Here is a 115,343-nt window from a genome sequence, read left to right as displayed (position 1 = left end):
AAGCAAACTTTTGTCGCAATTCGGTAGATTTCTCTCAAATCACCGCAGATAGCGGATTTCCTCCGGTCATTATGAACTATTAAGCCCCTGTCTGCGTATAAATTGAAGTAATATGAAGACTCTACTTACCTGCTCCATAATCGCGATAACATTGTCGTTTTCCGGCGCTTCCGCAGCCGAATTGACGAACAACGTCACTATCGCACGCCTGAAGTATCCCGGCGGCGGCGACTGGTACTGGGGATCATCGGCGATTCCCAACTTGATCAACTTCGTCAAGTCCAATACCGCGATTCCCATCAGTCAGGAAGAGGTCCGAATCGAGTTAACGGATAACCGACTATTCAACTATCCGTTGCTCTATATGACTGGTCACGGTAACGTCAATTTTCGCGCCGACGATCTGGAGATTCTCCGCAAGTATCTTGGCGCCGGCGGTTTTCTGCTCGCCAACGACTCCTATGGCATGCGCAAAGCTTTCTTCCGGGAGATGAAAAAGCTCTTTCCCGATCAAGAGCCGCGCGAATTGCCCTTTAATCACGCAATCTTCAATTGTTACTACAAATTCCCGAACGGTCTTCCGAAAATACACAAACACGACGAAAAGCCCGCGCAAGCATTCGGCTGGTTCATGGGCGAACGATTGGTCGCTGTATTTGTGTACGAGTCCGACATCGGCGACGGCTGGGAAGACGCGCGTGTACATAACGACCCTCCGGATAAGCGCAACGCAGCTCTCCAGATGGGAACAAACATCCTGGTTTGGGCATTAATGAATTAGAGGTACAGCTATGGATCCCAAAATCTCGATACAATATTTGACTGGGCGACTACAAAAGCTTCGCAATTTCATGTTGCTCGGACACGCCGCCAACGGAACTTTGCTGATCCTAACCGGATTGGCAGTAGTTCTGGTGCTGGGATTCATTTTCAATGCCGCCTTCTTCTTGACAACTACCTTCAGACTCATTTTTGCCGGGGTTGCCCTGCTGGCGCTGGCCGCATTGTTGTTCCGTACAGTAATCTGGCCGATTATGACCAAGCCATCAACTGAAGCGATAGCACTTCAGGTAGAAGAGAAGTATCCGCAATTACAAGATCGCCTGATTGCTTCACTGCAATTGGAGCACAATCTCTCGCGCAACCGCGAAGGCTTCTCGACCGACATGATTCAGGCCATCATCCGCCAGTCGCAGGAGATGTGTCAAGACTTCGACTTCAAGAAATCGGTCGATCATAGTTACCTCAAGCGCAGTCTTCGCTACTTCAGCGGTGCGGCTGTAATTGTTGTGATGCTCGGCTTTGTCTTCCCGTCCGTTTTTAGTGAGACTGTATTCTTGTTGACGAATCCTACTGTCGATGTTGAACGGCAATTGACGTACCACCTTGATGTCAATCCCAAGAGCACCGAGGTCGCCAAGTTTTCGCCTGTTACTGTCGAGGCGCTCCTGTCCGGCAAATCGCTGCCGCAGAATGCCAAGCTTCATTGGCGCTATGAAGACGGCGCAGTTAAAACCGAGGAGTTCGCTCAGAGCCGCACCTCCAAAGCCGCCGCCGGAATCGCCGGGAAACTGGCTCCGGATGACACTACAGTCCTTGCCTACGAGTTCCGTGAAGTGCGTCGTTCATTCGAATACTGGGTGAGCGCCGGCGAAATCGAGTCGCCGAAGTACACTATTGAGGCTGTTGACAAGCCGCGCATCATGGATGTCAAATTGACTTACAACTATCCCAAATACACCGGCATGCAACCGTTAGTTGTTGACGAAAACGACGGTAACATCTCCGCTATTAAAGGAACCGAAGTTCGTGTCGAAGCTACCGCCAACAAACCGGCGCAGACTGCAGTTATCGAATTGAAGAATGGTCAGCTTGTCCCGGTCGTTGTCGAAAATCACAAACTGACAGCAAACATCAAGGTCTCCGAAGACGGCAGTTACCATCTCAAAATCACGGATGAATTGGGAAATGAAAATCTCGATCGCATTGACTACAAAATCACCGCAATTCCCGATGCCTTCCCCGAAGCCGATCTATTCGCTCCCGGCGTCCCGGTCAACCTTGGCGACGACATGGCGCTTGATCTGGGCGTCAAGCTCTTTGACGATTATGGTTTCTCCGACCTGAAGCTTCACTATCGCATTTTTACACTTCAGGGTGAGACCTTCGCCCGTGTGATTGATGTCCCCTTCGATGGCAAAGCTGGCCGCAACATGGAAGTACGCTACCCGTGGAGTCTTGGCGACATCGGCCTCGAACCCGGCGGTTGGGTTGAGTATCAATTTGAAGTTTTTGACAATGACAATATCACCGGTCCCAAGAGCGCACTGTCACAACTTCTGGTAGCCCGCCTGCCTTCGCTTGACGAGCAGTTTGCTTATCTCGAAGAAGAAGGCGAAGAGCAGATCGGCGAACTCGAGAAACTCCGCGAGACTCAGCAACAACTTCTCGAAAGCACCGAAAAACTGCAGGAAGAACTCCTCTCCAACAAAGAGATGGATTGGGAGAAGAAGCAGGAACTCCAGAAGGCCATCGAAAAACAGCAGGAGCTGATGGAGTCGATGGAAAAAGTCGGCGAGCGCATGGAGCAGATGAAAGAGGAAATGCGCAAGAACAACATGACCTCGCTGGAGATCATGCAAAAACTCCAGGAATTGCAGAAGCTGTTCCAGGAAGTCGCCACTCCGGAAATGAAAGAGGCGATGCGCAAGATGCAGGAGGCGATGGAGAAGATGTCGCCTGAAGAAATGCAAAAGGCCGCCGAGGAAATGCAGCTCTCGCAAGAAGATTTGAAAGAGAAACTTGAACGCACCATCGCGATGCTCAAGTTCATGCAGGCTCAGCAGAAGATGGAAAACATGGTTCGCCAGCTTGAAGAACTCATCGAGAAACAGCAAGCGGTGAACGAGCAAACCGAATCGACGCCGGAAAAACAACTCGCCGAATTGTCGCCGCGCGAAAAGCAGAACAAAGAAGATCTCGACAACCTGCAGAAGCAGGCGGACGAACTGCAAAAGATGCTTGAAGAACTGAAGATGGATCAGAAGGAAGATGCTCAGAAGTTTCTTGAGGCTGCCCGCGAACCAGACGCCGGCGAGCAAATGCAGGAAATGACCGAGCAACTTAAGCAGCAAAACAAGAAATCATCCCAACAAGCCGGCGAAAAGTCGATGGCAAGTCTCAAGAAGATGCAGCAGCAGATGCAGCAATCGAAGGACTCATTCAATAACGAACAGGGACAAAAGTCAGCAGAGAAAATGAAAGAAGCTGCCAACGAGATTCTCTACGTTTCCGACAAGCAGGAAGACGTCATTGATCGCGCCGAAATGGCTGATCCGACTTCACCGCAGCTTCAACAGTTAGCTGCGGAACAACAGGCGCTCCAGCGCACGATGGAATCGCTTGATACTAAGCTTAAAGAGATTTCCAAGGAGTCGCCTTTCTATTCGCAGGATATTGGCAATTTGATGGACAAAGCGCGCGAGTCAATGAATCAATCCACTGAAGAACTGATGAAACGCAACGGTTCTAACGCTATGCGCTCGCAAAAAGACGCGATGTTCTCTCTCAATCAGGCGGCTAACCAGTTGATGCAGTCGACACAAAGCCAGCAAATGTGCAATAGCGGCCGATGCGATAATGAGAGCATGTTCCAGAAGATGAACAATCTCTCCAAGCAGCAAAAAGAGCTCAACAATAAGACTGCTTCTTCATGCAACAAGCCGGGTCAGGGCAATCCGAGTCAGGGTGAGCTTGGCCGTCTTGCCGCCGAACAAGGTGCTGTGCGCAAGAGCCTTGGCGAACTGCAAAAAGAACAGGGCAGTCGCAAAGAAATTCTCGGACGCCTTGATGAACTCGACAAAGAAGTACAAAAAGTTGTCGAAGACCTCGAGAGCGGACAAGTAACAGAGCAGACGTTGGAGCGTCAGAACAAGATCCATTCGCGGATGCTTGATTTCCAGCGCTCGATGGAAAGACAGGATTTTTCCGAAGAACGCCGGGCTGAGTCCGCCAAAGATATTCTCCGCGCGTCGCCGGAACAATTGAAGTTCGAGTCCGCATCGCGTCAAAGCTATCAAGATCGCCTTCAGAAGTACATGAACGAAGGTTACCCGCCGGAATATGAAGAACTCATCAAAGAGTACTTCCGCTCGGTTAACGCCAACCAACCAAATAAATGAGCATTCGCAGATTCTCATCTATCATTATCACGGCGTCGCTGCTAATGGCAGTGACGCCCTTTCTGCACGCGCAGTCGCAACTGGATATGCAGCGCGCCAAAAACGCCGAAACAATGATCTTTGCCGGTCGGTGTACTGACGCCGTCGCCCAATTGCGCCCGCTGTATGATCGCTTTCCCAACGACGAACGCATTTGTACCGCCCTCAAGAATGCATATGTCTGCACCAAAGACTTTGACTCGGCATTGGTAATTCTTCAGCGACGAATGGCGACAAGTCAGCAATTCCAAAAATCAGCCATCCAATTGGATATTGCCGGCATCTACTTGCGCCAGGGGAATCTCGAAGAAGGCAGACGCCAGATCGAGAATGCCATCAACCTGATGCCTAATGATGCGCAAATCTACGAAAATGCCGCCGATGTTTGGATGACCAACGGCTACTATGCCGATGCGGTCAAATTCCTGCAGGAATCGCGGAGCAAGATTAATCAGCCTCAACAATTCACGCGCAAGCTGGCACAACTTTACGAAATTATGCGCAACTACGGCGATGCCGCGCGCGAGTATTTTGCAATGGCACAGCTTGACACCACGCAGGATATCTATGTGACCGGTCGCATCGCGAACCTCATCAAGCTTGATGCCCAAGAGGAGTTTGATACCGGACTTGAGAAGGCGCTTTCCGAAATCGTCAAGAATAACCCACGGCATAAGGATGCGCACCGCTACTATGGCGACTACCTGATTGCTCAAGGCGAATACGACAAGGCGCTCGACCGATTTCGTCTCGTCGATTCGCTCGACAATGGCAGCGGCAAAAACCTGCTCTTGTTCGCCCGTGTCGCCCGCGATAATGGCGCTCACGAAATGGTAGACAAGGCCTGCGCGCAGATTGCCGCATTGCCAAAGACACCGCTCCTGGTCCAGTCAAAGTTCATCTTAGCGGAATCGAAGTACCAGCGGGGTGATTTTGCTTCGGCGGCGACAATCTACAATGAAATCATTGCTCTTGCCCCCAATGACCGGGATATTTCTGAAGCGCTCTACTCGCTTGGTGTTGTGACATTTCAAGGACTTCACGACCCGATCAGCGCCATCAGTACTTTTGAGCAAATTACCGTGAAGTATCCACGCTTGCCGCTCGCTGCTGCATCCAAAATGCTCATTGGCGACTGCCAATTGGCACAGGGCAACGCGATTCTCGCAGATTCAACTTATGCCCTTGTCAATGCAACACTGCTACCGCAACGGAATCAGGAAGAGCTGCTCTTCAAGCGGGCAGAGCTTCAGTTCTATACCGGAAATTTCGAAGCCGCTCGCGAAGCGTACGGCAAGATGATGAATGCATTCCCCAAGAGTGTCTTCGTCAACGACTGTCTGCGGCGGATTATGCTGATCAGTGAATATGCCGGCATGGAAGAAGCAACCTTGCGCATCTTTGCAGATGCAATCTTTGCCAAATTCCGTTTCGAGTTTCCACAAGCCCTGACTGACTTGGCGAAACTCAAGGATCGCAGCGGCGCCATTTTGCCGGAACTGGCATGGTTAAGCTCAGGTGAGGTGTATCAAATGTTGGATCAGGATTCACAGGCTTTGGCTGAGTATGATTCGCTCATTGCCAGGTTTCCTGCAAGTTTCTATGCTCCCATCGCATTCGAACGCAAGGGCGACCTGTATGCCGACCGGCAACAAAACTGCGAGTCGGCGCGCTCCATGTATCAACAGGTGCTGTTGAATCACCCCAACAGCCTCAATGTCGAAGACGTCCGCAAGAAACTACAGCGAATCGAAAAAACTTTGTGCCTGCAGCCGGCGAAGTCTAAGTCTTAGACGCGGACTTTCTTCTCACCCTTAAATTCGCGAACTTCCTGTTCAAGCTGATCAATTCGCTTGAGATAACCTTCGATTGTCCGCGATTTCATCTTGGTGGTCGTTCGCACCAACAGCCCAAGAGAAGTCAGCATGAAAAGCACCGAATTGATCTGCCGGAAAATATTCCCATAATTGAAAATCGAGTCAAGAAACGCGGCAATCCCGAGAGTAAATAATAGAGCACACCAGGTTAACATCGTAACCTCCGTCAAAGGGGTTGTTTGTTATTCCATTTTCTATATATTTGTCGGCTGAAGAGAACCTTTTGTGAAGTAGAGAGGCACGACACTGTTTCAGAATAAAACACGCGACTACGCCTATCTTGCCGGTGGCGCCATTGTATTCCTGGTATCGCTCATTGTCTATTTGATGACCGTCCAACGATCGGTGCCTTACTGGGATTGCGGCGAGTACATTGCTTGCTCCTACATCCTCGGTATTGCCCACCCGCCGGGAAACCCTCTCTATCTTTTGCTTGGACGAATATTCTCAATGCTGCCGATTGCAGCCGACATCTCATACCGCATTAACTTGATGTCCGTATTCAGCAGCGTTGCAGCTGCAACAATCGGATATGTCGTTTCGGTGCGGCTTCTGCGTTTTCTCCCTGGTGTCGCTGACAATCGCGGCCGTCAGTTGCTGGCGTACCTTTGCTCAATTACCGGTGCATTGTTATTCGCGTTTAGCCGCACGAATTGGGCGAATTCCGTAGAGGCAGAAGTCTACGCCATCGCGATGGCAATCTATTTCGCCCTGATCTGGCTCTCGCTGCTTTGGTACGACAACCGCCACCAGTCGTCGTCGATTAAGTACCTGATCATGATCGCCTATCTGAGTCTGCTGTCCGTTGCGGTTCACATGACTTCGTTCCTTGCTATGCCGGCGATATTTATCTTCGTCATTTCAGTCGACGAGCGCTTGCGCAGAGACTATCGTTTCTGGATCAGCGGCATTGTCTTGTTTACTGTTGCTGCGAACATTGCCTGGTTCTTAGTACTGGTTCCCGTCTGGCTTGTGATTGCCTTGATCGGTTTCATCCAGAAGCGCGATACTGGCTGGGGACTCGCGCTCGGACTCAGCGTTGCCGCGATGATCGGCTTCTCAGCTCACGCTTACATTCCGATTCGCGCCGCCGAAAAACCGGCGATCAATCAGAACAACCCAGCCGATTGGGAACGTTTCTATGGCTATCTCCAGCGCAAGCAATATGGCTCTGAGTCAATGTTCGAAAAGATGTTCAAACGACGCGGCAGTTGGGAACACCAGCTTGGCGACTTCCCGCGCATCGGCTTCGGTGGTTTTCTGATGGATCAGTTTGGTATCGGCGGGATACTATTCACAATTCCGTTCATCCTCGCGATTATCGGCATCATTGCTTTGATCAAGTGGAAGTGGCGAGTAGGGACTTTCTTCGGACTCATCCTCTTTGCCGGCACCATCGGGCTGGTTCTTTATATGAACTTTGCCGACGGCTCGATGATCGATCCGTCCACCGGCCTTAATAAACTCGAAGTACGCGACCGCGATTACTTCTTCACGCCCGGTTTCCTGACATTTGCGCTTTGCATCGGGATGGGTCTATTCGTTGTTCTCAACTTCCTGATCGACTGGCTCAAATTACAAGGCAAGACTATCGTCGCTGTCGCTCTTGGCACAATTACACTCATTCTCCCGGCAATAACAGTTGGCGCAAATTTCAATATGAGCAATCGCTCCAATAACTTCCTTGCCTACGACTACGCGTACAACTATTTGATGTCGTGTCCGCAGGATGCGATCCTCTTCACCGGCGGCGACAACGACACATTCCCGCTTTGGTGCTTGCAGGAGGTCTACGGAATTCGCCGCGATGTCCGTATTGCTAATCTCTCGCTTATTCAAACCGACTGGTACCAACTTCAGCTCAAACATCAAATGGGTGTGCCAATCAATCTCTCTGACGAACAAATGAAATGGGAAAGTCTCGAATCGACCCGGCCGCGCAAACCGTATGTCGACCACCTTCGCGGCGGTTGGGAGCATTTGTTGATGGCTTATCGCGACCAAGAAACGGGACAAGTCACGACGGTCGCCCACCAAATGGTCGAGCAGATCATATCGGCTAACCAGTGGAAGTATCCGGTGCTGTTCTCCGGCATGCTTCCTACCGAGGTAAAATACCCGCTCGCTGAACACAATCTGCGTCGCGGTTGGCTGTACCAGATTGTCCCGCAGGAAAGCCGCGGGGCATGGGATATTGAAACCAGCAAAGACTTGTTCTTGAACGTGTATCGAACCAATGGCATCAATGATCCGAAGGTCTTCCGCGAAGAAGTTGCAACTACTTTGATAATTGGTTCTGTGCAGTCCGGTATGGAGTTCGTCGATTACCTTGAGTCGCGCGGTGATACAGCGCTTGCCCTGACTGTTACCGACGACATGATCGAGAGTTTCCCCGAGTTCTGGCAAAGCTACACGCGCATGGCAAAAATCCGTGGCTTCTCAAAGGCGGAAACCGACTCAATGTACGAGGCTTATTTCAAGTACATCGATAAGTTGATCGCTTTCAACCCGGACAACATCTATTATTACCAATACAAGGCGCTTGCCCTGCAGTACCTTGGTCGTGGCACTGAAGCTATCCACTATAGTGAATTGGCGTATAACATTGATCCGGTGTCGCCGGTTGCGTTCCGGGCAATTGTCTCTCTCTATATCCAAAATGGCCGACGCGAAGACGCTGTTCGGGTGGCGCGCGAGTATCTCAAAACCAATCCCGGAGATCCCGCCGCGAGATCAATCTCCTCCGGTCAGTTTTAGAAAAGCGACAGATTTAGCGTGATAGTACTGCTATATACAATCACGCTAATCCTCTTCGGTTCGACCTGGGTCGTTGTCAAGATCGGGCTCGAATCCATCCCGCCATTTACCTTCGCCGTCGTTCGCTTCGTGATTGCATTTCTCTTGCTCGGACTTGCATTTCGTATCTGGCGTTACCGGCTCCCGGCAATACCGCACATTCGCCGTAAGATCTTCGTCGCCGGTTTCCTGATGTACGGTCTGAACTTTCTGTTCATCTATGTCGGGCAGAAGGAAATCGATTCCTCGCTCGCTGCCGTCCTCTTCGCCACTATGCCTTTTTTCACCGGTATTATTGCTCACATCCTGTTGCCGCAAGAACGACTGACCAAGAAAGTAGTCATTGGCATGATTGTCGGTTTCTCAGGTACCGTCGCGCTCTTTTCCAACAACCTGTCTCTCACTGGTCCAGTGTTGGGCATGCTCTCGCTCCTGCTCAGTTCGTTCTTCTGCTCCTGGGCAACTGTATTGATTAAACGCGACTTGCAGGAAATCCCCGCCGCGCAATTGTCGATTCTGCAAATACCTGCCGGGCTGGTGGTCCTGATCCCGCCGATGATGTTTGAACTGCCAATTCAATTCGACATCAACGTCGCCAACGTTGGTTCGTTGCTCTATCTGGCAATTCTCGGCACCGGTGTTGCCTTCATCGGTTGGTATTACTTGCTCAAGCGCGTGTCTGCTGTGGCGCTGTCGCTGATGACATTTCTCGAACCGCTGGTTGCGATCGGACTTGGCTATCTCTTGCTCGATGAAAAGCTTGAAAGCCACTTCTTGATTGGAGGAGCACTAATCTTGGTAGGAGTGTTGATTGCTACATTCGAAAGAAAGGTGTCACCTAAGCCGGATCAAATATCTTCCCAGGATTAAGTATTCCGTTCGGATCAAAAACTCGCTTTAGCTGACGCATCAATTCGATTGATTCAGAATGCTCGACATTGAAAATCGCCTTGTGGCCAAGACCAATTCCGTGCTCGCCTGAAATCGTTCCATTGCACTCGACTGCTTTCAAGATGATCTTCCGATTTACTTCAAGCCCTTTTTGCCATTCGCCTGAATCATCGCGACGCGCCAATATCAATGCATGAATCAACCCCATTCCCACATGACCGAAGGCATGAATCAGCAGTCCCGATTCTTCGGACAGCTCGCGGCAATACTGGATTATCTCAGGCAGTCTCGAAATCGGCAGCGCTGCATCGTTGCGAATAATCGTATATCCGGGGCGACGCAACTTGATCGCATTGGTAACATAATGCCGGATCTCCCACGGATTCTGCCCGCCCTTGAGCGTGAGTACTTCACCGCCAAGCTCCTCCGCAATCTGAGTTGCCGATTCAATATTACTTGCCAGCACCTCTTCCGATCCGTGCGCCTCGATGAACAGGCAGGGCACTTCTTCGAGATCGTAATGATTCAGAAGGTTCAGGGCTTCAATGACGTTGCGGTCAAGAAACTCCACAGCCGCCAAATCCAGCCCATAACGCATCATCTCAGAGACCGCCTGTGCCGCTTCGTATTCTGATCGAAACTTGAAAGCCGCTTTGCGATTTCCTTCCGGAATCCCTCGTAGCTGAAGCGTCACAGAGGTTATCACACCCAGTGTTCCTTCAGATCCGGAAATCAAGTCAACCAGATTGTATCCCGATGACCGCTTGATTGCTCGGTTGCCCAGTCGATGATATTTCCCGGCGCCGTCGATAATTTCAAGCTCCAGCACGAAATCTTTCGTGCCGCCATACTTCACCGAGTAGATACCGCTGGCATTTGTCGAGACCATTCCCCCAATCGTCGCGACATCAGAGCTTCCGCCCGGAGAGGGAGGAAAGAACAGGGACTCCCGCTTGAGAATCTCGTTTAGTTTCTCGTAAACGACTCCCGGTTCGACTTTGACCTGAAGATCTTCCGGCCAGAACTGAATCACTTTGTCCATTCCGGATACGTCAAGCACAATCCCGTTTTCGCAGGGTATGGCGCTCCCCTCAAGTGCACTTCCGGCGGCGCGCACAGTTAGCGCTACTCGATTGTCGTGACAATACCGCACGACCTTCTGGATCTCATCGGTCGTTGATACACGGACAATCGCCGCCGGCATCACCGGAGATAGGGAAGACTCATCAATCGCGGCCGCTTCCAACGCGGTCCTGTTGTCGATTACATTCTCAGGGGAGACAATCGCTCTCAAATCTACCAGCAGATTCATGATTCAATTCTAACCAATCACGACCACAGAATCAAGCCACGAATCTACATTCTGAATCGGCGAAGACTGCTTGACCTCGTCTTGATTTCTGGCTATTATTCCTTCCAATTATGATTGAATCTGGACTCACATTGTCGACAAAGTTCATCAGATTAAGCCTGCTTCTGCTGGTGGCTATGACCATTTTTGCCGGTTCATTGACTGCTGCCAACACCCAAGAGCAGTATGAAAGCAACGTAAAGGCTGTCGAGGCGCGCCAGCAAGCTGCTGCCAAGCTACAGCTTGGTCAACAACTTCCGTTGTGGAGTTGTATCCCGTTTGTCGGAATTCTCTTGTCGATCGCACTGATTCCGATGATTGCCCCAGCGTTCTGGCACCACCATTTCCCAAAGATTGCTTTTGGCTGGGGACTGCTGTTTGCCATTCCATTTGTCATGGTCTATGGCGGCACCGGAATGCATGAGTTGCTGCATGTCTTGCTGGGCGAGTATGTGCCGTTCATCATACTCCTATGGGGGCTGTACACTGTCTCGGGCGGAATCTACTTCAAGGGCTCCCTGGTCGGCAAGCCGGCAGTCAACGTCGTGATACTTCTTATCGGAACCATCTTAGCATCATGGATGGGAACTACCGGCGCTGCGATGCTGCTGATTCGTCCCTTGATTCGGGCGAACAAGGAACGAAAGTACAAGGTTCACACTGTCGTGTTCTTCATCTTCCTTGTCGCCAACGTTGGTGGCCTACTTACACCTTTGGGCGATCCGCCTCTGTTCCTCGGATTCCTGAACGGAGTGCCGTTCTTCTGGACATTCAAGATGTGGAATAAGCTCCTCTTCTCTGTGGCATATCTGACAATACTGTATACAGCGATCGAGATGTATCTCTATCGCCGCGAGACGAAGGGTGTTGCCCAGACTCCCTCAACTCCTCAGCCAATCAAGATTCATGGCGGTGCCAATTTCCTGTATCTGATTGGAATTGTGATTGCCGTTTTGCTTTCCGGCAGTCTCCATTTGGGAGAACTTCAATTCGCCGGACTGCATTTTACCTATCAGTCGATCCTGCGTGATGTCTTGATTGTCGTCCTTGGGATATTGAGCCTCAAGACCACCAAAGCCGAATACCGCGAAGCCAACGGATTCACCTGGTTCCCGATCAAAGAAGTCGCGTTCCTCTTCGTCGGAATTTTCATGAGCATAGTCGCGCCACTGCTGATTCTGCAGGCTGGCAAGACTGGCGCCGCAAGCGCCATTGTCGCCGCAGTGCATTCGCCGGCTAGCTACTTCTGGGTGTCCGGGTTACTATCATCATTTCTTGACAATGCTCCGACTTATCTGACATTCTTTAACATGGCGCTTGGTGATCTCGGAATTGCTCCCGCGCAGGTAACCGGCATACTTTCGGGAACCTTAGCTCATCCCATGTCGGCTCAGTTTGTCATCGACCTGACAGCAGTTTCGGCTGGTGCTGTATTCTTCGGCGCGAATACATATATTGGCAATGCACCGAATTTCATGGTCCGTTCAATCGCTGAAGAATCCAAGGTTCCAATGCCGAGTTTTTTCGGCTACATGTTGTGGTCGGTTGCAATTCTCATCCCGCTCTTCATATTGATGACTTTTGTTTTCTTTACATAGGGAGGTAACCATAATGTTCAAGAAGATTCTCGTGCCCTCCGATTTGAGCGAACAATCGCTTGCGTCGATTCGAGCCGCGGTGGAATTGGCGCGGGCACTTGACTCGGAGTTAATCCTTCTCAACGTCCATCCCGAATTCATGCGCAAAGGGGAACTGGAAATGCTGCGCGTTTCGACCCAGGAATTCTTGAAGGATGAAAAGGAGATCGCCGTTACTGCCAAGTCCAGACTTGAGGAATTGCTCAAGCTAGCTGGTGGCGGCGATCTGCCATACAAAATCCTCCTGCGCGAAGGGAACCACCGTGATGAGATTCTCGCGACCGGTGACGAGAATCAATGCGACCTGATAATCATAACTACTACCGGCCGTACTCACCTTAGGGAACATTTACACGGCTCAGACTCGGAACAGCTCGTTCGCGACACCCAGATTCCGATTCTTGTCATACCGGTTTCCAAGCAGGAATAGCTATGCCCAAATGCAAATCACTATTCTTCAACTCATTGTTGCTAACGTTTCTGCTTATCACTTATCAATGCGCCAACTCGCAGTCGACAGCTCTTGAAATCGAGAAACTGAGCGCCGCTTCCCGAAATCTTGTTGAGCGTACCGCTCCGGCTATCGTCGGTATTGTGGCCACGGGCTACACTCCCGGTGAAGGCGGCTTCTGGTCCGAAGAAGGACTCCTTACTCGCCAGCGCAGCGGCGGCTCTGGTGTCATTCTCAGCCCTGACGGCTACATCATTACGAATGCGCACGTCATCGAAGGCTCACAACGAATCCAGGTGATGTTGTCGCCGACAGCCAGTGATGTGAGCCGTTCGCAGTCAATTGTCAAGCCTCGCGGTCGTGTCGTTGGCGCACAAATCGTTGGCGTCGATCTGGAAACTGATCTCGCCCTTTTGAAAATCGACGAAACCAATCTGCCATATCTCAGGCTTGGTAATTCGGACGAGGTCAAGCAAGGACAAATCGTCTTCGCGTTTGGCTCGCCGATGGGTCTCGAAAATTCCGTCACGATGGGTGTCGTCAGCGCCATCGCTCGGCAGCTCCGTCCCGAGAGCCCGATGATCTACATCCAAACCGATGCCTCAATCAACCCCGGTAACAGCGGCGGACCGCTGGTCGGTTCAAACGGCGAAATCATCGGCATCAACACTTCGATACTATCGCAGGGCGGTGGCGCCGAGGGAATCGGATTTGCCGCCCCAAGCAATATTGTCCGCACGATCTTCACGCAGATTAAAGAACATGGCTACGTCCGTCGCGGCGAGATCGGAGTAAACGCGCAGACAATTACTCCCGCCCTTGCAGCAGGATTGAACCTAACGCGCCAGTCAGGAGTCATTCTCGCTGATGTCTACCCCAATTCACCGGCGCATGTCGCCGGTCTTGAAATCGGCGATGTGATTCTCTCGCTCGATAACAAATCCATGGAAAATGGCCGCCAATTCTTGGTCAATCTATACGGAAAGGCCGAAGGAGCAATGGTCAACGTCACCGCCTTGCGGGGAAGTGACACGCTGAAACTGCAGGTAGAAATTATCGAGCGTCAGGCGTTCCAAGAAATGTTGACGACAATGGTCACGCCAGATCGAAACCTCATTCCTCAACTTGGTATCCTGGCAATCGAACTGACAACTCAGCTGCAGAGTATGCTCGGCGAAACGCGGTATCCAAAGGGCATCGTCGTTGCCGCTCGCTCGCAAACCACGCAGATGTGGGAACAATCGCTACAGCCCGGTGATATCATTTACAGTGTCAATAATACCAAGGTCGAGAGCCTCGAACAATTGCGTTCGGTAGTCTCAGGTATCAAACTCGCAACGGCCGTTCTGCACGTCGAACGCCGCGGCGAATTACTCTATATCCCAGTGGAAACGATCTAACTATGATGAAAATCACTTTTCACGGCGCCGCCGGAACTGTCACCGGATCAAAGTATCTTGTGGAAGTCAACGACAAGCGCATCCTCGTCGATTGCGGCATGTTTCAAGGTCCGAAGGAACTGCGCGAACGCAACTGGCTGCCGCTGCCGTTCGATCCGACCGCCATCGAAGCTGTAATTCTTACCCATGCTCACATCGATCATATTGGCTTCCTTCCTAAGATCGTCCGCGAAGGATTTTCCAATCCCATTTATGCGACTCCACCAACTGTCGATCTCGCCGCGGTTTCTCTCCTCGATACGGCAATGCTGCAAATGGAAGACGCCCAGTATCGCCAGAAGAAGAAACTTTCGCGCCACGAAACCGTATTGCCGCTGTTCGATGAGGACGACGCCGAACTGACAATCAAGCTCTTCCGCAAAGCCAACTTCGGCGAATGGAAATCAATCGGCACCGAGTTTCGTTTCCGCTACCACATTGCCGGGCATCTGCTCGGAGCCGCCGGTGTCGAACTGGAAATGGATGACGGCGTCAACAAGCGTTCTATATTCTTCTCCGGCGATGTCGGTCGCTATGCCAACCCGCTCACAATCGACCCGTCAAAACCGCCAATGTGCGACTATCTCGTCTGCGAGTCTACCTACGGCGGCAAAGTGCATCCGGCCGAAGACGCTTTTTCGGTGTTTGAGGAATTGATCAATCGAGTCGTGAAGGAAAGAAGCGTCCTGCTCATTCCCGCATTTGCAATCGGACGTACTCAGCAAATCACCTATTTGGTGAATCAGCTCATCGCCAAGAAGTTCATTCCGCCAATCCCAGTCCATATCGATTCGCCGATGGCTATCGCCGCAACCGATATCTATTCAAAGTTCTCATCCTACCACTCAATTGGTCAGAACAAACTGCAGGGTGATAACTCGATGCTCGATGGTCCACATGTCACACTTCACCGCACGCGCAAATCGTCCAAAGTTCTCAACGAACTTAAAGGACCGGCGATTATCCTGTCATCAAGCGGCATGCTCACCGGCGGCCGTATCCTGCATCATTTGCTCAACCGCCTACCCGATCCGACAACTACGGTGGCGCTGGTTGGTTTCATGGCCGAGGGTACGCTTGGACGCAAACTCATGGATGGCGCCGATCTGATTTACATCCACAAGGTCCCTGTAGATGTCAAAGCCCGTATCGTTAACTTCCAGGGAATGTCCGGCCACGCCGATTGGTTTGAATTGCTGCATTGGCTCGAACCAATGGAGTATCAACCGCGCAAAGTGTTCATTACGCACGGTGAAAAAGAGCAGTCTGAAGCTATGGCGCAGCATCTCCGCGAAGAACGCAAGTGGGAGACTGTCCAACCCAAGATGGACGAGTCCTTCGTTTTGTAGCTGCACTTGCCCGCAAATAATCAGAAATCCATCTGGTAGGTCAGACATTCTTGTCTGACCTATTGCGTTTGGTGCCTCATTGCTTGTAGAGAACTCCGAGCATTAGGCGTTAGGATAGGCAAACCTGTACTACCCAGTTATCTTTGAAATGCGAGTCTCCCTCTCCCATCGGGAGAGGGCAGGGTGAGGGCCTAACTAAATCAGGGTGAAGACTTCCGTCTCCACCCCGAAAATTGTCAATCCGAGATTAAGCGCCTAAAATGGCAGATCGTCGTCATCCTCCGACATTGGCGGTGCCTCCGGAAGATCCGGTGACGCCGACTGCGTCGAATGGTCGCCGCCTTCGCCGCGACGTCCCAACAACTGCAAACGATCGCCGACGATTTCGGTGATCCATTTCTTCACGCCTTCTTTGTCGTCGTAACTGCGCGTCTGAATCCGGCCCTCGATATACACCGGCGAGCCCTTAGACAAGTACTCTTTAGCGATTTCCGCCTGACGCCGCCACAGCACGATATTGTGCCAAGTGGTGCTTTCCTTCTGCTCATTCGTCGTCTTGTCGCGCCATTTTTCGGTCGTGGCGAGTGAAAACGTGCAAACCGCGACACCGGCAGGGGTATAGCGCAATTCCGGATCCTTGCCAAGATTGCCAATCAAGATGGCTTTATTTACTGATGCCATAACAGCAATACTCCTTTTCTAGCTGTGCGCAGAATATAGGTACTCGCCTTTGGCCTGTCAAACGCATTTGTGGCGATCACGCGCTGCCAATTTTTCACTCTGTGACAATATGATATCGTATGAGCTCTGCTAGGTAGCTCGAAACGACACCATACCTCACGGAGACCTCAACATCAGAGTGCCGGACAATTCCGAGACCATCGGATAGTGTAGTAACGCGCGTTCCCCATCCGGAACCGTAGTACGAACTTCGAGAGTCGGCACAATTATAGACAGTACCAATCGGAACTATGGCTGTATCCGTAAACGGACCGGTCGGGAATTCAAACGAGTTACCGTCCCTGAAGTAATCGCCGTTGCAGTATTCGAGTTCACGTGGAAGAAACGCAAATGCCCTATTAAGGCGAATTCTAACCTTGCAAGCTTCATGCGTCACACTGACTACTGCAACACTATCAACACAAGTCTCACATTGTCCAGCATATCCAGTTTTCTTTACCTGGTAAACCCAATAACTCCCCTCTGTCAGCGGAATTGGAGACATTGGCGGTTCCAGTTCCTCTGCTGCCACCGTCCTTTCAAACTCCGCCACTTCAAACCCCGAATGCCAGTTGTTCTGCGGGCGCAGCACTCTCAAAGTTGACAAACACTGGCATGGAGTTTTCTGCGCGATAATATCAGAAAGTGGCTTCAGATTGAATCCCAATCGTGCTTTAATCAGCGGTCCACTTGTATCGGCTGCGGAAAAACGCAAATAGCAATCCGTTGTATCGCCGGTCGAGGCAACACCCGGATACCAGGTAACCAATGAAAACTGCGGCGCCGCCGAACCACCCCGGTAAGTTATCCAAGTGAGTAGATCGTCTCGCGATACCTGCGCCGAATCCAGTGTGTAGTGTCTTGTTGCAAGAGACTGGCTCAGCGAACTGGTCGAATAACATGGCGGATAGGGAAGCCTTGGAATCAGCGTTGGCTGGATCGTCATAGTCAACATCCGTTTTCCACCTGATCCCGAACTCCCATCCTTGCCGCCCTGGCTCGACTTGATCGTCACCGCCAAGTCGTACCCGCTTCCGCTTAACAATATCGGGCCTGACTCACTCTCAATGGCATCCGAATCTAAGTAGACCTGATACAACATGCCATCAGCATCACCGATCTCAAGTATCCGGACATCGCATGTGCTGTCTGCCGCATCTTCAAGGCATCGATATTCTGCCCAAAGCGCACTACTGCCTGCATAAGTCGAAGTTGCAGTTTCGCTAGTTTGAATTGTGATTGGATTCGAGACTTCGGATTCGTCTGTTGGTGTGGATTGCTTGCTGCATTGTACTAACAGGAATGCAATTCCCGTCAGAATGCCAATAATGAAAAGCCTTTTCATGCTAACCCTCCTTGTATACAATATCGCCAGAATCGGCCTTTTTGTCAACAAAGAACCTGCATCTATGATCAAGGTTTGATAGACGGAGCTTTGGTTCCCCTCTCGAGAGGGGTGGCTCCGAGCCGAAGAATGAGGCTCGGAGACGGGGTGTGTTATCGCAACATCGCTAGCCCTGGTGGCGAAGTCTTATAACTCTACAGCAGTTCCTTCAGCGTCAAATTCAACTGCAGTTCTTTGCCGGCGCGTTTCACCGTCACTCGATACTGAGTCCCGGCTTTGGCGCACAGGACATTCCTGATTGCATCAATGCCTGCAAGCTGCCCGACGGGGATATCGTTAATCGACATGATCTGATCATTCTCCTGAAATCCCGCCTTCGCGCTAGGAGTACCCGGCGAAGCAAACCACACCTTGATTTCATCGCCATCACCGCGAATCAACTGCAACCCGGAACGATCATCCGGCCACTCGATCCCAAACTTGTCGCCTTGCTCGACAATCATCTGCTCATTGGCATAGTCCACATACAGCACGAAATTGCGGAACAACGTGTTGCCGAGATTGCCGATTTCATCCGGCGCCGAAACCGTATCGATCTTGTCGATAGGGAAGGCAATTTTCGGATTCTTCAGCGTGTATCCTGCAAAAGCAATACTATCGCACATCACTCGCTTGGTGCGAAACGCATCGCCAGCTCCGCGTCCCATCGATTCAACACCACTGCGTTCAAGAAACCCACTGCGCTTTGCATAAGCACCCTCAAGCGACGTTCCCGATGCACCCAAATCGCACAGCCACGTCCCGGTATGCTTACCATCAAGCGTCGTCTTCGCCACGAATACGCCATCTTTCAAATGCACATCCAGCTTTGTGCCGTCGCCGACATATGAAAAAGTCTTCGGATCATAAAACGACACCAGCTCATGCGCATAGTCGACCTTTGTCACAAATCGCGATAGAAAATCAAATCCGAGAATTCCGTCGATCTGAATATTGATCAGTTTATTCAGCGGCTCCATATCGATCACTGCAATCTGTTGAGCGTCAAATTCGATTCCCTTCACCGAGAACGGCGGCAAGGTCGCAAACTGTATGTCCACAGTACTATTCGATGCGCCGCCTTTCATATTGCCCATCGTTTCTAACCCCAATTCCTTGGCAAACTTTGAGCCAATCACCGACATGCTCGCCCCAGTGTCGAGAACCCAATAGCGCTCCTTGCAGTTGACCGTAACCGGCATATAGATGTGACCGCCGCTAAACTTGAAAGGAGTGTTCTCAGCGCTGCTGCCATTGGTGAACCGGTAGTCTTTCTTAGTCTCTGCCGGAGGGTCAAAGAATGCCACTTCAATTACCGGATTCGACTCATACTTGGTAATGCTAAATTCCTGCACTTGTCCGGTGAGAATCGAGATCTGCTTGGTATAGTGCGCCACTTTGAGTCCGCCAACATCGCGATAATCCCCAAAATAGGAATCGCTGCTCTCCTCACCCTCACTGGAAGTTGCACGTTCGAGCAAAAATGAACTCGCATTGATGTAACTCGTCATCACATCGGCATTGATCGTATTGGATACCTTGATAACATGGCAGTTGACGCCGTTGGCGGTATCCATCCCTGCCGCTTCGACATTGAACACGGTTGATTTGGGATCGAGAAACTCGTATTCCGCCATCCGCTGTTTGACGTCCTTTCTCTTCAGGCTCGCCTCATCGCGTTTGGTAATCAGTTGCAGTTTGCCATTGGAGTCGAGTACCCATTGGCCGTCGGCATTTTCGCCCTGTGTGATGCGCAGTACTTTCAGATCCACTTCGTTGCGGCTGAAATTCGGCTTCATCGTCCAAATCTTCATTGTGCCGGACAGTCCTGCAATTGCAAGCGTGCCCTCAACATATTGTGATCTCTCAGCCTTGAGCTTCTCAAGTCCGCCGCTGGCGGCGATGTTTTTGTTTAGAACGTCGTACGCATCGCTCTGTGCAGATACTAATGCAGGGCACAAGAGCAGCGCAAACAAACACCACACTAACTTTGACTTGCTGTGTTTCACGTTATCTCTCCTTCAGCTATACCCTGATTACGACTGTATTAAGTCGACAAAAGTTTCAATTTTAATTGTCCCTTAATTCCGTCAATCGGCTTGTTGTTTCCGCAAGTAGTCCATTGCCAACTGCGAAACATAAAGTTTGTTTTTGCCCGACTCGGTAGGTGGAATGGCTTTCACTTGTTCTATGGTAATCTGAAACTCACTTCCGAAGTATTCCTCGTACGCACGCTTGAGCATAGCCTCGTCGTCCGCGCCGTTGAACTTGGCGGTTGGTGCATAGGTGACGTGGAGATGCTCTATTGTCATCTGTTCCGCGCGCACCCGTTCAAACTTCTCGCCGCCGACGCTCAACTCAACTTGCGGGTAAATCAAACCGCGTTTGCTCAATATCAGATCTTTCCCGCGTCCACCGACAATCTCCATTATCGGATAATTGCCTACAGCATCGGCGGGGTAGCCATGACAAATCCCCACATCATCAGTATGATACCGAATCAGCGGCACAGCATAATTCACCAGCGACGTAGCCACAATATCCGCAGGCTTTCCAACAACCTCATCTCCATTCTCATCAACAAATTCGAGATTGCAGTACTCAGTCTGGACATACTTGCGGCCATCCGAAAGTTGCACCGCCGCAACGGTGTTCTCGCGATTCCCATAGTAATCGACAATCTTGCTCACGAAGAACCCCTCAATCGCCTTTCGATACTGCGGATAAATGATCTCCCCGGTCGTATAGACAATAGGCACATGAAACGGTTCGAGCTTGAATTCCTGAAAATGCAATATGAGCGTCGAGATGTTGGCCGGCTGGCAGTAGATCAATTTCGGCGCGAACTCACGCAGTATGCGATGGATCTCCGGCGCCTTTTTGCGATTAATCGCATACTGTTCAATCATCAACAGGTTTTCGTTGTAATCGATATTGGTGAATCTGCCCTCGGGCAGAAATCTCAGCTTTCCGGTGAACTGCACTCTCGGATCGCGAAACCGATAGCCGATATTGTGAAAGTGCCGCCACATCATCGCTTTGCGCCAGACTTCGCCTTCCGCCGAGCGGAATATCTTCAACCGATCGCGGCTGGTCCCGCTTGTGACCGTCTGCACCGGCTTCAGTTTTTCGAACTCGTCCGATTTTAGTTCTTCAAGATACGTGGTTACATCTTCGCGCGTCAGATAGGGGATCTTTCTGAAGTCTTCCCGCGACTTTATATCACTTGGCAACATCCCAATCGACTTGAATCGCCTTTGGTAAAACGGCACGTGTGAGTTGGCATACTCAAGCACCGCCTTGATCCGCATCCATTGATAAGACTCCAATTCCTCGCGGCTTGCGTTCTGATGCTCCTGAAGGAACTTATATACCTCTCGGAATCGGCTTCCATACTTCACAGGAAGCGGCAACATTGTGTGACGCCATCGTCTTAACGACTCGAACATTGATCCGCTCAATTCAATTCTCCAGCAGCGAGTTCGAAGATGTCGCGCGCTCTTGGAAACTCATTCTCTATGATCATGGTGCGCTAATTTACTGATTATCGAGCCAAAATAAACTGAAAATACGATTGCGCGCCAGTGCGCTTTGCGTCCACCAGCCCTTATTTCCCTTGACTTACTCCTCAATTTGCGGTCTATTGATTAATTGCAATGTTCGTAACGCTCTCCCAGCAATAATTCCAGAGAGGATATCGCCCGCGTGCCCCAGAAATCACATAGACTAATACCGCGTCAAGAAGTCAAAGAAACAGAAACTGCCAAGAAACCAGCTGCAGCCGGATTTTCCGGACTTGGAATCGCTCCTAACCTCATGGATGCAATTGCTCGACTGAAGTTTATTGAACCGACACCAATACAGAAACGTTCTATCCCTATAGGTATCGAAGGCAAAGACGTCATCGCCATCGCCCAAACCGGTACCGGCAAGACGCTTGCATTCGGCATTCCGATGATTCAGCGTCTGGCACAAATCAAGGGCCGTGGACTAATACTGCTTCCAACCCGCGAACTGGCTATTCAGGTTGATGAAGCACTTCAGGGCGTCGGTCGACACTTGGGATTGCGCACGGCAGTCTTAATCGGTGGAACTCCATTGGGTCCGCAGCGCTACGCACTCGAGAAGAAGCCGCGAGTCATCATCGCCACACCCGGACGATTAATCGACTTTATCGAACAACGCATAGTCAATCTTTCCGATATTGAGATTCTCGTTCTTGATGAGGCTGACCGCATGCTCGACATGGGGTTTGCCCCGCAGATAAATAAAATTCTCAGCCTTCTGCCCAAGACGCGCCAGACGATGTTATTCTCGGCGACCATGCCGAAAGAAATCGTCGTAATCGCCCAGCGTCACATGGAACTCCCGGTGCAGGTCGAAATCGCACGTCCCGGCACTGCCGCTGACAAAGTTACGCAGGAAGTTTTCTTCGTGGATCGCGGCGCCAAGAGCCGTCTGCTCGAAGTTCTCCTTCAGCAGTATCCCGGCCCGGTGCTCACCTTCACGCGCACCAAACACGCAGCGAAAAATCTTACGCGCCAAGTCAAAATCATGGGGCACAATGCCGCCGAAATTCACTCGAACCGCAGTCTCGGCCAGCGTCGCGACGCGCTCGAAGGATTCAAGTCGGGTAAGTACCGTGTCCTGATTGCCACCGATATTGCCGCCCGTGGTATCGATGTCTCTGGTATTGAACTGGTCATCAATTACGATCTTCCTTCCAATTCCGAAGACTATGTGCATCGTATTGGCCGCACTGGTCGTGCCGGTCTCGCTGGACGCGCTATTTCCTTTGCGACTTTTGATCAGCGCGGCGAAGTGCGCCGTATCGAACAACTGATTCGTACCGCGCTTCCCGTGATGCAGCTCCCGCAGCTACCGCCGGAGCGTCCGCGCCTAAAACCGGAACCGGCCGATCATGGTGATCGCCCGGCCTATCCGCGTCCGCGACGTCAGGAGTCCTCAAGATCATCTGAACAGCCGCGATATCAGCGCCCGCGCCGCAATGAAGCGCCTCGCGGTCCGAGACAGCGCCGTCCCGATGCCCCGCAAGGCTCCGAGCAGTCGCATCAGCATCCGCAGCGACCCGCCGCTCAGCAACCTGAGCGCGAAAGAACGTTCGGACGCAAAGCGCCGCGCCGTACCGGCAGACGATAGAATCACAGTTGCGTTCTTAATTGCCCCGCTAAGATTCTCTTGCGTCGAAATGCAAAGTTCTTAACTTCGCAATTATGCCAAAACGCTTGATGACAGTTTCTGGACTTCTACTGCTTTTGTTTATTGCGACGGCTGCGTACTCTGCCGATCCAATTCACGTCATCTCACATCGACAAACCAAAGTCGTAACCGATCCAACTAAAGGGACTAACTCTTACCCCAAGTGGACAGAATTTCCGTCCCGTGATGTCGAGTACCGCAAGGTGATTCTCTACGTCACCTATCAATGCCCCGACGGCTTGAAATGCGGCGAGTGGGACTATATCGACGGTGTGTACTTGCGCCGACTCGGCGACGAAATCTCGCCTTCTCGCGACATTGAAATAGCCCGACTGATTTCTCCCTACGGTGCACGCTTCGACTCGACCTGGTCGTTTACCTGGCATCTCGACATCACCGACTATTCGCCTTTCCTCCACGATTCCGTCGAGGTCGATTTCGTCCACACCGGATATGAAAGCAATACCGATCGCGGCTGGCTGGTAAGTCTCGATTTTGCAATAACCGAAGGTCCGCCTCCGATGAAATGCCTCGGATTCGACACTCTCTGGCAGGGATCGATCCCGTTTGGCGATACTGCTCGCCCGATAGAGAACATCCTCGCACCGAGAAACTTCACCAGCCCCGACAGTGCCGCAGTCGCCCGATTCCGAATTGTCCAAACCGGTCACGGCATGGACGATGTGGAAAACTGTGCCGAGTTCTGCAAGAAGTACCGTCGCGTCTATTACGATGACGAGTTGATTGATGAGCGGCCCATGTGGCGCGAATGCGGCATCAATCCGCTCTACCCGCAGGCCGGTACTTGGATATTCGACCGCGCCAACTGGTGTCCCGGCGAAATCGTCCAACCCGATATCTATGACTTAACTACGTCGCCCATTACGACTCACAAGATTGACATCGAGATGGAGCCATACGTCAACAACAGCAAACCGACAGCAAACTACTTTATCCACTCCCATTTGTTCCACTATACAGAACCGTGGGCAGTGAATGACGTGTCAATCGCCGAGATCCTAATCCCCAGTGCTCTTGACGAGTACTCGCGGCCGAACCCGGCTTGCGCCAGCCCATTAATTATCATCAAGAATAACGGCCGGGACATTCTGCGCTCATTGACCATTGGCTACGGTCACGGTCTGCCGCCTCAATACACGTTCAATTGGGCTGGAGAACTCTACTCGCAAGAAATCACAGCCGTAGCACTTCCAGGTGTCATCGCTCCCAACAACGAAACGACGTTCTTAGTCAAACTCGAATCTCCCAACGGCGCCGAAGATGAGTATCCGGATGACAACATCGCGGTCTCGGCAGTCCCGGCAACACCGGTTTATGACACGACGGTGGTGTTGGCAATTCGCACTAATGCCGACACCAGTCAAACCAGCTACTCGATCACAAACTCTGATGGCGAAGTCGTTTATGAACGCCAACTTGGATCAATGACCATCAATACTACCTATCGCGATACGTTGTTTCTCCCACCCGGCTGCTATGAACTGGTTGTCTCAGATTCAGCCGGCGACGGCCTCGACTTTTGGTTCAATCCCGATGGCGGCTATGGTTACGCCCGTTTGCTTGATGTCCCCGGTCGACTACTCAAAGCATTCAACTCCGACTTTGGCAGCGAAGTCCGCCATTCCTTCCGGGTTGTCCCCGGCACAATCCCGGAGGTCGCATTCGCCGATCTGCCGATCGTCAACCCATTCCCAGCGCGCAACAAGGGTATCTTCGACATCGACATATTCCTGAATCGTCGCACCGAGCTGCAAGTACGCATTATCGAAGAAAGCGGGGTGGAGACTGTCCTCGATAATCTCTATCAGGGTGTCAAGGAAGTCATGCTCCCGATTGATATTAGCGCCGCTCCCGATGGCGTCTATTACATCAAAGTCACTGCCGACGGCAAGACAGTTACGCGTCGCATTCGAATCAAACGCACAGACTAATCGTTCATTTTTCAGTACCGACCAAAAAAAAGAGTAACAATTCTCCACTTTCTGCATATATTATAACTGGACTTAAGGAGCGACTTTCATAGTCGAAACAGCAAAAATGGGCGGCTTCGGTGGCAGGGTACTTCACCCTGTGCTTGGCCAATTCTGCGGCATGGAGCCGCTGTTCGATAGAGTTATGGCGAACATGAAAAGCTAAACCATTCATCACCGGAGTGTACCATGAAGACCTATGTATTGATGAGCAGGCTGCGTCTGCAGGGTCCCAGCCTCATTGAAGTCGCCTCGCGGATGCGTGATGGCGAGAAAATCGGACGTGCTTGGGTTGATAAAGCCAAGGAATTGGTTCCCGAAGCAAACTTCGTCGCCCATTACGCCTTACTCGGCGGCTACGACTTTATGGATATCTATGAAGCCCCCGATGAGCACACCGCCGCAAAAATCGCCATGATCGGCTCCGCCAGCGGCGCTTTCCAGGTTGAGACTTGGACAGCAATCCCCGACAATCATTTAATGGAGATTGCCCGCAAAATGAAAGAGAGCGAGGAGTAACCCGCTCTAATCAAATTCGCCGTCACGGAACAACTTCGGGAGCCAATAACAAACCCGCCCAGTCAAGTTACCGGGCGGGTTTGAATTTCTAAACAGGGGTGCCAGGATTCGAACCTGGGAATGGCAGAACCAAAATCTGCTGACTTACCACTTGTCGACACCCCTATTGCAGGGGCATTATAAAAAGTTAGCGGCTAAGAGTCAATGACTCTTAGCCGCTCAATTTCGAAATTTGTTCGGCTGCTCCGGAACCGATACTAACCTTCTGAGGTCGCTACCGCACCGGTCTCGGCGAGTTCTTTCTCATACGCTGCGAGAACACGATCCTCAATCAACCGACGGGCTTCGTTGTTGACTGGATGCGCAATGTCCTGATGGGTCCCATCCGGACGCTTGCGCGAAGGCATGCTGACAAAGTAGCCTGTTTTGCCGTTGATGACCTTCAATCCGCGCACCACAAATTGATTATCGAATGTGATGTTGACAAAGGCTTTCAGCTTGTCCTCGTTCTTGAGAGTTACCCGAATGTCAGTGATCTCCATGTCCTACCTCCCAAAGCATTACCGTCTGTTGTCCCTATTTTTGAGTCAACCTCACAGGCGAGAGACTGTATACCTGCCAGCCGAATTGACTGGAAACAGTTGTCATTAACTCACTGTCGGGTTGCCGCTCAAATAGCCCATAAAAGGCAGAGCCGCTGCCCGAAAGAGCAACGTAACCGGCGCCACCCCTTCGCAGTACCTCCATGCAAACTTCCATCTCCGGGTGCTGTTGCACAACCATCGCTTGGAAGTCGTTGCCGACTCGGTCCAGCGTTTTAAAATAATCTGCGCCTAAATTCTTGAGATTAATATCGGCTTTTGTGGAAAAGTTTGTCAAGAAGATTCTTAGACCTTGATATGCATCTTTCGTAGAAATTGCGTAATCAGGGACGATCAGAAGCACAAAATAGCCTAGAAAGAGGTCTTCTGGAGCCACAATCTCGCCTCGACCCGATACCAAAGCCGACCCTGAGGAGAAGAAAAAGGGAATATCCGAGCCCAGCTCTGCACTCCACTCAGCCAGTTGTGCCAGTGGAAGTTCAAGTTCGAACAATTGGTTAAACGCCTTCATCACTGCCGCGGCATCGGAACTCCCGCCGCCAAGACCGGCGCCGACAGGAATCCGCTTGATCAGATTAATATCCACGCCGCCGCTGATGCCAGTCTTGTCGAACATCAACTTGGCCGCACGCCAGGTCAGATTCGTGGAGTCTGCTGGAATATGGGACTCACTGCAGGTCAGCGTTATGCCCGAGGTCGTCTTCGAAACAGTAACCGAATCATAAAGGTCGACCGCTTGCATCAGAGAATAGATCTCGTGAAATCCATCCGGTCGCTTACCCAGGATCTGCAGGAACAGATTAATTTTCGCGGGTGCAAGAATCGTCACCGTGCGCAGCATGACTAATCGATTAGACCTTGAATATTGTAGGCAAAAAAGAGATTCAGATCGATGCGGCTGTGGTTGTCGCCGCAGACGTGTTTGTAATTGTCGAAATAGCTGTACCGGGCAGATAACCGTGCTTCGATCAGATTTCGACTGAACCAAAGTGCTGTCGCCTGCACCGATGGCGATTTCTCCACGATGCCAATCGGGAACTTCTCCTCAAACGGAACACCGGACCGATCGTGCTTCTCAATTCGGCCTTCGCCGCGCCGGTTGAACTGAAATTCCAACTCAAGATCAAGTGCCCGGCTAGCGTGGTATCGCGCCATTGCCAGAAAGCGATCCTGGTCGTTGCCGCCGAAGTATCCTATCGGCTTGTTGTAGTACAGGTAGAGATTCTGCGGCTGATTCTGTCCGTACACCGTTGTGTTAACTCGGGTGTAACTCGCTTTAGTAAAGACCCGATTCAGTCCGAGCGGTTCCATCATGTCAATTCCCAGTTTGTAGCCTACCTGATGCGGCTCAGACTTGAGATCGATCTGGAAATCATCAATCAACAGCTCGCCGAAGATTCGACATTGATGCGGCCAGTATATCGCAAAATCAAGCCCGAACAAAATATTGTCATCGCTCCCGCGATTCCATTGCTCCCAATAGTAGGGGACAAACGGGTTGATGTATCGCCAATCGACGGGTCGTCCATATCCACCGAATAGCGCCACTTCCGAGAGTCCAAGTTCAAATGCATTTTGCTTGCGGAATGACAGTCGATGCGCCGACATGTACCGCACCAAAGTCGAATCGTTGTATTTGACATCATCCAGCCGGCTAATGAAATAGTCGAAACGAATGGCACGATGCTCATAGCCGAGCCAAATCCGATCCAATTGCGGAGCGTTGTCGGACAGCAACAATGCATCCCGCTGTTCTGGTCCCCAAATCATCGATGATCGCCCAATCGAACCGAAGAAACCCTTGTTGTAGTAGTAAACTGCGCCATGATCCAGCCAGCCCGTGATCTTCTCGTCCCAAACCCTGCCATTAAACTGCGAGTACAATTCTCCGTGGTTTTCCAGACGCATCCGCAGGTGAATCTGCACATGTTCCGAGGGCATAATCCACGCCTCGCTGGTCAAACCGACGCGATGGACGGGCAAAGTATCAGCAGAGGAGATGTGCTCGAGATATGGCATGAAGCGTGTGATCAACTGCAACGAGTTGTCGCCGTTGCTTTTGAACAGACCCCAGTTATCTAGCTGAAAGTTTGTCTTGTCGTCGTATGCCGCGATCCTCTCATTCAGCAGCTTTCCAACTACATTGTCGGATGTTTCCGTGCCGGAAGTCGGCGACGTAAGGTGCGGCAAGACATCGGAATAGAGCGACTGCCCCGACTGCAATAACGCCAGTTCTTCCCAGTAACGATTGAGAATTCGGTCAGTAGATTCAATTCGATAGCGACTCGCGGCGGCGCTTGTAGCGCAAAAAGTCGGCAGAATAACTAAGGCAATGGCAAGGATGATCCGGTGCATGCGAACAATTATCGGAGTCTGCGCCGGCAAGTCAACCTAAAAGGTACACAACGCTCGGCGGACGGAGCGTTCTCGCTCCCGTCAGTTTTGACTTGACAAAAGACGAGTAGTAGAGCTATATTGTCTACGGTACAACGATTCAATTTCTACAGAGTAAACGTTCATTTCTGGCGTCGACGTCGCGCGTTGTCGCATGCTCGTTTGTGTCTTCAGGCAGGCACTTTGACTCCGGTTATGAATTCAAGTGTGCTCTTTACGAAGTTCGATCACCTCTCATACACATTCCAGGAGGAACAGATGACCGGATCAAACCCCAGTCGATCCAGGGGGAGAATTCTCGTCGTGCTCTTGATGCTGTTTGGCATTTTTAGCAGCGCGGCGTTGGCGGCGCCGAACACGCCGGTAAACGCCAGCCCACCCTTCTCCGAACAAGACAACTCCGAGGTCGCAAATAGCGAGATGACGCCCGCAGAACTATACTCCGTATGGACAGAGTTCCCACCCCCCGGCTTTGGGGCGTCACTAATCGGTTGGGGATTCTCAGCCACCGCCGGAGCTGTATGGGCGCCGGCAGTTATCCCTCCAACAGCGCCATTCGCATTTGAATGGAATCCGGCAATTTCCGCCCATCCCGGCGGACCGTTCTTTGCCGTCGGCGCTGCCTATGGTCCGGCCGGACCATGGCTGGCAGGTAACCAGATCCTCGCGCACGCATCGCCTGGAGGCGGTGCGGCGTTTGCCCCGGGAGTCGCAGTCTCCGCGCTTAACGTTCCGGGTATGAGCTGGTTCGATTATCCTGATGTCGCCGTCGATGACATCGCCGGAAATCCCCTTGTCAATGTCGGAACGGTTCATTCTGCCTGGGTTGAATATCTAAACACTAATGGTGTCGATGCCGATGGCAACGGCAATCCATTCGATGATCCCGCCGGAGATGGCTTTACGATCCAATACGCCTATTCTCGCACCGCAGCAGGTCCGGCCCCGATTTATCCCGCTTTCAGTCCTCCAGTCGCAATTGGTGGAGGAGCAGTGTTCGGTAACTCAATGGCATCTAATCGTCCTTCTGTCGCAATCATGGGCCCTCCCGGAAACGTCATGGTCCCTCCGGGCGGTGTCTATGTGGCTTGGACGGATGGCACGATTGCATTTATTACATCATCACCCGCATTGGGAGCACCATTTGGACCGGTCGCAGCCATTGCTCCAACTCCTCCGACACCGCCGGTTCTCATTCCTGGTATTGCCGCATCAAACGGCATTTCAATCGGTACTGCTCCGGCAGGAAGTCCTTGCCCTGGTACTGTATTCGCCGCGTTCACTTCGACCGTCCTTGGTGACGTCGATATATTCTTCTCATCAAGCCCGACCGGTGCACCAGGAACATGGGGTGGGATTATTCGCGTCAACCAAGACATCCCCGGCAATGGTCTCGACCAGTGGGCGCCAAGTATGTCAGTGCATCCCGTCACTGGTGAAATCAGAGTCGTGTACTATGATCGGCGAAACGATCCGGGCAATGTCAGGAAGCAGACATGGGTATCAACTTCTGTCGACTGTGGTGTAACCTGGACTGACTGCATCCTTTCCGACATTCCGCCATCGGCCCCGGCATCGACCTTCCCCTTGCCGCCTGCGCCGATGTATATCGGCCACTACCTTGGTTCAGACTTCAATGTCCTGAACAAGTTCAGCTCTATCTGGAACGATGAGCGCTTCTCTGGCGCCGATCAAGACATTCTCTTCGAAGCTGTACCGAATTGCGCGCCGGACCTTGATGGCGATGGCATACCGGATCTCACCGACAACTGCCCGACCGTACCAAATCCCGGACAATCTGACGTGGATCTCGACGGTGTTGGGGATGTCTGTGACAATTGCATGCTGATTCCCAATCCGGGGCAGTCCGATGTTGACAGCGATGGCTTGGGAGACGTCTGCGACAATTGCCCGCTTGTCAATAATCCCGGCCAGGGAGATCTGGATGGCGACGGTGTCGGCGATGCTTGCGACAACTGCGCCGGCATTCCTAATCCGGGTCAGGCAAACGGTGACGGTGATCCATTTGGGGATGTCTGTGACAATTGTATCGCAGACAATAACCCGCTTCAGGAGGATATCGACGTCGATGCCGTTGGCGATTCGTGCGACAATTGCCTGACCATTCCCAATCCGGCTCAGACAGACACCGATGGAGACGGCATTGGTGATGCCTGTGATACTCCCTCATGTCCATGCATTCCCGGCGATGCCGATGGAAACGGAGTCCTAACCATTTCTGACGCAGTCTTTATGATCGCCTACATTTTCAGCGGTGGACCGGCGCCTTGCAATGGCGACGCAAATTGCGATTGTGTAGAGTCAATCTCGGATGCAGTGTATCTGATCAATTACATCTTCTCGGGCGGACCTGCACCCTGCAATTGTGCAGTTTACATTCTGCTTTGTCCGTAGTTCGATCCGCGAATTCGCTTCACGATGGGGTGTGCGTAAGCACACCTCATTTTTTTTGACTACTCGTTAAGACTGTTGGTGAGGGATCGAGGCCGTTTACTTTAGGCTTCGTTTTTTACAGGGATTCCGCATTGTTCGCAGACGCCGTCAAGCATCCGCCAGAGAGAACGGGCGGCCTTTGAAACCGCTTCTTCGATTTGCGTTTGAATTTCCTCGGTAGTTGCCATTTGTGAGATAAGTTGTGCCCACGTTTTTGAGTGCTCGATATCGGCAACCATGTGCTCGCGGAAGAACCTCAATGTCTCCTCGTCACTGACATTGTAGTGTTGCTGGAGACCTTCCATCTTTGACTCGGCAATCTCCGGAATGCGCGATTCGTAAGCGTACATTGCCGCCGCCCCGACTGCACAATTCGAAGAACTGCAAAGATTCCGATACGTCAACAGCAGCTTGCGTGTCCCCACTGCGCCGCAATTGGAGTAGAGTTCCTCGCGATCAACTCCCACCCCACGTGCAAACCACACCCACAGTTCCTCGTGCGGAATCAACCCGTCGCCGCCGGTTTCTTCTTCAACCAGATTTTCGAGAATTGAGAGACGTAGCGAATGTTCCTTGCAATTGGAATGTATCGCGCTGACATAAGTCGGAATGGCTTTGACGAACAGGAAGTACTCTTTGGTGTAGATCTGCAGTTCAGATTCGGTCAGTTCGCCGCGATTCCAGCGAACATAGAATGGATGCCGAAGCAGGTCATAGTCATCAATGAGGTAGTTCAGTCGTGAGATGAATTGACTATTCACGTCATTTCTACGACGAAATTTCTCGCCATTGTTGAGTTTTGAGCGAACTTTTTTCGGCTGGGACCATTTACCTCAAGGCCTTGCGCTACCTTGGGATCATTTTCGCGGTGCGCTCATAGAGCTTGCGCAATAGTGTGTCCGATCGAACGCAGATTGATGTCTGTGCCATTATCGAATAAACTTCAAATCGTGATATCTTGACCCGAACCTTGCCGTTGAGCAAAGCCGGATTGTCCCAGGCAAGACGAAGCGTTCGAATCGCAAAGAAAAGCGATAACAAATTGAATAGACGCAGTCGCGGCTGAGACGAAGGAATAGTAAGCGTGTACTCGAATGCATCATCAAGACACCCGGCGGTCTTCTTAATCAAATCATTGAGCGTACTTTGCGCCGGCCGGCGAAAAGCAGGTTTGAAAAAGTCGCTTGGCTCAACGCCGTGCGATAACATCAAGTCCGCCGGCAGATAACACCAGCCTCGCAGATAATCGCTGTGGCAATCCTTGATAATATTGGTCATCTGCAGACCCAGAGCAAACGCCGGCCCCAATGTTCGCAGCTTCTCAGCATGATTAGCAGGGAACTCCGGCAAGTAGAAAACAAACAGGTCGGTCAGCATCTTGCCCACAGTCCCGGCGACATAGTGGCAGTAGTTTTCCAAATCCGCCATATTCGCAAGCGTGAACAGCTTTTCGCCAAGCTGGTGTTTCCGCGTTACCGTTGCGCTCATACCGTCAGCCATTTCGACTACGCAGGCCTGCACAATCAAACGGACAGGTGCCGGGAGTTGTGTAAACACTTCGACAACAGTCTGCAGATTTGCAATTAGCCTGTACTCAGCAACTGTCGCATCCAGTTCGCCCCAGTTGGTGAGCCAGTCGCGTATGCTTCCAGGGTCAAAGGTGCTCTTTGCGAAAATTTCCTTGTAAGATTCCAGCAGCTCGGCTCTCTGCTCATACGAAAGATGCTCCGAATCCTCCGCGGTGTCGACAATGCGACAGAACAAATAGGCGCACAGCACCGACTTGTGCAGATCGCCTTTCAAGATGCGGATGTTTATTGCAAAGGTGCGCGATACTGCCGGCAGAATATCAACACAGAACTTGAATTGCTCAGAGTGCATGGAGGGAACATAACGCGTGCCAATGAGAACAAGAACAGGAATTTCGCAATTGATTTCAACAGTGTCGCAGGATAGACTTGACAACTGAGCCAGTTTTGAGCGATTCTGTACTTTTGGGAAGGAATAGTACTTTGACCAAATCAGTCTTTGACTCGATAAAGAACTTTCTCGACGAGAACCAAATTGCCTACCGTACCGTTCATCATGAACCAACCTTCACATCGGAAGAGTCGGCTCGCGCGCGCGGTGAAGAGGTCAAAATTGGCGGTAAGGCGATCGTGATGAAAGTGGGGGAGGTCTTTCGATTGTTCGTTTTGAGCGCCGCCCTAAAAATCGACTCCGATGCAGTTAAGAGCCAGTTCCAATCTAAGAGTACACGCTTCGCAAACGCAGAAGAGCTCTTGGACTTCACCGGACTCGTCCCCGGTTCGGTGCCGCCATTTGGGCATCCGATTCTGCCTTTCGAGTTGTTCGTCGATAAGTCGATTCTACGCAACGAAAAGATCGCTTTCAACGCCGGATCATTGACCGATTCAATAGTAATGCGTACCAGCGACTACTTGAAAGTTGCGGACGCCACTGTGTTTGAATTCTCCAAGTCAGTCTGACTTCTTTGCGTTTCAAGATTCCCCGACGACTCTATTTGAACCTAAAAAGAAAACCGGGTGAAGCTGCCTTCACCCGGTCGTCCTAACTAACTATGCTAATTCGTTAGCAGCCTGCGCACGGAGCAGGTCCGCCGCCGAAGATATGAGCGATTAAATAAACGGCATCTGAAATGTTGACACCGCCGCTGCAATCAGCGTCGCCAGAGATCAATGGAGTCGGCGCGGGTCCGCCCGAGAAAATATAGGCGATCAAATAAACTGCGTCGGAAATCGATACGCCACCGCTTTGGTTTGCGTCGCCGCAAATGTACGGCGGGCTCGTAACCGTTATGCTAAGGCTGACTGTATCCGACTTGATTGGATCCTGTGCGTCAAAAACCGCGACTGTAAAGAAATACTCGGCATTGAAGCTCGGTGGTCCGGTAATCGTTCCAACTGCTCCGCCATTGAAGTTACAGCCAAACGGCAGGTCGCCGCCGAGGAATACCCAATTGTATGGCGGAACGCCGCCAACGGCCTGCATTTGATAGAAATAGGGCACGTTTAGGAATCCATCCGGCGGGTCGTTTTGGTAACAGTAAACATTGCCGTCGCAGTGATCGCCGACATTGTCGCCGTTTTGGTCTGCTTGGGTTGGATTAGAAACAAGAGGACAGTTATCGCACGCATCGCCAAATGTGTCGCTGTCGGTGTCAAGCTGGCTGACATTCGCAACAGTCGGACAATTGTCCACAGCGCAAGTATTCAGTGCATATCCCGGGTTGCCCAGACCATCACCATCGGTGTCAGTGCAATTATCGCAAGCATCGCCAATATTGTCATTGTCGGCATCTAGCTGGTTGCGATTCGGCGTACTCAGACAGTTGTCGCAGGCATCGCCGACCGTATCGGCATCGGCATCGGTCTGGCCAAAATTCGACACCAACGGACAATTGTCGCTCGCATTTGCGATACCATCGGCATCGACGTCAAGATTCAAGTAGTTCTGCAATACCGCATTTGTCCAACAACGCATACGCGCTTCCTGCTGGTCCGTGAAGAACTCCGAACAATCGGAGTAACCCATCACGTTTGTCGGCTGGGTCGGTCCCCAGGGCTGGAACGGACTGCAAGTGTCATTGCCGCCGGGAGGGGAGCAATTGAAATTCAGCGGAGTCGGCGGGGTATCCGAACACAGATCGCCGCGCACATCGCTCGGGCTGCCCGCGAATTCATAGCAGGTGCCGCAAGCTGTAGTTTCGCTGACGCCGCGGAATGTGTGATACAGGCTCAGCGTGTGACCCATTTCGTGTGTCGTCGTGCTTGAGTTCGGAATGAATCCGAGCGTGTGGATGACGATTCCGAAACGAACCTGTCCGGCCTGATCCTGTGGAAGATACGCGTAACCGAGAGTGATCTGACCCGGGGTGGTCTGTTCGATATCAGTCACGTAAATGTTGATCTTCGTCTGGTAAGAATTTGCGTACGTAGCCTTCATCGAGAAATCTTCGGCACTGCTTAGGATTCGGTAATCTGAATCATTGTGCGTTTCGATTCCGTCCAGAATGAACTGAATACCCGCATGCTCAAGATCGGCATTCAAACGGTTGAAAACCTGGTTGCATTCCGCTACTGTTGTGGAAGCATTCGAGCCATCGTCTTCACAGAAGATGTGAAACACTACACGCGCATAATAAACCGTCTGAAATTCAGTCGGTAGGTGGTTGTTTCTCGTAGCAGGAATATCGCAAGCTCCGCGAACAGGGCAATCCAGTGGTGCGCGATTGATCTCGTCCGGCGAAGCCTCGGATTCCAGCGCCGTTGTACCGCACCACGGCATCTGATTTTCGCGAATAATCTCGCCAATGCGATCAGGATTGGCGCGAATTTCTTCGATGATTTCATCAGGCGTTTTTGCAGCTTGAATCGGCGCTGCAAAAATCGTCAGCCACGCCGTGGCGGACAATACGCAAGCGAAAAATGATCGTCTAAGGACGTTGCCATTCAGACTCATGTTATTGCTCACTTTCCCGGAATGCCCAGTGCTCGTTTCTGGGCAGGTTATATGATTGACGTTTCTATCATCAAATCCACAAGGTCGTCAGCCTTAAACTACTTGCAGGCTGCACACGGCGCTGGTCCGCCGCCAAAAATGTAACCAATCAGCAAGACAGCATCGGAGATTGTCACATTTGAACTGCAGTCGACATCGCCCGCTTCAAGCGGATCCGGTGCCGGACCTCCTCCAAAGATGTAACTGATCAAATATACTGCGTCTGATATCGATACATTATTGCTTCCGTCAGCGTCGCCGCAAACAAATGGTGGCGGAGGTGCATCAACTATGCGGACACTTAATGATATCGTGTCCGTCTTCTGCGGCGCATCCGCATCTTTGCAAACTATCGTGAAGAAATATTCGGCTGTGAAAGATGGCGTACCGGTTATCGTGCCGACACCGCCGCCGTTGAAAACACATCCAAATGGCAAATCGCCGCCAAAGAATATCCATTCATAAGGCTGGAGGCCTCCGATTGCCGTAAACTGATGGGAGTACGGAACACCAAGGTATCCTTCGGGAAGTACATAGCTCTGTATATGCAACTGACCGTCGCAAGCGTCGCCGATACCATCGACGTTTTCGTCGTATTGCTCGGGATTGGCGATATTTACACAATTGTCGCAGTTGTCGCCCACTCCATCAACATCGGCATCGACCTGTCCCGGGTTAATCACGTCGGGACAATTATCAGTCGGGCAAGTGCTTGCCGGAAATCCCGGATCCGCCGTGCCGTCTCCATCGCTGTCAGTGCAAATGTCGCAGCCGTCACCCGAACCGTCGGCATCAAGATCGCCCTGATCGTTGTTGGCAACATTCGGACAATTGTCGCAGACGTTGCCAAACTGATCGCCGTCAGAGTTTGCCTGATTATTATTGCTCACGAAGGGGCAATTGTCGGAGGCGTTCAAAATGCCATCGCTGTCGATGTCAGTATCGCAAGCATCGCCAAACGCATCGTTATCGACGTTCTCCTGGCAGGGATTGAAATTGGCAGGGCAGTTGTCCACGCCGTCGTCAACACCGTCGCCGTCGCCATCTGCAAGAATCTCGCGCGCCAGCGCCGGGTTCTTGTTACCGCCGCAATTTCGCCATGAACCTAACTCGGCATTGACCCAACAATGGAATCTTCCCCATTGTTGCTGCGAGAATTCGGTGTAGCAAGCATCGGGCGCATAACCCATATAGTTCTGAGTATCAGTAGGTCCCCAGCTTTGACCGGAGCAAACATCGGTTCCACCGGGAGGCGCACAATTGAAATTCGTCGGCGTCGGATCTGTATCGGAACAGTAATCGCCGGTTACGTCGCCTTCAACCCCATCGGCACGCTCATAGCAGGCTCCGCACTGTGAAACCTCGGATACGCCATGGTGGGTGTGCCAAAGTCCAATGCAGTGGCCAACTTCATGCGCAAGAGTGCCTTCGCCGCCGCCAAAGTAATTGTCATCGAGAATGATCCCGCCCATGTTGGTTAGAGCGTCATTGTCCCAAGGGAAAGTACCGACTCCAATGTAGCTGGAGTTGATATTCGTCACATACACATTCAGTTGCGAGTCCGGATCGACCGCGAACGCGTTTTTCATTCCAAACTCCTCGGCGTCCGTAAACGTCCGATAGGCAGTCGAATTGACAATCCGCCACTGGGCCGTCCAACGAATCTTGGAGGGCGCAAATTGAGCATTCAAGGTCGCCATCTGAGCGTCAACTCTCGCTTGATTTGCCGCAGGGCTCGACCCGTCGTCGTTTGCAAATACATTGAAGAAAATTTTCAGAGATGTAAACGGATCATTGACGTCTGGAATGTTTGCATCGCGATTCACAACATTGTCGCAAGGTCCCAATGGTGGGCAGGCGAGCGGCGCTCGATTCGCGGTGCTTTTTTGTTGCCACCGAATTTCGGTCTGACACCAGTCACCGCCATGTTGATTGATGAACGATTTTACGTGGTTACCGTCGAGTCGGCCAATTTCCTGCCAAAGATTGGATGGCAGAACTGGCTGATCATCGGCGGCGTATGAAATTGTCGAGGCGGCAACGAACAAAATTGCAATGGCAAGAGCGAACGGCGAGAAGCGTCCGGTACGGTTCATGAAGCTGTATCTCCAAATCAGATTGGTTGCGTTTGGGCTCGGTACCAATTGGCAAGTATGCCTATCTAAAAATATCGCCTAAGTACATATTTGTCAAGACGTTTCTCCAATCGGGTATTGCTGCTGTTAGCTCGTTTAGAGGAGATTCGAAGAATCCGATGCACAAGTACTTATCAGGTATCGCCATACAAACCATTAAGTGGACACGAATTGTGCTGTTAGTTGCAATAGGCTGCCAAACCGCAACGCGGTTCGATCTACCATGATCGGCAAAAATGCTGTCAACCCAATTGACTATAAGAACTTATTCCGGCAACCCGTCTCTGCAGCTACTTTCGAGCCAAGAACTTCAATGCTGTGGAATTAATGCAGTATCGCAATCCAGTCGGACGCGGTCCATCCTCAAAAAGATGCCCAAGATGGCTTTCACATCGAGCGCAGATCAGCGCAACGCGAATCTGTCCGCCCGAAAGATCAGCTTCCGTCTCGACGCTCGTCTCGGAAAGAGGCTTGAAGTAGCTCGGCCATCCAGTACCGGAATCAAACTTGGCGTCGGAACCGAATAGCTCGTTTCCGCAAGCTGCACAAACATAAGTCCCAACGCCTTTATGATTATGATACTCGCCTGTGAATGCGCGTTCGGTGCCGTTTTCGCGCATGACGCGATACTGCTCTTTACTGAGTAACTTGCGCCACTCATCGTCGGTTCGGTTGATCTTATCAGTCATCGCGATCTCGCTCTCATGTTCGGAGTTAAGCAGAATTCGGGACAGGTCCTCGACTTGCTGATCCCGTCTCGATGCTCCCACTGCCAGCAATATGCCGATGGCAATTACTGCGATCAACGCCAAAATCGGTAATGAAACTTGCCTCCGCATAAAACCTCCGGAGTTGCGTGGAAAACGGCAACTTCCATTGGTTAAAACAGAGAATGCTTGGGCGATGTTCCAGAATTGACGGCATAGTTCGAGTAATCGTCATACTGTGACACTCATTTGACGGACGCAGAACCTGCGAACTTTCTCAGCAGCGCCAGATTCCGCTTATCGTCTTCGTATTCATCATCTTTCGGCGTTTCGAGCAACTTGGGAATCTTGGCGAGACGCGAGTCCTGCATAATAAACTTGAACGCGTCCGCGCCGATTTTTCCTTCGCCCAGATGCGTATGCCGGTCGACCCGGGAGCCGAGGTCTTTCATCGAATCATTCAAGTGGAGCACCTTGAGATACTTCATCCCGATGATCTTCGCGAATGCCTTCATCGTTTTCTCGTATTCACTTTCGGTCCGAATGTCATATCCTGCCGCGAAAATATGACACGTATCAAGGCACACTGAGATTCGTGCTTTGTTTTCGACACCGGCTATCATTTGGGCAATTTGCTCAAAAGTGTACCCCAGGTGCGATCCTTGGCCCGCAGTCAGCTCCAGGGAAATACGCGCTTTGGCGTTTGGTGTCTTGTCAATGCAGATATTGAGCGACTCGATAATCTTCTTCATGCCATATTCCGGTGTGCCGTCAACCGGCGAACCGGGATGTAAAACCACGTCGGGAATTCGCACTTGTTCGGCGCGCTGCACTTCGTCGATCAATGCCTTGATTGACTTGTCGTGGAAATCTTGATTTGGCGTCGCGAGGTTGATGAGATATGCAGTATGCGAAATGACCGGAGTGATTCCCGAGGCTTCCTGCGCATCGAGAAACTTTTCCGCTTCTTCGTCGGTTGTCGGTCGCTGCTCCCAGCGATTATTGTTCTTGGTGAAAATCTGAATCGTATTACAGCCGGTATTGATACCGTGCTGAATGGCGTTATGCAGACCGCCGGAGGTCGACATATGGGCGCCGATAAGAAGTGTGTCCTTTTTGGCCATTTTATAGTCTCCTCCGTGAATACTCTGCTCAATTTAACGAAAATGGACGCGTACAGTCAATGCTTCAATCAAGGAATCGTCGCCGTTCTTCGGCGGTCGGAATCCGGCACACCTCGCGCCTGCCAAACCATCTATAGCGATTCTTGGCAACGAAATCATACACCAAATCGCGAATCGGACGAGGGATAACTATCAGCACATAGGGTACTATCCAGATTCCGCCCAACAGCCGCAGTACTCTCAGCACTGCAGTCGACTTGGTATCGATTTGATTCTTATGAACTAGTACCACCGAATCGAAGCTGCTCGACTCAATTCCCGATTCTTTGAGGAGCTGACTTCCAGCTTTCGATTGAAGTGTCGCGAACTTCAACTTGCCTTTCGTGTTGGCGCCAAGCAGAAAACTCGCCCAGAAATTGCAGAACTTGCAGTGACCGTCAAACAGCACAATCGGCCCGGCGTTCCTTATATCGTCGGTCACTTCGTACCCGACCGCCGCGCCAGCCTCTGTTGCACGCTTTCGCTCTGCAGTTCGCGCAACGCATCGGCGGCGATCCAGCGCGCTGACTTGGTGTCCTGCTTGCGAATTCGTTCCGCAAGCGCGATCGCCTTCTTGTTCAATCTGATATTGCGTTTGCCTGTTTCGCGAAGCGCCCAGTTAACCGCCTTACGAACGAAGTTACGCCCGTCCGACGCGTACTCAAGAAACAGCGGGAAGAACTGCTCGAAACTGCGGTCGGTGGCCTTCTTGTCGTGAACCGCCAAAGCCGCTATCACCACAAACCCTGCTCGCCGGATAAATTCTTCTTCGCGTCCGCTCCATTCAAATGCTTTCGCGACAGCGAAGGGAGTTTTGTCTACAAGACCGCCGCAAAAACCGTCGCAAATATCCCACGAATCAATCTGAGCCACCCAGTCATCGAGGAGCTCTTCAGTAATTTCCGATGGTACTGCCACCATCGAAGCCAATATCCGCGCCTCGTGGATGCGAGTCTTCCACAATGCCACCGCCAGCTTTTGATCCTTGCCAACCTCTTTGGCAAGCGCTCGCAATTTCGGCACCGGTATGCCAAGCGCCCGCTGATAGACAATTCCGAATCGCGTCAACCGTGAGCGATGCCCCTCATCCGATAACTCGTGTAGTCGCGCAACGACTTCCTGGACAATCACTGCAACACTCAAATCTTCACAGCAAGCATCAACCCGTCGCGAATCGGCATTACTGTGCACATAGAATCTGGCAGGGCATAGGATTGCCTGTTGAATTCCAAGATTCCGGCAGTTGATTCCGACGGTGGATTCTCCTCGACAATTCTCCCGCTCCAGAGAACATTGTCGGTGACCATGATTCCGCCGCGCCTGAGTTTCGGCCAGGCGATTTCAAGCGCACGTGGGTATTGTTCCTTGTCGACATCATTCAGTATTATGTCGTAGACACCTGTCGCTTTTTCCATCGATTCCAAAGCGTCGCCCTGATGCCACGTGATATGATCGGCAACCTCGGCAGCAGCGGTATACTTCTTGCCTCGTTCGATATTGGATTTGTCCATCTCTGTACAGTCGACAGTGCCGCCATCTTTCAGCGCAAAAGAAAACCAGACGGCAGAGTAGCCGTAGCCAGAGCCCATTTCGAAAATCCGTGTTGCGTTGGTCAGAAGTGCTAGTTGATGCAAAAAACGGCCGACCAGTGGCCCGATTATCGGAAACTTGTTCTCCTTTGCATATTGTTCCATCTCAGCGAGCACTGCGTGTCGCGGTGGCGTGAGATTGTGCAAATAATCGTTGATTGCGGGATTCGTCAATTCCATCGTCTTCGTCCTTTCAGTTACGCAGAAATTTGTAGATTATACGGTGATGGACTCAACCCGGCGAACAATTCTTGTCAAGCAATTGGCGCACGAATACGGTTTCGATTATTGCGGTATTGCAAAGGCCGACTTCCTTGCCGATGAAGCCCCTCGCCTTGAGCGATGGCTGCGCTTGGGCAAGCACGGTGATATGGCCTACATGAACAACTGGTTCGACAAACGGCTCGATCCGCGCAAGCTGGTCGATGGCGCCAAATCAGTTATATGTCTGATGGCAAACTACTACACCGAAAAGAAGCAAACCGATCCGGAGTCGCCAAAAATCGCCAAATACGCCCTTGGCAAGGACTACCATTGGGTGCTGAAACAGAAACTCTCGGAAATCGTCAGTCGACTCCGCGAGCAATTCGGCGATTTCAATTGCCGTGTCTTCGTTGACTCAGCCCCGGTACTGGAAAAGGCTTGGGCGGCGCGAGCTGGACTTGGCTGGGTCGGCAAGAACTCGCTCCTGCTCAATCCCGAACGTGGCAGTTACTTCTTTCTCTCCGAGATCATTGTCGATTTTGACTTGGATTACGACCAGCCCATCAGCGATCTTTGTGCCAATTGCCGCAAGTGTCAAGATGCCTGTCCCACCGGCGCTCTCGTCGAACCGCGGATCCTTGATGCCCGTAGGTGCATTTCGTACTTCACCATCGAGTACCGTGGCGACCTTCCGTTGGCAATGCGTGAGAAATTCAACAACTGGATGTTCGGCTGCGATATCTGTCAGGATGTTTGCCCCTGGAATCGCAAGAGCCGGCCGCACTCCGAGAGGCAGTTCGAGCCGACCGACGAGCTTCTCAACAAATCAAAACAAGATTGGGAAGAAATCACCCGCGATGTGTATAATCGCTTATTCAAAGACACCGCTGTCACCCGTACTCGCTTTGAGGGACTGAAAAGAAACATCGAATTCCTCGCGGCTCCGACCGCAAGCGACATGAATCAATCGAAAGACGACGAATCGAGATAATGATCGACTTCAAAGAATCGATAAGAACCAAACTTGCTGCCCGCCAGAGAGCAGCCATTAGTGACGGAAACGGCACACCCGCCGGAGTGCTCATCCCGCTCTTTGAACGCGGCGGCAAAGTGCATATTCTGCTCACCCTGCGAACCAATACCGTCGCCTCTCACAAGGGTCAAATCTCATTCCCCGGCGGCGGGTTCGAGCCCGCAGATTCCGGTATCCGCGAAACGGCATTGCGCGAAACCTATGAAGAAGTCGGTATCGTGCCCTCGAGTGTTGAGATTCTTGGAGAACTTGATGACGTCATGGCCGTGAGCAATCATGTCGTGACGCCGGTCGTCGGCGTCATACCATTCCCGTATCGGTACAAGATCAGCACAGAAGAAATCGCTGAGGTCTTCGAAGCGCCTCTGGACTTCTTTATCGATACATCAAACTGCCGTATCGAAACCCGCCCTTACCGTGGCAAGCAAGTACCGGTCTACTTCTACCAATATGGCCGCCACAACGTCTGGGGATTGACCGCCTTTATCATCCGCGAGTTTCTTGAAATCTGCTACGGCGTCAAGAAATAGCGTCCTGCAGTGCTCCAATTTCCGGTTGACAGAACCAATCGTTTTGCATTTCTTGCCGACTCAATAGTGGACACTCCCCGAAAGGGAAGTCCATTCACAAAATCGTCTTTGGAGAGGTGGCCGAGAGGCTGAAGGCGGCGGTTTGCTAAACCGTTATACGGGTAAAACTGTATCCAGGGTTCGAATCCCTGCCTCTCCGAATTGATTCTCACGCACATCATCTCCAAAATAAGCTGATCGTCGACAAGAGAAGCCGTATAGCATGACAACATCAGTTAATCGTCACCCAACCGGATTCTGGTTCGTCTTCTGGGGTGAACTGGCAGAGCGCGCCAGCTTCTACGGCATGAAAGCACTCCTGGTGCTTTACATGATCGATGAACTCGGCTACTCCGACGCCAATAGCTCCACCGTCGCCTCATTCTTCACAGCGGCATGTTATCTCCTGCCGATTCTCGGCGGCTACATCGCCGACCGCTGGCTCGGAAAGTTTCGCACAATAATCTATTTCGCGGTTCCCTACATCATGGGGCACATCATCCTTGGCTCGTTCAATTCCGAGGTCGGCCTCTACATTGCATTGGCCCTTCTTGCCGGCGGCTCAGGTTCGATCAAACCCAATATTAGCACCTTGATGGGGAAGATGTATGAAGAACAGGGCAAGAGCCATCTCTTGTCGCAAGCCTTCTCGTGGTTCTACATGTCGATCAACATCGGCGCTGCTTCGACGATGACAGTTCTGCCGTTTATCCGGGATCATTACGGTTACGGTCCGGCGTTTATGGCGCCGACGATTATGATGGTGGTGGCGCTTGCCATCTTCTATCTCGGGAAGAAGCACTATCCCAAAGAGGACATGCGCAAACTTGCCGCAACGGCGATGAATCCGCAACAAAGCCACGAACGCAAAGCGACCTTGATTCGTTTATCCGGACTCTTCCTGCTTATTGTCTTCTTCTGGTCGGTTTTCGATCAGTCCTATTCGACTTGGACGCTGTTCGCACGCGATTATATGTTGCTCGATACCTGGTTCGGTAGAATTCCACCCGACGCGATTCAGGGGCTTAATCCCATTTTGATAGTGCTCATGTCACCGTTATTCGCATGGCTGTGGAATAAAAGCGATAGTAATCAGTCGCGGCGGCTCTCTTCGCCGCGCAAAATGCTCATTGGCTTCGTGTTGGTGATTCTCTGTATGAGTCTGATGACGATCGCCGGCTATCAGGCAATGAATGCCAAGATTTCAATTCTTTGGGAAGTTGGCGCTTATGTTTTGATGACGGCGGCAGAACTTTGTATCTCGGCGATTGGACTGCAATTGGCGTTCGAGGAAGCTCCCGACAGCATGAAATCAATGATTACCGGAGTGTTCTGGTTCACGGTGTTTCTCGGGGACATACTCGCCGGCTTGTTTGCGCGCGTCTATACACAAACGACGCCCGGCAACTTTTTCGGCATGATGACCATCATGATTGTGATTGTGACCCTGGCTTTCTATCAGGTTGGCAAACGCTTCGAACGAACGAGCGTCAGCCCATAGCGTCCAACATTGAATTCGTCTCACGTGTATCATTTTCGACGAATAGCAGTTCACAGGTCACTATTGAGTACATGTTAGCACGATATCAAATTCCTCCCCGCTTTCACAAGATACCGCCCGGTGATCCGGCGCTCAAAGGCACACGCCTCGATACGCGCAAGAATCACAACTACGTTTTCTGTCCCACTCCCGAGATGGTCGAAGCGTATTTCAATGACATGACGCCAAAGGGCTGGAAGCTGTTCACGAAGAATTACCGGCGCCTTCTTCAGGAACGTTTCGAAACCCGCCGCGAAGAATTCGACAAATGGGCGACGGTTGCAGCAGAGAGCGACTTATTCCTTGGCTGTAGCTGTCCGACCGAAAGAAACCCAAATCTCGAGCAATGCCATACCTGGCTCGCTCTCGAATTCATGCAGAAGAAATATCCCAAACTGAAAATCGAGTTTCCACGCAGCTGAAACGTATTTTGATTCGGGGAATCATGAATCATGCGGGGGAGAGTCGTGCGCTGATCCCATTCGCCATTGCGGCAAATGGCTTAAGCTGGTTCCGGTTGCTTCTTGGCCCAGATTTATCTAGTCAAACCGGGAGGCTATTTCAAGACTCCCGGTTTTTCAATTCCATAAATGATGTTACGCACAATGTGGCGTGGGTCCTCCACCAAAGATAAACCCAATCAAATATACCGCATCGGAAATGGTAATCGCGCCACTACCATCCGCATCACCAAGGCACGGCAATGCCGGGGTCGGACCGCCGGAGAAGATAAAACTAATGATGTAAACTGCATCCGAAATGCTAATATCTCCCGAGTTATTGGCGTCACCACAGAGACAGTTCTGAGCCATAATACCATGAGGCCCGGCCGCAGTTGGCGCTACTCCGTGACAAACGACGCACTTATTCAAAGTTCCTGCATATCCCTGCAGAGCGATATTCTGAACATTGTCGCGGTCGACACGGCTTGCAACAATCGCGTGGGGCTCGCCGTGGCACGCACTGCAGAATAGCCCGCCGTGTCCGCGCGATTCGCGGAATAGCTTTCCCGGTTCTTCAGCGAAATTGGCGCCATGACAACTCACTGATCCGCATGAGGGTTCCTCTAACCATGGCTCGCGGCCGTCGCTGATGCTCTCGCCAACCTCAGTAACGCTACCGTGACAGTCCTGGCACACCATTCCATGTTGTGTAGCCATCACATCGCGCAAGCATTGCGTGTTTGGGCCGGGATGGCACTTATAGCAGTCGTTGGTTTTATCGCCGTGCTGTTTGTGGATTGCTTCCGATAACGAAGCAAGCCCAGGCTGACCCGGTGTTCCCAGTGCATTCGAAGAGTGGCAACTTGCGCACAGAATTGGCGTATTGTTGGGATCGAAACCGCCTTCATTTTCGTGCTCATCGAGTATATCCTGCTCGCTGCTGTGACAGCCGGAGCTGACGCAGTTAATTTCGTTTGAAACCGGAACTACCGGTGGAGCGCTCGCAAGAAGTTCATTGGATGAGTTGTAGAGTTCCAATAGCCCGAGCTGGAATGGATCTTCGGTCACTAAATTGGCGTCAGTGTAGGGCGTAATCGGCACGCCTGTTACAAAGAAGTAATTCTCCGTAATCTACATCGTTCCACTGAGCCCATTACCGGTCAGTTCGATATTTGGCGCCAAATTCACGCCGAAGATCTGATCTTCCCAATCCCAGAAGTTAGTTTTGCCAATGGAGTAGGTGTTTCCTGGAATCTCATAAGTAACATGAAAGCCCGTCGTCTCTACGACCGGCAGGTGAGTCGCATCGCCGACTCGAACAACTTGCGCTCTGACATTGTTGAATGGTGGAAGAACGACAAGCTTTGAAAAGTCCTGATTGCTGCAGTGCATGCCAAGATCATTCCATCCGATAATGATGTGCGACTGAGCAAATGACAAATTTGCAGCGCACACGAGGCATAGCGCCATCATGGCCATACGAATATTCATGATTTCCCTCTGAGGATTAAGTTAGTAAAACTTAACATAGCATAATCGCACCAAGTGTCAATAATTTTTTCTGTAAATCATCGCTAAAGAGGATTAATGATGCCGACATTGACGGCAGTCGAATGGCGACGCTATTCTGGGGGAAGTTCTGGCGGAAGAAGTTGTGTCTTAAACGACCTGATTCGGATCATTTGCCACTGTCGGTTTGTTGCCCGGAGTGACCTTTTCTTTCAACTTGCGCAGAACATCCTTGAGCCGCTCCTTGTCCTTCGGCTCGACGATTCGCAGCCAATTCACCAGCGCCACAAACGCCAATAACAGCGGCAGCTTCACGAAGCTAATCACGAGCGTATACAGCCATGGAAAACTAAACTGCCCGATGATTCGCCACTCGCCGAAGTACTTCAGTTCGTTCTGCTCAATGACGAGATTTGCCGCATACAAACCCACTGCAATCACCGTCATGTTGACAAACTTGCCGAGCTCATAACGCATCGGATACACGCGAATCGAAATGTACCAGTTGATCACTGCCAGCACGAAATACGTTCCCACCGAAGCCCACGCTGCTCCCATACCGCAATAGTTCGGTATCAGTGCAAAGTACAACCCAACGCACACCGCTGTCGTCACGCCGTGCCAAATCTTCAAATGCGTCTTCTTGCTATAGTAAATTCCCCCGTCAACGAAACTCGAAAATCCCTGGAACAGATAGCCAAGCACCACCACCGGCACGATCACATAGCACGCTTGATAATCCGGCCCCACCATGATCCACACCAGTTCGCGCGCATACATGCTCAGCGCCAGTCCGGCAAGACAATAGGCAAGCATCGAATAGGTCGTCAGCCGCGCCAACTGCTTGGGACCCTCGTCGCTCCGCAATTGCTCGACCATGCGCGGACTCCATGCCCTCAATATCGGACTGAAAATCAGCACCCCCAAAACTTGCGCAATTCGATAGCCCGCCGAGTAAACTCCGACTTCTGATTTGCCGCAATATTCGTTCAATACAAATCTGTCGCCCGATGCAATCACGAACGAGTACAGCCCAAGAAACGAAAACGACCACGTAAATTTCAGTATCTGCCCGGTAAGCTGTTTGTCCATCACCCGCGCTGATTTCCAAAACACCCACACGCCGATTGTCAGCGCAAACACCGCCACACTGACAATCTGTGCCCACAGCACCGCCGCAACCTTGTCGTCCATCATTGTCAGGAATGCTATATTCAGAAGCAGCGTCGTCACAAAGCGCGAGGTCGAAATCGCGATGTACTTCTTCGGCTGTTCCGTCGCCTGAAAATACAGGAACGGCACGACGAAACTCATATCCAGCACATAGCGCACCGCAACCAGCACTATATACAGCCCGAACTCCGGCGTATTAAACAGCAGTTCCGACAGCGGCACGCGCAGCACCGCCATCACTGCTGCAACCAGCACCGCAATCCCCACCACCACGTACATCGAGGTCGATGTCACCCGCTTGCGGTAGTCCTCGTCGTTCTTGTCGCGGAAGAAGCGAATGTAGGTTATCCCGTACTGCGTCAGCAGTAACAGCGAGACAATTTCGATAGTGCGATTGAGAATCTCCAGCGTGCCGTACTGGTCTGTCGGCATTAAGCGGCTATAGATCGGCAGAAGTATAAACCCGATCCCATAATTCAGCGCCAGCCCCGATCCGTAAATCAGTATCTGCGACAAAAACGAGGCCGGCTTATTCGTCGCCATCGGCTTCCGCTTCCTCTTTCGGCGCCCGTTTTGCCTTCATCCGCTCCAGCGCCGGCAGGACCCGCGCCTTGAGTTGATACATCAGCCGCGATTTCAATCCCGAATGGAACACCCAAAACTGCGAATGTGGCCGCACCTTTTTCGTCCAGTAAAGCTTGTAGTCATAAATCGTCCCGGCAAAATCATACGTGCTCATGCCGCGCTCGCAAAGACGCTCCAGCACCAGCGCCCGCAACACCGTCCCCGGCGAATATTGCCGGAACTCCGGATCATAATCCGCCGCGATCGGCAGCACATATCCGCCCGCCTCGAACGCATACTCGAAAGCCGCATACTTCTCACCCAGCTTCAACAGCCAGATATTGATCCAGCCGTTCGCAATCGCCGCTTCTGTAATCAGATCGTAAAACTTGATTCGCCGCTCGTTGCCGCCCATGTCAACCCCTTGTTGACCTTTCCAACTGATCTTGCTGATTTCGTAACACTGCTTCAGCGCCGCGCGCACATCGCCGCTGGAAGCACACTCTACCAGTTCAAACTTCTCCATCTTGGCTTTGGCGCGATTGAGATTCCGCCGCAAGTTCCGCCCGAACGATCCCGACACCGCTTCCCAGCCTGCGCCCAGATCCAAATAGGGCGATATCCGTTCCGGCAATTCCACATAGCGCGCGCCCCGTTTGCGCAAATACGCAGTCCACTCATCGTACCCGCTGTTGCCCTGCGCAAAATTCGCCAAAACCGCCAAATCCCAACGACCCGACAGCCGGAACACTTCGTCCCACAACAGCCCCAGACTTTCCGCCGGTTCAGTCGGCAGAAGAAAACTCGACCGCGGCGTGATCCCGTTCTCGATGAATCTCAGCGCCCGCTGTCGAATCCCCTTGATCCGCATTGGCACAATCATCAGCGGAAGCGCCCCGCAAAGCTTGTCCTCGCGATACAGCGCCGCAACAAACATCTCGGCGCCGCCGCCAAAAGCCTGCCACCAGCAGTCGTACCATTCGTGCCGAAGCCACACGCTTGAGGCAGAACTCCCTTCAAGCAGCCTGTTCCATTCCGCCTTAAGACCGCAAAACTCCCGATAGTCGCTAATTATCTTGATCTCAGCGCCCATCTGTCCCCACTTGTGTCGCGAAGTTAGACAATACGCGCTCCGCGAGTGCGTCTGCCAATGGAGATGAATAGCCGACGACTTGTTTTTGGCCAATTGGTAAGCAATGATAGGTGCAGGCCACAGAATCGAAAGTACCTTGACTCACCGTCATTCTTCAAGTTGATCCTGCCATTTGCCTTAAAAGATGCCTCGTTGAGCTTGTCAATAATGCCATATCGAACACTGCGACCCTCGCGTTTGAACCAGTCGCAGACGGCGGCCGAACATCCTCGATACAAACTGTGACCGCGAAGTTCGGCAAGCGTAAATGAATTGTATACGTAGACTCCTTCCGGCTCGCAATCGAGGGTAGTTCCGGCGCCGTCAAGATAAAGCCGTCCGGTCGATGCCCAAACCATTGAACACACCATACCATCCTCTCTGACGGCAACCCCGCAGTAGTCGCCTGCACCAAGTCGTTCCCTTACAGTCTTTGCGCTAACTCCAAGTAAGGCGAAGTTTTCTGCATCAGACAAGTCGGCAAGTCGAAATCGAAATGCTTTAGTGTCAGGTGCGACTACATCAAGGTCATTTGCAAGGACTAAGTAAGCATGTGTATATCGGAAGAACCATGCCGGTAAACGCCATGTTAGGGCATAGAAGATAGAATCGAGACCACCTTCTCGAACTTTTTTCTGCCAAGTGCGAAGTCTATCTCGAAGTGAAGTCTCCGTCATACTCTAATCCGAGAGATTATTTTCATCTACTGACTATAAATCCTGTCCAACTAATACACAAGACACAACATGTCATCAACAAGCGCTTGCGCAGATCAATTTAGTCCGTATTCTGTCCGAATGAAAATCAATGTACTCAAATTTGAAGAGCACTTCCAGAATCGGCCATCTCTTATTTTCTTGCTCGCTCTTGCAATCAATACCATAGCGTATTTGCTGTCTCATAACTATATCGACGGCGACACCCATTCACGTACGATAATGGCGCTGAACTGGCTTAAGTCGCCATTCTTCATTTACGGTCCGAATGATGTCACATGGGTATTCGCTCCGCTCCACTGCTATCTAAATGCGGCTATAATCAGCATATGGCACGAACCAACTGTCTCACCGCGAATCCTCTCGTTAGTGCTAACTTCGTTGACCATCTTTCCGCTGTATCATTCCGTTCGCTTCGAATTCGGTGTTCGCGCGGCATTCTACTCTGCTTTGGCTTGTTGCTTCTGCACACTCTTCATTCACCCGGCGGCGATTGCCGCCAGCGAAGGTATCAATCTCTTCTTGGTATTTTGTTCTATCTACTTCTTCCTGCTATATCGTCACTCGGCAAGTTGGCGTAATCTGTTCTTATCGGCAATTTTGGGCATGGTTGCAACAATGATGCGTTACGATAGCGGTCCGCTCATTTCGATGATGACTATTCTACTGGTCATTTACGCATTCAAAGATAGCGCAAATCAGCACGGAACCAGCCGAACAAACGCCGTGATTAAGGCGATTACTTTCGGCCTCATCAGTCACAGCTTCGCTCTTATGTGGGTAATCGCTCAGTGGGTTAACCTTGGACATCCTTTTCATATGACGGTCGATAGTCTTGACGTCAACGTCATTAAGCATCATCTCGCCAACCGAGGATGGTTCGGGCTAATTCTGTATCAAACGGCTTTTCTACCCGGTGTTATGCTATTGAGCATTCCATTTCCGGCGTTCTTAGCTTCGGCCGTCGGCCTTTTTCAAACCCTCAAAAAACGGCACTTTCCGCTTTTGTTTTGGCTCTTGAACGCAATGGTCATTTACTATCTCGTGACATTCGTACTCACATTAGCCCGTTACCCATTGGCTCGATTCGTGACTCTGCCAACTGTTCTATTCCTTTGCTTTTCCGGAATTGGAGTTTCATTCTTGGTTGATCGACTATCAGAAAGAACTCGAAACTCATCATCCCAATCGCGATTGGGATGATGATTGCAACGCCTGTGATTCTTGGGTTCTTTTCGCGGCCCAGCGAAAACGCGATTGCCGAGAAACTCCGTGCTGTAAGCCCGTTGACTAATCCTCCCGACTTCTATTTCGAGACTCTAAGGGAATGCGAAGTTTTGCTTCGGTCTGGCGAACGACTCGTTCTCGATACTCGCAACTATTACCATCGACTGCTCTATCTCGATTTGTATGATTACTCAGATTCTATTGACTGCAATTGGCCATCGCCCGACTCGCTGCTTTCCTTCATCAGATCACGACAACCAGATTACTTGTTACGAGCAGACTACCCCAATACCGACAAGGGTGTCTTTGACACCCGTTGCGGAAGTGAGTTCACGAATTCCGGCGGCGTACTCTACCGCCTCCGGCATCGAGCTGGCGTATATGCTATCTATGAACGAGATTAAGTCTCAGACTGACAAAGTTGGCTCAAGATCCATTTCATGACGTAAAACAGATGCTGGCCGCAATAGTACCTAATACTGAATTGTGTGTTCCTACTGACCAATATGGTCAAATGGTTGTTACTGAGCATGTTGGCAAAGCCCTTGGCGTTAACTAGACGTTGATGTTCAAACGGAGTACAGCAACGCAATGGATCGTCCGATATAAGTCAATGATATGAAGAGGGTTCCATTGCCGTTATCAGGGCACGAGGATTGCTCGCTATTAATGATAAAGACGACTATAATAATTTTCAGGTTGCGGTCAAGCGTCGTTCATCAATTTGGTTTCTCAGCGCGGAGGCTGTTCTTGTGATTCGTTCAATATTGCGAAGTCTCGTCTTTCTAATAGTCCCTTACTTGCTATTTACAGCAGAACAGGCGACACCGCTCACGCAATCCTTGCGTTCCGGCGCAACGTTTGCCGGTGTCGACGGTTCATGCAGATTCGAAAAGCCGGGCGATCCTGATTGGCTGTTTCAGAGATACACTTGCATTGTCCCGTACGCAGAATGCCCAAACAACATCGAAGATTGGCGAGCTAAATCTCCCGGTAGTCAACTTTACTACTACGTCTCCGGTACTGACATGCCGTCATATCGGAGTAGTTCTTCGACGCTTTTTAACGGCGGGAAGAAGGCCGCTTGGATTCGCGATAGAATAGTTGCACTCGGTGGAATCCAAGAAGAAGCCTACATGCACTTCTACAATGACACACGTCTGAGAAATTGGAATGGATCTTCGTGGGACACGCTACTAATTCGCGGAACTTACTCGATGACTATTGCTGCCAAAGACTCAGTGAGTCGCGTCCCGAACAACTACATTCAGTATCTGTTCATGGCAATGAACACCTACACCTCTCCGGCGAGACTCTCCCCTAATTTTAGTAGTCCGCGACTTCGGCAAGCTTACAAAGAATTCCTTACTCTCATCTTCAGCCCGGAAGGTGCGAGCAACTGGCCTGATCGGACTGGCTATTGGGATGGTGTCTATTTCGACAACTATGCCTTTGCTGGAATGAAAGGCTCAGGGTTTGTCTCTGGAGGACTCGTCGTCGAAACCGGAACCACCCCCACAAACCTGCTGAGTTTCGCAACCGACACATTTGGTGATTGGGGTTGGCAACTCATGATGCAGTTTGGCAGGGAAGTCAGAGACACTCTTCATACTGCCGACCAATGGTCTATTGACCATAAGAAAAAGTATCTCTCTTACAACTTCGGCAACTATCACAAGACCGTTCTTGAAGACCCCGAAGTGTCTGGTTGTGACCTCGTTCACTACGAGTATGGTTGGGATCCGGTTTTCTGTAATAACGCCAGCGTTCACCGGATGGAAAACCTTTATACGCGTGATTCTCTTGCGGCAAGTAGGGGAGTAACCTATTTTTGGAGTTCGGTCCCGCGCACATCCTATGGGCAAGGCTCCACAACACTAAAAAGTGCAATGTACAACAATTTCTGTTTCTACCTTGCTGCTCGTTCAGATTCCACTTGGTTCTTCATTCGTCCAGCAGTAGGCAACGCCTACGGTGCATTCCTCAATCCCGGCTTTGATACGCTCTCATGGATTCCTGCCATGGGGCACGAACTTGGATGGCCCGCACAGCGCTACCAATTAGCGGCCACCGGCCCTGCCGTCGATCAATCCGGCGGCTCCTACAAAGTCTGGTCGCGGCAATATCCCTATGGCGTAGTCTATATCCGCCCCGTTGACGGATTCGATGCCAAATGGGGATCGCAATCGACGCCGGTCACCGTAAACCTGGGCGGAAACTACCGCCAACTCCAGACTGATGCCACCCTCGGCCCGGTCGTCACCCAAATCTCTTTGCGCGGCGGCGAAGGCGCAATCATGCTTCCCGCGACCACCGGCGAATGCACCACACCGCCGACCGTCCCGTCACCGACGACACCGGCAAGCGGCGCTACTGCGCCCTCGACAACGCCCTCGTTGTGCATCACCAGTTCAACCCAGACCAACTGCTCGCAATCCATCCGCTACCACTTCCAGGTTTCGACTTCGAGCACCTTCGCAACCATCGCACAAGAAAACAGCGCCGTCGCGCACGTCGCCGGAACTTCCTGCTGGCAAGTCCCTGTCGCATTGAGCAACTCAACAACCTATTACTGGCGCAGTCGCTCCGGCAACGGCACAAGCTGGTCTGCGTGGTCTGCTTCGCGAAGCTTCGTCACTCCCAGCGGAGTCAACACCGCGCCTTCAACGCCGGTCGCAAATTCACCCGCTGCCGGTGCAACAGTATCAACGCGCCAGCCGAGTCTGGTTGTCAACAACTCAACCGACCCCGAAGGTGCAACCTTGACCTATCAGTTTCAAGTCTCGCAGTTTTCACTCTTCAATTCGATAACTACCCAAATCACCGCCGCCGCGCAGGGCGCCACCACAACGACTTGGCAAGTGCCGGTCAACTTGAACAACGTCACGACCTATTTCTGGCGGGCGCGTGCATTTGATGGCGTTAACTACTCCGGCTGGTCATCCACTCGGTCATTTTATGTCAACACTTCTGCCGCCAACACCGCGCCGACGACGCCGACAATCAATGCTCCGTCGCACAATGCAACGGTCAACACTGTCAACCCGATCTTGCGCGTCAACAACGCAACCGACGCCAACGGCAATACGTTGACTTATCAATTCGAGCTTTTCGATTCAACCTTGTCGACCCAGTTGGCGCTTTCACCGGTCGTCGCTCAAGGCACCGGCACCACCGGTTGGGCGGTGACTATCAATCTCACTAACAACATTCGCTATCGCTGGCGTGCGCGCGCTTATGACGGCCAAGCCTGGTCCAGCTACATGACGACCGCCGATTTCCGCGTCGTCACGCAAGCCAACTCGCCGCCTTCCGTACCGGTACTGATGACCCCGACCAACAACCAGCAGATCGTCGGCTCACCAATCATGTTGATGACCAACAACTCGACCGACCCGAACGGCGACGCTGTCACTTACAGCTTTCGCGTATTCTCCGACTCGATCTTGACCAAGCAGGTCGAGCTTTCGCCTAATCGCCCGCAAACAAGTCCCTACACTTCCTATTACACCACCGGCTCGTATCTTCACAATACCGCCTATTGGTGGACTGTGCGTGCATACGATGGCTCCGCCTACAGCAACTGGGCAACGGCGCGCAAGTTCGTCCATATCGATGCCGTTCTCGACGTCAACTATTCCGTCTCGTTGATCTCGCCTGCCAACGGCGCCAAAGAGATGTCAGCCACGCCGACCTTTCGCATCGGACTCAACTCCAATGACGACACCGTCGCGTGCCTTTTTGAGATCGGACTCGATAACAGTTTCAGCGCAATCCACGAGGCTGGAAATGTTGTCGGATACAATGGTTTTGCCGAATGGATTCCCAAGCGGGAACTGGAAAACGAATCTACGTATTACTGGCGGGCAAAAGTCTCAGACGGCGGCTACTCCGATGTCGCCAGCTTCTCTGTCAATTCACCGATATTCGCCTCGCCCAATCCCTTTTCATATCTTGATGGGGAAATCACTTTCCACAATCTACCGGAAAACTCACGACTTGAGGTCTACACACCATCCGGCGACAAAGTCGCCGAGATTAACAATCTGGTCGGCGACTTCCGCTGGGATGTTCGCAATTCCTCCGGAGAACGTCTTGCCTCTGGAGTCTTTCTGTACTACGTCACCTTTGATGGCCAACGCTTTGGCGACAAGTTCATTGTCGTGCGTTAGCCAATCAAGTTACTTGACTACTTAGCCCGCTTACAGAGAATTTCAATCATCTTGAATTCTGCTGCGCCGCCGGTCATTTCCGGATTCTTGAAGATGATCGACCACGAATGAGTGTCCTTGTCGATGACCTTAATCACGAAGTCATACTTCTGAACCATATTCATTAGCGGATCGACGTCTTCACCGTACAGCGTCATCGTCGATGTCTTGGGATCCATCGTCCCTGACGCCGAAACCGAATAAGTTCCTTGCGTGTCAAATGCGACCAATGTGTATTTCTTGGAGCGTCGGTCGAATCCTAAGATTTGCATCGTCTCGCTGTCCATTCCAAAAATCTTGCCTTTGGATGTCGACTGCAGGAATCGTCCGCCAAGTATCAAATTGAATTCGCCTGTGAGATTGCTCTTCATTGGCTCGGCTCCCGGCTGCGGCCACATTGTCAATTCCATGTTCCATTTGCCTGCCATGTCATTGAGTAATTGATGCTCCGGACCCGGCTGCGCCAGTTCCATGTAGGTCGCCATCAGCTTCTGCAATGAATCCGGTGATGGCGCCGCCTGTTGCGCCGACACCGATACCGTTAATGCCATTACTACCACAATTGCTACAGCCGCAATCTGCCGCATAGTTCAACTCCTGAATGTTTGAATGCTTGAGTTTCGTGTTTATCGCTTATTGCGATGCTAAGATTGTTGTGGGAATAATAACGTAGAGAGGCTAAGTCTGCAATTACTTTTGTGAGTTGTAAGCCGAGACTGCCTGCTTTGAAGTCAATGCTTGTGAGCTTGAGTATACCGCCGGCGCGACGCTCAAGTCTTCTCCAGAAGAATGTATCAAGTGGTTCCGGAACGAGTTCACTGCCTCCGCTGCCTGAATCAGCGACTTCGCGACGCTCGAGGAATTTCCGCGCCGCAACACATCATAGATAGCGGTTTCGGTCTGCAGCAAAAACTCATCTTCAGTGAAGGCCTTCTGCTCCATTTCAAATTCGAATTCCTTCGTGCGTATGAAATCGTTAACCGATTGATACCGCCCTTGGGGAGACAATCCAAACACTCCTTCACGTTGAAGATGCTCAAGTACCCTCATTCCTTCAGCATTCGGATCTTCACCGAGTTCCGGCGGCATTTCAGGAATCAAAGCCAGTGTTAATTTCTTGACGTAATCTTCCAGATCGATAGGGTACGGCTGCTCAATCGCTTCATAGACCGGTCTCTGAGCAACCGGTACTTGCTGGGCCGGTAACTGACTTTCAGCCGTCTTCGGCGTAACGTCGGTGGTAGTGTTCGCCTGCGGCTTGACACTTCCAGCAGCTTGGAACTGAAGACTATTGTAAAAATCGTCGTGAATGCGACGACGAATCGTGTACATGTCCTGATCTTCTTGCGGCGCAATGCCGTTGTTTGATCCCGCACCATAACCTGTGGTAGCGTCAGTAGAGCTTTGATGCTCCTGACTATCGGCAGCTGAAGCCATCGAATTCGAAAGATCGTGAGGCTCACCGCCGTTCAGAAGCTCATCATCACTTTCCAAGCTGCGCGCCTTCGCTTGTTCGCGCAACTTCTGCATGAATTGCTCCAGAACACTGAGGCTCTTTGTTTGGGCTGCCGATTCACGATTCTTGACCGCATTGTCGGTCACACGTTCCTTGGCAACATCATATTGTTTGAGTATGCCCTCACGATGCGACTTTCTCAGTTGCAGTTCAGCGTCTTGGGCATCTTGATAGGCTGCCTTCGCTTCTTCGCCCATTGAACTGGTTTTTGGAGCAGTGGATGATTCAGACGAGCGCTTGAAATCATCCGTCTGATTCTTTTCAGAGTGGACGACTCTGCCGGCGCTTCCATTCGGTTCAGCCGGCAATCCCAGTTGGGTTTCAGCTCGCCCGGAATCCTGTACCCTTGAACTTCTCTTATGTCGATTGGCGGACGACGAATCCGACATCTCTTTTCGCAAATCCGAAGCGCCGACTTGATTGGCGCTCCCGTCACCAGCCTCCGCATGAAGACCCAGCTGACGGGAAATCCTCTCGCCGGATTGGTAGACATTGGTGATGTTTGCTCTGATCGAACTCATTACTTCCTGCTCGCCAGTCGTTAAATTTCATTTGCCCAACCAAATAGAAGCAAGAATCGTACCCATCGAAAAGGTGTTGAACCGCAACGACATCACTTGGCACAATCTTCCGCTGGTGGGGAGTGAATCCCACATTACTGGCGAACTCCCATTGTCCATCCTACTATTCAATCCCGCCATTTTGATCGCTGTGTGGGATTCATACACTTCTTATGGCGCTCTCTCCCTAGTTTCTCTTCGAAACAAATGAAACAAATCCTACAGTGCTCTTAGGCAATTCTGTCCAACTCGTGTTTCGACAATGATTTACAGAATCGGGTCCTCGCCGTTCTCGCTGCGGCAAGCCTGTTGCTTGTATTAGTAGCGTCAAGGAAGGTAGGAGGTTGTCATGTCGTCGGTGCAGGGCGGTTTTGCGGGAATGAATACGGTGCGGAATATCTCATTGATTCAGCGCAGTATCAGCAAAACTTCGCATCGCGTTCCTCCTGCCCAGGATGAAATCGATGAGAATAGCGCGCTCGTCGAGACTCCGGAACCGCCAAATGAGATGGCGATTTCGCAGCAGATGCGTTCACAAATCGGTTCGCTGACCGACAGTCTGCGTTCGTTGGAGTTCAAAATGGGGCGCAACGAAGCCGCTGCCGGAGCTATCGGCGGACTGATCGAAAAGGCGAAGGAGATGCGAGAGGTGGCTGTCGAAGCTGCCGGGGAAGTGGTCGTCAATGCCGAACGTGGCAAGGCATTTCAGGCTTCATTTGACGCTGTTGTAAGCGAATACAATGATATGCTTGCGCAGGCCAGTTTCTCCGGGAAAAAGCTCCTCGATGGCTCATCCGATGCTGCCGCGAATCTACGTCCCGTGGCACAGCTTGATGTCTCCTCCGCCGAGAGTGCAAAGGATGCGGTCAAGGACGTTGACCGCGAACTGCGGTCGCTCAAAGAAGCACTGGTCTCATCTGAGGCAAAGACTCAGAGCGAGTACGAAGCCACTGTCCGAAAATTCGAGGTCGCTTCCCAGAATCTCTCTGCCGCCGGATCACAAGTTCGTGACCGGGAATCAGCCGCTGAGCAGGCGCAATTCATGAAATTAGTCGTACAGGAGCATTCGAGCCTTGCAGCTGCTGCTCAGGGCCAAATGTCTTCCGACACGGTTTTCAAGCTACTGCACGCTTGACGTGCAGACCGGACCTCCCCTGTAGGTGTTTTCACACCTGATGCGCTTTCTGCCTGAGAAGCCCGGGATCCCCTCCCGGGTTTCGATTTTTTGTATCGGAAATGTTAGTTCTGGAGCCAACGATTGAGTTGATCGGGAAATATCTGCCGTCCCACGTCGAAGGTATGCTCGTGAATCGTGCCTGACTTGCCGACCACGAGCTGCAACGGAAAGTCCGTCACGTCGTGATTGTTCCAGAAGTATCTCGCCGTGTCGCAGTAAAGACGAAAGTTCATTCTTCTTTCTTGACTATACAACGCCGCGTCTACCGGATCCATATTGCAGATTCCGATCACTTCCTCAGCGCTCACCGACCTTTTATCTACCAGCCCCACCCACTTGCTGATCATCCCTTCACAGCTGTTACAGCCCGGGTCAAGAAACAAGACTACCTTACCACCTTTGAGCAATTCCGATGTGCTAACAGTGTGACCGTCGGTGTTTGTCAAATTGGTAGTCGGAAACCTTTGACCAATCAGTAAACGGTATTTCTCGGTCGTTTTCGAAGTCTGTTGTGGTGTGGAATTGTCGGAATCTTCGTAGTAGTTCTGCAGTTTGTCTTTCCCTACGATCCAATAGACCATTCCGGCGACTGCAAGCACGGTGATGACAATGATCAGTTTCTTCATGCGGGTAACGTAAGAGGGAAGTCCAACCTATGACTTAATCGGCTGTCCGCATCCGCCTTTACAGCCGGCACAGGCAGCAATCTGTTCAGTGATGACATCGACATCGATTTCTGCATTCATGATCGTCTCGTCGCCATCATATGCAACATCCGCTACCGCGCAGGACTCGCCTTTTCCGCCGGTCAATCGGCCCGTCAGTACTTCCAGCGTCGCCTGGACAGCAAACAAGTGCTTCAACCGCAAGAACTCAAGCACCTCATCGTCTGTCCGGTCAACTGCCAGCAGACTCTCGGCATCTACCTCGAGCAGCTCATCAACGCTCATTCCGCGCAAGATGTCTATTAACAACGAGTTGTTGCCGACGCCCTGACCGCACGACTTCTTGACAAACTGGTAGTCCTTGAGTCGATCGCGGTCATCTATAACAACCTGAATTAGCTCTACAACACTGTTACAAGGCATCTCGTATAGTCCTCGATTCAATACAATACGATGAGTGATTTCTGCCCCACGATTAGATACGCGATTTAGTCCGGCTTTTCAAGTACAAACTAATACTTGACATCTTACACCATTATTGCTATTACTCCTGCAAGTGTCGAAAACTCCGCTGGTCCAAGTACCGGGGAAGGCTTTATGACAGGTATCAAGAATATCGAGGATTTCCTTGCCAGAAAAAGACTGGCAATTGTTGGGATCTCCCGGGATCCACGCGATTTCAGCCGAACAGTTTTCCGCGAGTTTCAATCCAGACAATTCGAAGTTTTCCCTGTGAATCCGCTGGTTTCACTCATTGACGACCACCATTGCTTCTCGGAACTAAAGGAAATCCACCCGCCGGTCGAATCCGTTCTCATTATGACACCGCCCAATGTCACCGAAGACATCGTTCTTCAGTGTCGCGATGTTGGTGTCAAGTCAGTTTGGCTGTATCGAGCCGCCGGCGCCGGAGCATCGAGTCCCAATGCGATCTCGTTCTGTAAAGAACACCATATCGATGTGATTGAAGGACGCTGCCCGATGATGTTCCTCTCTGACACTGGTTATGTCCACCGAGTCCATCGTTTCTTCTCCAAGCTTACCGGCAACTATCCGAAATGATCTTGGCGCCGAGATCCAGCCTATATTTTCAATGGGTTCTGCCGTTCAATTCATCTATAATCCTGTATCATCTTCAACAACGCTCAGGCGCGTCATCGAATTGCGCGTTTTGGCGTACTATATGATAGAACTTATGCGCCAGAATCGGCGCCACGGAAAACAACTTGTAGCCATCTCTGGAGGCTTGATGAAATCACGAGTTAGAGCGCTGCCCATTGCACTGCTCGCAATCGCTGTCTTGGTGTGTCCGCTTCTGGGCGCACAGCAGGCGCCATTGCTGACCGCCATGAAGACTGAGCTTGACCGCTCATTCAAGGCCCTCGCAAATGCCGACTCTATTCCACTTTACTTCCTTGCCTATCACGTCACCGACACCGACCGCCATTCCTTGACGGCGTCCTATGGGGCTCTCTCCAAGGAAGACGAGTCACGCAGTCGCGTCCTCGACATCGATCTGCGTGTCGGAACTTATGATCTCGACAACACGCGGGAAATCCGCGGTGGATTTGGTTTCGACTTCAATTTCAGCCAGTCGCCTGAGTTGCCGCTCAGCGATGATGAAAAGGCTATTCGCACGGTGATCTGGAATGCCACCGATCAGGACTACAAAGCCGCTTTGCAGCAATACACCAAGGTCAAGACTAATCAGGAAGTTATGGTTGAGCAGGAAGACACTGCCGCCGACTTCTCGCGCGAACAACCGGAGAACTACATAGGCGAAACCGCCGCTGCTGTTCTTGATGCCGAAGTCTGGAAGAGCCGTCTTCGCGAGATGAGTTCGCTTTTCAAAGAGTACAGCTTTGTCGAAGAATCGAGCCTCGAGCTTCAACTTACCAACGACAATCGCTTCTTCGTCTCCAGCGAAGGCTCCATGATCCAGACTGGTCAATCCTATGCCCGCCTTTTCGTGCGCTGTGAAGGCACTGCTTCCGATGGAATGCGCATTAGCCGCTACGAGAGTTTTGATGCTTCTGATCCGGCTGATCTGCCCGGCGACGAAATGATCATTGCTACGATTCAGCGATTGATCGGCGAACTCGACGCACTTCTCAAAGCGCCGCTTGCCGAGCCATACATCGGCCCGGCAATTCTGGTGAACCGCGCCACCGGTGTCTATTTCCACGAAATCTTCGGCCATCGCATCGAAGGACATCGCCAGAAATCTGAAATGGAAGGCCAGACCTTCGCGAAAAAAGTCGGCGAGAAAATCCTCCCCGATTTCATCGATGTATATGACGATCCAACACAGGCCGAATTCAACGGCATATTCCTGCGCGGCCACTATCGCTATGATGACGAAGGCGTCAAAACCTCGCCGGTTACCGTCGTCGAGAAAGGCGTTCTCCGTAACTTTCTGCTCTCGCGCTCTCCCGTCAAAGGCTTCCCCAAGTCCAACGCCCATGGCCGCAAGCAGGCGGGGATGGATGCTGTCGCTCGGCAGGGCAATCTGATGGTCAAATCATCAAACGAAGTATCATTTGACAAACTGGTGGAAATGCTTCGTGAAGAATGTCGAACTCAGAACAAACCGTACGGATTGATCTTCTATGATATCTCCGGCGGCTTCACCACCACATCTCGCTTTGGTCCACAGTCATTCAAAGTTATCCCGTTGTTGGTCTACAAGTGCTACACCGACGGTCGTCCGAACGAAGCGATCCGCGGCGTCGACATCGTCGGCACCCCGCTTTCGAGTTTCGCCCGTATCGTCGCCACCGGCAATGATTACGAAATCTTCAACGGCACCTGCGGCGCTGAATCAGGTTGGGTGCCTGTCTCGGCGACTGCGCCAAGTATCCTTGTCTCCGAACTGGAGGTTGAGAAGAAGTTTAAGGAGCAGGAAAAGCCACCGTTGCTCCCACCTCCGTACAAGCCTACTAAGACCAGCGATGCCGGACAGGAGGGCAACTAATCATGCGCATGAATATCTTTGCTCCAATCCTGATGGCCGTCCTGCTTTGCCTGACTGCCGCATCATCACTTCTCGCCGATGTCCGCAGCGACTTGTTCTTCAAAGTCCTGGAGGACGAAATCCAGCGTAATACGTCGCAGTTAGTGATGGAGAAACTCGAACGTCCTTACTTCATCGGCTACACCGTCGACGACATCCAGCAACTGGAAGTTTCCGCCAGCCTCGGACAGCTCCTCCAGTCGCGGATGGAGCGCAGCCGTTATCTCACCACCGACTTGCGTGTTGGCGACTACAAACTTGACAACTCGAATTTCATCTCTGGATTCTCAAGTTTCGGTACCGACTTCACGTCGCTTCCTATCGAAGATGACTACGACGCCATCCGCAATACGATTTATCTTGCCACCGACAAAGTCTATAAGTCGGCGCTCGAAAACCTCTCCAAAAAGCGCGCCTACTTGCAGTCGCGCGTTATCAACGATCGCCCAGACGATCGTATCAAGTTTCCGGCGAACAAATTCCTCGACAAGCCGGAAGTGTTCGATGTCGAAGCCGAGTTCTTCGAAGAATTGGCGAAGCCGATGACCGAGGTCTTCCGTGCCTATCCCGCAATCATTTCTTCAGAGTTGAACATCACCGCCTCTGTGGTCAATCAGTACCTTGCCAATAGTGAAGGCACGCGCACCTTGCGTGGCGACCGCATCTACGGTTTTAGCCTGTCAATGTCGGGTCGCTCGACAGACGGTGAAGATGTCATCAATTCTGATCGTATCACCGTCAATGACTTCAAGCGCATTCCCGATCGCGCGCAGTTGATCGCTTGGGCAAAAGCCAATGCCGAGAAAATGAACAGCATGATCAACGCCGATACGCTTGAAGACTACATCGGTCCCATCATGTTCTCAGGTGAAGCCGCTGGTGAATTTCTGCGTCAGCTGTTCTCCAAGAATGTCTCGAATCAGCCCGGACCGGTTTATGAAAATGATCAGATGAGTTCAATGATGGGTGCAGGCTCCGACTTTGGAAACAAGCTTAACCGCCGCGTCTTGCCGACTACGATGAATGTCTACAATGACCCGACGCTGGAAAAGATCGGCGACATGCCTTTGATCGGTTCCTACGAAGTTGACGATGCCGGCAATCCACCGCAGCGTGCCACACTGGTCGAAAACGGCAAGCTGGTCAACCTCCTGATTGGTATTACACCAACCAAGAAGGTCAAAGAAGCTAACGGCAGCGCCCGCGGTGCCGTCAGCAAAGATGTCACGGCGAAACCCTCGAATCTGATCTTCGAGTCGACCGACAAAATCACCACCGACAAACTCAAGAAGAACCTGATCGCCATGTGTAAGGACATCGATCTTCCATATGGAATCTTAGTCACCAAGTTGCAGGATATGGGCACCCCGACGGGAGGCTTCCAATTCTTCGGTCAGGAACTCGGTGGCACTCCTGATGCCGGCTTGACTCAACCTTATGAAATCTTCCGCGTCTATGCCGACGGTCGCGAAGAGCCTCTCCGTGGTTTGCAATTCACTGATGTCAATGTGCGAATCCTTCGCGATATCGTGCAAACCGACAACAGCCGCTATGTCTACAATTACCTGATTGGCAATGACTATGAAATGCCGGCAACGATAGTGACACCGTCTCTCTTAATTGAGGAGATGGAGTTGAAGAAGATCGACACCAAGGTCAAGAAGCCGCCGGTCTTACCGTCGCCTTTGGCCGAGAACTAAACAATCGCGTCGTAGCACTTAACTACGACTCTTTGTCACAAAAAAAGTCTCCCTGTCCACGACAGGGAGACTTCTTCATTTCGAGTGCTACATTCTCGCGAGTATCACTGCTACCAAATGTTCACTCGTATCGAAACCGGACGCACTCCCTGAGCATCCGGCTTACATCCGAATGCTTCAATAAACTCCGGAAGATTCGAAACTGTCCCATTGATGCGGAATATGTCCGGCGAATGCGGGTCCGTGGCAAGATACATCTTCTGCGCTTCGTCGCGGATCTTGCCTCGCCAGCATTGGGCGAAGTTGATAAAGAACCGCTGCTCCGGCGTGAAGCCGTCAATCACTGGCGGACGGGGCTTGCCCTCAAGCGACTTTAGATACGCATAGTAAGCGATCTTCGTTCCGCCGAGGTCCGCGATATTCTCGCCCGAGGTCAAGTCTCCATTGACGCGGAAGGTATCAACAACGACGTACTCGCTATACTGAGTTCGGATCGCCGCGGCGCGCTTCTCAAAATTCGCGGCGTCCTCGGCAGTCCACCATTCCTTGAGATTGCCGTCAGCATCATACTTGCGTCCTTCGTCATCGAATCCATGTGTCAATTCATGGCCGATTACCATTCCGATACCGCCGTAGTTGAGCGCGTCATCGGCGTTGATGTCGAAAAACGGCGGCTGAAGTATTCCTGCCGGAAACACGATTTCGTTAAGGCTGGAGGCGTAATATGCGTTCACTGTCGCCGCCGTCATGTACCATTCGTCGCGATCCACCGGTTTGCCCAGCTTGTCGAGGTTGCGCTGAAACTCAAATTCTGAAGTGCGCAGAACATTCTGAACATATGAATCAGTCTTGATTTCGAGTTTCGAATAATCACGCCACTTATCCGGATATCCGATCTTGTACTTGATCGCATCCAGCTTTTCAAATGCCTTCTTGCGCGTGGGTTCAGAGATCCAGTCAATCGCCGCAAGACGATCACGGAGTGCCGCCTTCAAATTGACCACCAGTTGTTCGGCGTGTTTCTTCGATTCCGGGCTGAAGTGCTTTTCGACATACAGCTTGCCCAGCATCTCGCCAAGACAGGCATCAGTAGTCGCCATCACGCGCTTCCAACGCGGACGCAGTTCTTTGCGGCCGCTCAGGATTACTCCGTCAAAACTGAAGTCTTCGTTGACAAAGGCTGAACTTAGATACGGCGCCGTCTCCTTAACCAAATGCCAGCGCAGATACGCGCGCCAATCCGCCAAAGGAGTCGAGCTCATCATTGCGGCAACTTCCTTGGTGAACAACGGCTGATTGTCATTTATATCGCCCGGGTTCTTGATATTCATTTGTGCGAAATAGCGATTCCAATCAAATCCGCCTGCGTCGGTCTTGAGCTTGTCAATATTGGTCATGTTGTAGGTCGAATCCGGATCGCGGCGCTGAACCTGCGTCATCGATGCTTTCGCCAATCGTGTCTCCAGCGCCATAACCTTTTGCGCGCTTGCCGCAGCTTCCGTATCCGACTCGCCAATCAGTTTCAGCATGTTGGTTATATGCTGCACATATTGAGCACGCAGTTCTTTGCTCTCGCCATCTTCATTGAGATAGTAATCGCGATCAGGCAATCCGATACCGTCCTGTGAAAACTGGATGATATTGCGCGTGCTGTTTTTGGCGTCTTGATATACTTCAAGTGCGAAGGGCACATATATCGTCTTCTTCTGCAACCGGACAAACGCATCGACAAGATCGGTCGCGTTCGCAATCGCAGCAATGCGAGCCAGTTCTTCCTTTAGCGGAGTGAAACCAAGAGCATCAATCGCTGCTGTATCCATCGCCGTTTTGAAAAAGTCGCCGACCTTTTGCGCGGGGCTCCCGTATGCTCCACCCGAGGCCGCCGCTGCATCCAGCACCGACTTCTGGTCATTGAGGTTTCTTTCGTACAGCTCGCCCCATGCACCCCAGGTCGCACGGTCGGCGGGAATTTCCGTCGATTTGTACCAGGTGCCGTTGGAGAACATATAGAGGTCAGCACACGGATCAACCGAGCGGTCGATATGCGCTGTGTTTACGCCCGTCTGCGCCGATAGCGATGTTACCATCACCAAGCCGCTAACAATCGCGACCGCAGTTTTCGGCAGTACGCGGGGAAGTCGAGAAAACCATTGCATGAAGTTATCCTCTGGTAGAATAAATAATTGTCAATTTGACCATCGCAGTCATATACGAAAACATCGGCGGTTTGGTCAATGCAATCTTTACTCCCGTAACAATTTAATCGACCATTCGGAACACTGAAGTTTAAGTAAGCTCTTTCATAAAAAAAGTGAAACCTCGCGGCAACCCTTCCGTAATTCCACATAGTGGGTTGAGGAGATTAGATCAAAATGCCGCACTCGTAGTGTTGCCTATTCGGCTGCATTCCTGACAGGGGGTGCCATCGGAAACCGCTTTGATTGGCGGTTTCTCAAACACTTTGTCCAAGGATGCATCGTATGAGCACAAGCTATCGTGTCGGAATCCCACTCCTGTTTGTCGCTTTCACAACACTCTACCTTTTCTCGACATCATCGCTCTACTCGCAGTCGCAGTCCCTCAATGTGCGGCCAAATCTTTCTATCCAGCGCTCCACCGGTTCGATTCACATCGACGGCAAACTCGGGGATCACGGCTGGAGCTCCGCAACGAAAGTTGCCGATTTTATCGAGCGCAATCCGGGCGATAATCTCCCCGCCGATGTGCATACCGAGGTCTACATCGCCTATGACGAGAACGCGCTATATGTCGCCTATGTCTGTCACGACGACCCCTCCGCCATTCGCGCAACCATGAGCCAGCGCGATCAGTGGTTCGGCGACGATGCCGTTGTTCTGCTCATCGACACTTACGGGACGGCAACAGTCGCGTATGAACTTTTCGTCAATCCGTACGGAATCCAAAAAGACATGCTCTGGACGAGCGTCGCCGATGCCGACGCCAGCTACGATCTGCTTTGGGAATCAGCCGCTCAACGCACGTCTGACGGCTACACCGTCGAAATCTCAGTTCCGTTTTCGAGCCTGCGTTTTCCCGACCGTCCCGAGCAAGCTTGGAAAGTAGACTTCTGGCGCAATCGTCCGCGTGAAACTATGAAACAATATTCGTGGACTGCCAACGACCGCAACGAGCAGTGCTGGCCCTGTCAGTGGGGAACTGTCACCGGAATTCGCGATGTCAAACCCGGAAAGGGAATCGAAATCCTCCCGTCGTTTGTCGCTTCGCAATCGGGAAGTCTCTCTCGTCCCGACGGTGCATCTTCTCGATTCGAAAACACCAACCCCGAAGGCGAACTTGCGCTCGGCGGCAAGTATGCGTTGACTTCAGACATCACCGTGGAAGCCACTTACAATCCTGACTTCAGCCAGATCGAAGCCGATGCCGCACAGATCGATGTCAACTCCACGATCGCCCTAATGTACCCGGAACGTCGTCCGTTCTTCCAAGAGGGAAGTGATATCTTCCGGACATTGTTCAATTCCTTCTATACGCGAACAATCAACGACCCGATCTTCGCCGCCAAGATGACCGGGCGCACCGGCAAAACGACTATCGGTGTGCTGACGGCATACGAAGAAAATACTCCTTACCTGATTCCTCTCCCGGAACGGAGCTTGCTCTTCAATTCGGGCAAAAGCACCGCCAACGTCGTGCGCGTTTCCCACGCACTCGGCAATGACTCGCGCCTCGGAATGATCCTCACTGATCGCCGGTGGGACAAAGGCGGTTCGGGAACCGTTGCCGCTATCGATGGCGACTTCCGGCTTTCCAAATCATATAGCATTGACGGCCAGTATATCGGTACCCACACCCGCGAATTGTTCGACCCCGAAGCCAACCAATACATGGAAGGAATGCGCTTTGACGACGGCAAGTACAGCACCGCACTCGATGAAGAGAAATTCTATGGCACCGGCTTGATCTCGCGCTTCCGCCGTCAGGCTCGCAGTTGGAGTTTCACGCTGGACTACGACCACGTCAGCCCGTCGTATCGCACCGAGACTGGCTACGACCCGCTCAATGACTATCGCAATCTGTCACTCTACTCGCAGTACACATTCTATACCAAGTCGGGCTTGATCGAACGTATCATCCCCAAGACATACAATCTCAAACGCTGGTTCTGGAACGGCAGTCCCAAGGCTTCGATTCTAAACGTCGGTACCGACCTGCAACTCCGTACAGCCCAGACATATCTCTCGTTTTACTATAGTAAGAACACCGAGCACTATCTCGGCACGCGCTACGCTGATCTCTGGGAAACCGGCTTCAATGTCAACGCCCGGCCAACCGCCGGTTTCGGATTCGGTCTCTACGGTTCGCGCTCTCGCGGTATTGCACGATTCGCTCTTACCGAGACAAGCGAGTCCAATATCGGATTCTCAGTAAGCCTGAAACCTTTTGACCGCCTCATCGTTGAATCCGATTTGAGTTATTCCGGCGCTGATGACTGGGATTCCGAAACTGAACTCTTCAGCGGATATATCAGCCGCTCGCGATTCTTGTATCAGGCGACACGCGCGCTGTCTCTTCGCGTCATCGTCCAATACAACGACTTCGCCAAAGCTTGGGATGTCGATCCGCTTGTCACCTACAAGGTCAGCCCCTTTTCGGTGCTCTACGTCGGCTCCTCTAGCAACTACAGCTATGTCGACTTCTATCAGGATGAGCCCTCCAAGTGGCGGCTGACATCACGTCAATTCTTCATGAAATTGCAGTATCTCTTCCAGACATAAAGAACCTAACCCTCGGTAGCTCTACCGTAACAAAGAAGCGCGATGGTCCCCAAATGCCATCGCGCTTTCCCGTTCAGGCTCAATTTACTTGCACTTAACCAATAGTATAACAACGCATTACGAGATTTTCAGAAAATCCGCTTGATTTTCGTAACAATTCTACGATATCTTCGTAATATCAAAATGATATCACAGGAGGTTAACGTGATCAAACAATATGATGGCACAATCAAAGAAATCGAGAAGGCAGTCGTCTCCGGTTGGGGCGTCTTGTTCTTCCTCATCATTGTGCTCTTAGGTAGTGTCGCCGGGCTGATTATCCTTCCGCCGTTCCTGAAAGTAACGGCAGCGATTGTACTCATGCTCGACATCTTTTTCATGGGCGGGCTCTTCATGGTCAATCCTAATGAAGGTCGAGTTATGCAGATCTTCGGCAAGTATGTCGGCACGGCAAAGACTGCCGGACTAAGATGGGCGAATCCGCTCTATTCCAAAGTCAAAATTTCCCTGCGTGTTCGTAACTTCGAGACCAGCCGCCTCAAGGTCAACGACATCGACGGCAACCCGATCGAGATCGGTGCGATCGTGGTCTGGCGCGTTGTCGATACCGCCGAAGCCAGTTTCCAGGTCGACAAGTACGAGGAGTTCGTCAAAATTCAAAGCGAGTCGGCGGTTCGTAATCTGGCGACGCAACATCCATACGATTCTCACAGCGAACAGCGGGTGTCTCTGCGCGGCCACACACAGACTATCTCCCAGCAGTTATGCGAAGAGATTCAGGCGCGACTCGACCAAGCCGGCGTCGAAGTGCAAGAAGCCCGCATCAGCCACCTCGCCTATGCGCCCGAAATCGCCGAAGCCATGCTTCGCCGCCAGCAAGCCGGCGCCGTGGTCGCGGCACGGACGCTCATTGTCGAAGGCGCAGTCGGAATGGTCGAAATGGCGCTCGAACAATTGTCGCGCAAGAAAATCATCGAGCTCGACAACGAACGCAAGGCGTCGATGGTCTCGAATCTGCTGGTGGTTCTCTGTGGTGAGAGTTCCAGCCAGCCGGTCATCAACACCGGAACGCTGTATCAATAGACGTGGCTGAGAAGAAGTCATTCCTGCTCCGGATCGATCCGGAGACATTGGCCCAGCTTCAGCGCTGGGCCGATGACGAATTGCGCAGCCTCAATGGCCAGATCGAGTTTGTCCTGCGTAAGGCGCTTCGTGATGCGAAGCGCCTTCCCGCCAAATCCGACTCCGAACCCCCACCCGACACATCGTCCGACACAACTTCCGACTCATAGCCCCCAAACACCACAACCCTATTCGCACTGTTACTCAGTGAGTGTTACCCATGCCCCCGCCCCCGGTCAGCAATGTTTCTCCCTCTCCCTGTGGCCGACTAGGTCCCGCCTTGCGGGAGAGAGGGTCGGTCGAAGATCCCGCGCTTCGCGGGAGGTGAGGGCGTCATGTACTTCCAAACTGATCTGACTTGTAACCCATGCACTCGGTCAATACCCTTAGTTGATTCCCCTCTCGAGAGGGGTGCCTTGAGTGTGCGATTCGCCACGGCGGAGAGCACGCTCAAGGCGGGGTGTGTTCTCTGCCACTACGTATAACAAACACATTCCCGCCGCAATTCCCCCTTAGCAAAGGGGGCTAGGGGGTTGTATTCGCCTCCTATAAGTTTAAGTCTTCTATCTGTACGAATCTTCGCTATCCAACTCGTGTTTCTCCCTCTCGCTTTGGGATAGCGCAGTACCACAAAGCGGTTGGAAGTCTCCTTCCAACCGCTCTGCATATTCACAAACTATGATCTTACGCGACTACTTCGACAGAAGCAGCTTCTCGTATTCGTCAACTAACTCCGAGAACGTCTTGATCGTCTGAGCAAACGGCTCGGTCGTCGTCATATCGACACCGGCCTTCTTCAGGATATTCACCGGGTAGTCGGAAGCGCCCGTCTTGATGAAATCCATATACGCCGCAACTGCCGTCTTGTCGCCGGCGAGTATCTTGCGCGACAACATCTGCGAGGCCGCATAACTGGTCGCATACTGATAGACGTAGTATTGGCGATAGAAGTGGCTGATGCGCATTCCGCCCAGATCGCGATTCTCCGGAATGAAAATGTCCGGTCCATAGTACTTCTGGTACACTTCGCGATAAATCTTCCGCAATCCGTCCGCAGAAAGCGCGCCGCCGTTTTCGACGATTTCGTGAATCTTGAGCTCGAATTCTGAGAACCAGATCTGCGTGTAGAACGTGCCGATGATCTGATCAATGTAGTAATTGAGCAGGAACAGCTTCTCGTTCTTGTCCTTGGTTTGCGACAGCATGTATTTGATCATGATCGCTTCGTTGCACGTCGATGCTACTTCCGCAGTAAACAGCGAATGTCCGGCATAAATGTACGGCTCATTCTTGTTTGAATAATAGCCGTGCATCAAGTGACCCATCTCGTGGGCAAGTGTGAACACATCCCCGAGCCTGCCGGAGAAATTCAGCAGCATCACCGGGTGGACAGTGTAGGTACCCCAGCAATAGGCGCCGCTGCCCTTGGCTTGTGTCTCATAAACATCGATCCAACGCGAGTCGAGCGCCATCTGGACGTTGGCAAGGTACTCTTTGCCCAACGGCTGAAGTCCCTTCATGACATACTCGCGCGCCTGTTCGTAGGTGAATTCCATCTTGGTATCGGGCGCAAGCGGCACCGAAAGATCAAATCCGAACAGCGTATCGACTCCCAGCACTTTCTTGCGCAGCGCCATGTACTTGTGCAGCGGCGCCAGATTCTCGCTGGCAGCCTTGATGAGGCTGTGGAATACATTTATTGGAATGCTGTCGCGCTCATGCCCGCGCTGAAGGCAATTGTCGTACCCGCGAACCTTCGCAGCAAACACGTCGGCATTTACCGATGAAGCCAGTGTCGCGGCGAGTCCGTTCTTGTACTTCATGTAAGTTTCGTTGTAGGCTTCGCTGGCGGCGCGGCGCGCTTCACGATTCGTCGATTCCAGAATCTGACCGTAGCGGCCTCTGGTGAGTTCGATCTCGTTGCCGTCGGCGTCTTTGACGTTAGGAAACTTGACGTCGGCATCATCAATCATCGTGAAAATCCGGCTCGGCGCGCCGGTTACCGGCGATGCGAGCGCAAGAACTTCCTCAACCTCTTGCGAACGAATGTGCGCTTTGCGGCGAAGAATATCATTCAGGTAGAACGTGTAAACACTCAGCCCCTTGTCCTGCGCCAGAAATGATTTGAGCTTCTCATCCGGTATCGTGAGAATCTCCGGCTCCATAAAAGCCGTCGCCTGGCCAAGATCGGAATACAGCATCCGCGCACGATCGGCAAGCTCCTGATACTTGCTGACGCGATTGTCCTGATCCAGACTCAAACTGGCGTAGACGTAGAGCCGATGGGCAATCATCCCCAACGTGTCATTCAACATCAGGCACTGGGCCAGCATCGTCGATGACTTACCCAGCTTGCCCTGATACTGCGCGGCCTCGCCAATGCGGCCCTTTAACGCTGCAAAAGCCGTTTCCCACGCGTCATCGGAAGCATAGAAATCGGCAAGATTCCATTTATACTTATCCTCGATCTGATCGCGCGTCGGGGCTTCCTTCGCCTGCGCATAAAGATTGATCGGCAGCATGGCGACTATCAGCAGAGCCAACATTGCCAATGTGATTGTTTTGAAACTCTTCATGGATGGTGTCTCCTATATGTTCTGTGGACCATTTCCTCAATGAATCGATTTAGATAGATAATAGAGACTACGTTTGGAAGCAAGGGAGAGTTTCGCCGGAAGTCATTGCGGCCGGGGTTCAATTGGTATAATTTTCGTAGAAATAGCTGTAACAATGAGGGCGAATGGACAACGATTCCGAACGAAAGCCAAGTCTCTGGCGCAGGATCACGGCAAGTAAGTATCTCAGACGAGAGTCGCCGCCGAATTCTGTCCGCGAAATCATTTATTGGTGGGAGATTCGACGAGTGCCTTACAATCTGATCGTCGGCGCAAGCGGATTGATTTCGGGTGCGTTCTGTGCAGTTGCGGCGATACTGATGAGTTTAACCGCTCACGGCAGACCCTGAATCCCGAGATTCCGATGGGATATTCTTGCGCAAGTGGCCTGGTTATCCTCTTTGCAATTGCAGCGAATATCTGCTACACAGGTGGATGGATCGTTGAAGTGGTGCTTTTCCGGATAGGGAAGCAGGGTAACGCAGCATTCGGACCGGTCTCGATAGTCATTGGAACAGCCTTTCTTTCGCTCTCACGCTACTGCCCGCATTGGCTATGCTAATATACGCAATCTACCAAATCTTCGCCCCAGCCGGTTAAAACGCTCCTGCTACTTTAACAGAAGCATTTTTCTTGATTCAGTCCAATCCGCGGCGCGAACCTTGTAGAAATAGACTCCGCTCGGCTGATTGGCTGCATTCCATTCGATGTCGGTATGCCCTTGATTACGTCCCGAATAGCTCGTCACCAACTGACCGGCAACGTTGAATATCTCCAGCGTCCAGTCTGATACTACCGGCAAATCGAGCCCGATCTTGGTGACCGGATTGAATGGATTCGGCGAGTTTTGCAACAGCTTGAATTCACTTGGCAAGACGCTCTTACTCAGTGCCGTCGTCAGCATGTTGCCGTTGTAGTCGGAAACTTCAGTACTCAGCAGTTCAACGTCTCCGCTGATCGAGAATATCTCGTTGCGTCCGGCAGATAACCGCTTGGACATATCTTCGAGCCCTGAGTAAACGAGCACTCTCACCACACCGTTTTCTTCAGCCGACAGAACACTCATATCACTGGCACTCTTGATAACATAGTCGCCGCTGACCCTGAATGTCGCCACCATAGCGCCGATCTCGACCGATGACTCTGTCGTGATCAAACCGTCGCTCATCGACACAACTGCGCTATTCGCAAATGGCGCCAATTTTGAATAGGGGAGAGCATCTCCGACCACCACACGAAGCAGATACACCAAATCGCCGACTGTCAGCGTCGTGCCATCCTGATTTGCATCCGAAGCAGCAATCTGCGCCTCGCGGGTTTGCGGATTGGGATTTAGGGCACTCAGACCCTTCAGGAAATAATTCGTGTAGAGCACAGCATCAGCAATCTCGTAGCCGATACCGTTCAAATTAAGATCCCCCGGTGCATCAATCGAGTCGGCACACACGATATCAATTCCGCCATTCCAGAATATCACGTGCCGCACCGGCGCATACTTCGCCGAAACATTACAGTCGACGCAGGCGCCGCCGTAGCTGATCGCGAAATGGCACGAACTGTCGGTAATTTCGAATCTCGGGTCGTTCAGCGGATCAGTATTCTCGAATGCGAACACCTTGCTCGAAATCCAAAGCGTATCGCCGCCCACATTCGAAATGCCGTTGTCGCCGCAATCCATCCAGGCAAACTGAATCGGTATATACTGGCATTCATACAGCCGATCATTCGTCACATAGAACTTGAGTCTCACCAGTTCGCCGCCAGGGGCAACATTGAAACAATCGGGATGATTGGCGCCGTTGTTTGCGTCAGCAATGGCTACGACTCGAAGTAAACCGCTGGGACAAACTCCACCGCAGTTGCCTTGTGCTCCATAGCGGAAAGTAAAATACTCCCATCCGCAACCGGCAGGTCCCAAATCTTCACCGAGTTGAGCTGTATTGAAAATTAGAGCGCTTGCATCGTAGCCAACAAGAAAATCAAAACCACCAATTGAATATGACGAATGTTGCATTGTAATCGAAACATACTCGTAGTTGCCCTGCAGCGTGCTATGAGTCTTTTCGATCTGCACTACAAATGGCTGGTCGCCGATTATATACTCGACGTCAAAGTCGCAAGTATCCAGCCCGCACTCATTCTCTGCAATTACTCTGAAGGGCTTGAACGAACCGGCTTCAGAAGCCGAAAGCAAGAACGAGAAATTACCATCCGCATCAATCGAAGGTGTGTTTATTACTGCATCGAGCGCTTGTACCGTCCACGTTACCGGCTCGACGTCATCAGGAGTTACATCGAAATTCCAAACAATCGGCGTGACGGAATCGCCCTTGAGAACTATCGGACAGTTCGTCAACTGCAGTGGATCGCAAGGCGGCCGCTGGACAAGATCAAAATAGACGGACGGCGCATCGGGAACCATATCGGATGAATTGGACTGCCCTTGAAAAGTCGGAACTTGAGAATAGGGCGTGCCCGAGCCGTCCTGACTGACCATTAGCCAGGTACCAGCGGGCGGGTAGAAGATGTTGTTTACACAAAACGCAGACTCCGTAGGTGTGAGACCTGCAGGAATCCTAATCTTCATCGAGTAACAGAGTGTAGGCGTCATATGAACCGGTAGATCAGTTGCCGTACCTGCGCTGGCATCTGCACCGCCGAACAAAACACTGTCCGGTAATCGGTTGGTGACAACAAGCAAATGACCGATGCCTGCAAATTTGTCGATCGCATCGCCATGCTCCATGATAAAAGAAGCATTCGGAGCGGGTGGCCGGGTTCCATAAGGACTCACCAGTTCAAATGAACCGGCTGAATTTGAAAACTCAAATCCGACGGTCATGCCTTCCACAGGAGAACTGTTGGTAATATAGACTTCGAGAATATTGTCTTCACCAATGTAAACGACATCACTGCCCCCATTGAAATGGACGCTGACATCGAATTGGGCGTAAGCATTCGCCTGCACAAGCAGAACCGCAAACAAGGCAAAGACAAAAGTGCGTAAAGTCGGGTTCATAAGGCCTCCCCAATTTGGAGATATTTTGAAGTGGCGAGACCGGAAGGATAGTAGCCAGTCTCACAGAAGTGGCGATACCACCACAAGCATAGGGGAATGCCTTGATTTTGTCAATGATTAACTGTTCACCGATTGAACAGATGATTTACGTGGACCGATAATCTAATACTTGAAAAAACCGGCAAACATGTTATCTTATCAGGAGTATAAGGATTAATGATGTACTTGAAGATGACTCGAAAAATTGCTTTGCTGGTCCTGTTCGCCCTGATGTTATCAATGGGTTCGGCGCTGGCTACCGAGTTAATCGGCGAATGCGACGATTGTTGCGAAGAATCCACTTGCAGCGATTGCCTCTTCTGCTGGTGCTGTTGTGCTGTGCCACCGGCCATCACCCCGGAAAATCCGACCCAGTCTGTGATCTTCGAGTGCGATATCATTGAATTTGCTGTCGAGCAGAATTTCGAGTCTCTAAGCCTGGAACTGCTTGACCCCCCTCCTCGATCCTAATTTATCCCCATCAAAACTGCCCAAATTTAGCTGGGTGAGTTTACTCATCCCCGCTATGCGCAGAATTGTCTGACACGCATTGGCGTGATTCAATTGCTGCCCAGTTACGACATCTAATTAGGCGAGGACCATTCATGTCCACGAAAACGATTTTTCTATACTTAATCATAGCCGCGCTCGGCATAGGTGTCGGTGTCTTGACCACCTTGACATTGATGCCGCATGCACCGGCGGCGACCCACTCTGCCGATGACGGCCACGGCCACGGTGCCGAAGCGGCGACCACCCCGGCCGAACACTCCGCTGACGACGGCCACGATCACGGCGCCACTGCATCGGCTATCCCAGCCGGACATTCCACCGACGATGGCCACGATCACAGCACGGAGATTACCGGCAACGACTGGTGCGCAGAACACCGTGTACCGGAATCACAGTGTACACTTTGTCATGAAGAGCTCATCGCCGGCTTCAAAGCTTCCGGCGATTGGTGTGCCGGTCACGGCATTCCCGAGTCCCATTGCCGACTCTGCAATCCGGGAATTCGATTCCCGCAAGAACAGACGATTGTCGCTAAGTCGGAACTCTATATGCCTCCCGATATCTTCTTCCCGCCAAACGCCAACCGTTGCGAAACCGACCGCGCGGTCATACAGTTCGCCTCGGCAGAAACGGTCATCCGTGCCGGTGTGACACTTGAGCCGGTGCTCAGTTCAGAATCCTCCGGCGAAGTCCTTGAGATTCCAGCCGAGATTGTCTTTGATGAAACTCGCACTCAAACCCTGACTGTCTCTATCCCAGCCACAGTGACTCGGTGGTTGCGTGAAGCCGGCACTTCGGTTACTTCGCAAAGCCCGATTTGTGAAGTCGATTCTCCCCAAATGGCCGCTCTCCAGTCGGACTATCTTGCAGTTCTGACCGAATCCAGAGTCGACCTGCTCCGGAAGTGCACGCGCGGACACTTTGTATCGCAACAATCTGATCAGTCGCGCTGAGTATGACGAAATCCAGGGCGAAACCGCCATGACCATCGCGCGTCTCAACGGTGTTGCCGGTCAGCTCCGCGCCGCTGGCATGAGCGAGGATCAACTCGAACAAATCGAATCCAAGGGCATCTCATCGCGTTGGCAACTGCGCGCTGGTATTGACGGTTCCTTGCTTGAGCGTCGCGCCACTCTCGGCGTTACACTTGAGGCCGGCTCCACAATTGCAACCGTCGGCGACGCAAACGCGCTTTGGATCCAGGGTCATATCCGCGAGCGCGATGCCGGTCGAATTCGATCGGGTCAAAAAATCGAGTTCGCCTCAGATGGCCGCTCTCTCGACCGTGTCGGCGGGGAAGTCTTCTGGATCGCCCAGTACATTGACCCGCAAACGCGAACGGTAATGGTCCGCGCTCGTCTCAACGACACCAACAATCTTGCCCGAGCCAATCGCTTTGGACGCATGCTCGTCCAGAGTAACGCAGGTTCCGGCGCACTGCTCGTCCCCAAGGACGCTGTGCAGTGGGAAGGCTGTTGCAATGTCGTCTTCGTCGCGGCAGGGGAGAACAAGTTCCAGCCCCACAAAGTCTCAGTAGAACGCGGCGACCGGTCACACTACAAAGTCAGCTCCGGAGTCCAGGCCGGAGAAATGGTTGTTGTCGGCGGCAGTTACTTGCTGAAGACCGAATTGATGAAGGGCAGTATGGGCACCGGCTGTTGCGGCCTCGAGCCGGAACTGTGATCGTTTGATGCTGGAAAGACTTATTGAATTCACAATCCGGCGGCGCTGGTTTGTTCTCTGTGCCGCCGCCTTGATGGTGATTGTCGGCACCATTGCGCTTATTGATCTTCCATTCGACGCATTCCCCGACACCACTCCGGTGATGGTGCAAGTCAACGTCTCGGCCCCCGGCTGGACGCCTGACGAAATCGAACGACAGGTTACCTTTCCGGTCGAGCGCGAATTGTCCGGACTCTCAGGCTTAACCGAGGTCCGTTCCGTCTCCAAGTTCGGCCTCTCGCAGGTCAACCTGATCTTCGAAGACGAAATTGACATCTATCTCGCCCGTCAACAAGTCTCCGAGCGTCTTCTCTCCGTTATTCTGCCGGATGGAATCGAACCGCCTCGCCTCGGTCCCGTTTCGACCGGTCTCGGTGAAATATTTCACTATGTCGTGATCTCTAAGAACGACGATCCCACGCAAGCCCGCACTGTGCAGGATTGGATCATCAAACCGCAGATGCAATCGGTGCCTGGTGTCGCCGAAATCAACGGCTGGGGAGGTTTTGAAAAGCAATTTCACATCCTCATCGACCCGAACCGTCTGGTACAACACGACCTGACCCTCTCAGCTGTCATTCAGGGTCTACAAGATGGCCTCCGCAATGTCGCCGGTGGACAAATGGTGCGCGCCGGTGAACAGACACTCGTTCAAGGCGTCGGCAACATTGCCAACCGCCAACAGATCGAGCAACTCGTCGTCGAGACACGCGATGATGTCCCGATTCAAGTGCAAGATATCGCCGATGTCGTCATCGGTCACGAAATCCGTCGCGGCGCCGCCAGCTTCCAGGGTGAAGGCGAAGTCGTATTGGGGCTCGGCTTCATGATTACCGGAGGCAACTCGCACCAGATCGCGGAAGATATGAACGCTCGTCTCGAAGAAATCAAATCGTCACTCCCCGCAGGTATCGAAGTTCGCTCCACGTATGTCCGCACCAAATTGGTTGACAATGTTCTTCGCACAGTCGAGCACAATCTGCTGATGGGCGCGGCATTGGTAGTCGCTATCCTGTTCCTCTTCTTGGGAAACATCCGCGCCGGATTGATTGTCGCCTCGGCAATTCCGCTCTCGATGATGTTCGCATTCGATCTAATGTCGCGCGTCGGAATCATCGGCAGCCTGATGAGTCTTGGCGCCATCGACTTTGGCTTAGCTGTCGACAACGCTGTCATTCAGGTCGAAAACGCCGTCCAGCGTCTTAGCCACGACAACGCCGGCAAAAGCCGCTTTGATGTCATTCGCGATGCGATCATGGAAGTCCGCAAACCCACGCTCTTCGGCGAATTGATTATCATCCTCGTCTATCTTCCGGTGTTGACTCTCCAAGGCGTCGAAGGCAAGATGTTTCGCCCGATGGCGCTCACCGTTGTGTTTGTTCTCATCGGTTCGCTGATCTTATCTTTCACAGTAATCCCGGCACTGATCGCGCTCTTCATGACCAAACCGATCAAAGAACGCGAACCGATTCTTATCCTCTGGGCAAAGCGCCTCTATCGCCCGATTATCAACTTCGCTCTCGAAAATCGTGCCGCGATGTTGACCATCACCGCTCTCACCCTGGTCTTGGGATCGTTGATGTTTATACGCCTCGGCTCGGAATTCATTCCCCGGCTTGGCGAAGGCACAATTGCCGTCAACATCATTCGATTGGCTGGCATCGATATCAACGAATCGGTTAAGAACAACACCAACATCGAGAAGATCATTCTCCAGAAATTTCCGGCTGAAGTTGACCAAGTCTGGACGCGTATCGGCTCGGCTGAACTTGCAACCGATCCGATGGGTCTCGAACTGAGCGACTTGTTTATCACACTCAAACCTCGAAGCGAATGGACCCGCGCCGGCACTCAGCAGGAACTGGTTCAGCAAATCGATACTGAGTTGTCCGACATTCCCGGCATGAAACGCGTCTTCACCCAGCCGATTGAAATGCGCGTCAACGAAATGATTGCCGGAATCCGCGGCGATGTCGGCATCAAAATCTTCGGTGATGACCTTGAACTTCTTGAAACCAAAGCCGAAGAAATCGCCGTTCTGCTCGAGTCAATTCCCGGCAGTGCTGACATCACGGTCGAGCAGTTGATCGGCCAGCCGCAATTGCGTCTCGAACTCAATCGCGAACAACTGTCGCGTCACGGACTTCCCGCCGCCGAGGCCCTCGGCTTTGTCGAAAGCATGGGCGGAATCCGCGTCGGCGAAGTCTTCGAGGGCCAACAACGATTTGACTTGATGGTCCGCATGGACTCAAGTTATGCCGCTGTTCCCGAAGACATCGAACGAATTCCGATCAAGTCAGGCAGTGCTATCCTAACCCTTGACGAACTCCTGATTCCCAAAATCGACCGCGGCTATTCGACAATCACCCGCGAATGGGGCAAGCGTCGCGCCGTCGTCCAATGCAATGTTCGTGGTCGCGATGTCGGCACCTTCGTCGATGATGTCCGCGACCAGATCAGCGAGAAAATCAAATTCGATCCCGGTTACTTCGTTCGCTTCGGCGGCCAATTCGAAAACATGGAACGGGCACGCACCCGACTCGCAATCGTGGTGCCGATTGCGCTTCTGTTAATATTCGCATTGCTCTATTGGACCTATTCCTCTGTGCGTGATGCCATTCTCATTTTCACCGGTGTTCCGCTCGCCGCAGTCGGTGGTGTCCTGGCGCTCTGGGTGCGCGATATGCCGTTCTCCATCTCAGCCGGCGTCGGCTTCATCGCACTATCCGGCGTCGCAGTACTGAATGGTCTGGTTCTTGTATCCACCATCAAACGTCAACGCTCCGAGGGCGCTGACTTGTTAACTGCCGTTCGCACCAGCAGCGAGTCGCGACTGCGTCCCGTACTAATGACCGCTCTCGTAGCAGCATTCGGTTTCATTCCGATGGCACTTTCATCCGGTGTCGGCGCCGAGGTCCAACGCCCTCTGGCGACTGTGGTCATCGGCGGCATCCTGACATCAACCGCGCTTGGTCATCCTGCCGGTACCATTCAATCTTTGGAGCGAATCCGGGGTTGACCTCGCCTGCATCATCCTTGGGCCAGCCCATCTTCCGCCGCTGCTGACTTCGAAATCTGATACCGGCGCTGGAAGCAAACGCGACCCTCTGCGAGCCCCGAGTTAAGGGCGAATCCCGCGTTTGCGGGGCAATCCAGATTAATCGGAAGCGTGCCTTCCGCCCTGTCCATTTCAACGCTCCCAACGCGTTGCTTCCCGCCCAGCATTCAGCCAGCCCACTTTCTCCTTGCTCTTCTGACGATTTTACCGATATTATCCACGTAGCAATCTCCTCACATTTCCGGAGGGCGGCAATGACGAGTTCTCTTACTTACCTCTCGCGCACGTTTCTATTAACAGCAATTCTTGTTCTCGCATTCGTGACATCCGTGGCCGTAGCCGACTGCAATCCGCCAATCTTCACATCGGCGCCCGCGTTGTCGATTAACAAGAACCACTGCTCTGCCTATACATTCGATTTCAATGCCACCGAGGGCGGCAACGATCATCCCGCCGACCCGGTGACTTTCTCTACTACCGTTGGCACGATCAATCCCACGACTGGCCAACTCTCTGTGCCGACGATAATGACTTGCGGTTCGACCTCGGTTACTGTCACCGCGACCAATTCCTGCGACTCGACCGCCGATCATACTTTCGAAATCACGTGGACCAATTCCAAACCAAACTTGACCATGAATCTCCCGTCCTCTGGCCTCGTTTGTCCAGCCGGCAAGCAGGCAAGCTACGACTTCAATTCCGTCGATGCCGACCCCTGCGACGCTGCATACTGGACTATCACTGCTTCTGACGCCGTGGTCAATCCACCAACAATCGCCGGCACCGGCTTCTTCAAATGGCTCACCGACCCTTCCGAGGCAGGACTCACCAAGTCGTTTTATGCAACAATTACCGACCAATGCGGTGGGGCAGACACCGCGGCATTTTCTGTGCAGGTTCTCGATCATGTTCCCCAAGTCTTGGCTATTGAGAAGACGCATAGCGGTCAGCTTGGATCTGTTGAAGAGGTCAGCATCATCCGCAGGATCGGCTCCGCGCAAATCGGCAGCTTCGATTTTCTCATTGCATTCAACTCGCTACCATTGAATTTCATTTCCGCACAACCCGGTGATGCGCTCAATGCCTGCGGCTGGGAGTACTTCACTTATAAATACACCCCCACAAGTAACTCCTGTGGCTGGAACTGCGTTGAATCGCTCGTGCGTATCACTGCCATTGCCGACGTCAATGACATCGCCGGATCGCCTTCCTGCAGTCAGTTTGGCGAAAATGCCGAGCTTGTTAAATTGCGATTCTATATCGCAATCGACCCGAGTTTTGAGTGCTACTACCTCCCGGTACGATTTGCCTGGCTCGATTGCGGCGATAACTCGACGACGAACATCGCTGGGGATACTTCTTGGATTTCCAGCCGCGTGTTTGATTTCGAAAACGCCGACCCGTTGAACGACCCTAATTACGAAATGACCGACTCCGTTTGCAGTCCCGAAATCTCCTACGGCGGCGCATGTGCTGATTGCGATGACGCGCTACCTGGAGTTCGCGACATCTATTTTCAACATGGCGGCGTTGATTTGAGCTGTACCGAGCTTGATTTCGCCGGGGATGTCAACCTCAACGGAATTCCATACGAAATCGCCGATGCGTCACTATTAGCTGATTACTTCACCGGCGGTCTTGGTGTCTTCACAAAAAACACCGCAGCACAAGTCGCACAATCTGACGCCAATAATGACAGCTTCGTACTTACAACCGGCGATCTAGCCTATCTACTCCGTGTCATTGTGGGCGATGCCCTGCCATTCCCGAAACTTCATCCCTTCGCGGTCACTGCCCAAGTTGACGCACTCGGCGGCATTGTCACTATCGACAGCCCCGACCCAATCGCAGCAGTCCACATGACTTTTAGTTTGCCGGAAAAAATGTTCATCGACAACTACACTCAGCTTCAACTGAACTACGCCGTTCGCGACGGCAAATTGCACGTCCTGCTTTGGCCGGGAATCGAGCTCTTTGATGCCAGCATACCAGTCGGAGTCAACGAGATTATCAAGGTGCACGGCGCTACCCTCGACTCTATCGAAATTTCCGACTACCACGGCAATATGATGTCTTCAATGCTATCACGTCGAGCCCTGCCGACAGAATTCGCGCTCGCTCAGAATTTCCCCAACCCGTTTAATCCTGTAACTCGGATCAATATCAACTTGCCGGAGCTATCCGCTTGGTCTCTCGACATTTTCAACGTCACCGGCCAAGTCATCGAATCCTTCTCCGGCACCGGCATCGGGATCGTCGGCGTTGATTGGGACGCCCGCAGCTATCCCAGCGGCGTCTATTTCTACAAAGTCCAAGTCGGGTCGTGGACTGCTTCCAAGAAGATGCTCTTGCTGAAGTAGCAGCCGCGTAGGGCATAGCTCCGTCCCGACTATCATAGATTCTTATTGCCATTTTAGGGCCATTGGATTACCTTGCTATCACTCAAGGTATTTTCAAGGAGAAACCATGTCCAATCAAGTGCACCTCTCTCATACGAGTGCGAGGCCATTGAAGGACTTCACTGTGGTCCTTTTCTCGATTATTCTGATTTCATTGTTATCCTCATACTCATTGGTTCTCGGTAGTGACCTGCTCGGCAATGCGGAGGGAACCGCCAGCCAATCTCTCGATGCGCCGACACTTGTCAATTGTCCGCCTTCTCTTCTGTTTGGCTTCGTCTGCAATGACATAGAGTGGGATCTTGATGCGATCCCGACTCCCGGGTGCGAAACTCTAACTTGGTCGGCGGTTGCTGTCGATGTGCAGCCTGCCGGTGCATTCTCAATTGATGAGAACGGTGTGTTTACAGTAGCTTTCGATATTGTCGACGGTGGGAATCTTTTTCGATTCTTAATCATTGTCACCGACAACTGCGGAGCCGCCGATAGTTGCATCATAATGACGGAGCTTCTTTCCGGCGTACCCTCCTTGCTCAAAATCGCAAGCGTCAACGGCCAATATGGCGACCGCGTTGAAGTCCCAATAACCTATCATGGCGCTGAACTAATGCAGCGATTCGACTTCGCCATAAACTTCAATCCCGACATCCTGAACTTCTTGTCGGTCGACCTTGGAAGCAGCCTCGGATCGTCCGGCTGCCAGTGGGAGTACTTCAACTACAGCTATTCACTGGATGGTCCCCCTGTTGAATCAGGACCCACCGCAGTACTCAGAATCTCTGCAATTGCGGATATCAACAATGGGGAAATCTACCCTGCCTGTAACTACGTTTCCTCCGGCGATGCGCTTGTTACCATGAACTTCAGTATTGCACACAATCACTGGTACGATTGTCAATTCTTGCCAATCCGCTTTGTCTGGAACAACTGCCTCGACAATTCCATCAAAACACTTTATCCAGATATTCACAATACTTCCTGCCGCGTGTACGACTATGGAAACACCGATCCCATTGTCGATCCCAACTATGAGTTGACTAATATCGATTGCGACAATGAATGGCGCTTCGGCGGGTCGTGTGGTCAATGCGAAGGCGTGCCTGATCTATGGAATCGCAACTTCGTGAACTTCTGGAATGGCGGTATTGATCTCCTTTGTGCGGATTCATTTTGCGTCCGCGGCGATATGAACGTGAACCGAATTGCTTATGAAGTCGGCGATTTTGTCGTCTATTCAAACTACTTTCTCTATGGTCTGCCCGCATTGACTATCTTTCCGCCATTGCAAATCTGCGGAAGCGACATCAACGACGACGGCTATACATTAACTGTTGCAGATATCGTCCACATGATGCGAATCATGTCCGGGGAAATCATGCCTCTTGTACCGAAGTCGGCTCAGAGTGCTGTGGCTCTTCTCACTGTCGAGAACGGCACAATTGTCCTGAATTCCAACGCCGACATCGGCGGCATCCTCCTCGAACTGCAGAGCCCCGCATCGGAGCAGATCGTAATCAACAATCTGGCCGAGTTTGAAATGATGCAAGCGGCCAAGACCGACAACATCACCCGCGTGCTCCTTTTGCCGCGCTTAGGCAGCCGCGATGCGCAGCTCAATAGCGGCACGGTCGCCTTGCTGAATACTGCTCCCGGTACGAAAATCCTCAGCGCCGAGATTGCCGACTACTACGGAAATCCCATCGCCGTTGAGCTATCAAAATCGTCGCTTCCGACTGAATTCTCCCTTGATCAGAATACACCCAATCCGTTCAATCCCACGACCCGAATCAACATCAACTTGCCGACTCTATCGGATTGGATCTTGAGTATCATCAACGTTTCCGGCCAAGTCGTCGAAACCTTCACCGGCACCGGTATCGGTATCGTCGGCGTTGATTGGAACGCTCGCAGCTATCCCAGCGGCGTCTACTTCTATCGTGCCACGGTAGGGAACTACACCGAAACCAGAAAGATGGTATTGCTGAAATAGTTCAGACATAGGAGTCTGTTATGTTCACGATTCAAAAAACACTCGTGACGACCTTCATCCTGCTTGCGATCTTTACGACCTCACTATCCGCAGGCTATGAGGTCCGCATCCACGTCAACTATCCCCACGATGTCGTCTATGCCGGCTATCTAAACGATGTTGAGATCTGGATTGAAAATTCTACCCCGCTCTATATGATCAGACTTCCGCTTCTGTATTCATCCAATATCGGCGCGGTTGCCTGGCATTCGCCTTACGGCACAGTGCCGGCTTCGTCGCCCTATATTTCGATTGATGACGAAGAGTCCATCGGTATTTGGGAACTTCCCCCGGGATGGCAAGTCGATGCATCACAAATGCCTGCTGTCTCAAGTATTTGGGGAGCGGCAATGTCCGCCGAATACGCTTTACCGGACCACCAACAATTGACGCGCGTCCTTTCGCTGAAGTTGGATGCCACAAGCCTTGCTGTCGGCGACGGACCGTTCTGCGTCGACGATATCTTCATTCCCCCAGTCAGTAGACTCGAGTTCTGGACTGGCACCGAAACGTTTCGCCCCTCTTTCCACGAGTGCCCCAATTGCGATCCTTTATTGCCGGCAGTCTGCTTTGATGTCGTCGCACCGAACTGGGTCAAAGGCGATGCCAACGGCGATGGCAGATCCAATATCTCTGATTGCGTGTTCCTGATCCAGTACATCTTCCACTCAGGCGAAGCACCAAGTCCATTCCAAATGGGTGATGTTGACTGTAACGGCGATATAACCATGTCCGACCTCGTCAATATGGTGAGCTATATTTTCTCCGGCGGCACTGAACCCTGTTAAGCGCAAATCCACCCCAAACGCAAAGACGGCAGTTCCTCTCGGAACTGCCGTCTTCTTTATTAAAATGGAGCAGAGCGGGATCGAACCGCTGACCTGTACGTTGCGAACGTACCGCTCTCCCAACTGAGCTACTGCCCCAATACATTCCACTTCAACCCAGCTTAAGGCTGGCTTACTTCAGCCCCCTAAAATATACACTCAGACCGTTTCGTCAAGCCGATTATTTCTGCCTGCCCATCACCAATGAAAAAGGGCACGTTTCCACATGCCCTTCGTCAATCAGTTGTATAAGAAGACTACTTCTTCTTGCCGGCGCCCTTAAGCTTCGCCAGCGTCTCACCCTTCAACTGCGAACGGAACTGCACCTGCAGCTTCGACCAGAACGGGTACATGCTGCAATGATCTGCCTTGTCGCAGTCGCAGCCGCGATCGCCGCGGACACAAAGATTCAGGCCCAACGGACCGTCCATCGCTTCGATAACATCCAGCACGCTTACCTGCGTCGGCGTCTTAGCCAATTGATATCCGCCATGCACGCCCTGATATGACTTCAGAATCTGAGCGCGGGTTAGCTCCTTTAGGATTTTCGCCAGAAAGTCGCGAGGAATACTCTCGGTTTCAGCGATGACATTGATCGAGTTGCGTTTTTCATTAGGCTGACGCGCAATATGCAACACCGCTCTGAGCGCGTAGTCGGCTTTCCGTGAAATCTTCATTGCTCTTTTGTCTCCTCTTCGCATACCGCTGTTCACGCGGTTGCGTACTTATGTTACGTCCAAGCTTAGTTTACTTTTTCAATACTCGACCGCCGAGTCAACAAAACCAAAAGCGGTCTATAATTACTTCTACATACGAATAGAAATATAGTTTGTGCCAAAAGTAAATGGATTTTTTAGTAAATTTACCCCAATTGGCAAATATATTGGCACTCGTCTATGATTTATACCGTTCCTCTCCCGAAATAGCACCCCATAAGAACCTGTTGCATCTTTTCTCCCTGCGTATTAATTGCAGGGCAATTAATGAGGAGACAACAATTTGCGTATCGCCTTGGGACAAGTCAATCCAATCGTCGGTGCTTTCGCCGATAATCTCGATAAAATCACCGCCGGTGTCGAATCCGCCATTGCAAAGGGCTGCGACCTGGTCATGTTCCCTGAATTGACGCTTTGCGGCTATCCCCCTGAAGATCTCTTACTTAACCGTAGCTTCATCGAAGCCAACAAGACCTATCTTAAGAAGTTAATCTCCCGCGTCGGCAATATTGCCGTTATTTGCGGATTCGCTGGTTCGCAGGGCAATAGCGTCTACAATTCCGCGGCTGTGATCCAAAACCGCAAATTGTTGCTAACCTACAACAAAGTCGCCCTTCCCAACTACGGGGTATTCGATGAAAAACGCTATTTCCAGCCCGGCAGCGAAATGCCGTTGCTGCGTCTGCGCAATACCCTCATCGGAATCAACATCTGCGAAGATATCTGGCTTTGCCCCGGCATTACCGAACAGCAGGCTTCGTTCGGCGCTCGCGTTATCCTGAACATCTCAGCGTCGCCCTACCATATGCACAAGGCCGAAGAGCGTATCGAGATGCTCCGCGATCGCGCCATTCGCAATAACAGCCACGTCTTCTATGTCAATATGGTCGGTGGTCAGGATGAACTCATCTTCGACGGAGCTTCGCTCGGTATTGATCCCAAAGGCAAGGTCATTGCCCGCGCCGAGCAATTCGCTGAACAGCTGTTAATTGCAGATATCCCCGAAGCCCGCACCGCCAATAATCTTGCCTTCGAGTTGATCAAGCGCGCTGGTACCAACCCTGATCGCCAATTCCCGATCAAGTACGCCGAAATTTCCGATTCTAACCGCCGGAAACTGTCCCGTAAAGTCACAGCCCGGATTGCGCGGTTGCTACCGCTCGAAGAAGAAGTCTATCAGGGACTCGTGTTGGCCACCAGAGACTACGTGCTCAAGAACGGCTTCAAGCATACCGTGATCGGCATGTCGGGCGGAATCGATTCGGCTCTCACCGCCGCCGTCGCCGTTGAAGCCCTCGGCAAAGCCAACGTCCATTTGATTTTCATGCCGTCGCGCTTTACCTCTGAGTTATCCCATCGTGCAGCTATGAAACAAGCCCAACTCCTCGGCGTCAAAATGAGCGACTTGCCGATTGTTGACCTTTTCGAAGACTACGCCGAACTCATGAACCCCGTCTTCGGCGATTGCACTACCGGACTCCCCGGAGAGAATCTTCAAGCGCGCATCCGTGGCAATCTGCTAATGGCCTACTCCAACAAGTTCGGCGCCATTGTGCTCAATACCAGTAACAAATCCGAGGCCGCAGTCGGCTACACAACGCTCTACGGCGATATGGTTGGTGGATTCGCTGTCCTCAAAGACATCCCCAAGACCCTCGTCTACAAGATATCGAAACATCTCAATCGCTCTCGAAAGAGGGAAGTCGTCGCCCGCGAGATCATCAAACGTCCGCCGACTGCAGAACTCAAAGACAATCAGCTCGACACCGACTCGCTTCCACCGTACGAAGTGCTCGACGAAATCCTTCGCCTGTACGTCGAACTCGACACCGACGAACACGATATCGTCGCTTCAGGCTTTGACCCGGCAACCGTTCGCCGCGTCCTTCGCATGGTCGCCGCCTCCGAGTACAAGCGTCGCCAGTCGCCGCCCGGTGCGCGAATTACGCCTCGTTCATTCGGCAAGGATCGTCGCTGGCCGATTACCAACAAGTTCTAAGTTGACAAAATCAACGACTATTCTCTATAATCATCCCGGCGTCTGAGTCTTGATGTAACTCGGTCTATATATACCAACTTGCACGATCAACAACTTTCATAACCCATGGAGGAATACCAATGTTAAAGGAATTCAAAGAATTTGCCATGCGTGGCAATGTCGTCGACATGGCCGTCGGTATCGTAATCGGAGCCGCATTCGGCAAAATCGTCTCGTCACTTGTCGGTGATGTCATTATGCCGCCCATCGGCGTACTGCTCGGTGGCGTGGATTTCACCAATCTTGCGTTTACAGTGAAAGATGCCGTTGGTGACGCCCCTGCAGTAGTCATTTCTTACGGCAAGTTTATCCAAACGGTACTCGACTTCATCATTGTTGCCTTTGCGATATTCATTGTTGTCAAAGGGATGAACAGCCTCAAGAAGAAGAAAGAGGAAGCCCCTGCCGCACCGCCGGCTCCGACCAAGGAAGTCGTACTCCTGACCGAAATTCGCGACGCCCTGCAGAAACGCTAATCAGCATCATCTCTCATTCAGGATGCACAAAAAAATCGGAGACGGCTTAACAGCTCGTCTCCGATTCTTCTAACTTGTTTTTCGAACTACTCAATCAGTCTCTATCGACTCACTTTGCTCTTCTTGGCAAAATGCGCCAATGCCAGATCGTAGTTTCGGATGTGATGCGTAAACCATTCGGATAGCAGACCCTTGAGAGCCTCTGGGGTAATCCTCTCTCCTTGCACTTGTCGCTCGAAAAGATCAACTACTCTCTTGCTAAACTCCTGATGCTCCCGCAAGTGTTCGGGATAACCCGGATAGAGTAGTTCTTCCATTAACTGCTCTTCTGCTGCGAAATGCTTGCTCGCGTACTTAATTAACTTCGCTGCTAATCGCTGGCACTCTTCTTGGTCGATACCATTAGCAATCAACTCGTAGAGCCGGTTTGTCTGCTCTATGAGATACATGTGTTGATGATCTATTTGGTCATCGCCTGTCCTCAAATCTTCGTTCCAAGTAATCAGCATCCGGTAGGTTCTTTCTTCAATTCTCTCAAGATGTTAATCAGAGATGTTTGTCTACATTATATTAATCGGCATCGGAATCATCAGTTGTTAACGCTCAGGAAGTATTCTTGAAGATTTCTTTGATTAGCAGCTACTAACTTTCTCATGTGGAAGAGCTATCAATTTCCCCCTTCCCGCAGTAGGGAAGGGGGAAAACGCGCTAACAGCATGCGAGTTACTTCTTTTTCTCGATCTCTTTCTTCAGCTTCGCCATTTCCTCACGAAGCTCCTTCATCTCTTTGTCCTTCGCCTGAAGCTGCGAATACAGCTCCTTGATCGCCGCCAAGGCTATACCCGACGGATCAATCGTCGAAATCGACTTGTCGTCAGCGCCGACGCCAAACGTCTTCTTGAAATCTTGCGCCGTCGGCCCGATATGTTGGGCATCATCGTCGCCCTTGTAGTTCCACTTGGTGATCTCAAGATCAGATATCTTCTCAAGAATCTCTTCGCCGTTAACCTGCTCAAAGTTCTCTTTGGAGTTTTTATCTGACGCATTCACCCAGTTGGCGCCGTCGCAATACGCACCGCCAACAACATCAATGTGATGCGATGGTGTCATTCCGATTCCAATCATTTGCTCAAAGTATCCCGTGCCTTCTGTCGACATTGAAGCCCGCAGATTCCCAAATTGGTCGCGAAGCTGAACGCCCGTTGACGACGATGCCGAAATGCGTGTTATGCCGTCATCTTCCACGTGAATATATGAGTCAATTAGGTTGCCAAATTGTACCGAAGTCGGCTTGTCGCCAGGACCGGTGCTGGCATGGGCAAGTGTCATTGATGATGAAAACGCATCCGTAGAAATGAGAGCCGTATTGACCGCCGGCCGGCCCATGCGGAAACTTGAAGTTTGCGGAAGTCCCGATAAACTCGACGGCGATGAGGTCGTTATCTCGGCGAAACCGTCACTGTTGACGTCGCCAAGTTGGAGTCTGCACTCTGACTGCCCGGCGCTCATTTCAAGCTTCGTGTCGCCATCCGCAATCGCCTTGTTAAGGCGGGCTTCAGTTGAGCTCGCCGTCGAAGTTACAGCAAATGTCGGAACGCTATCCTGATCCATCCGAATACTCGGACCCGTAGCGTCAACTCGAAATGCCAGTCCGGTACCCCACGTAAGCAGAGCGGTCGGAGCGCGCATCGAAACCCCGGCGCCATCGGAATCGGTTGTCGTCTGTACGACATTGTCTTGCGTTGGTATGTCGCCGTTTTCAAAATAGGTTTTCAGGGTAGCGCGCGATTCCTTGGCATCCATTGCACTGCCGCCATCAGGGTCGTTGTCCTTGTCGGTATCGACTTCCACAGTTGCGCCCGTGCCGGAAGAATCTGACACAGCGCGAAACTGACTTTTGGTCGGCTTGTCGCCAGTTTGAAAATACGACTTGAGAACCGAGCGGGGAACTAATGCATAATTCTCTGTCCCCACATCTGGCACACCGTCATCATCGACATCAACGGAGACTGCCGAACTTGTCATTGAGTTGTCGACCTTTTGCCAAATACTGCGATCGGCATGACCATCAGCATCGAGATCTGCTACCACGCCGACACTCGAACTCCCCCCGCTTAACTTATGTGTCATCCCGAGGACATAATACTTTCCATTCGAACCGCGGGCGGCAAAAGATGAACTTGTATCATCGGTTACCATTTCGCTCTCATTATCAGGAATACCCGAACCATCCGTAAAGCTCGCACAGCCGATGACGACATTGCCATTCATTGTTGCGGCAATGTTCGCGTTGCTCCTGCTGTCGCCATTCTGACTTGTTTCCATCGTCAAACGGGCTTCAAGTTCGTCAATTCTGGTGCGCATATTATTGATGACATTGGCGCTGCTTTGGGAAAGGGTGTGCACGGCAGAATCCGGTGAACAATGCACAGTCGACCGACTCTCTCCAGCCGAGTTTTCGGCATTTATCGTCAGCCCGCCGCCTAACGGTTGAAGACCCAATCCCGATGACACCGAACTGCTGATTACCGCGCCGCCGGAACCGGTCGAATCCACCAACGTCATACTGCTGCCGGCATCCGCGACTACAACATCCAAAAGCCCGTCGCGATCCAGATCGCCAACCACCATTCGCATTCCCAGCGGATTTGAAGGTTGCTGGATACCGATACCAAATCTCTTTACGCCACTTTGGCTCAATGATAGCTGCGACTCCAAATCGGAAGCGTCCAACGTGACACTCAACTCATCTGGTACATTTGTCGCAGTCAATCCTCCCGTTTTCGTTTCCAAATCTCCTGACAGGCGGCTCGAAGTCAGTGCGTAGGGCGAAGCAACCAACTCTGTTCGCGGCACAATCGGACTGCCGTTAACCGCGATCTCCAGATACCGCACTAATGGACTTCCGGGCAGGGAAGACGGCGGTGACAACACATCCGCGGAAATCGGAACCACAGTGCCCAATGCCACCGTGAAAAGTCCTTCCGTTACCGTGACGTTTGGATGAGTTTCACTCCAAATCGCCGCGCCACCTGTCGCCACATCGTAAATTCCGAAAGTAAGACTCACGACCCCATTGATCGGAGCATCGCCCGCACCAAGCAGATATCCCTGGTGACTCAATTTGGGCGGAGTGGCCGCATTCGCACTCACAGCTAGCATCAGCGCCAGCGCATTCGCAAGCACGGCGAACAGGAAGTAGTTACGTTGCATCTTCATCTCCTCACAGTGGGGAAGGGTGTTGGTGGTACTTTTTGACTCATTGAAGAAAGGGCTCACTTTGCAGTGAACCCTTCCAAATTCTCTCAAACGCAGATCTTAATTCTTCTTCTGCTCAAGTTCTTTGCGAAGCTTCTTCATCTCTTTCTGAAGCTCTTCTATTTGCGCGTCTTTCTGTTTCATCTCGTCTGAGAACTGCTTGTACAGCTCCTTGATCGCTGCCAGCGCGATTCCGGAAGGATCAATCGTGGAAATCGACTTGTCGTCGGCACCGACGCCAAACGTCTTCTTGAAGTCCTGCGCTGTCGGCCCAATGTGTTGGGCATCATCGTCGCCCTTGTAGTTCCACTTGGTGATTTCCAAATCAGAAATCTTCTCGAGAATCTCTTCGCCGTTGACTTGTTCAAAGTTCTCTTTAGAATTCTTATCTGAAGCATTCACCCAGTTGGTGCCGTCGCAATACGCGCCGCCGACCACATCGATGTGGTGCCCCGATCCCGCGACGCCAACACTCAGCGTGTTCGACAGGTACTGATTACCATTGCGATCGATAGTGCACGTGGCGACATTTGATGAACTTCTCATCTCCAAGCCGCTTGATGAGCTGGCTCGATAAGAGGTTATGCCGTCGTCCATCAGGTTCAGTTGGGAATCAATCAAATCCGAGAACATTGCAGCTGAACTTGATCCAGCACCGCCCTCATCGTGCAGCAGGGTTAATGACATCGAAGTTGCGTCTGACACGAATAGTCCTTCGTTAACGGCTGGTCGTCCCAAGCGAAATGACGACGAAGGCAGGGCTCCCAGACCAGAATTTTCGTCTACTGAGATATCAACCAATTCGTTGCCGCCGGCTGACAAATGGACACTTCCGAATTGATTGCCTACCTGGCCTTGCATCATTCCAAATCCGTTTGCACTCTTCAAAAGCATCCGCGTTGGAATCCACTGCTGTACCTACGTCGAATACTTGAGAAAACTCATGCTCCAATGAAATGCTTGGCCCCTCCGGTGCCACTCTCATGAATCCCTTCGACCTGCCCGTATCGCGATCCAGAACAAGCTTTGCGCCAGCACTGTCACAGGAAGTCTCAAAACTATTGCGGCTCGCGCCCGCTATATCGACCTTAAATCCTCTGACTTGGGCGAATTTATCGCTCGTAGTCACCTCTGCGGCGCACTCATCGTCACCGTCATCATCGATGTCGACGCTCATTCCCATGTCGCATCCGACTGCATTGTCTGCATCTTCAGCCTGCGCCGTAAATTTGATTGTTGCTTCGTCGTGTCCGTCTCCGTCGCCGTCAGCACTGACGTCGACATCGGCGCCGCCTTCGAAGGTCCTAGAGACCACCCTTGTATGAGCGTTGTTGGCTCCGGTCCCCTTGGTGTTGATTGCGTGCTTTGCGCCTGTCGCGTCACAACTCGAAGTCACGCTTCTGTCCATCAATCCATCATCGTCGGAGTCCATATCAAGAGCGTCCATAGCCGTAAGACTACTGCTTGAACCGGAGATCGTCCTGGCCAATTTGACGTTGACGGCATTTAGACCCTTCTTTTCCATCACCTGGCTCGCTCCGGAAGAATCACAACTCGAGATGACGCTGATCTCAGGATCGCCATCGCTATCGTCGTCGATGGTACAAGAAAGACGAGACACTAGTCCGCCGACAATCGGAATTGTAGAAATCGCGCTGCATGCCGCCGTCTTGTTAGCGTCCGCTCCCGTTCCCTTGGTCTTGATTGCGACTCTGTTGCCAGAATCATTCGAATGTAGCGCCACGCCATAATTCGGCACTCCATCACCATCGCTGTCGTCATCGAGGCAGCAGACATTCGAAAGTGACAACGATACAGTTCCGCCGCCTCCACCACTGCCGGTGCTTAAAGCGCGCAAACGATGCACCCCGCCTTCATCAATCGTAATGCTTCCGGAATCTTCATCAGAGGATATCGAGACTTCGCGTCTATTAACGGAACCTGCAAGTTCGGCACCCGCTTTGAACTTCGCCTTCTTCTTGCCGGATTCTTCCTTTGCTTGAACATCCACAGTCGCCGCGCTATCGGCATTGAACATATGCAACTCGCCCGGTGCGGTTACCAAATCTCCATCAACGCGGATTGTGGCCACCGAATAGGGCGTTGATACCAACTGAGTACGCGGCATGATCGGTGGCTGTCCCGAAAGTTGTACCTGCAGATAACGAAGTGATCCGCCACCACCGCCGCCGCCGCCGTGTCCTGCAAGAACATCTGCTGACAACGGTACAGTTCCTCCAAGTACGACTGAAAACAACCCGTCAGTGACAACAACCCCAACGTGATCTTCCATCCACAGTTGGGTCCCGCCGACCTCAGCGTCGTGAATTGAATAGATTATCGTAGACTCCATCCAAAGGATTGTCGGACGCGTCGAGAAGTCGTCCTTGATGCGTCAACAGTGGTGGAGCCGCGGCATTCAGTCCTGCGGAGGACGCGCAAACGAGAGCGAATAGGAAAATCCGTGAGAGGACTTTTGCGAAGCATACACTTCTCCTGAAATTGGTTGATTACGAGTTAGACTTGTATTTCTAAAGTTGATTCTACGTTGAGAGTAAGTATAGCTATTTACTCCATTATAGCAACTCAAAAATGAACATGACCGCTGTGCGCGGCACTAACAATCGCACGTTGACCTCGCGTCGTATCTGCCCGAAACAAGAAAAGCCCGTCATGCGACAGGCTTTTCTCGGGCCAAATTGGTATTGTTTCTATTTGTTCTTCTCTATTTTGCTCCGAAGTTTCTTTAACTCGAGCTGTAGTGCCTCCAGTTGCGCATCTCTTTCTTGTAGTCTGGCGCTTTGCTCTTTCTCGCGCTTTTGCATTTCGGAGAGCTGTGCATACAACTCCTTTAATTGCTGCCAGCGCGATGCCGGAAGGATCAATCGTCGATATCGACTTGTCGTCGGCGCCGACGCCGAATGTCTTCTTGAAGTCCTGCGCGGTCGGCCCAATGTGCTGGGCATCATCGTCGCCCTTGTAGTTCCACTTGGTGATTTCCAAATCAGAAATCTTCTCGAGAATCTCTTCGCCGTTGACTTGCTCAAAGTTCTCTTTCGAGTACTTGTCCGAAGCATTCACCCAGTTGGTGCCGTCGCAATACGCGCCGCCGACCACATCGATGTGATGCGTCGGGTCAACTCCGACTCCGACGCCGGAACCGAAGTAACCATTGCCGTCAGAACCCAGGTCCACCATTCTCAACGCAGAGCCATTGTTGATTACAATGTTCCCGTTGACATTACCGCCCTTACGGACTTTCATAGAGATGGATGCACTGTCCGTTGCCATCAACATGGTTGCAGTAGTGTCATCGGTTGATCCAATGACGCGGTTCTTTTCCGCTCCTGTGCCTTTGGTCTTGATTGCAACTGAACAAGTTGTCGGAGTAACAATCTGGTCAATCTCCTGTTCAGCTACGCCATCATCATCGCTGTCGTACCGCGAAGAAATAACTGCGCCACCCGGTATTACTCCTCCCAGAAGTGAGGCGCCTGAGCCAAGCACGACCTTTGCGTCGGAGATTCCATCACCGTCATCATCAGTGTCGAGCGAGAGCACCGACGATTCGTCGTCGCAGTCACCGCTTATTGTCTGTGTTCTCTGCGCGCTGGTGCCTTTAGTTTTGATCGCCAGGCTTGAGGTTGTCGGAGCGATGCGCTGTGAAATGGAACTCTCGGAAAGACCATCGCCGTCTTCATCCAGGGTGCTCACCGTTGAAATCTCTCCGACCTCGGTCGTTGAAGAGAGCTGAGCCGTACGATTGGCGTCTGCCCCCGTTCCCTTGGTCTTGATCGCCACTCCGCACGTTGTCGGTGTCACGCTCTGTGAGATGTCACCCTCCGGGACTCCATCATCGTCGCTGTCCGTGGACCAGCGACCCGTAGCGGCATAAGAAGCCGCAGCCGCGCCACCACCTCCGGACGCGAGAGCCGAAACGGAGCTTACTGCCTTTGCTTCGGAAACCCCGTCACCGTCGTCATCGATGTCCAGATAGTGCACTGCCAACGAATCGTCGCAATTGCTACCAGCCGTGCGATTCTTTTCCGCACCCGTTCCCTTAACCTTGATCGCGACACCGCTAGTCGTTGGAGTCACGATCTGTGAAATCTCGCTCTCCGGGTCGTTGTCACCATCGAGGTCGACAGTAGACATTGAGCTGACACCACTTCCAGGTGAAGCGCTTACCATAAGGTTAGCCGTTTTGTTCGCGTCGGCTCCAGTTCCCTTGGTCTTGATCGCCACATTTGAGGTCGTCGGTGTTACAAGCTGCGAAATTTCGCCCTCCGGGTCGTTGTCACCATCAAGGTCAACGCGGGACCTTATGCCGGCATTACCTCCAGGTGTGGCCGTCGCTGTGAGTGTAGCCGTTTTGTTTGCGTCAGCTCCCGTGCCCTTGGTCTTGATCGCCACCGAGGAGGTCGTCGGAGTGACCGTCATCGAAGCATCGTTGTCGTCGATTCCATCGTCGTCGCTATCACAGGACATACGGCTGGACGCGGTCATCGAACCCGACCCATTGGCAGACTTCACGCTGATAATTCCGCGACCCTCGGCAATCCCGTCGTCATCATCATCGAGTTCGAGCACTATGACTGCGGAGCTGTCATCACAAGTACTGCCGATCGAGCGGCCCTTGTCGGCGCCGGTTCCCTTGGTGTTGATGGCAACACTCGAAGTTGTTGGCGTGACTACTTGCGAAATGCGATTCTCGCCCATGTGAATTCCATGGATCATCTTGCGACTTCCGGAAAGATCGCCTTGATCATATACTGTGCTGTCCGGAGTAATTCTCATGGTAATCTGCGCGTCGGGTTGATCTATCGTAATGCTGCTCGCATCCAATAAGCTGTCCGTGGTTCGAATCCTGATTTCCCGACTGCTAAGTGCATCACTGACATTTATCTGGCCCGGCCCTGAATGAAAATCTCCGCTGACACGCTCTGTAGCCAGGGAAAACGGCGCCGACACCAACTGCGTGCGCGGCATGATCGGCGGCTGTCCGGAAAGCTGTACCTGCAAGTAACGGAGCGATCCGCCTCCACCACCGCCGCCGCCACCACTGCCGGCAACAATATCGGCGCTAAGCGGAACAACACTGCGCAGTTCCACCGAGAAGAGTCCGTCGGTAACAACGACTCCCACGTGGTCTTCCATCCACAGTTGCGTTCCGCCCACAGGTGCGTCATAAATCGAATACACAATCGTATAGACTCCGTTCAACGGCGTATCACTGGCATCCAGAAGTCGCCCCTGATGCGACAAAACCGCCGGCACAGCGAACGCAACCGCGGCCAGGGCCAGTACCAACAGCAAGGTGAACAACAATCGGCGGATTGGGGAATTAAGCATATGCTTCTCCTCTGACGTGAGAGTAATAGGTTTCACTTCAATTTTCACTTGAGGGATGTTCACTTATATCAAATGACACTTTCGACTCTTAATAAAACCGCCCGGTTTCAGCGCCAGAGCAGCGAGCCTGTCCATTGCAAACAGACTCGCTGCGATCTTGTGCTTTGGCTAATTGAAATACCCGTGCGCTCGCCTGCTTCGCTCTAATTCTTCTTCAATTCATCGCGAAGCTTGCTAAGTTCTTTTTTCAGTTCTTCAATCTGATTTGCATTCGCCTTGCGTAACTTGGCAATCTCCTCGTCTCTCTGCTTCAGCTGCGAGTACAACTCCTTGATTGCAGCCAGCGCAATGCCGGAAGGATCAATCGTCGAGATCGACTTGTCGTCAGCGCCAACGCCGAATGTCTTCTTGAAGTCCTGCGCCGTCGGTCCGATATGCTGGGCATCATCGTCACCCTTGTAGTTCCACTTGGTGATTTCCAGATCAGAGATCTTTTCGAGAATCTCTTCGCCGTTTACTTGCTCAAAGTTTTCTTTCGAATTCTTATCCGAAGCATTCACCCAGTTCGTGCCGTCACAATACGCGCCGCCGACAACATCGATGTGATGCGTGCCACCTGGGGTACCGACACTCAGGTTACTCGCAAGGAACAAATTGCCATCGCGATCCATGTCTGCCACGACGATGTTGGAAGTACTGCGTAAGACTGAGCCGTTGCCATTCATCACATGAAAAACAGATGAGCCATCGGAAAGCGAAATTGCCGGACCGGTGCCATCAACCTCGAAAGTCACTGAAGAAACAGTGCTTGTGCCGGGAGCAGTGCCGGTAAGTTGCCCTCTTGCTGAAGATCCGTCGCAGCTCAACTGGCTGCTGAATTCAGAAATGCCATCGCCATCATCATCAGTATCAAGCGAGAGCACCGACGATTGATCGTCGCAGTCACCGCTTATTGATTGAGTTCTCTGCGCGCTGGTACCTTTGGTTTTGATCGCCAGGCTCGACTTGGTCGGCGTCAGATGCTGTGAAATCTCGCTCTCCGGTACTGTGTCGCCGTCATCGTCAATGGAGTTGACGCTGCTTAGTTCGTCTGGTGTGACGCCATTTTGGATTGCCAAAACGCGATTTGGATCGGCGCCTGTGCCCTTGGTCTTGATCGCCACACCAGCGGTCGTCGGAGTTACTATCTGGTCAATCTCCGACTCCGGGACCGTGTCTCCATCAGAGTCAGAATCAAGTCTGATTCTGGAAGATTGCTTTCCAACGGTGAAATTCGTGCTGATGCGCGCTGGCGTAGAATCAATCGTTAACTTCAATGAGGCTCCTGCCGTATCGCAAACTTCTTCAGTCTTAGTGGTGTCGCCATTCGGATTGATTGTGCGCTTGCCGCTGGCTGAGCCGGTCTTTCCTTGTCTGGCGGAGTAGGTTACCGTTCTCAACTCGCTGCCTTCCGAGATAGTATTCTCGTGGACAATCGAATCTGCAGTGCAGCGAAGATCGCTTACGCCATCTTGGCCGCTCGAACCGAGATTGTGTACTTGTAGCTTCCTTCGAGCACCATTCGTAACGCTAACGACTTCGTCATCCTGCGAACGTGAACCATCCAGCGTAAATGCTGCTGTGCGTTTAGTTCTGCCGGTCGAACCTTGTTTAGCCGTGTATGATGACATAAGTGTGCCGCCACTCACTACCGTTTGGTCTGTCAAGATCGAGTCTGCTGTAATGCGGTCCAATGTTCCATTCTCTTGGGCGCTCGAGCCGATATTGCTGACGCGTAGATTGCGTTCTGTGCCGCCGTCATCGCAGTCTTCGGTTTCGGAAACGGTGCCTCCGCCCGGAACCACAAACAATGACTGTTTGGCTTTTCCTGACTTACCGGTCGTAGCCCTGTATAACATCACGTCGGCGCGACCATCGGAAATCTGTTCGAGAAAGACTATCGAATCCGGATCACAGTAAATGCTGGAAGAACTCACGTCCCCGCCAACTCCCATACTGCTCATTCTCATTTCAGCCGCATCGTTGCAATCTTCGACCATCGCAGACACAAAGCCGCCGCTGCTATGCATCATCCTTCTGGTAGCTCCCGTCTTTCCTGCCTTGGCACGGTAGCTCGAAACTAACGAGCCGCCTTCCGAAGCACTTAAATCAAACACGGTCGAATCCGGTCCACAGCGCATATCAAGTTGCCCGTCGGCATCAATATCACCCAAAGCGATGCTCGAGATATCACCAGTGACTGCCATGGCTACTCTTCCTGTAACCGGTGTCCCCGGCGGAAGACCATTTAATCTAATGACGTTGATGCTATCCGCGCCAACGCTGGAAGCGGCGGAAATATCGCCTCGCCAAGGATCATTGCAGCCTGGACAGCGTGTCTTGAACCCACTGGGAAACGTCTCGATATCACCTGACACACTATGCGAAGCCACCGCGTAGGGAGCTGCGACTAACTGCGTCCGCGGCATGATCGGAGGTTGACCGGAAATCTGTACCTGCAAATAGCGGAGCAAACCTCCTCCACCGCCACCGCCGTGTCCAGTTAGAATATCAGAAGTCAATGGCACGCTACTTCCCAATTGGACCGAAAACAATCCGTCAGTAACAACAACACCGACGTGATCTTCCATCCACAATTGGGTTCCGCCAACTTCAGCATCGTGAATAGAGTAAACGATTGTGAACACGCCATTCATCGGAGCGTCCGAAGCGTCAAGGAGCCTGCCTTGATGCGACAACACCAGCGGTACTGCCACAGCATGACTCGCGAAGGACGCGCAAACGAATGCGAATAGGAAAATCCGTGAGAGGACATTGCGAAGCATACACTTCTCCTGCGAATAGTGTTAGAGTCTGTGCAATTTCAGAGTTAGTTCAGATAAGTCTATGGCTCTCGCCACAACTAAATATACCGCTCCGGTATATTTTATCAATAATAATCCTAATCAAAGCCTAACATTTCTCTCCGTTTACTGATGCTCTGCGGAACCAAGACTACAACAGGGGGGAACAAAGGAGGTCCGAATGCCACAATTTCTATCGGAATTTCTGACCGGTTCGCTAAGACTCAAATCTTCAACTAGTTAGCTTTCTTTCACAAAGATATGCCTAATTTAGTCCGAAATAAATAGAGCAAATTATCGAAAAACAACTTGACAAACTAAAGCCCTTTATTTAATTACCGATCAAATAAGGGACGTTTGGTCTTGATTTACTTGTGAAGTAAATCACAATCGTCAGGAACTTTGGAGGGTATAGTTTTGAATCTGGACAGCTTTGCACCCGTAGGAATATTCCTGACATTAGGCGTTGTTTTCGTTTTGGTGACCCTCGCCATCGCAAAACTCATCCGTCCGCACCGCCCATCCGAAGCCAAACTCGCCAGCTACGAATGCGGCGAACAGCCAATCGGCACCGCCTGGATCCAGTACAACCCCAGATTCTATATATTTGCGCTCCTTTTTGTCATCTTTGATGTCGAAGTAATCTTCCTTTTTCCGTGGGCTGTTGCCTACAAGTCTCTGGGATTGTTCGCCCTCGTTGAGATGCTTATCTTCATCGGCATCCTCGTAATCGGCCTCGCTTGGGCCTGGAAGAAGGGAGTCCTCAAGTGGGCATAATTTCGAAGCTTCCGGTATACATGGAAAACATGCCCGGCGGCACCGTCGTCACGACCTCATTAGAGAAAGTTCTCAATGAGTCGCGTGCGTCTTCTCTCTGGTATTTGCTTTTTGGCACCGCATGTTGCGCAATCGAAATGATGTGCGCCGGTGCATCGCGATATGACTTTGACCGTTTTGGAATGTTCTTCCGCGCCTCGCCGCGTCAGGCCGACCTGATGTTCGTCGCCGGCACCATCACTCACAAAATGGCGCCCCGCGTCAAGTTGCTCTACGAACAAATGGCAGAGCCGCGTTACGTAATCGCCATGGGCGGTTGCGCTTGCTCCGGCGGTCCGTTCTACTACGATACCTATGCGGTACTCAAGGGCGTCGACCAGATCATTCCGGTAGATGTGTTTCTCCCCGGATGTCCGCCGCGACCTGAATCGCTGATGGAAGCCTGTATCAAGGTTCAGCAGAAAGTCAAGAAAGAAAAACTACAGGACTGGAGCAGCGACCGTCGTGGCTGATAACGATACCATTCTTGCTCTCTTGACCGCCAAGTTTCCCGGTAAGGTCAGCGCGCTGGAACTCGCTCCGGCACAAACAGCCGTCACCGTCGAGGCTGATGCTATCGTCGACCTCTTCGCTTACTTAGTCGAAAATCCGGATTTAAAGATGAATTATCTCTCTGCAATTTCCGGTGTCGACCTCACGGAATCTATTGGCATTGTCTATTTCGTCTCTTCACTTGAATACAGACACAAACTCACCATAAAGACCAAGGTCGACCGCATCGGCGGAAAGATCAACTCGATTCAACACATCATTCCTGCTGCCAACTGGTTCGAGCGGGAAATTTGGGAATTATATGGCGTCGACTTCGTGAATCATCCGGACCTCAGGCGTTTCCTCCTGCCGGATGATTGGGATCAAGGCAATCCGATGCTGCGTGATTGGGATGGTAGGGACTTTATAAGAATGCCGGAAGTGCAATGAACGAAGCGACGCCATCTCAATATAGCGAAGAGTTTGAGGTCAACATGGGACCACAGCACCCGTCAACGCACGGTGTGCTCCGGCTCATGCTTCGAATGAATGGCGAGAACATTGTTCGCGCCACGCCCTACATCGGCTATCTCCATCGCGGCATCGAAAAGATCTGCGAAAATCGCACCTACGCCCAGTGCATACCAATGCTCGATCGTTTCGAGTACGTTACTTCAATGGCTTCCGAGGAAGTTTTCTGTCTTGCTACCGAAAGACTCGCCGCCGTCGAAGTGCCGGAACGCGCCGAATACCTGCGCGTTATTATGCTCGAATTCAACCGTATCGCCTCGCACCTGATTTTCCTGGGGACGTTCTCGCTCGATCTCGGCGCTATCACGCCGTTTCTCTATTGTCTGCGCGAACGTGAACAAATTATCGATCTCTTTGAAATGACATCCGGACAGCGCCTCACCTATAACTACATCCGGGTCGGCGGTGTCGCGTATGATATTCCCGAGGACTTCTTGCCGTTGGCGCGCAAATTCGTCGACACCTTCCAACATCGCATCGACGACTACGAAGCCATCCTGACCCAGAATCCGATCTTCCTTGCACGCACGAAGAACGTCGGCATAATCTCCAAAGACATCGCCGTCAACTATGCCGCCTCTGGTCCGGTTCTGCGTGCGTCCGGCGTCAAGTGGGATCTTCGCCGCGATGACCCATATTCAATCTATGACCGTTTCAAGTTTGACATCCCCACCGGCACGGTCGGCGACACCTGGGATCGATACATGGTTCGCGTGCAGGAGATGCGTCAATCGAACGAGATCGTCCGTCAGGCGCTCGACAATCTTCCGCAGGGCGACTACAAAGCTAAAATGAAAGCTGTCTTCAAACCGCCTGTTGGCGAATGCTATGCCCGCATTGAAAATGCGCGCGGCGAAATGGGATGCCATATTATCTCCGACGGCAGCACCAAACCGTATCGTCTCAAACTGCGCGGCGGCTCATACTGTCACACTCAGCTTATTCCGGCGATTGCCTCCGGTATGATGATTGCCGATTTGGTTGCGACCTTCGCTTCACTTGATGTGATTCTCCCCGAGGTAGATAGATAGTCATGGAATTGACGCCGCTGTTTCAATGGATTGACACCCAACTAATCGCATTGGTTGAATGGCTCGGCTTGCCCATTTGGTTTGCTGAATTGCTCGAAATGGTGCTTGCCGCCGTCGCCGTTCTCTTGATGGCTTTCTTGATTGTGCTCTTCCTCGTCTGGTGGGAACGCAAACTCTCCGGCCACTTCCAACAGCGCCTCGGCCCTATGCGCACCGGCTGGCACGGCTGGCTGCAGACAGTTGCTGATGGACTCAAGCTTTTCCAAAAGGAAGACATCATTCCCACGAACGTCGACCGCAAGGTGTTCTTCTGGGCGCCGGTGATCTGCTTTGCATCATCGTATGCGGCATTCGCTGTGATTCCGTGGGGCGAGGGCATTATCCCAACCGATCTGAACATCGGCATATTATATGTGCTCTCGATTACGACCTTCGTCGTCATCTCACTACTGATGGCTGGATGGAGTTCGAACAATAAATACGCGCTTCTCGGCGGCATGCGTTCCGCCGCTCAAATCGTCTCCTATGAAGTCCCGCTCACGCTTTCCGTGCTCGGTGTTATCATGATGACCCAATCGCTATCGATGGTCGCCATCGTCGAAGCGCAAGAGGGCGTCTTCAGTTGGTTCATCTGGCGTCAGCCATTGGGCTTTGCCATCTATTTAGTGGCCGCCGTTGCCGAAACCAACCGCGCGCCATTTGACATTCCCGAAGCCGAACAGGAATTGGTAGCCGGTTTCAATATCGAATACTCCGGCATGAAGTTCGCCATGTTCTTCCTGGCCGAATTCTTGAATCTCTTCCTCGTCTCCGCCATTGCAACGACATTGTTCCTCGGCGGCTGGCAGGGACCGTTCTTGCCGTCCTGGCTCTGGTTCATCCTCAAGACGACGTTCGTGATATTCGTCATCATCTGGTTTAAGTGGACCTTTCCGCGCCTTGCGCGTCGACCAACTCATGGAATTCTGCTGGAAGGTCTTGTTGCCGCTGGCGTTTTTGAACCTCATTATCTCCGGATTCTTGTTCAGAGGATAGGGAAGAACGATGCCAACCGCATACAAACTGAATCCCATTTCGGGAATAAAGAACCTGCTCATCGGTTTGTGGGTCACGTTGCGGCATCTGTTCAGCAAATCTATCACGCTTCAATATCCGACTGAGCGCTGGGAAATGCCCGAACGTTCCCGCGGTGTTGTAGTTCTGCTTTCCGACAAGGAGTCGGGCGATCTCAATTGTACCGCCTGTATTCTCTGCGCCAAAGCCTGTCCTGTCGGCGCAATCCGCATCGATCGTCACCGCGGCGACGACAAGCGCTGGAAACTCGATTCATTCTCAATTGACAATACAATCTGTTGCTATTGCGGTCTCTGTCAGGAGGCCTGCAACTTCGATGCGATCAAACTTACGCCGAAGTACGAATTCTCTTCTTACGATAAAGCCAGTTTGATTTACGACGTCCATCGCTTGCAGGAACTTGGCCGTGATGTTGATTTCGTTCCGACCGCCAAGAAAGCCGCTCCGAAACCGGCAGCCACAACTCCGGCTCCAGCAGGCGACGCGGCAACCGCCGTTGCAACACCGGCACCGGCACCGGCCACAGAACCTGAAAAGCCTGTCGAACCCAAGGGAGAGGGCGAATAGCCATGGATCACGGAATCGCGCCATATCTATTCTACTTGTTTGCCTTTATGATTGTCGTGTCCGGCATTCTCGTCGTGACCTTGCGCGACATCTTTCATTGCGCATTGATGCTCGTCATCTGCATGTTCTCGGTCGCCGCCATCTATGTCTTGCTCGGAGCGGACTTCATCGCCGCCGTGCAGGTCTTGATCTATGTCGGCGCCGTGTCGGTACTGCTGATATTCGCCATCATGTTGACTGCGCGCGTTTCCGGTATCGGAATCAAACAGCAAAATGAACAAGTCCCGTTTGCCTTGTTGGCGACAATTGCCTTTATGGCGATCACAGTGTTTGGCCTCGGCAAGACCATCTGGAACGTCAAGTCTGCCGCGCCTCCGGAAGAAACCGTGATGTCGCTCGGCAAACTGTTGATGACCGTCTATGTCGTGCCGTTTGAAATTGTCTCGATTGTGCTGTTAGCAGCACTAATCGGCGCCATTGTCATTGCGAGGAGAGATTAGCGATATGGAAATCGGACTCGGACATTATCTGTCGCTGGCGGCGATTCTCTTTGGCGTCGGATTCTTCGGCGCTCTCACTCGTCGCAACGCCATTGGAATTCTGATGTCGATTGAACTGATGTTCAACGCCGTCAATATCAATCTCGTTGCGTTCAATCGTTTCATTACGCCGACCGATCTCACCGGACAGCTCTTTGCGATTTTCACGATCGTGATCGCTGCCGCCGAAGTCACTGTCGGTTTGGCGATTGTCATGCTGATCTATCGCAACTTCCGCGATATCTTTGTGGATAACATCAACCTGATGAAATGGTAAGTCATGCGCGAACTTAGTTGGATCATACCGCTTCTGCCTTTGACAGCATTTTGTCTGATCGTCTTCTTTACGCGCGAGAACCGCAAGCTTTCATCTGCCATTTCACTCGGTGCAATCGGCACGGCATTTCTTTATGCCGTGAGCCTGCTGATCCAACAACTCGGCGACAATACACCGTTCGAACTCAACTATATCTGGGCATCGTTCCCGACTCTCAAACTCGAAGTCGGCATCTACATCGATGCGTTGACCTCAATCATGCTGGTCGTGGTTACGACCGTTTCGATGCTCGTACAGATTTATTCGCTTGGCTACATGCACGGTGATCCGCGCTTCTCGCGATACTATTCGTATCTCTCGCTGTTCACCTTCTCGATGCTCGGCCTTGTGCTCGCCAACAATTTCTTCCTGATCTTTGTCTTCTGGGAGTTGGTCGGCTTGACCTCGTATCTGTTGATCGGATTCTGGTTTGAGAAGAAGACCGCCGCCGACGCCGGCAAGAAAGCATTTATCACTACCCGAATTGGTGACTTCGGTTTCCTGATCGGCGTGATTCTCCTCGCCGCGTATTGCGGTACGCTTAATTACCAGGAAGTCTTCTCACAGGTCGCAGGCGGTGTCATTCCGCCTGCCGTTCTGACTTTCGCCGGCATCGCAATCTTCTGCGGCGCCATCGGTAAGTCGGCACAGTTCCCGTTGCATGTCTGGCTCCCAGATGCGATGGAAGGTCCCACACCGGTCTCGGCGTTGATTCACGCCGCTACGATGGTTGCTGCCGGTGTGTACCTTGTCGCGCGCTCGATGAGCCTCTTTGAACATAGTCCCGACGCCGCACTGTTCGTAGCGGTTATCGGTATCATCACATCGCTGTTGGCGGCTTCGATTGCTCTCGTCCAGAATGACATCAAGCGCATTCTCGCCTATTCGACGGTCAGCCAGCTCGGTTACATGATCATGGCGCTCGGCCTCGGTTCGTTTACCGCCGGTACCTTGCACCTGATGACCCACGCCTTCTTCAAAGCCTGCTTGTTCCTCTGCGCCGGATCAGTGATTCACGCCGTGCACTCGCAGGACATTCAGAAGATGGGGGGACTCCGTCACAAAATGCCGATCACCTATTGGTCGATGCTGATTGCCACACTGTCGATTGCCGGTATCTTCCCGTTGTCGGGATTCTGGTCCAAGGACGAAATCGTGGCCTCGACTCTCGGTCATCCAATTTTCATGGCACTGACGCTGTTGGTCGCGTTCATGACATCATTCTATATGTTCCGCCTGATCTTCCTGACTTTCTACGGCGAGTCTCGCGATCATCATGCCTACGAACACGCACATGAGTCGCCGCGCACTATGACAACGCCGTTGATTGTTTTGGGTGTGTTGTCGGTCTGTGCCGGTTGGGTGGCAATTCCGTGGCTGTCGCATGGGTACTCGATGTTCGCCTATGTTCACGAACCGCACCACGCTGAAGCACACATCAGCATAATGCTGATCTCGACATTGGTGGCGTTCTCCGGTATCGGGCTTGCCTACCTGATGTACATCAAGAAATCGATTTCGCCGCAGGCTCTTGGAGCAAAATTCAAAGGTCTTTATACGCTGCTCTATAACAAGTGGTACTTCGATGAAATTTATGATACGATAATTATCAAGCCGACACTGGCGTTCACCAATTTGTTGTGGTCGTTTGATGGCGGTGTTATCGATTGGGTCGTAAACGCCTTTGGCAGATTCACGCTTTGGCTGTCGGTTATCAAGACTTGGTTCGACGTTCACATCGTCGATGGCACAGTCAACGGACTTGGCTACACCATTTGGGCCACCGGTGCGTTGTTGCGTCAGTTCCAAACCGGCAAAGTACAGTTGTATGGTTTCTTTATCATATTCGGCATCGTACTGATGCTCATAGTGACTCGAGTTGTATAGTCTGCTTCAGGCAGGAGTATAAATATGGACTTTCCGATTTTAAGTGTCATGATCTTCACCCCGCTTGTCGGCATGCTGCTTGTCATGCTGATAAACAAGGAGAAGACTCAACTCATCAAGTACACCTCCGTTGCGGTCAGCATCATTCCGCTGATCTTGTCGGTGATGTTGTGGTTCGCCTACGACTCATCGACATCGGTGATGCAATTCACCGAACGCTACGAGTGGATACCGTCGCTGTCGATTCAGTATTTCCTCGGCGTTGACGGATTGTCCGTACCGATGCTATTCCTCACTGCGCTGTTGTCGACGATTTCATTGATCGTTTCGTTCCACATCACGAATCGCGTGAAGGAATACTTCGCGTTCTTCCTGCTGCTTGAAGCTGGAATGATCGGAGTGTTTGCCGCGCTCGATTTCTTCCTGTTCTACATCTTCTGGGAAGTGATGCTGGTGCCGATGTATTTCCTGATCGGTATCTGGGGCGGACCGCGCAAGGAATACGCTGCGATCAAGTTCTTCCTGTACACGCTCTTTGGCTCGATCTTCATGCTGGTCGGAATTCTGATCCTCTATCTGAATTCCTCACCGCACACTCTCGATATGGTAGAACTGATCGCTCAAGGCAATCAGTTCGCGCACTCACTACAGATTCTCGTCTGGGTGTTCTTCTTCCTCGCATTTGCCATCAAGGTTCCGATCTTCCCGTTCCACACATGGTTGCCGGATGCTCACGTCGAGGCGCCAACCGCAGTCTCGATTATTCTTGCCGGCGTGCTCCTGAAAATGGGCACATACGGTTTCCTGCGGATTAGTTATCCGATGCTGCCACACGGGACGCAATATTTCGCCTATCCTTTCGCCATCCTCGGTGTCATTGGTATTATCTATGGCGCACTTGTGTCGATGGCGCAGAAGGATCTTAAGAAGCTTGTCGCATATTCGTCGGTCTCGCACATGGGTTACTGCGTGCTGGGCATGGCGGTCTTCTTCATAAATTCAGACGGACAGCCGCACACCACCGGACTTGCAGGGTGCATCTTCCAGATGTTCAGCCACGGCTTGATCACCGGCGCACTCTTCTTACTGGTCGGCGTGTTATACGATCGCGCTCACACCCGCGAAATCGCGGCCTTCGGCGGACTTGGTTCTAAACTGCCGCTGTACACCGCATTGATGACCGTCTTTGCGATGGCATCGCTGGGATTGCCCGGAATGTCGGGATTCGTAGCCGAGTTCATGGTATTCGTCGGCGCTTTTGCGTCGCCGACCTATCAGATAATGACAGGCATCGCCGTCATCGGCGTGGTGCTTACCGCGGCCTATATCCTTCGCATGGTACAGAAAATGTTCCTAGGCGAGTTCAACGTGAAGTGGGCTGGTCTTACCGAGATCAACGGACGCGAACTTCTCGCTGTCATTCCGTTGCTCGTGTTGACTATCGCTCTCGGTGTCTATCCCAAGCCGCTGGTCACGATGATCTCAGCGACGTTGGAAAACATTGTCGTTATGGTGTCGAGGTAGTCAATGGCTGATCTGCGGTTGATGCTGCCGGAGTTGATTCTCTTTGCGTGGGCGATGATGATGCTGATGTATGGCGTCATCCGCAAAAACGTTGGCGGCAACACCATGATCTATCTGGCGATGCTCGGCGTCGTCATTACCGGCTTCAGCATTCCCATGACCGGCTACGGCATCGCTTTCGGCGGGACATTCTTCGTCGACAAAGTCTCGGTCTTCTTTAAGATGATCTTCCTTGGAGCGGCGTTCTTTGCTGCCGCTTCATCATCGTCGCTGATGGAGAAACTCAAGAGCCGATCACGGCGAGTACTTCACGCTGATTTTGCTCTCGACCGTCGGAATGATGTTCCTCATCTCGACCAATGAACTGATTACACTATATGTCGCGCTCGAATTGACGACGATTCCGCTTTTCGTGTTGGCAGCGTACCGCAAGGACAGCCTCTCGTCCTCTGAGGCCGGCCTGAAGTACCTGATTCTCGGCGCCGTCTCGTCGGCAATACTGCTCTACGGTATCTCGATGATCTATGGCTTGACCGGCACGACCTTCATCAACTTGGCATTTGGTCGTCTGCTCGAACAGTCGCTCGGAATGTTGACTCTGACGCAGGAAGTCAACATGGCATTTATCATCGCGATGATCATGATGATCGCCGGATTCGGATTCAAACTTGCCTTGGTGCCGTTCCACATGTGGGCGCCTGATGTGTACGAAGGCGCACCAACTCCTGTGACCTCGTTCTTGTCGGTCGCTTCCAAGGGCGCCGGAGTTGCGGCATTTGCCCGAGTCTTCTACTCGGCGTTGCCGTCATTTGGCGAGTTCTACTGGGGTATCATGATTGCCACACTGGCTGCCGCGGCAATGATCATCGGAAATATCACCGCCGTGCTGCAATCCAATGTCAAACGTATGCTTGCCTATTCCTCGATTGCGCACGCTGGATACTTGCTGATCGGTTTCGTCTCGCTGCCCGCGAATATGGATGCCATTCCGCTTGGTCCGGCATCAATCATGTTCTATATGCTCGCTTACCTGTTTGCCAACATGGGCGCATTCGCCTGCGCGATTGCTTTCGAAAAAAATTATGGCTCCTATGAAATCAAGGATTATCAAGGACTCTCAAAGCATTCGCCTGCTTTGGCGCTAACCTTCACGATATTTTTGCTATCCCTTGCCGGAATTCCGCCGATGGTCGGATTCTTTGCCAAGTATTACATCTTCCTCGCCGGATGGCCGGGATATTCCTGGCTGGTCATTGTCGGTATTTTGACTTCCGTCATCTCGCTTTACTACTATGCCAACATCATCAAGCAGATGTACTTCAATCGCACCGAAACCACGCTTGCCAAAGCGACCTTCGACAGCCCGCTGTTGATTACGCTGGTCCTGACTGCCGTCGGTACGATCCTGTTCGGAATTTTCCCCGAATCCGTCATCAAGTTTGCCAACACCGCTTTTGAAGCGTTCCCGTTTTAGGGTTGACTTCGTCCTCTCTTTTGCGTAGAATCTTCTTCGCCGTATAGGCGATTTTCTTATGAGCCCCGAAGGTAGTATTAGCAACATATTCAAGAAATATATCATCGCTGGTGTATTGGTAATTGTCCCACTGATCATTACCTATGTCGTTTTGCGATTTCTGCTTAGTTCCGTTGATGGTATTCTCTCTCCGCTTCTGATTCGATATCTCGGCTACGACATTCCCGGTCTTGGAATCGCGATCGTCGTTTTGCTCATCATTCTCACCGGTGTTCTGACCCACGGCGTCCTTGGCCGCCAGGTAGTAGCATTGTGGGATGCGCTCTTGGGGCGCGTACCATTTGTGCGGACAGTCTATCTCGCCTCGAAACAGCTTCTGCAGTCGATTACCAACCCCAAAGAAAGCATGTTCCAGCGGGTGGTAATTATTCCGTATCCGCGCGAAGGAATGTATGTCTTTGCCTTTGCAAGCAATGAGGTTACACTTGACACTGTGCCGGGAAATGATAGTTTCGTTGCAGTGTTTGTTCCGTCGACGCCAACTCCGTTTACGGGATTTACCTATCTTGTGAAGAAAGAGGAAGTTTATCCGACCACTATTAGTGTGGAAGATGCGGTCAAGTTTATGGTCTCAGGCGGCATTGTTGCTCCGGACTCGCTTGTCAAGCATACCGGTGGAGAAGGGTTGATACATTGAAACTATCAAAACTCCTCTCCGATGAACTGGTAGTCGCTGACATGCCGGCTACGACCAAGAAGGAAGCTATTGCTTTCCTGATCGAGCGGATCAGCAAGCAGTTCCCACTGCTCGACTGCGATCAAATCTCGATTGCCGTCGATGAACGCGAACGCATCGAGAATACTTCCTACGGCCACGGCTTTGCGTTTCCTCATGCGCGTACCGATGAGGTCCAGCGCATGTATATCGCGGTCGGCGTCAGCAAACGCGGACTGAGCGACAAGACGCCCGACGGCGTCCCGCTGCGTGTCGTCTGCCTGATGCTGACACCATCCAATATTTCTCAACTCTATCTGCAAACCTTGTCGGCTTTCGCGCGATTGGCGCGCAATAGCGAGCATCTAAAGAGAATGCTGGAAGCTCAGACGCCGGCCGAGGTTATTGATGTTATTACTAACTCGGGAGTGAAAGTGGATCGAGATCTGCTGGTTCGCGACATTATGGTCGAAAAAGTTATCAGTGTCACCCGCGAAACAACCCTTAAGGAAGTCGCCAATCTTCTCTACAAGCATCGTGTCGGCGCCATGCCGGTGGTGGATAGTGCCGGAACAGTTGTCGGCCAGATTTCCAATCGCGATCTGATTCGCGCCGCATTGCCCGATTACAAGGCGCTTATCAATAATCTCTCGATGGCGCCTGATGTCATGCCGTTTGACGACTTGCTCAAGGCCGCCGAAAAGAAGAATGTCGGCGAAATCATGAATCCGGAACTCGCTACAACAACCGAGGATACACCGGTCGTCGAACTGGCAGCGTTGATGATTTTCAAGAATCTTCGCATGGTGCCGGTCGTGCGCGACAGCAAACTCGTCGGTGTTGTCGTTATTTCCGATATTGTTTCCAAGATCATTCGCGGCTAATTCGACCGATTAACCCCTTCATCTAAGCAATTACTTCCGATTCGGCTTGCGCTTTGTGGTCGGATTCGCGATAATTCCGAACCTTATGACAGAATTTTGGCTGTGGGCCGGTTTTATAGCTTTTGTGCTGGCGATGCTTGTCATCGATCTCGGCATTTTCAATCGCAAAGCGCACACCATCAAAATGAAAGAAGCACTGATCTGGTGCACAATCTGGATCTCGCTGGCGGCGCTGTTTTGTATCGGCACCTACATCTACAAGGGGCACCAGGCCGGACTGGAGTTCCTTACCGGATATCTGATTGAACTGTCGTTAAGTCTCGACAATCTTTTCGTTTTCCTGCTGATATTTTCCTATTTCCGCGTTGCGCCGACATTGCAGCATAAAGTGCTGTACTGGGGTATTCTCGGCGCGCTGTTGATGCGTGCCGGCATGATTGCCGGCGGTATCGCGTTGATCACCAAATTCCATTGGATCATCTACGTCTTCGGCGCATTCTTGGTGTTTACCGGCATCAAGATGCTCACCTCGGGCGACACCGAAATCCACCCCGACAAGAATCCGATCATCCGGCTGGCGCGCAAACTATTCCCGGTGACGCCGCAGTATCACGGCGACCATTTCTTCGCCCGCATCGACGGACGCCTGTTCGCAACGCCGATGTTTCTGGTGTTGTTGATGATTGAAACCACCGACTTGGTGTTTGCTGTCGATTCGATTCCGGCGATTCTGGCGATTACGCGGGATACATTTATCGTGTACACTTCCAACGTGTTTGCGATTCTCGGTCTGCGCTCGTTCTATTTTGCGCTGGCAGGGATGTTCTACAAGTTCCGTTTCCTCAAGGTCGGTCTTTCGATCGTTCTGGCGTATGTCGGCGTCAAGATGCTGATCGCCGACTTTTTCAAAATCCCCACGTTTGTATCCCTCGGTGTGATCGTCGTTACGATCGGCACATCAATTCTGGTGTCATTCCTGATACCCGCCAAGACCGAAGAGGTCGGCACACCGGTCGACCCGAAGTCGCCCGATTCGCTGTAACTACAATCTCTGTATTTCCATTTTATGTCATTCCCGCGAAGGTCGAGGCTCCGTTGTGTCATTCCCAATGTGTTGTCATTCCCGCCCCGCTAAAGCGCGGGGTAGACTTCAGGGACTGTTGAAAAAACACGGTTGTGCGCGCCCGCCGTCCACGTCGGGCGCGTTTGGGATCCAGTTTTGAAAGTAGTAATGAAACACTTGTTCAGATCGAGAAGGTCGAGACCACTGCGATCCCGACCTTCAAGCTAACATCTTCATCCCCAATTATGGACAAGCCGCGCAAGGTGCCGGACCGCCCGAAAAGACAAAACTAACAATATATACCGCGTCCGAGATGCTAATCCCCCCAGAGCAGTTAGCGTCCGCCAACCAATATGGACCTGGAAATGGTCCACCGCCAAAGATGTACATGATGATGTAAATGGCATCCGAGACGGTTACACTGCCGGAATTATTCGCGTCGCCACAGATGTAGTCGCACGCGTCGCCGATGCCGTCCAAATCAGTGTCTTCTTGCAGGGATTGGAAAAGCGCGTGCAGTTGTCAATCGGGCACGTTGATGCCGGAAATCCCGGGTCACCAAATCCATCACCGTCCGTGTCGGTACATTCGTCGCAGGCATCGCCAAGCGAGTCGGCGTCGAAGTCGGCTTGATCAACATTGGCTACTGACGGGCAGTTGTCACAGATTTCGCCTAAACCGTCGCTGTCGGGATCTGTTTGATTGGTACTTGCGAGGCTGGGACAATTGTCAACTGGACATGTCGAAGCAGGATAGCCGGGATTGGCGAAACCATCTCCATCGGTGTCGGTACATTCGTCGCAGGCATCGCCAGTCGAGTCGGCATCAAAGTCGACTTGATCAACATTGGTAACTAACCGGCAATTGTCGCAGGCATCGCCCAAGCCATCACCATCGACATCGGACTGATCCGCATTTGCGACGCTGGGGCAATTGTCAACTGGACAGGTGGAAACAGAATAGCCGGGATTGGCAGCTCCATCGCCATCAGTGTCAGTGCAGGTATCACAGGCGTCTCCTATGCCATCCTGATCGAGATCCAGTTGATCAGAGTTTGGTGTAGTAGGGCAGTTGTCCGTGGCGCAGTCATTTTGAGGGATGTGGGGGTCACCAAAGTAGTCGCCGTCAGAATCGACACAATCCATCGAACAACCCTGACCAAACGCCCCGACGAGCAAACCGCAAGGATTCGCTGCCGGCAAACAAGGCGAGATGCTGCCCAATTCGAAATCTAACTGACCTATTCTACAAAAAAACGGGTTGATGCTAAAATTGCCATTTATCG

88 protein-coding genes, 3 tRNA genes and 3 pseudogenes (1 of these 94 only partly in view) are annotated in these 115,343 nt (G+C 51.9%); 54 read left to right on the top strand and 40 right to left on the bottom strand.

Annotation, left to right across the window (positions count from 1 at the left end; translation table 11 throughout):
- Positions 1–112 precede the first annotated feature (112 nt).
- The 3 genes from IPH59_14540 to IPH59_14530 are packed head-to-tail and all read left to right on the top strand — an operon-like array spanning position 113 to position 6,013.
- Positions 113–781 carry a DUF4159 domain-containing protein gene (locus tag IPH59_14540; GenBank protein ID MBK7092912.1) on the top strand — a complete coding sequence of 223 codons (669 nt, stop codon included), beginning with the start codon at positions 113–115 and terminating at the stop codon, positions 779–781.
- 10 nt (positions 782–791) lie between these two features.
- Positions 792–4,181 carry a hypothetical protein gene (locus IPH59_14535; GenBank protein MBK7092911.1) on the top strand — a complete coding sequence of 1,130 codons (3,390 nt, stop codon included), beginning with the start codon at positions 792–794 and terminating at the stop codon, positions 4,179–4,181.
- On the top strand, positions 4,178–6,013 hold the full coding sequence (locus IPH59_14530; protein MBK7092910.1) for a tetratricopeptide repeat protein: 1,836 nt from the start codon (positions 4,178–4,180) through the stop codon (positions 6,011–6,013). Before IPH59_14535 ends, IPH59_14530 begins: the two co-directional genes overlap by 4 nt.
- On the opposite strand, the gene IPH59_14525 is transcribed toward IPH59_14530, so the two are convergent.
- A complete protein-coding gene (locus IPH59_14525) occupies positions 6,010–6,252 on the bottom strand; it encodes a hypothetical protein (protein ID MBK7092909.1) in 243 nt (80 codons plus the stop codon). The two genes, IPH59_14530 and IPH59_14525, sit on opposite strands and share 4 nt — an antisense overlap.
- Positions 6,253–6,424: 172 nt before the next feature.
- Between IPH59_14525 and IPH59_14520 the strand changes: the two genes are divergently transcribed.
- Together IPH59_14520 and IPH59_14515 are read left to right on the top strand one after the other, a co-directional pair.
- Positions 6,425–8,854, top strand: coding sequence for a DUF2723 domain-containing protein (locus tag IPH59_14520; GenBank protein ID MBK7092908.1), 2,430 nt, complete (start codon positions 6,425–6,427; stop codon positions 8,852–8,854).
- An 18-nt stretch (positions 8,855–8,872) separates the two neighbouring features.
- On the top strand, positions 8,873–9,763 hold the full coding sequence (locus IPH59_14515; GenBank protein ID MBK7092907.1) for a DMT family transporter: 891 nt from the start codon (positions 8,873–8,875) through the stop codon (positions 9,761–9,763).
- Here IPH59_14515 and IPH59_14510 read toward each other — a convergent pair.
- Positions 9,732–11,096, bottom strand: a complete 1,365-nt coding sequence (locus tag IPH59_14510) for an FAD-binding oxidoreductase (protein MBK7092906.1) — start codon at positions 11,094–11,096, stop codon at positions 9,732–9,734. The two genes, IPH59_14515 and IPH59_14510, sit on opposite strands and share 32 nt — an antisense overlap.
- A 176-nt stretch (positions 11,097–11,272) precedes the next feature.
- Between IPH59_14510 and IPH59_14505 the strand changes: the two genes are divergently transcribed.
- Genes IPH59_14505 through IPH59_14490 form a run of 4 tightly spaced genes read left to right on the top strand, consistent with a single transcriptional unit; the run spans position 11,273 to position 16,011 of the window.
- The gene (locus IPH59_14505; GenBank protein MBK7092905.1) at positions 11,273–12,733 is read left to right on the top strand and encodes a sodium:proton antiporter; all 1,461 of its coding nucleotides are present in this window, start codon (positions 11,273–11,275) and stop codon (positions 12,731–12,733) included.
- 13 nt (positions 12,734–12,746) lie between these two features.
- On the top strand, positions 12,747–13,202 hold the full coding sequence (locus IPH59_14500; protein ID MBK7092904.1) for a universal stress protein: 456 nt from the start codon (positions 12,747–12,749) through the stop codon (positions 13,200–13,202).
- Between the two features lie 2 nt (positions 13,203–13,204).
- On the top strand, positions 13,205–14,623 hold the full coding sequence (locus IPH59_14495; GenBank protein ID MBK7092903.1) for a trypsin-like peptidase domain-containing protein: 1,419 nt from the start codon (positions 13,205–13,207) through the stop codon (positions 14,621–14,623).
- 2 nt (positions 14,624–14,625) lie between these two features.
- Complete coding sequence (locus tag IPH59_14490; protein ID MBK7092902.1) at positions 14,626–16,011, top strand: MBL fold metallo-hydrolase; 1,386 nt, start codon at positions 14,626–14,628, stop codon at positions 16,009–16,011.
- A 255-nt stretch (positions 16,012–16,266) separates the two neighbouring features.
- Here the strand turns inward: IPH59_14490 and IPH59_14485 are convergent, their stop codons facing one another.
- The 4 genes from IPH59_14485 to IPH59_14470 form a co-directional block, all read right to left on the bottom strand.
- Positions 16,267–16,692 carry a single-stranded DNA-binding protein gene (locus IPH59_14485; GenBank protein MBK7092901.1) on the bottom strand — a complete coding sequence of 142 codons (426 nt, stop codon included), beginning with the start codon at positions 16,690–16,692 and terminating at the stop codon, positions 16,267–16,269.
- 94 nt (positions 16,693–16,786) lie between these two features.
- On the bottom strand, positions 16,787–18,076 hold the full coding sequence (locus IPH59_14480; protein ID MBK7092900.1) for a hypothetical protein: 1,290 nt from the start codon (positions 18,074–18,076) through the stop codon (positions 16,787–16,789).
- 194 nt (positions 18,077–18,270) lie between these two features.
- The gene (locus tag IPH59_14475; protein ID MBK7092899.1) at positions 18,271–20,124 is read right to left on the bottom strand and encodes an aspartyl protease family protein; all 1,854 of its coding nucleotides are present in this window, start codon (positions 20,122–20,124) and stop codon (positions 18,271–18,273) included.
- A gap of 81 nt (positions 20,125–20,205) precedes the next feature.
- Positions 20,206–21,576: a hypothetical protein gene (locus IPH59_14470; protein MBK7092898.1), complete on the bottom strand. Its 1,371-nt coding sequence runs from the start codon at positions 21,574–21,576 to the stop codon at positions 20,206–20,208.
- A gap of 244 nt (positions 21,577–21,820) precedes the next feature.
- Between IPH59_14470 and IPH59_14465 the strand changes: the two genes are divergently transcribed.
- From IPH59_14465 to IPH59_14455, 3 genes are all read left to right on the top strand, one after another.
- Positions 21,821–23,275: a DEAD/DEAH box helicase gene (locus IPH59_14465; GenBank protein MBK7092897.1), complete on the top strand. Its 1,455-nt coding sequence runs from the start codon at positions 21,821–21,823 to the stop codon at positions 23,273–23,275.
- Between the two features lie 89 nt (positions 23,276–23,364).
- On the top strand, positions 23,365–25,287 hold the full coding sequence (locus IPH59_14460; protein ID MBK7092896.1) for a peptide-N-glycosidase: 1,923 nt from the start codon (positions 23,365–23,367) through the stop codon (positions 25,285–25,287).
- A gap of 228 nt (positions 25,288–25,515) precedes the next feature.
- Entirely contained in the window at positions 25,516–25,845 is a 330-nt protein-coding gene (locus IPH59_14455) for a GYD domain-containing protein (protein MBK7092895.1), read from the top strand.
- 93 nt (positions 25,846–25,938) lie between these two features.
- Here the strand turns inward: IPH59_14455 and IPH59_14450 are convergent.
- The 4 genes from IPH59_14450 to IPH59_14435 all read right to left on the bottom strand — a co-directional run bounded on the left by IPH59_14450 (position 25,939) and on the right by IPH59_14435 (position 28,802).
- Positions 25,939–26,010 (bottom strand) — tRNA-Gln (locus IPH59_14450).
- 92 nt (positions 26,011–26,102) lie between these two features.
- Positions 26,103–26,387, bottom strand: a complete 285-nt coding sequence (gene spoVG, locus IPH59_14445) for a septation regulator SpoVG (protein ID MBK7092894.1) — start codon at positions 26,385–26,387, stop codon at positions 26,103–26,105.
- Between the two features lie 34 nt (positions 26,388–26,421).
- Complete coding sequence (ispE, locus tag IPH59_14440; protein MBK7092893.1) at positions 26,422–27,288, bottom strand: 4-(cytidine 5'-diphospho)-2-C-methyl-D-erythritol kinase; 867 nt, start codon at positions 27,286–27,288, stop codon at positions 26,422–26,424.
- Between the two features lie 2 nt (positions 27,289–27,290).
- Entirely contained in the window at positions 27,291–28,802 is a 1,512-nt protein-coding gene (locus IPH59_14435; protein MBK7092892.1) for a hypothetical protein, read from the bottom strand.
- A 1,452-nt stretch (positions 28,803–30,254) separates the two neighbouring features.
- Here IPH59_14435 and IPH59_14430 point away from each other — a divergent pair.
- Positions 30,255–31,256 carry a thrombospondin type 3 repeat-containing protein gene (locus tag IPH59_14430; GenBank protein MBK7092891.1) on the top strand — a complete coding sequence of 334 codons (1,002 nt, stop codon included), beginning with the start codon at positions 30,255–30,257 and terminating at the stop codon, positions 31,254–31,256.
- Positions 31,257–31,357: 101 nt separating this feature from the next.
- On the opposite strand, the gene IPH59_14425 is transcribed toward IPH59_14430, so the two are convergent.
- Entirely contained in the window at positions 31,358–32,056 is a 699-nt protein-coding gene (locus IPH59_14425; protein ID MBK7092890.1) for a CADD family putative folate metabolism protein, read from the bottom strand.
- An 85-nt stretch (positions 32,057–32,141) separates the two neighbouring features.
- Positions 32,142–33,176 carry a squalene/phytoene synthase family protein gene (locus tag IPH59_14420; GenBank protein ID MBK7092889.1) on the bottom strand — a complete coding sequence of 345 codons (1,035 nt, stop codon included), beginning with the start codon at positions 33,174–33,176 and terminating at the stop codon, positions 32,142–32,144.
- 131 nt (positions 33,177–33,307) lie between these two features.
- Here IPH59_14420 and IPH59_14415 point away from each other — a divergent pair, with 131 nt between their 5' ends.
- Positions 33,308–33,784 carry a hypothetical protein gene (locus tag IPH59_14415; protein MBK7092888.1) on the top strand — a complete coding sequence of 159 codons (477 nt, stop codon included), beginning with the start codon at positions 33,308–33,310 and terminating at the stop codon, positions 33,782–33,784.
- A gap of 103 nt (positions 33,785–33,887) precedes the next feature.
- On the opposite strand, the gene IPH59_14410 is transcribed toward IPH59_14415, so the two are convergent.
- The 7 genes from IPH59_14410 to IPH59_14380 all read right to left on the bottom strand — a co-directional run bounded on the left by IPH59_14410 (position 33,888) and on the right by IPH59_14380 (position 41,590).
- The gene (locus IPH59_14410) at positions 33,888–34,850 is read right to left on the bottom strand and encodes a thrombospondin type 3 repeat-containing protein (GenBank protein MBK7092887.1); all 963 of its coding nucleotides are present in this window, start codon (positions 34,848–34,850) and stop codon (positions 33,888–33,890) included.
- A 1,025-nt stretch (positions 34,851–35,875) separates the two neighbouring features.
- Positions 35,876–37,912 (bottom strand): thrombospondin type 3 repeat-containing protein, encoded by a 2,037-nt coding sequence (locus IPH59_14405; GenBank protein MBK7092886.1) that lies wholly within the window; start codon positions 37,910–37,912, stop codon positions 35,876–35,878.
- Between the two features lie 329 nt (positions 37,913–38,241).
- Positions 38,242–38,640, bottom strand: a complete 399-nt coding sequence (msrB, locus tag IPH59_14400) for a peptide-methionine (R)-S-oxide reductase MsrB (protein MBK7092885.1) — start codon at positions 38,638–38,640, stop codon at positions 38,242–38,244.
- Between the two features lie 263 nt (positions 38,641–38,903).
- The gene (locus IPH59_14395) at positions 38,904–39,782 is read right to left on the bottom strand and encodes a deoxyribonuclease IV (protein ID MBK7092884.1); all 879 of its coding nucleotides are present in this window, start codon (positions 39,780–39,782) and stop codon (positions 38,904–38,906) included.
- 64 nt (positions 39,783–39,846) lie between these two features.
- Positions 39,847–40,263 (bottom strand): thiol-disulfide oxidoreductase DCC family protein, encoded by a 417-nt coding sequence (locus IPH59_14390; GenBank protein MBK7092883.1) that lies wholly within the window; start codon positions 40,261–40,263, stop codon positions 39,847–39,849.
- Entirely contained in the window at positions 40,260–40,952 is a 693-nt protein-coding gene (locus IPH59_14385) for a DNA alkylation repair protein (protein MBK7092882.1), read from the bottom strand. Before IPH59_14385 ends, IPH59_14390 begins: the two co-directional genes overlap by 4 nt.
- 8 nt (positions 40,953–40,960) lie before the next feature.
- Positions 40,961–41,590 (bottom strand): O-methyltransferase, encoded by a 630-nt coding sequence (locus IPH59_14380; GenBank protein MBK7092881.1) that lies wholly within the window; start codon positions 41,588–41,590, stop codon positions 40,961–40,963.
- Positions 41,591–41,636: 46 nt separating this feature from the next.
- On the opposite strand from IPH59_14380, the gene queG reads away from it, so the two are divergent.
- From queG to IPH59_14355, 5 genes are all read left to right on the top strand, one after another.
- On the top strand, positions 41,637–42,605 hold the full coding sequence (gene queG / locus IPH59_14375) for a tRNA epoxyqueuosine(34) reductase QueG (GenBank protein MBK7092880.1): 969 nt from the start codon (positions 41,637–41,639) through the stop codon (positions 42,603–42,605).
- Positions 42,605–43,177 (top strand): CoA pyrophosphatase, encoded by a 573-nt coding sequence (locus tag IPH59_14370; GenBank protein MBK7092879.1) that lies wholly within the window; start codon positions 42,605–42,607, stop codon positions 43,175–43,177. The genes queG and IPH59_14370 overlap by 1 nt, the downstream gene beginning before the upstream one ends.
- A gap of 110 nt (positions 43,178–43,287) precedes the next feature.
- Positions 43,288–43,376, top strand: a tRNA-Ser gene (locus tag IPH59_14365).
- A gap of 63 nt (positions 43,377–43,439) precedes the next feature.
- Positions 43,440–44,717, top strand: coding sequence for a peptide MFS transporter (locus IPH59_14360; GenBank protein ID MBK7092878.1), 1,278 nt, complete (start codon positions 43,440–43,442; stop codon positions 44,715–44,717).
- A gap of 71 nt (positions 44,718–44,788) precedes the next feature.
- Positions 44,789–45,178 carry a hypothetical protein gene (locus IPH59_14355; GenBank protein MBK7092877.1) on the top strand — a complete coding sequence of 130 codons (390 nt, stop codon included), beginning with the start codon at positions 44,789–44,791 and terminating at the stop codon, positions 45,176–45,178.
- A 174-nt stretch (positions 45,179–45,352) separates the two neighbouring features.
- Here the strand turns inward: IPH59_14355 and IPH59_14350 are convergent, their stop codons facing one another.
- The 5 genes from IPH59_14350 to IPH59_14330 all read right to left on the bottom strand — a co-directional run bounded on the left by IPH59_14350 (position 45,353) and on the right by IPH59_14330 (position 50,254).
- Complete coding sequence (locus tag IPH59_14350; protein ID MBK7092876.1) at positions 45,353–46,300, bottom strand: dockerin type I repeat-containing protein; 948 nt, start codon at positions 46,298–46,300, stop codon at positions 45,353–45,355.
- A gap of 30 nt (positions 46,301–46,330) precedes the next feature.
- Positions 46,331–46,690, bottom strand: a complete 360-nt coding sequence (locus tag IPH59_14345) for a hypothetical protein (GenBank protein MBK7092875.1) — start codon at positions 46,688–46,690, stop codon at positions 46,331–46,333.
- 168 nt (positions 46,691–46,858) lie between these two features.
- Positions 46,859–48,424 (bottom strand): oligosaccharide flippase family protein, encoded by a 1,566-nt coding sequence (locus tag IPH59_14340; GenBank protein MBK7092874.1) that lies wholly within the window; start codon positions 48,422–48,424, stop codon positions 46,859–46,861.
- Complete coding sequence (locus IPH59_14335; protein ID MBK7092873.1) at positions 48,411–49,538, bottom strand: GNAT family N-acetyltransferase; 1,128 nt, start codon at positions 49,536–49,538, stop codon at positions 48,411–48,413. The genes IPH59_14340 and IPH59_14335 overlap by 14 nt, the downstream gene beginning before the upstream one ends.
- A gap of 23 nt (positions 49,539–49,561) precedes the next feature.
- A complete protein-coding gene (locus tag IPH59_14330) occupies positions 49,562–50,254 on the bottom strand; it encodes a hypothetical protein (GenBank protein ID MBK7092872.1) in 693 nt (230 codons plus the stop codon).
- A gap of 120 nt (positions 50,255–50,374) precedes the next feature.
- Between IPH59_14330 and IPH59_14325 the strand changes: the two genes are divergently transcribed.
- The 3 genes from IPH59_14325 (at position 50,375) to IPH59_14315 (ending at position 55,692) form a co-directional block, all read left to right on the top strand.
- The gene (locus IPH59_14325) at positions 50,375–51,496 is read left to right on the top strand and encodes a glycosyltransferase family 39 protein (GenBank protein ID MBK7092871.1); all 1,122 of its coding nucleotides are present in this window, start codon (positions 50,375–50,377) and stop codon (positions 51,494–51,496) included.
- Entirely contained in the window at positions 51,493–51,924 is a 432-nt protein-coding gene (locus tag IPH59_14320; protein MBK7092870.1) for a hypothetical protein, read from the top strand. Before IPH59_14325 ends, IPH59_14320 begins: the two co-directional genes overlap by 4 nt.
- Positions 51,925–52,272: 348 nt before the next feature.
- Positions 52,273–55,692, top strand: a complete 3,420-nt coding sequence (locus IPH59_14315) for a hypothetical protein (protein ID MBK7092869.1) — start codon at positions 52,273–52,275, stop codon at positions 55,690–55,692.
- Positions 55,693–55,709: 17 nt separating this feature from the next.
- Here the strand turns inward: IPH59_14315 and IPH59_14310 are convergent, their stop codons facing one another.
- Entirely contained in the window at positions 55,710–56,318 is a 609-nt protein-coding gene (locus IPH59_14310; GenBank protein ID MBK7092868.1) for a DUF1579 domain-containing protein, read from the bottom strand.
- 103 nt (positions 56,319–56,421) lie between these two features.
- Positions 56,422–57,768, bottom strand: a complete 1,347-nt coding sequence (locus tag IPH59_14305) for a hypothetical protein (protein ID MBK7092867.1) — start codon at positions 57,766–57,768, stop codon at positions 56,422–56,424.
- Between the two features lie 388 nt (positions 57,769–58,156).
- On the opposite strand from IPH59_14305, the gene IPH59_14300 reads away from it, so the two are divergent.
- On the top strand, positions 58,157–58,942 hold the full coding sequence (locus IPH59_14300) for a hypothetical protein (protein MBK7092866.1): 786 nt from the start codon (positions 58,157–58,159) through the stop codon (positions 58,940–58,942).
- Between the two features lie 104 nt (positions 58,943–59,046).
- Here the strand turns inward: IPH59_14300 and IPH59_14295 are convergent, their stop codons facing one another.
- Positions 59,047–59,610, bottom strand: coding sequence for a redoxin domain-containing protein (locus tag IPH59_14295; GenBank protein ID MBK7092865.1), 564 nt, complete (start codon positions 59,608–59,610; stop codon positions 59,047–59,049).
- A gap of 27 nt (positions 59,611–59,637) precedes the next feature.
- Positions 59,638–60,072, bottom strand: a complete 435-nt coding sequence (locus tag IPH59_14290) for a hypothetical protein (GenBank protein MBK7092864.1) — start codon at positions 60,070–60,072, stop codon at positions 59,638–59,640.
- A gap of 174 nt (positions 60,073–60,246) precedes the next feature.
- Between IPH59_14290 and IPH59_14285 the strand changes: the two genes are divergently transcribed.
- The 3 genes from IPH59_14285 to IPH59_14275 all read left to right on the top strand — a co-directional run bounded on the left by IPH59_14285 (position 60,247) and on the right by IPH59_14275 (position 64,362).
- Positions 60,247–60,711, top strand: a complete 465-nt coding sequence (locus IPH59_14285; GenBank protein ID MBK7092863.1) for a CoA-binding protein — start codon at positions 60,247–60,249, stop codon at positions 60,709–60,711.
- A gap of 187 nt (positions 60,712–60,898) precedes the next feature.
- Complete coding sequence (locus tag IPH59_14280) at positions 60,899–62,623, top strand: peptidase U62 (protein MBK7092862.1); 1,725 nt, start codon at positions 60,899–60,901, stop codon at positions 62,621–62,623.
- Between the two features lie 2 nt (positions 62,624–62,625).
- Complete coding sequence (locus IPH59_14275; GenBank protein MBK7092861.1) at positions 62,626–64,362, top strand: hypothetical protein; 1,737 nt, start codon at positions 62,626–62,628, stop codon at positions 64,360–64,362.
- A 110-nt stretch (positions 64,363–64,472) separates the two neighbouring features.
- Here IPH59_14275 and IPH59_14270 read toward each other — a convergent pair whose 3' ends face one another.
- Positions 64,473–66,518, bottom strand: coding sequence for a M13 family metallopeptidase (locus IPH59_14270; protein ID MBK7092860.1), 2,046 nt, complete (start codon positions 66,516–66,518; stop codon positions 64,473–64,475).
- A gap of 324 nt (positions 66,519–66,842) precedes the next feature.
- Between IPH59_14270 and IPH59_14265 the strand changes: the two genes are divergently transcribed.
- The 3 genes from IPH59_14265 to IPH59_14255 all read left to right on the top strand — a co-directional run bounded on the left by IPH59_14265 (position 66,843) and on the right by IPH59_14255 (position 70,411).
- Positions 66,843–69,119: a carbohydrate binding family 9 domain-containing protein gene (locus IPH59_14265; GenBank protein ID MBK7092859.1), complete on the top strand. Its 2,277-nt coding sequence runs from the start codon at positions 66,843–66,845 to the stop codon at positions 69,117–69,119.
- A gap of 183 nt (positions 69,120–69,302) precedes the next feature.
- Complete coding sequence (locus IPH59_14260; GenBank protein ID MBK7092858.1) at positions 69,303–70,202, top strand: SPFH domain-containing protein; 900 nt, start codon at positions 69,303–69,305, stop codon at positions 70,200–70,202.
- Between the two features lie 2 nt (positions 70,203–70,204).
- Positions 70,205–70,411 carry a hypothetical protein gene (locus IPH59_14255; protein ID MBK7092857.1) on the top strand — a complete coding sequence of 69 codons (207 nt, stop codon included), beginning with the start codon at positions 70,205–70,207 and terminating at the stop codon, positions 70,409–70,411.
- Positions 70,412–70,933: 522 nt separating this feature from the next.
- On the opposite strand, the gene pepF is transcribed toward IPH59_14255, so the two are convergent.
- A complete protein-coding gene (gene pepF / locus IPH59_14250; GenBank protein ID MBK7092856.1) occupies positions 70,934–72,817 on the bottom strand; it encodes an oligoendopeptidase F in 1,884 nt (627 codons plus the stop codon).
- Positions 72,818–72,981: 164 nt separating this feature from the next.
- Between pepF and IPH59_14245 the strand changes: the two genes are divergently transcribed.
- Positions 72,982–73,206, top strand: coding sequence for a hypothetical protein (locus IPH59_14245; GenBank protein ID MBK7092855.1), 225 nt, complete (start codon positions 72,982–72,984; stop codon positions 73,204–73,206).
- A gap of 260 nt (positions 73,207–73,466) precedes the next feature.
- Here IPH59_14245 and IPH59_14240 read toward each other — a convergent pair whose 3' ends face one another.
- Positions 73,467–75,875 carry a T9SS type A sorting domain-containing protein gene (locus tag IPH59_14240; GenBank protein MBK7092854.1) on the bottom strand — a complete coding sequence of 803 codons (2,409 nt, stop codon included), beginning with the start codon at positions 75,873–75,875 and terminating at the stop codon, positions 73,467–73,469.
- A gap of 216 nt (positions 75,876–76,091) precedes the next feature.
- On the opposite strand from IPH59_14240, the gene IPH59_14235 reads away from it, so the two are divergent.
- The 7 genes and pseudogenes from IPH59_14235 to IPH59_14205 all read left to right on the top strand — a co-directional run bounded on the left by IPH59_14235 (position 76,092) and on the right by IPH59_14205 (position 86,423).
- Complete coding sequence (locus IPH59_14235; GenBank protein MBK7092853.1) at positions 76,092–76,385, top strand: hypothetical protein; 294 nt, start codon at positions 76,092–76,094, stop codon at positions 76,383–76,385.
- Positions 76,386–76,519: 134 nt separating this feature from the next.
- Positions 76,520–77,380, top strand: coding sequence for a hypothetical protein (locus IPH59_14230; GenBank protein MBK7092852.1), 861 nt, complete (start codon positions 76,520–76,522; stop codon positions 77,378–77,380).
- Entirely contained in the window at positions 77,349–78,110 is a 762-nt protein-coding gene (locus tag IPH59_14225; protein ID MBK7092851.1) for an efflux RND transporter periplasmic adaptor subunit, read from the top strand. Before IPH59_14230 ends, IPH59_14225 begins: the two co-directional genes overlap by 32 nt.
- Before the next feature lie 7 nt (positions 78,111–78,117).
- A pseudogene (locus IPH59_14220) lies at positions 78,118–81,274 on the top strand (efflux RND transporter permease subunit).
- A 187-nt stretch (positions 81,275–81,461) separates the two neighbouring features.
- A complete protein-coding gene (locus IPH59_14215; GenBank protein MBK7092850.1) occupies positions 81,462–83,567 on the top strand; it encodes a T9SS type A sorting domain-containing protein in 2,106 nt (701 codons plus the stop codon).
- Between the two features lie 106 nt (positions 83,568–83,673).
- On the top strand, positions 83,674–85,596 hold the full coding sequence (locus IPH59_14210) for a T9SS type A sorting domain-containing protein (GenBank protein MBK7092849.1): 1,923 nt from the start codon (positions 83,674–83,676) through the stop codon (positions 85,594–85,596).
- A 20-nt stretch (positions 85,597–85,616) separates the two neighbouring features.
- Positions 85,617–86,423: a dockerin type I repeat-containing protein gene (locus tag IPH59_14205; protein ID MBK7092848.1), complete on the top strand. Its 807-nt coding sequence runs from the start codon at positions 85,617–85,619 to the stop codon at positions 86,421–86,423.
- Positions 86,424–86,488: 65 nt separating this feature from the next.
- On the opposite strand, the gene IPH59_14200 is transcribed toward IPH59_14205, so the two are convergent.
- Together IPH59_14200 and IPH59_14195 are read right to left on the bottom strand one after the other, a co-directional pair.
- A tRNA-Ala gene (locus IPH59_14200) sits at positions 86,489–86,561 on the bottom strand.
- Between the two features lie 158 nt (positions 86,562–86,719).
- Complete coding sequence (locus IPH59_14195) at positions 86,720–87,139, bottom strand: Rrf2 family transcriptional regulator (protein MBK7092847.1); 420 nt, start codon at positions 87,137–87,139, stop codon at positions 86,720–86,722.
- Positions 87,140–87,461: 322 nt separating this feature from the next.
- Here IPH59_14195 and IPH59_14190 point away from each other — a divergent pair, with 322 nt between their 5' ends.
- Together IPH59_14190 and mscL are read left to right on the top strand one after the other, a co-directional pair.
- Positions 87,462–89,177, top strand: a complete 1,716-nt coding sequence (locus tag IPH59_14190; protein ID MBK7092846.1) for an NAD+ synthase — start codon at positions 87,462–87,464, stop codon at positions 89,175–89,177.
- A gap of 119 nt (positions 89,178–89,296) precedes the next feature.
- Positions 89,297–89,692, top strand: a complete 396-nt coding sequence (mscL, locus tag IPH59_14185) for a large-conductance mechanosensitive channel protein MscL (GenBank protein MBK7092845.1) — start codon at positions 89,297–89,299, stop codon at positions 89,690–89,692.
- A 101-nt stretch (positions 89,693–89,793) separates the two neighbouring features.
- Here mscL and IPH59_14180 read toward each other — a convergent pair whose 3' ends face one another.
- From IPH59_14180 to IPH59_14155, 6 genes are all read right to left on the bottom strand, one after another.
- The gene (locus IPH59_14180) at positions 89,794–90,201 is read right to left on the bottom strand and encodes a hemerythrin family protein (protein MBK7092844.1); all 408 of its coding nucleotides are present in this window, start codon (positions 90,199–90,201) and stop codon (positions 89,794–89,796) included.
- Positions 90,202–90,415: 214 nt separating this feature from the next.
- Positions 90,416–92,905, bottom strand: coding sequence for a tail fiber domain-containing protein (locus tag IPH59_14175; GenBank protein ID MBK7092843.1), 2,490 nt, complete (start codon positions 92,903–92,905; stop codon positions 90,416–90,418).
- Positions 92,906–93,010: 105 nt separating this feature from the next.
- Complete coding sequence (locus IPH59_14170) at positions 93,011–93,772, bottom strand: tail fiber domain-containing protein (protein MBK7092842.1); 762 nt, start codon at positions 93,770–93,772, stop codon at positions 93,011–93,013.
- Positions 93,744–95,303, bottom strand: coding sequence for a hypothetical protein (locus IPH59_14165; GenBank protein ID MBK7092841.1), 1,560 nt, complete (start codon positions 95,301–95,303; stop codon positions 93,744–93,746). Before IPH59_14165 ends, IPH59_14170 begins: the two co-directional genes overlap by 29 nt.
- A gap of 233 nt (positions 95,304–95,536) precedes the next feature.
- Positions 95,537–98,302 (bottom strand): tail fiber domain-containing protein, encoded by a 2,766-nt coding sequence (locus IPH59_14160; GenBank protein ID MBK7092840.1) that lies wholly within the window; start codon positions 98,300–98,302, stop codon positions 95,537–95,539.
- A 203-nt stretch (positions 98,303–98,505) separates the two neighbouring features.
- Entirely contained in the window at positions 98,506–101,127 is a 2,622-nt protein-coding gene (locus tag IPH59_14155; protein MBK7092839.1) for a tail fiber domain-containing protein, read from the bottom strand.
- A gap of 435 nt (positions 101,128–101,562) precedes the next feature.
- On the opposite strand from IPH59_14155, the gene ndhC reads away from it, so the two are divergent.
- The 15 genes and pseudogenes from ndhC (at position 101,563) to IPH59_14080 (ending at position 114,037) form a co-directional block, all read left to right on the top strand.
- Positions 101,563–101,922, top strand: coding sequence for an NADH-quinone oxidoreductase subunit A (gene ndhC, locus IPH59_14150; protein MBK7092838.1), 360 nt, complete (start codon positions 101,563–101,565; stop codon positions 101,920–101,922).
- Between the two features lie 20 nt (positions 101,923–101,942).
- On the top strand, positions 101,943–102,434 hold the full coding sequence (locus IPH59_14145) for an NADH-quinone oxidoreductase subunit B (protein MBK7092837.1): 492 nt from the start codon (positions 101,943–101,945) through the stop codon (positions 102,432–102,434).
- Entirely contained in the window at positions 102,427–102,903 is a 477-nt protein-coding gene (locus IPH59_14140) for an NADH-quinone oxidoreductase subunit C (protein ID MBK7092836.1), read from the top strand. The genes IPH59_14145 and IPH59_14140 overlap by 8 nt, the downstream gene beginning before the upstream one ends.
- Positions 102,900–104,015, top strand: a complete 1,116-nt coding sequence (locus tag IPH59_14135) for an NADH-quinone oxidoreductase subunit D (protein MBK7092835.1) — start codon at positions 102,900–102,902, stop codon at positions 104,013–104,015. The genes IPH59_14140 and IPH59_14135 overlap by 4 nt, the downstream gene beginning before the upstream one ends.
- Positions 104,016–104,017: 2 nt before the next feature.
- Positions 104,018–105,050, top strand: a pseudogene (gene nuoH / locus IPH59_14130) (NADH-quinone oxidoreductase subunit NuoH).
- Positions 105,051–105,059: 9 nt separating this feature from the next.
- Positions 105,060–105,656 carry an NADH-quinone oxidoreductase subunit I gene (locus tag IPH59_14125; GenBank protein MBK7092834.1) on the top strand — a complete coding sequence of 199 codons (597 nt, stop codon included), beginning with the start codon at positions 105,060–105,062 and terminating at the stop codon, positions 105,654–105,656.
- 2 nt (positions 105,657–105,658) lie between these two features.
- Positions 105,659–106,156, top strand: a complete 498-nt coding sequence (locus IPH59_14120) for an NADH-quinone oxidoreductase subunit J (protein MBK7092833.1) — start codon at positions 105,659–105,661, stop codon at positions 106,154–106,156.
- Between the two features lie 4 nt (positions 106,157–106,160).
- On the top strand, positions 106,161–106,472 hold the full coding sequence (nuoK, locus tag IPH59_14115) for an NADH-quinone oxidoreductase subunit NuoK (protein ID MBK7092832.1): 312 nt from the start codon (positions 106,161–106,163) through the stop codon (positions 106,470–106,472).
- A 3-nt stretch (positions 106,473–106,475) separates the two neighbouring features.
- Complete coding sequence (gene nuoL, locus IPH59_14110) at positions 106,476–108,398, top strand: NADH-quinone oxidoreductase subunit L (GenBank protein ID MBK7092831.1); 1,923 nt, start codon at positions 106,476–106,478, stop codon at positions 108,396–108,398.
- A 24-nt stretch (positions 108,399–108,422) separates the two neighbouring features.
- Positions 108,423–109,922: an NADH-quinone oxidoreductase subunit M gene (locus IPH59_14105; protein ID MBK7092830.1), complete on the top strand. Its 1,500-nt coding sequence runs from the start codon at positions 108,423–108,425 to the stop codon at positions 109,920–109,922.
- Between the two features lie 3 nt (positions 109,923–109,925).
- Complete coding sequence (locus tag IPH59_14100) at positions 109,926–110,285, top strand: hypothetical protein (GenBank protein MBK7092829.1); 360 nt, start codon at positions 109,926–109,928, stop codon at positions 110,283–110,285.
- Entirely contained in the window at positions 110,242–111,396 is a 1,155-nt protein-coding gene (locus tag IPH59_14095; GenBank protein MBK7092828.1) for an NADH-quinone oxidoreductase subunit N, read from the top strand. Before IPH59_14100 ends, IPH59_14095 begins: the two co-directional genes overlap by 44 nt.
- Positions 111,397–111,454: 58 nt before the next feature.
- Positions 111,455–112,093, top strand: a complete 639-nt coding sequence (locus IPH59_14090) for a DUF502 domain-containing protein (GenBank protein MBK7092827.1) — start codon at positions 111,455–111,457, stop codon at positions 112,091–112,093.
- Positions 112,090–112,995: a PTS sugar transporter subunit IIA gene (locus IPH59_14085; protein MBK7092826.1), complete on the top strand. Its 906-nt coding sequence runs from the start codon at positions 112,090–112,092 to the stop codon at positions 112,993–112,995. The genes IPH59_14090 and IPH59_14085 overlap by 4 nt, the downstream gene beginning before the upstream one ends.
- An 85-nt stretch (positions 112,996–113,080) precedes the next feature.
- Positions 113,081–114,037, top strand: coding sequence for a TerC family protein (locus IPH59_14080; protein ID MBK7092825.1), 957 nt, complete (start codon positions 113,081–113,083; stop codon positions 114,035–114,037).
- A 264-nt stretch (positions 114,038–114,301) separates the two neighbouring features.
- Here the strand turns inward: IPH59_14080 and IPH59_14075 are convergent.
- A pseudogene (locus IPH59_14075) lies at positions 114,302–115,343 on the bottom strand (thrombospondin type 3 repeat-containing protein) (it continues 277 nt past the right edge of the window).

This window comes from bacterium (genome assembly GCA_016708315.1).
Lineage (GTDB): Bacteria > Zixibacteria > MSB-5A5 > CAIYYT01 > CAIYYT01 > JADJGC01.
This window is presented reverse-complemented; position numbering and strand designations above follow the sequence as displayed.

Bases quoted from the DNA above. Each gene is read 5' to 3' on its own strand.
- pepF (MBK7092856.1), bottom strand. From the start codon at position 72,817: ATGAAGAGTTTCAAAACAATCACATTGGCAATGTTGGCTCTGCTGATA.
- IPH59_14500 (MBK7092904.1), top strand. From the start codon at position 12,747: ATGTTCAAGAAGATTCTCGTGCCCTCCGATTTGAGCGAACAATCGCTT.
- IPH59_14290 (MBK7092864.1), bottom strand. From the start codon at position 60,072: ATGCCTTGTAACAGTGTTGTAGAGCTAATTCAGGTTGTTATAGATGAC.
- IPH59_14300 (MBK7092866.1), top strand. From the start codon at position 58,157: ATGTCGTCGGTGCAGGGCGGTTTTGCGGGAATGAATACGGTGCGGAAT.
- IPH59_14420 (MBK7092889.1), bottom strand. From the start codon at position 33,176: ATGCACTCTGAGCAATTCAAGTTCTGTGTTGATATTCTGCCGGCAGTA.
- IPH59_14280 (MBK7092862.1), top strand. From the start codon at position 60,899: ATGAAATCACGAGTTAGAGCGCTGCCCATTGCACTGCTCGCAATCGCT.
- IPH59_14355 (MBK7092877.1), top strand. From the start codon at position 44,789: ATGTTAGCACGATATCAAATTCCTCCCCGCTTTCACAAGATACCGCCC.
- IPH59_14320 (MBK7092870.1), top strand. From the start codon at position 51,493: ATGATGATTGCAACGCCTGTGATTCTTGGGTTCTTTTCGCGGCCCAGC.
- IPH59_14245 (MBK7092855.1), top strand. From the start codon at position 72,982: ATGGACAACGATTCCGAACGAAAGCCAAGTCTCTGGCGCAGGATCACG.
- IPH59_14520 (MBK7092908.1), top strand. From the start codon at position 6,425: ATGACCGTCCAACGATCGGTGCCTTACTGGGATTGCGGCGAGTACATT.
- IPH59_14370 (MBK7092879.1), top strand. From the start codon at position 42,605: ATGATCGACTTCAAAGAATCGATAAGAACCAAACTTGCTGCCCGCCAG.
- IPH59_14360 (MBK7092878.1), top strand. From the start codon at position 43,440: ATGACAACATCAGTTAATCGTCACCCAACCGGATTCTGGTTCGTCTTC.
- IPH59_14455 (MBK7092895.1), top strand. From the start codon at position 25,516: ATGAAGACCTATGTATTGATGAGCAGGCTGCGTCTGCAGGGTCCCAGC.
- mscL (MBK7092845.1), top strand. From the start codon at position 89,297: ATGTTAAAGGAATTCAAAGAATTTGCCATGCGTGGCAATGTCGTCGAC.
- msrB (MBK7092885.1), bottom strand. From the start codon at position 38,640: ATGACTGATAAGATCAACCGAACCGACGATGAGTGGCGCAAGTTACTC.
- IPH59_14485 (MBK7092901.1), bottom strand. From the start codon at position 16,692: ATGGCATCAGTAAATAAAGCCATCTTGATTGGCAATCTTGGCAAGGAT.
- queG (MBK7092880.1), top strand. From the start codon at position 41,637: ATGGACTCAACCCGGCGAACAATTCTTGTCAAGCAATTGGCGCACGAA.
- IPH59_14210 (MBK7092849.1), top strand. From the start codon at position 83,674: ATGTCCAATCAAGTGCACCTCTCTCATACGAGTGCGAGGCCATTGAAG.
- IPH59_14260 (MBK7092858.1), top strand. From the start codon at position 69,303: ATGATATCACAGGAGGTTAACGTGATCAAACAATATGATGGCACAATC.
- IPH59_14090 (MBK7092827.1), top strand. From the start codon at position 111,455: ATGAGCCCCGAAGGTAGTATTAGCAACATATTCAAGAAATATATCATC.
- IPH59_14105 (MBK7092830.1), top strand. From the start codon at position 108,423: ATGGACTTTCCGATTTTAAGTGTCATGATCTTCACCCCGCTTGTCGGC.
- IPH59_14460 (MBK7092896.1), top strand. From the start codon at position 23,365: ATGACAGTTTCTGGACTTCTACTGCTTTTGTTTATTGCGACGGCTGCG.
- IPH59_14240 (MBK7092854.1), bottom strand. From the start codon at position 75,875: ATGAACCCGACTTTACGCACTTTTGTCTTTGCCTTGTTTGCGGTTCTG.
- IPH59_14180 (MBK7092844.1), bottom strand. From the start codon at position 90,201: ATGCTGATTACTTGGAACGAAGATTTGAGGACAGGCGATGACCAAATA.
- IPH59_14285 (MBK7092863.1), top strand. From the start codon at position 60,247: ATGACAGGTATCAAGAATATCGAGGATTTCCTTGCCAGAAAAAGACTG.
- IPH59_14310 (MBK7092868.1), bottom strand. From the start codon at position 56,318: ATGCGGCAGATTGCGGCTGTAGCAATTGTGGTAGTAATGGCATTAACG.
- IPH59_14340 (MBK7092874.1), bottom strand. From the start codon at position 48,424: ATGGCGACGAATAAGCCGGCCTCGTTTTTGTCGCAGATACTGATTTAC.
- IPH59_14395 (MBK7092884.1), bottom strand. From the start codon at position 39,782: ATGGCCAAAAAGGACACACTTCTTATCGGCGCCCATATGTCGACCTCC.
- IPH59_14145 (MBK7092837.1), top strand. From the start codon at position 101,943: ATGGAAAACATGCCCGGCGGCACCGTCGTCACGACCTCATTAGAGAAA.
- IPH59_14530 (MBK7092910.1), top strand. From the start codon at position 4,178: ATGAGCATTCGCAGATTCTCATCTATCATTATCACGGCGTCGCTGCTA.
- ispE (MBK7092893.1), bottom strand. From the start codon at position 27,288: ATGCTGCGCACGGTGACGATTCTTGCACCCGCGAAAATTAATCTGTTC.
- IPH59_14410 (MBK7092887.1), bottom strand. From the start codon at position 34,850: ATGGGTTACTCCGATTGTTCGGAGTTCTTCACGGACCAGCAGGAAGCG.
- IPH59_14335 (MBK7092873.1), bottom strand. From the start codon at position 49,538: ATGGGCGCTGAGATCAAGATAATTAGCGACTATCGGGAGTTTTGCGGT.
- IPH59_14270 (MBK7092860.1), bottom strand. From the start codon at position 66,518: ATGCAATGGTTTTCTCGACTTCCCCGCGTACTGCCGAAAACTGCGGTC.
- IPH59_14265 (MBK7092859.1), top strand. From the start codon at position 66,843: ATGAGCACAAGCTATCGTGTCGGAATCCCACTCCTGTTTGTCGCTTTC.
- IPH59_14480 (MBK7092900.1), bottom strand. From the start codon at position 18,076: ATGAAAAGGCTTTTCATTATTGGCATTCTGACGGGAATTGCATTCCTG.
- nuoK (MBK7092832.1), top strand. From the start codon at position 106,161: ATGGAAATCGGACTCGGACATTATCTGTCGCTGGCGGCGATTCTCTTT.
- IPH59_14345 (MBK7092875.1), bottom strand. From the start codon at position 46,690: ATGAATATTCGTATGGCCATGATGGCGCTATGCCTCGTGTGCGCTGCA.
- IPH59_14535 (MBK7092911.1), top strand. From the start codon at position 792: ATGGATCCCAAAATCTCGATACAATATTTGACTGGGCGACTACAAAAG.
- IPH59_14510 (MBK7092906.1), bottom strand. From the start codon at position 11,096: ATGAATCTGCTGGTAGATTTGAGAGCGATTGTCTCCCCTGAGAATGTA.
- IPH59_14100 (MBK7092829.1), top strand. From the start codon at position 109,926: ATGGCTGATCTGCGGTTGATGCTGCCGGAGTTGATTCTCTTTGCGTGG.
- IPH59_14495 (MBK7092903.1), top strand. From the start codon at position 13,205: ATGCCCAAATGCAAATCACTATTCTTCAACTCATTGTTGCTAACGTTT.
- IPH59_14125 (MBK7092834.1), top strand. From the start codon at position 105,060: ATGCCAACCGCATACAAACTGAATCCCATTTCGGGAATAAAGAACCTG.
- IPH59_14305 (MBK7092867.1), bottom strand. From the start codon at position 57,768: ATGAGTTCGATCAGAGCAAACATCACCAATGTCTACCAATCCGGCGAG.
- IPH59_14540 (MBK7092912.1), top strand. From the start codon at position 113: ATGAAGACTCTACTTACCTGCTCCATAATCGCGATAACATTGTCGTTT.
- IPH59_14195 (MBK7092847.1), bottom strand. From the start codon at position 87,139: ATGAAGATTTCACGGAAAGCCGACTACGCGCTCAGAGCGGTGTTGCAT.
- IPH59_14435 (MBK7092892.1), bottom strand. From the start codon at position 28,802: ATGCACCGGATCATCCTTGCCATTGCCTTAGTTATTCTGCCGACTTTT.
- IPH59_14235 (MBK7092853.1), top strand. From the start codon at position 76,092: ATGATGTACTTGAAGATGACTCGAAAAATTGCTTTGCTGGTCCTGTTC.
- IPH59_14135 (MBK7092835.1), top strand. From the start codon at position 102,900: ATGAACGAAGCGACGCCATCTCAATATAGCGAAGAGTTTGAGGTCAAC.
- IPH59_14120 (MBK7092833.1), top strand. From the start codon at position 105,659: ATGGATCACGGAATCGCGCCATATCTATTCTACTTGTTTGCCTTTATG.
- IPH59_14230 (MBK7092852.1), top strand. From the start codon at position 76,520: ATGTCCACGAAAACGATTTTTCTATACTTAATCATAGCCGCGCTCGGC.
- IPH59_14215 (MBK7092850.1), top strand. From the start codon at position 81,462: ATGACGAGTTCTCTTACTTACCTCTCGCGCACGTTTCTATTAACAGCA.
- IPH59_14275 (MBK7092861.1), top strand. From the start codon at position 62,626: ATGCGCATGAATATCTTTGCTCCAATCCTGATGGCCGTCCTGCTTTGC.
- spoVG (MBK7092894.1), bottom strand. From the start codon at position 26,387: ATGGAGATCACTGACATTCGGGTAACTCTCAAGAACGAGGACAAGCTG.
- IPH59_14325 (MBK7092871.1), top strand. From the start codon at position 50,375: ATGAAAATCAATGTACTCAAATTTGAAGAGCACTTCCAGAATCGGCCA.
- IPH59_14165 (MBK7092841.1), bottom strand. From the start codon at position 95,303: ATGGAGTCTACGATAATCTATTCAATTCACGACGCTGAGGTCGGCGGG.
- IPH59_14405 (MBK7092886.1), bottom strand. From the start codon at position 37,912: ATGAACCGTACCGGACGCTTCTCGCCGTTCGCTCTTGCCATTGCAATT.
- IPH59_14505 (MBK7092905.1), top strand. From the start codon at position 11,273: ATGACCATTTTTGCCGGTTCATTGACTGCTGCCAACACCCAAGAGCAG.
- IPH59_14490 (MBK7092902.1), top strand. From the start codon at position 14,626: ATGATGAAAATCACTTTTCACGGCGCCGCCGGAACTGTCACCGGATCA.
- nuoL (MBK7092831.1), top strand. From the start codon at position 106,476: ATGCGCGAACTTAGTTGGATCATACCGCTTCTGCCTTTGACAGCATTT.
- IPH59_14380 (MBK7092881.1), bottom strand. From the start codon at position 41,590: ATGGAATTGACGAATCCCGCAATCAACGATTATTTGCACAATCTCACG.
- IPH59_14160 (MBK7092840.1), bottom strand. From the start codon at position 98,302: ATGCTTAATTCCCCAATCCGCCGATTGTTGTTCACCTTGCTGTTGGTA.
- IPH59_14175 (MBK7092843.1), bottom strand. From the start codon at position 92,905: ATGCAACGTAACTACTTCCTGTTCGCCGTGCTTGCGAATGCGCTGGCG.
- IPH59_14330 (MBK7092872.1), bottom strand. From the start codon at position 50,254: ATGACGGAGACTTCACTTCGAGATAGACTTCGCACTTGGCAGAAAAAA.
- IPH59_14525 (MBK7092909.1), bottom strand. From the start codon at position 6,252: ATGTTAACCTGGTGTGCTCTATTATTTACTCTCGGGATTGCCGCGTTT.
- IPH59_14205 (MBK7092848.1), top strand. From the start codon at position 85,617: ATGTTCACGATTCAAAAAACACTCGTGACGACCTTCATCCTGCTTGCG.
- IPH59_14155 (MBK7092839.1), bottom strand. From the start codon at position 101,127: ATGCTTCGCAATGTCCTCTCACGGATTTTCCTATTCGCATTCGTTTGC.
- IPH59_14295 (MBK7092865.1), bottom strand. From the start codon at position 59,610: ATGAAGAAACTGATCATTGTCATCACCGTGCTTGCAGTCGCCGGAATG.
- IPH59_14080 (MBK7092825.1), top strand. From the start codon at position 113,081: ATGACAGAATTTTGGCTGTGGGCCGGTTTTATAGCTTTTGTGCTGGCG.
- IPH59_14430 (MBK7092891.1), top strand. From the start codon at position 30,255: ATGTCAGTGCATCCCGTCACTGGTGAAATCAGAGTCGTGTACTATGAT.